The sequence below is a fragment of the Aquirufa echingensis genome (genome assembly GCF_042714525.1).
In the GTDB taxonomy this organism is placed as follows: Bacteria; Bacteroidota; Bacteroidia; order Cytophagales; family Spirosomataceae; genus Aquirufa; species Aquirufa echingensis.
The window spans coordinates 405636-519984 of the sequence record NZ_JBBKYA010000001.1; the positions used below are offsets into that span (position 1 = coordinate 405636).

The 114349-nt window shown below is 41.9% G+C and carries 117 protein-coding genes and 1 tRNA gene (2 of these 118 only partly in view); 73 read left to right on the forward strand and 45 right to left on the reverse strand.

What is annotated here, in order from left to right; translation table 11 throughout:
- The 3 genes in view from SKC38_RS01715 to SKC38_RS01725 are tightly spaced (at most 55 nt apart) and all read right to left on the reverse strand, a layout consistent with a single transcriptional unit that may run on beyond the window.
- Window positions 1–149 carry the start of a trans-sulfuration enzyme family protein gene (locus tag SKC38_RS01715; RefSeq protein ID WP_377974551.1) on the reverse strand. Its footprint begins 979 nt before the window's first position, so the window shows 149 of its 1128 coding nt (coding positions 1–149); its start codon is at window positions 147–149; its stop codon lies beyond the left edge, outside the window.
- A 2-nt stretch (window positions 150–151) separates the two neighbouring features.
- Entirely contained in the window at window positions 152–880 is a 729-nt protein-coding gene (gene lptB, locus SKC38_RS01720; protein WP_377974553.1) for an LPS export ABC transporter ATP-binding protein, read from the reverse strand.
- Window positions 881–935: 55 nt separating this feature from the next.
- On the reverse strand, window positions 936–2366 hold the full coding sequence (locus SKC38_RS01725) for a capsule assembly Wzi family protein (protein ID WP_377974556.1): 1431 nt from the start codon (window positions 2364–2366) through the stop codon (window positions 936–938).
- 155 nt (window positions 2367–2521) lie between these two features.
- Between SKC38_RS01725 and SKC38_RS01730 the strand changes: the two genes are divergently transcribed.
- Window positions 2522–2597, forward strand: a tRNA-Phe gene (locus SKC38_RS01730).
- 68 nt (window positions 2598–2665) lie between these two features.
- Here SKC38_RS01730 and SKC38_RS01735 read toward each other — a convergent pair.
- A complete protein-coding gene (locus tag SKC38_RS01735; RefSeq protein WP_377974558.1) occupies window positions 2666–3382 on the reverse strand; it encodes a class I SAM-dependent methyltransferase in 717 nt (238 codons plus the stop codon).
- A 311-nt stretch (window positions 3383–3693) separates the two neighbouring features.
- Between SKC38_RS01735 and SKC38_RS01740 the strand changes: the two genes are divergently transcribed.
- From SKC38_RS01740 to SKC38_RS01755, 4 genes are all read left to right on the forward strand, one after another.
- Entirely contained in the window at window positions 3694–4470 is a 777-nt protein-coding gene (locus SKC38_RS01740) for a transketolase (protein WP_377974560.1), read from the forward strand.
- Window positions 4463–5362, forward strand: coding sequence for a transketolase family protein (locus SKC38_RS01745; RefSeq protein WP_377974561.1), 900 nt, complete (start codon window positions 4463–4465; stop codon window positions 5360–5362). Before SKC38_RS01740 ends, SKC38_RS01745 begins: the two co-directional genes overlap by 8 nt.
- 11 nt (window positions 5363–5373) lie before the next feature.
- A complete protein-coding gene (locus SKC38_RS01750) occupies window positions 5374–7338 on the forward strand; it encodes an NAD-dependent epimerase/dehydratase family protein (protein WP_377974563.1) in 1965 nt (654 codons plus the stop codon).
- Between the two features lie 606 nt (window positions 7339–7944).
- Window positions 7945–8925: a hypothetical protein gene (locus SKC38_RS01755; protein WP_377974564.1), complete on the forward strand. Its 981-nt coding sequence runs from the start codon at window positions 7945–7947 to the stop codon at window positions 8923–8925.
- On the opposite strand, the gene SKC38_RS01760 is transcribed toward SKC38_RS01755, so the two are convergent.
- The 3 genes from SKC38_RS01760 to SKC38_RS01770 form a co-directional block, all read right to left on the reverse strand.
- Window positions 8922–9632 (reverse strand): glycosyltransferase family 2 protein, encoded by a 711-nt coding sequence (locus tag SKC38_RS01760; RefSeq protein WP_377974565.1) that lies wholly within the window; start codon window positions 9630–9632, stop codon window positions 8922–8924. The genes SKC38_RS01755 and SKC38_RS01760 overlap by 4 nt on opposite strands.
- A gap of 68 nt (window positions 9633–9700) precedes the next feature.
- A complete protein-coding gene (locus tag SKC38_RS01765; RefSeq protein ID WP_377974567.1) occupies window positions 9701–10972 on the reverse strand; it encodes a hypothetical protein in 1272 nt (423 codons plus the stop codon).
- Window positions 10969–11343 carry a hypothetical protein gene (locus SKC38_RS01770; protein WP_377974569.1) on the reverse strand — a complete coding sequence of 125 codons (375 nt, stop codon included), beginning with the start codon at window positions 11341–11343 and terminating at the stop codon, window positions 10969–10971. The genes SKC38_RS01765 and SKC38_RS01770 overlap by 4 nt, the downstream gene beginning before the upstream one ends.
- A 114-nt stretch (window positions 11344–11457) precedes the next feature.
- Between SKC38_RS01770 and SKC38_RS01775 the strand changes: the two genes are divergently transcribed.
- Entirely contained in the window at window positions 11458–12372 is a 915-nt protein-coding gene (locus SKC38_RS01775; RefSeq protein WP_377974570.1) for a sugar phosphate isomerase/epimerase family protein, read from the forward strand.
- 85 nt (window positions 12373–12457) lie between these two features.
- Entirely contained in the window at window positions 12458–14809 is a 2352-nt protein-coding gene (locus SKC38_RS01780) for a glycoside hydrolase family 95 protein (protein ID WP_377974572.1), read from the forward strand.
- A 4-nt stretch (window positions 14810–14813) separates the two neighbouring features.
- On the opposite strand, the gene SKC38_RS01785 is transcribed toward SKC38_RS01780, so the two are convergent.
- From SKC38_RS01785 to rbsK, 4 genes are read right to left on the reverse strand one after another with little or no spacing between them, the layout of a single operon-like run.
- On the reverse strand, window positions 14814–15803 hold the full coding sequence (locus SKC38_RS01785; RefSeq protein WP_377974573.1) for a GRP family sugar transporter: 990 nt from the start codon (window positions 15801–15803) through the stop codon (window positions 14814–14816).
- Window positions 15804–15814: 11 nt separating this feature from the next.
- Window positions 15815–17362 (reverse strand): ADP-ribosylglycohydrolase family protein, encoded by a 1548-nt coding sequence (locus SKC38_RS01790; RefSeq protein ID WP_377974575.1) that lies wholly within the window; start codon window positions 17360–17362, stop codon window positions 15815–15817.
- A complete protein-coding gene (locus SKC38_RS01795) occupies window positions 17359–18363 on the reverse strand; it encodes a nucleoside hydrolase (protein WP_377974577.1) in 1005 nt (334 codons plus the stop codon). Before SKC38_RS01795 ends, SKC38_RS01790 begins: the two co-directional genes overlap by 4 nt.
- Window positions 18360–19259: a ribokinase gene (gene rbsK, locus SKC38_RS01800; RefSeq protein ID WP_377974578.1), complete on the reverse strand. Its 900-nt coding sequence runs from the start codon at window positions 19257–19259 to the stop codon at window positions 18360–18362. Before rbsK ends, SKC38_RS01795 begins: the two co-directional genes overlap by 4 nt.
- Window positions 19260–19339: 80 nt before the next feature.
- On the opposite strand from rbsK, the gene SKC38_RS01805 reads away from it, so the two are divergent.
- From SKC38_RS01805 to SKC38_RS01825, 5 genes are read left to right on the forward strand one after another with little or no spacing between them, the layout of a single operon-like run.
- On the forward strand, window positions 19340–20551 hold the full coding sequence (locus tag SKC38_RS01805; protein WP_377974580.1) for an acyltransferase family protein: 1212 nt from the start codon (window positions 19340–19342) through the stop codon (window positions 20549–20551).
- 30 nt (window positions 20552–20581) lie between these two features.
- Window positions 20582–21193, forward strand: coding sequence for a flavin reductase family protein (locus SKC38_RS01810; protein ID WP_377974581.1), 612 nt, complete (start codon window positions 20582–20584; stop codon window positions 21191–21193).
- A gap of 48 nt (window positions 21194–21241) precedes the next feature.
- Window positions 21242–21655 carry a VOC family protein gene (locus SKC38_RS01815; RefSeq protein WP_377974583.1) on the forward strand — a complete coding sequence of 138 codons (414 nt, stop codon included), beginning with the start codon at window positions 21242–21244 and terminating at the stop codon, window positions 21653–21655.
- Entirely contained in the window at window positions 21655–22623 is a 969-nt protein-coding gene (locus SKC38_RS01820) for a zinc-dependent alcohol dehydrogenase (RefSeq protein WP_377974585.1), read from the forward strand. The genes SKC38_RS01815 and SKC38_RS01820 overlap by 1 nt, the downstream gene beginning before the upstream one ends.
- Entirely contained in the window at window positions 22620–23810 is a 1191-nt protein-coding gene (locus SKC38_RS01825) for an MFS transporter (RefSeq protein ID WP_377974587.1), read from the forward strand. The genes SKC38_RS01820 and SKC38_RS01825 overlap by 4 nt, the downstream gene beginning before the upstream one ends.
- Before the next feature lie 76 nt (window positions 23811–23886).
- On the opposite strand, the gene SKC38_RS01830 is transcribed toward SKC38_RS01825, so the two are convergent.
- Window positions 23887–25257, reverse strand: a complete 1371-nt coding sequence (locus SKC38_RS01830) for an MFS transporter (RefSeq protein ID WP_377974588.1) — start codon at window positions 25255–25257, stop codon at window positions 23887–23889.
- 144 nt (window positions 25258–25401) lie between these two features.
- Between SKC38_RS01830 and SKC38_RS01835 the strand changes: the two genes are divergently transcribed.
- The 5 genes from SKC38_RS01835 to SKC38_RS01855 all read left to right on the forward strand — a co-directional run bounded on the left by SKC38_RS01835 (window position 25402) and on the right by SKC38_RS01855 (window position 30199).
- Window positions 25402–26724 carry an alpha-L-fucosidase gene (locus SKC38_RS01835; protein WP_377974589.1) on the forward strand — a complete coding sequence of 441 codons (1323 nt, stop codon included), beginning with the start codon at window positions 25402–25404 and terminating at the stop codon, window positions 26722–26724.
- Between the two features lie 93 nt (window positions 26725–26817).
- Window positions 26818–27423, forward strand: a complete 606-nt coding sequence (locus SKC38_RS01840; protein ID WP_377974591.1) for a gluconate 2-dehydrogenase subunit 3 family protein — start codon at window positions 26818–26820, stop codon at window positions 27421–27423.
- 18 nt (window positions 27424–27441) lie between these two features.
- The gene (locus tag SKC38_RS01845; RefSeq protein ID WP_377974593.1) at window positions 27442–29157 is read left to right on the forward strand and encodes a GMC oxidoreductase; all 1716 of its coding nucleotides are present in this window, start codon (window positions 27442–27444) and stop codon (window positions 29155–29157) included.
- A gap of 226 nt (window positions 29158–29383) precedes the next feature.
- On the forward strand, window positions 29384–29590 hold the full coding sequence (locus SKC38_RS01850) for a helix-turn-helix domain-containing protein (RefSeq protein WP_377974594.1): 207 nt from the start codon (window positions 29384–29386) through the stop codon (window positions 29588–29590).
- Window positions 29591–29644: 54 nt separating this feature from the next.
- Entirely contained in the window at window positions 29645–30199 is a 555-nt protein-coding gene (locus SKC38_RS01855; RefSeq protein ID WP_377974596.1) for a hypothetical protein, read from the forward strand.
- On the opposite strand, the gene cysM is transcribed toward SKC38_RS01855, so the two are convergent.
- From cysM to bshC, 4 genes are read right to left on the reverse strand one after another with little or no spacing between them, the layout of a single operon-like run.
- Window positions 30185–31060: a cysteine synthase CysM gene (gene cysM, locus SKC38_RS01860; protein WP_377974598.1), complete on the reverse strand. Its 876-nt coding sequence runs from the start codon at window positions 31058–31060 to the stop codon at window positions 30185–30187. The two genes, SKC38_RS01855 and cysM, sit on opposite strands and share 15 nt — an antisense overlap.
- 1 nt (window position 31061) lies before the next feature.
- Window positions 31062–31865, reverse strand: coding sequence for a serine O-acetyltransferase (locus SKC38_RS01865; protein ID WP_377974600.1), 804 nt, complete (start codon window positions 31863–31865; stop codon window positions 31062–31064).
- 5 nt (window positions 31866–31870) lie between these two features.
- Complete coding sequence (gene mnmH / locus SKC38_RS01870) at window positions 31871–32908, reverse strand: tRNA 2-selenouridine(34) synthase MnmH (RefSeq protein WP_377974601.1); 1038 nt, start codon at window positions 32906–32908, stop codon at window positions 31871–31873.
- Window positions 32901–34454, reverse strand: coding sequence for a bacillithiol biosynthesis cysteine-adding enzyme BshC (bshC, locus tag SKC38_RS01875; RefSeq protein ID WP_377974603.1), 1554 nt, complete (start codon window positions 34452–34454; stop codon window positions 32901–32903). The genes mnmH and bshC overlap by 8 nt, the downstream gene beginning before the upstream one ends.
- Before the next feature lie 106 nt (window positions 34455–34560).
- Here bshC and SKC38_RS01880 point away from each other — a divergent pair, with 106 nt between their 5' ends.
- Window positions 34561–35676, forward strand: coding sequence for a PorP/SprF family type IX secretion system membrane protein (locus tag SKC38_RS01880; protein WP_377974604.1), 1116 nt, complete (start codon window positions 34561–34563; stop codon window positions 35674–35676).
- On the opposite strand, the gene SKC38_RS01885 is transcribed toward SKC38_RS01880, so the two are convergent.
- Together SKC38_RS01885 and SKC38_RS01890 are read right to left on the reverse strand one after the other, a co-directional pair.
- Window positions 35673–36125 carry an NADH-quinone oxidoreductase subunit A gene (locus SKC38_RS01885; RefSeq protein ID WP_377974606.1) on the reverse strand — a complete coding sequence of 151 codons (453 nt, stop codon included), beginning with the start codon at window positions 36123–36125 and terminating at the stop codon, window positions 35673–35675. The genes SKC38_RS01880 and SKC38_RS01885 overlap by 4 nt on opposite strands.
- Window positions 36122–36739: a DedA family protein gene (locus SKC38_RS01890; protein WP_377974607.1), complete on the reverse strand. Its 618-nt coding sequence runs from the start codon at window positions 36737–36739 to the stop codon at window positions 36122–36124. Before SKC38_RS01890 ends, SKC38_RS01885 begins: the two co-directional genes overlap by 4 nt.
- A gap of 103 nt (window positions 36740–36842) precedes the next feature.
- On the opposite strand from SKC38_RS01890, the gene SKC38_RS01895 reads away from it, so the two are divergent.
- Genes SKC38_RS01895 through SKC38_RS01905 form a run of 3 tightly spaced genes read left to right on the forward strand, consistent with a single transcriptional unit; the run spans window position 36843 to window position 42677 of the window.
- Window positions 36843–37226 carry a hypothetical protein gene (locus tag SKC38_RS01895; RefSeq protein WP_377974609.1) on the forward strand — a complete coding sequence of 128 codons (384 nt, stop codon included), beginning with the start codon at window positions 36843–36845 and terminating at the stop codon, window positions 37224–37226.
- A 38-nt stretch (window positions 37227–37264) separates the two neighbouring features.
- A complete protein-coding gene (locus SKC38_RS01900) occupies window positions 37265–41575 on the forward strand; it encodes a CusA/CzcA family heavy metal efflux RND transporter (protein WP_377974610.1) in 4311 nt (1436 codons plus the stop codon).
- The gene (locus tag SKC38_RS01905) at window positions 41568–42677 is read left to right on the forward strand and encodes an efflux RND transporter periplasmic adaptor subunit (protein ID WP_377974612.1); all 1110 of its coding nucleotides are present in this window, start codon (window positions 41568–41570) and stop codon (window positions 42675–42677) included. The genes SKC38_RS01900 and SKC38_RS01905 overlap by 8 nt, the downstream gene beginning before the upstream one ends.
- Here the strand turns inward: SKC38_RS01905 and ispE are convergent.
- From ispE to SKC38_RS01925, 4 genes are all read right to left on the reverse strand, one after another.
- A complete protein-coding gene (ispE, locus tag SKC38_RS01910; protein ID WP_377974613.1) occupies window positions 42674–43483 on the reverse strand; it encodes a 4-(cytidine 5'-diphospho)-2-C-methyl-D-erythritol kinase in 810 nt (269 codons plus the stop codon). The two genes, SKC38_RS01905 and ispE, sit on opposite strands and share 4 nt — an antisense overlap.
- A 2-nt stretch (window positions 43484–43485) precedes the next feature.
- Window positions 43486–44244, reverse strand: coding sequence for a VWA domain-containing protein (locus SKC38_RS01915; RefSeq protein WP_377974615.1), 759 nt, complete (start codon window positions 44242–44244; stop codon window positions 43486–43488).
- 230 nt (window positions 44245–44474) lie between these two features.
- Complete coding sequence (locus SKC38_RS01920) at window positions 44475–45344, reverse strand: hypothetical protein (protein WP_377974617.1); 870 nt, start codon at window positions 45342–45344, stop codon at window positions 44475–44477.
- Window positions 45341–46204: a DUF58 domain-containing protein gene (locus SKC38_RS01925; protein WP_377974619.1), complete on the reverse strand. Its 864-nt coding sequence runs from the start codon at window positions 46202–46204 to the stop codon at window positions 45341–45343. Before SKC38_RS01925 ends, SKC38_RS01920 begins: the two co-directional genes overlap by 4 nt.
- A 106-nt stretch (window positions 46205–46310) precedes the next feature.
- Here SKC38_RS01925 and SKC38_RS01930 point away from each other — a divergent pair, with 106 nt between their 5' ends.
- From SKC38_RS01930 to SKC38_RS01960, 7 genes are all read left to right on the forward strand, one after another.
- A complete protein-coding gene (locus SKC38_RS01930) occupies window positions 46311–46640 on the forward strand; it encodes a DUF4296 domain-containing protein (protein ID WP_377974621.1) in 330 nt (109 codons plus the stop codon).
- 1 nt (window position 46641) lies between these two features.
- Window positions 46642–47505 (forward strand): glycerophosphodiester phosphodiesterase family protein, encoded by an 864-nt coding sequence (locus SKC38_RS01935; protein WP_377974623.1) that lies wholly within the window; start codon window positions 46642–46644, stop codon window positions 47503–47505.
- A 2-nt stretch (window positions 47506–47507) separates the two neighbouring features.
- The gene (locus SKC38_RS01940; protein WP_377974624.1) at window positions 47508–49028 is read left to right on the forward strand and encodes a GH3 auxin-responsive promoter family protein; all 1521 of its coding nucleotides are present in this window, start codon (window positions 47508–47510) and stop codon (window positions 49026–49028) included.
- A gap of 1 nt (window position 49029) precedes the next feature.
- The gene (locus SKC38_RS01945; RefSeq protein WP_377974626.1) at window positions 49030–49482 is read left to right on the forward strand and encodes a GatB/YqeY domain-containing protein; all 453 of its coding nucleotides are present in this window, start codon (window positions 49030–49032) and stop codon (window positions 49480–49482) included.
- Window positions 49483–50523, forward strand: a complete 1041-nt coding sequence (gene rlmN / locus SKC38_RS01950) for a dual-specificity RNA methyltransferase RlmN (protein ID WP_377974628.1) — start codon at window positions 49483–49485, stop codon at window positions 50521–50523. It abuts the gene before it with no gap.
- A 3-nt stretch (window positions 50524–50526) separates the two neighbouring features.
- Entirely contained in the window at window positions 50527–51102 is a 576-nt protein-coding gene (locus tag SKC38_RS01955; protein ID WP_377974630.1) for a precorrin-2 dehydrogenase/sirohydrochlorin ferrochelatase family protein, read from the forward strand.
- A gap of 163 nt (window positions 51103–51265) precedes the next feature.
- The gene (locus tag SKC38_RS01960; protein WP_377974632.1) at window positions 51266–51877 is read left to right on the forward strand and encodes a transposase; all 612 of its coding nucleotides are present in this window, start codon (window positions 51266–51268) and stop codon (window positions 51875–51877) included.
- Window positions 51878–51981: 104 nt separating this feature from the next.
- Here SKC38_RS01960 and fbaA read toward each other — a convergent pair whose 3' ends face one another.
- The gene (gene fbaA, locus SKC38_RS01965) at window positions 51982–53064 is read right to left on the reverse strand and encodes a class II fructose-bisphosphate aldolase (RefSeq protein WP_377974633.1); all 1083 of its coding nucleotides are present in this window, start codon (window positions 53062–53064) and stop codon (window positions 51982–51984) included.
- A 1009-nt stretch (window positions 53065–54073) separates the two neighbouring features.
- Between fbaA and rplC the strand changes: the two genes are divergently transcribed.
- From rplC to carA, 30 genes are all read left to right on the forward strand, one after another.
- Window positions 54074–54691: a 50S ribosomal protein L3 gene (gene rplC / locus SKC38_RS01970; RefSeq protein ID WP_377974635.1), complete on the forward strand. Its 618-nt coding sequence runs from the start codon at window positions 54074–54076 to the stop codon at window positions 54689–54691.
- Window positions 54692–54723: 32 nt separating this feature from the next.
- Window positions 54724–55353, forward strand: coding sequence for a 50S ribosomal protein L4 (gene rplD, locus SKC38_RS01975; RefSeq protein ID WP_377974637.1), 630 nt, complete (start codon window positions 54724–54726; stop codon window positions 55351–55353).
- Window positions 55354–55390: 37 nt separating this feature from the next.
- On the forward strand, window positions 55391–55678 hold the full coding sequence (gene rplW / locus SKC38_RS01980) for a 50S ribosomal protein L23 (protein ID WP_315574829.1): 288 nt from the start codon (window positions 55391–55393) through the stop codon (window positions 55676–55678).
- 45 nt (window positions 55679–55723) lie between these two features.
- A complete protein-coding gene (gene rplB, locus SKC38_RS01985; protein ID WP_377974639.1) occupies window positions 55724–56551 on the forward strand; it encodes a 50S ribosomal protein L2 in 828 nt (275 codons plus the stop codon).
- Between the two features lie 3 nt (window positions 56552–56554).
- On the forward strand, window positions 56555–56833 hold the full coding sequence (gene rpsS, locus SKC38_RS01990; protein WP_315574833.1) for a 30S ribosomal protein S19: 279 nt from the start codon (window positions 56555–56557) through the stop codon (window positions 56831–56833).
- Between the two features lie 39 nt (window positions 56834–56872).
- Window positions 56873–57247: a 50S ribosomal protein L22 gene (gene rplV / locus SKC38_RS01995; protein WP_315574834.1), complete on the forward strand. Its 375-nt coding sequence runs from the start codon at window positions 56873–56875 to the stop codon at window positions 57245–57247.
- Between the two features lie 23 nt (window positions 57248–57270).
- Window positions 57271–58086, forward strand: coding sequence for a 30S ribosomal protein S3 (gene rpsC, locus SKC38_RS02000; protein ID WP_315574836.1), 816 nt, complete (start codon window positions 57271–57273; stop codon window positions 58084–58086).
- Window positions 58087–58130: 44 nt separating this feature from the next.
- The gene (gene rplP, locus SKC38_RS02005; RefSeq protein WP_377974642.1) at window positions 58131–58550 is read left to right on the forward strand and encodes a 50S ribosomal protein L16; all 420 of its coding nucleotides are present in this window, start codon (window positions 58131–58133) and stop codon (window positions 58548–58550) included.
- A 40-nt stretch (window positions 58551–58590) separates the two neighbouring features.
- The gene (gene rpmC, locus SKC38_RS02010; protein ID WP_377974644.1) at window positions 58591–58782 is read left to right on the forward strand and encodes a 50S ribosomal protein L29; all 192 of its coding nucleotides are present in this window, start codon (window positions 58591–58593) and stop codon (window positions 58780–58782) included.
- Between the two features lie 74 nt (window positions 58783–58856).
- Window positions 58857–59114: a 30S ribosomal protein S17 gene (rpsQ, locus tag SKC38_RS02015; protein WP_315574841.1), complete on the forward strand. Its 258-nt coding sequence runs from the start codon at window positions 58857–58859 to the stop codon at window positions 59112–59114.
- A 43-nt stretch (window positions 59115–59157) separates the two neighbouring features.
- Entirely contained in the window at window positions 59158–59526 is a 369-nt protein-coding gene (gene rplN / locus SKC38_RS02020; RefSeq protein WP_377974646.1) for a 50S ribosomal protein L14, read from the forward strand.
- 42 nt (window positions 59527–59568) lie between these two features.
- Entirely contained in the window at window positions 59569–59904 is a 336-nt protein-coding gene (gene rplX, locus SKC38_RS02025; RefSeq protein ID WP_377974648.1) for a 50S ribosomal protein L24, read from the forward strand.
- 44 nt (window positions 59905–59948) lie between these two features.
- A complete protein-coding gene (rplE, locus tag SKC38_RS02030) occupies window positions 59949–60503 on the forward strand; it encodes a 50S ribosomal protein L5 (protein ID WP_315574846.1) in 555 nt (184 codons plus the stop codon).
- A gap of 40 nt (window positions 60504–60543) precedes the next feature.
- Window positions 60544–60813, forward strand: coding sequence for a 30S ribosomal protein S14 (gene rpsN, locus SKC38_RS02035; RefSeq protein ID WP_315574848.1), 270 nt, complete (start codon window positions 60544–60546; stop codon window positions 60811–60813).
- A 76-nt stretch (window positions 60814–60889) separates the two neighbouring features.
- Window positions 60890–61285, forward strand: a complete 396-nt coding sequence (gene rpsH, locus SKC38_RS02040; RefSeq protein ID WP_130895432.1) for a 30S ribosomal protein S8 — start codon at window positions 60890–60892, stop codon at window positions 61283–61285.
- A 51-nt stretch (window positions 61286–61336) separates the two neighbouring features.
- Entirely contained in the window at window positions 61337–61894 is a 558-nt protein-coding gene (gene rplF / locus SKC38_RS02045; RefSeq protein ID WP_377974651.1) for a 50S ribosomal protein L6, read from the forward strand.
- A 42-nt stretch (window positions 61895–61936) separates the two neighbouring features.
- Entirely contained in the window at window positions 61937–62284 is a 348-nt protein-coding gene (gene rplR / locus SKC38_RS02050) for a 50S ribosomal protein L18 (protein ID WP_377974652.1), read from the forward strand.
- 6 nt (window positions 62285–62290) lie between these two features.
- Window positions 62291–62809 carry a 30S ribosomal protein S5 gene (gene rpsE / locus SKC38_RS02055; RefSeq protein WP_377974654.1) on the forward strand — a complete coding sequence of 173 codons (519 nt, stop codon included), beginning with the start codon at window positions 62291–62293 and terminating at the stop codon, window positions 62807–62809.
- 35 nt (window positions 62810–62844) lie between these two features.
- On the forward strand, window positions 62845–63024 hold the full coding sequence (gene rpmD / locus SKC38_RS02060) for a 50S ribosomal protein L30 (protein WP_377974656.1): 180 nt from the start codon (window positions 62845–62847) through the stop codon (window positions 63022–63024).
- Between the two features lie 46 nt (window positions 63025–63070).
- A complete protein-coding gene (gene rplO, locus SKC38_RS02065) occupies window positions 63071–63517 on the forward strand; it encodes a 50S ribosomal protein L15 (protein WP_377974657.1) in 447 nt (148 codons plus the stop codon).
- A gap of 17 nt (window positions 63518–63534) precedes the next feature.
- A complete protein-coding gene (secY, locus tag SKC38_RS02070; RefSeq protein WP_377974659.1) occupies window positions 63535–64863 on the forward strand; it encodes a preprotein translocase subunit SecY in 1329 nt (442 codons plus the stop codon).
- Between the two features lie 2 nt (window positions 64864–64865).
- A complete protein-coding gene (gene map, locus SKC38_RS02075; protein WP_377974661.1) occupies window positions 64866–65672 on the forward strand; it encodes a type I methionyl aminopeptidase in 807 nt (268 codons plus the stop codon).
- 7 nt (window positions 65673–65679) lie between these two features.
- The gene (gene infA / locus SKC38_RS02080; RefSeq protein ID WP_092013982.1) at window positions 65680–65898 is read left to right on the forward strand and encodes a translation initiation factor IF-1; all 219 of its coding nucleotides are present in this window, start codon (window positions 65680–65682) and stop codon (window positions 65896–65898) included.
- A gap of 31 nt (window positions 65899–65929) precedes the next feature.
- On the forward strand, window positions 65930–66046 hold the full coding sequence (gene ykgO, locus SKC38_RS02085) for a type B 50S ribosomal protein L36 (protein WP_130895424.1): 117 nt from the start codon (window positions 65930–65932) through the stop codon (window positions 66044–66046).
- Window positions 66047–66086: 40 nt separating this feature from the next.
- Complete coding sequence (rpsM, locus tag SKC38_RS02090; protein ID WP_315574870.1) at window positions 66087–66464, forward strand: 30S ribosomal protein S13; 378 nt, start codon at window positions 66087–66089, stop codon at window positions 66462–66464.
- A gap of 45 nt (window positions 66465–66509) precedes the next feature.
- Window positions 66510–66905 carry a 30S ribosomal protein S11 gene (gene rpsK, locus SKC38_RS02095; RefSeq protein WP_315574872.1) on the forward strand — a complete coding sequence of 132 codons (396 nt, stop codon included), beginning with the start codon at window positions 66510–66512 and terminating at the stop codon, window positions 66903–66905.
- A 101-nt stretch (window positions 66906–67006) separates the two neighbouring features.
- Window positions 67007–67612 carry a 30S ribosomal protein S4 gene (gene rpsD, locus SKC38_RS02100; RefSeq protein WP_315574874.1) on the forward strand — a complete coding sequence of 202 codons (606 nt, stop codon included), beginning with the start codon at window positions 67007–67009 and terminating at the stop codon, window positions 67610–67612.
- 69 nt (window positions 67613–67681) lie between these two features.
- Window positions 67682–68671: a DNA-directed RNA polymerase subunit alpha gene (locus SKC38_RS02105; RefSeq protein WP_377974664.1), complete on the forward strand. Its 990-nt coding sequence runs from the start codon at window positions 67682–67684 to the stop codon at window positions 68669–68671.
- Between the two features lie 82 nt (window positions 68672–68753).
- Window positions 68754–69299, forward strand: coding sequence for a 50S ribosomal protein L17 (rplQ, locus tag SKC38_RS02110; protein ID WP_377974666.1), 546 nt, complete (start codon window positions 68754–68756; stop codon window positions 69297–69299).
- An 87-nt stretch (window positions 69300–69386) separates the two neighbouring features.
- Window positions 69387–70487: a glutamine-hydrolyzing carbamoyl-phosphate synthase small subunit gene (gene carA / locus SKC38_RS02115; RefSeq protein WP_377974668.1), complete on the forward strand. Its 1101-nt coding sequence runs from the start codon at window positions 69387–69389 to the stop codon at window positions 70485–70487.
- 105 nt (window positions 70488–70592) lie between these two features.
- Here the strand turns inward: carA and SKC38_RS02120 are convergent, their stop codons facing one another.
- The 3 genes from SKC38_RS02120 to SKC38_RS02130 form a co-directional block, all read right to left on the reverse strand.
- Window positions 70593–72005 carry a TonB-dependent receptor gene (locus SKC38_RS02120; protein WP_377974669.1) on the reverse strand — a complete coding sequence of 471 codons (1413 nt, stop codon included), beginning with the start codon at window positions 72003–72005 and terminating at the stop codon, window positions 70593–70595.
- 86 nt (window positions 72006–72091) lie between these two features.
- Window positions 72092–72952, reverse strand: a complete 861-nt coding sequence (locus SKC38_RS02125; protein WP_377974671.1) for an N-acetylglucosamine kinase — start codon at window positions 72950–72952, stop codon at window positions 72092–72094.
- The gene (locus tag SKC38_RS02130; protein WP_377974673.1) at window positions 72949–73188 is read right to left on the reverse strand and encodes a cytochrome b5 domain-containing protein; all 240 of its coding nucleotides are present in this window, start codon (window positions 73186–73188) and stop codon (window positions 72949–72951) included. The genes SKC38_RS02125 and SKC38_RS02130 overlap by 4 nt, the downstream gene beginning before the upstream one ends.
- A gap of 100 nt (window positions 73189–73288) precedes the next feature.
- Between SKC38_RS02130 and SKC38_RS02135 the strand changes: the two genes are divergently transcribed.
- The 4 genes from SKC38_RS02135 (at window position 73289) to SKC38_RS02150 (ending at window position 77571) form a co-directional block, all read left to right on the forward strand.
- Window positions 73289–73768, forward strand: coding sequence for a hypothetical protein (locus tag SKC38_RS02135; RefSeq protein ID WP_377974674.1), 480 nt, complete (start codon window positions 73289–73291; stop codon window positions 73766–73768).
- A 49-nt stretch (window positions 73769–73817) separates the two neighbouring features.
- A complete protein-coding gene (gene thiL / locus SKC38_RS02140; protein WP_377974676.1) occupies window positions 73818–74837 on the forward strand; it encodes a thiamine-phosphate kinase in 1020 nt (339 codons plus the stop codon).
- 8 nt (window positions 74838–74845) lie between these two features.
- Complete coding sequence (locus SKC38_RS02145; protein WP_377974678.1) at window positions 74846–75547, forward strand: WbqC family protein; 702 nt, start codon at window positions 74846–74848, stop codon at window positions 75545–75547.
- Window positions 75548–75846: 299 nt separating this feature from the next.
- A complete protein-coding gene (locus tag SKC38_RS02150; protein ID WP_377974679.1) occupies window positions 75847–77571 on the forward strand; it encodes a polysaccharide biosynthesis protein in 1725 nt (574 codons plus the stop codon).
- On the opposite strand, the gene SKC38_RS02155 is transcribed toward SKC38_RS02150, so the two are convergent.
- A complete protein-coding gene (locus SKC38_RS02155) occupies window positions 77560–78195 on the reverse strand; it encodes a phosphatase PAP2-related protein (RefSeq protein WP_377974681.1) in 636 nt (211 codons plus the stop codon). The two genes, SKC38_RS02150 and SKC38_RS02155, sit on opposite strands and share 12 nt — an antisense overlap.
- Before the next feature lie 180 nt (window positions 78196–78375).
- Between SKC38_RS02155 and msrA the strand changes: the two genes are divergently transcribed.
- Window positions 78376–78903 (forward strand): peptide-methionine (S)-S-oxide reductase MsrA, encoded by a 528-nt coding sequence (gene msrA, locus SKC38_RS02160; RefSeq protein WP_377974868.1) that lies wholly within the window; start codon window positions 78376–78378, stop codon window positions 78901–78903.
- On the opposite strand, the gene SKC38_RS02165 is transcribed toward msrA, so the two are convergent.
- A complete protein-coding gene (locus tag SKC38_RS02165; protein ID WP_377974683.1) occupies window positions 78900–81617 on the reverse strand; it encodes a putative LPS assembly protein LptD in 2718 nt (905 codons plus the stop codon). The genes msrA and SKC38_RS02165 overlap by 4 nt on opposite strands.
- Before the next feature lie 88 nt (window positions 81618–81705).
- On the opposite strand from SKC38_RS02165, the gene SKC38_RS02170 reads away from it, so the two are divergent.
- From SKC38_RS02170 to SKC38_RS02185, 4 genes are all read left to right on the forward strand, one after another.
- Window positions 81706–82506 carry an N-acetylmuramoyl-L-alanine amidase family protein gene (locus SKC38_RS02170; RefSeq protein WP_377974684.1) on the forward strand — a complete coding sequence of 267 codons (801 nt, stop codon included), beginning with the start codon at window positions 81706–81708 and terminating at the stop codon, window positions 82504–82506.
- A gap of 7 nt (window positions 82507–82513) precedes the next feature.
- Entirely contained in the window at window positions 82514–83464 is a 951-nt protein-coding gene (locus tag SKC38_RS02175; RefSeq protein ID WP_377974686.1) for an MlaD family protein, read from the forward strand.
- Between the two features lie 13 nt (window positions 83465–83477).
- Complete coding sequence (prmA, locus tag SKC38_RS02180) at window positions 83478–84305, forward strand: 50S ribosomal protein L11 methyltransferase (protein ID WP_377974688.1); 828 nt, start codon at window positions 83478–83480, stop codon at window positions 84303–84305.
- Window positions 84306–84402: 97 nt separating this feature from the next.
- Complete coding sequence (locus SKC38_RS02185) at window positions 84403–87339, forward strand: DEAD/DEAH box helicase (protein WP_377974689.1); 2937 nt, start codon at window positions 84403–84405, stop codon at window positions 87337–87339.
- Here SKC38_RS02185 and SKC38_RS02190 read toward each other — a convergent pair.
- Entirely contained in the window at window positions 87331–87993 is a 663-nt protein-coding gene (locus SKC38_RS02190) for a metal-dependent transcriptional regulator (RefSeq protein WP_377974691.1), read from the reverse strand. The genes SKC38_RS02185 and SKC38_RS02190 overlap by 9 nt on opposite strands.
- 119 nt (window positions 87994–88112) lie before the next feature.
- Here SKC38_RS02190 and SKC38_RS02195 point away from each other — a divergent pair, with 119 nt between their 5' ends.
- The gene (locus tag SKC38_RS02195; protein WP_377974693.1) at window positions 88113–89432 is read left to right on the forward strand and encodes an Nramp family divalent metal transporter; all 1320 of its coding nucleotides are present in this window, start codon (window positions 88113–88115) and stop codon (window positions 89430–89432) included.
- On the opposite strand, the gene ribD is transcribed toward SKC38_RS02195, so the two are convergent.
- From ribD to SKC38_RS02240, 9 genes are all read right to left on the reverse strand, one after another.
- Window positions 89409–90440 carry a bifunctional diaminohydroxyphosphoribosylaminopyrimidine deaminase/5-amino-6-(5-phosphoribosylamino)uracil reductase RibD gene (ribD, locus tag SKC38_RS02200; RefSeq protein ID WP_377974695.1) on the reverse strand — a complete coding sequence of 344 codons (1032 nt, stop codon included), beginning with the start codon at window positions 90438–90440 and terminating at the stop codon, window positions 89409–89411. The two genes, SKC38_RS02195 and ribD, sit on opposite strands and share 24 nt — an antisense overlap.
- On the reverse strand, window positions 90430–93504 hold the full coding sequence (locus SKC38_RS02205; RefSeq protein WP_377974696.1) for an efflux RND transporter permease subunit: 3075 nt from the start codon (window positions 93502–93504) through the stop codon (window positions 90430–90432). The genes ribD and SKC38_RS02205 overlap by 11 nt, the downstream gene beginning before the upstream one ends.
- Window positions 93505–93518: 14 nt before the next feature.
- Entirely contained in the window at window positions 93519–94538 is a 1020-nt protein-coding gene (locus SKC38_RS02210; protein WP_377974698.1) for a glycosyltransferase family 9 protein, read from the reverse strand.
- Window positions 94539–94544: 6 nt separating this feature from the next.
- On the reverse strand, window positions 94545–95627 hold the full coding sequence (locus SKC38_RS02215) for an efflux RND transporter periplasmic adaptor subunit (protein ID WP_377974699.1): 1083 nt from the start codon (window positions 95625–95627) through the stop codon (window positions 94545–94547).
- A gap of 72 nt (window positions 95628–95699) precedes the next feature.
- On the reverse strand, window positions 95700–96212 hold the full coding sequence (locus SKC38_RS02220; protein ID WP_377974701.1) for an Lrp/AsnC family transcriptional regulator: 513 nt from the start codon (window positions 96210–96212) through the stop codon (window positions 95700–95702).
- A complete protein-coding gene (gene gldH, locus SKC38_RS02225; RefSeq protein WP_377974702.1) occupies window positions 96169–96657 on the reverse strand; it encodes a gliding motility lipoprotein GldH in 489 nt (162 codons plus the stop codon). Before gldH ends, SKC38_RS02220 begins: the two co-directional genes overlap by 44 nt.
- Window positions 96658–96660: 3 nt before the next feature.
- Entirely contained in the window at window positions 96661–98172 is a 1512-nt protein-coding gene (locus SKC38_RS02230; RefSeq protein ID WP_377974704.1) for a PSP1 domain-containing protein, read from the reverse strand.
- A gap of 21 nt (window positions 98173–98193) precedes the next feature.
- Window positions 98194–99480 (reverse strand): phosphoribosylamine--glycine ligase, encoded by a 1287-nt coding sequence (gene purD, locus SKC38_RS02235; RefSeq protein WP_377974706.1) that lies wholly within the window; start codon window positions 99478–99480, stop codon window positions 98194–98196.
- A gap of 8 nt (window positions 99481–99488) precedes the next feature.
- A complete protein-coding gene (locus SKC38_RS02240) occupies window positions 99489–101804 on the reverse strand; it encodes a RecQ family ATP-dependent DNA helicase (RefSeq protein ID WP_377974708.1) in 2316 nt (771 codons plus the stop codon).
- Window positions 101805–101881: 77 nt separating this feature from the next.
- On the opposite strand from SKC38_RS02240, the gene SKC38_RS02245 reads away from it, so the two are divergent.
- Entirely contained in the window at window positions 101882–102850 is a 969-nt protein-coding gene (locus SKC38_RS02245) for a KpsF/GutQ family sugar-phosphate isomerase (RefSeq protein ID WP_377974709.1), read from the forward strand.
- Window positions 102851–102853: 3 nt separating this feature from the next.
- On the opposite strand, the gene SKC38_RS02250 is transcribed toward SKC38_RS02245, so the two are convergent.
- Window positions 102854–103327, reverse strand: a complete 474-nt coding sequence (locus SKC38_RS02250; protein ID WP_377974711.1) for a DUF4293 domain-containing protein — start codon at window positions 103325–103327, stop codon at window positions 102854–102856.
- A 23-nt stretch (window positions 103328–103350) separates the two neighbouring features.
- The gene (gene crtD / locus SKC38_RS02255) at window positions 103351–104820 is read right to left on the reverse strand and encodes a 1-hydroxycarotenoid 3,4-desaturase CrtD (protein ID WP_377974712.1); all 1470 of its coding nucleotides are present in this window, start codon (window positions 104818–104820) and stop codon (window positions 103351–103353) included.
- Between the two features lie 104 nt (window positions 104821–104924).
- Between crtD and aspS the strand changes: the two genes are divergently transcribed.
- Window positions 104925–106688, forward strand: coding sequence for an aspartate--tRNA ligase (aspS, locus tag SKC38_RS02260; RefSeq protein ID WP_377974714.1), 1764 nt, complete (start codon window positions 104925–104927; stop codon window positions 106686–106688).
- A gap of 79 nt (window positions 106689–106767) precedes the next feature.
- On the opposite strand, the gene SKC38_RS02265 is transcribed toward aspS, so the two are convergent.
- Genes SKC38_RS02265 through SKC38_RS02280 form a run of 4 tightly spaced genes read right to left on the reverse strand, consistent with a single transcriptional unit; the run spans window position 106768 to window position 110236 of the window.
- Window positions 106768–107397 (reverse strand): carbonic anhydrase, encoded by a 630-nt coding sequence (locus SKC38_RS02265; RefSeq protein WP_377974716.1) that lies wholly within the window; start codon window positions 107395–107397, stop codon window positions 106768–106770.
- A 1-nt stretch (window position 107398) separates the two neighbouring features.
- Window positions 107399–108928, reverse strand: a complete 1530-nt coding sequence (locus SKC38_RS02270) for a SulP family inorganic anion transporter (RefSeq protein WP_377974718.1) — start codon at window positions 108926–108928, stop codon at window positions 107399–107401.
- A 31-nt stretch (window positions 108929–108959) separates the two neighbouring features.
- Entirely contained in the window at window positions 108960–109265 is a 306-nt protein-coding gene (locus SKC38_RS02275; RefSeq protein WP_377974719.1) for a hypothetical protein, read from the reverse strand.
- Between the two features lie 32 nt (window positions 109266–109297).
- Window positions 109298–110236 carry a toxin-antitoxin system YwqK family antitoxin gene (locus tag SKC38_RS02280; RefSeq protein WP_377974721.1) on the reverse strand — a complete coding sequence of 313 codons (939 nt, stop codon included), beginning with the start codon at window positions 110234–110236 and terminating at the stop codon, window positions 109298–109300.
- 125 nt (window positions 110237–110361) lie between these two features.
- On the opposite strand from SKC38_RS02280, the gene fcl reads away from it, so the two are divergent.
- The 3 genes from fcl to SKC38_RS02295 are packed head-to-tail and all read left to right on the forward strand — an operon-like array spanning window position 110362 to window position 113029.
- Window positions 110362–111300: a GDP-L-fucose synthase gene (gene fcl, locus SKC38_RS02285; RefSeq protein ID WP_377974722.1), complete on the forward strand. Its 939-nt coding sequence runs from the start codon at window positions 110362–110364 to the stop codon at window positions 111298–111300.
- Window positions 111300–112037: a class I SAM-dependent methyltransferase gene (locus tag SKC38_RS02290; protein WP_377974724.1), complete on the forward strand. Its 738-nt coding sequence runs from the start codon at window positions 111300–111302 to the stop codon at window positions 112035–112037. Before fcl ends, SKC38_RS02290 begins: the two co-directional genes overlap by 1 nt.
- 5 nt (window positions 112038–112042) lie before the next feature.
- Window positions 112043–113029, forward strand: a complete 987-nt coding sequence (locus SKC38_RS02295; protein ID WP_377974726.1) for a YhdH/YhfP family quinone oxidoreductase — start codon at window positions 112043–112045, stop codon at window positions 113027–113029.
- Here the strand turns inward: SKC38_RS02295 and SKC38_RS02300 are convergent.
- Window positions 113019–114349, reverse strand: the end of a protein-coding gene (locus SKC38_RS02300; RefSeq protein ID WP_377974870.1) for a S8 family serine peptidase. It continues 2572 nt past the right edge of the window; 1331 of the gene's 3903 nt are visible here — the last part of the coding sequence; its start codon lies beyond the right edge, outside the window; the stop codon is at window positions 113019–113021. The genes SKC38_RS02295 and SKC38_RS02300 overlap by 11 nt on opposite strands.

A 114349-nucleotide genomic window follows, 5' to 3' on the forward strand; every position in this document is an offset into this window, starting at 1 on the left:
TTTGAATTGCGGGAATACATATGCCCTTTGGGATAAGAACCATCTTCGGAGCGCTCAAATGTCGTAGTTAAAAATACGGGTGGCGCGATCGAAGCGGCCGTTTCATCCTGCAAATGGGTTGCATGGATGGCAAGGGTTTCTTTTCTCATGCTTATTTCTTTTTCAACTCAAAATTCTTGCCGAGATATAGTCGTCTAACTTGCTCATCATCAGCGAGTTCTTGCGGCGTTCCTGCTTTTAAGATTTTTCCTTCAAAAAGCAGATAGGCACGATCTGTGATAGATAAAGTTTCATCAACGTTGTGGTCTGTGATTAGAATACCAATGTTGCGGTATTTTAATTTGGCCACAATACTTTGGATTTCCTCTACTGCAATCGGGTCTACACCGGCGAAAGGCTCATCCAGTAGGATGAATTTAGGGTCAACGGCCAATGCGCGCGCGATTTCGGTTCTACGACGTTCGCCACCCGATAGCACTTGGCCTAAGCTTTTACGCACATGGGTTAATGAAAATTCTTCTAATAAGCTCTCTGTTTTTTCTTTTTGTTCGGCTTTGGATAAATCCGTTAGTTCGAGCACGGCTAAGATGTTTTCCTCCACGGTCAAGGTGCGGAAAACAGACGCTTCCTGCGCTAAATAGCCTACACCCAAGCGCGCGCGCTTATACATAGGTAAGTCTGTCACGTCAAGATCATCTAAAAAAACTTTACCTTCATTGGGCTTTACGAGGCCTGTGGCAATGTAAAAAGAAGTTGTTTTCCCGGCACCGTTTGGGCCTAATAATCCAACAATTTCCCCCTGGGCTACTTGGTAGGAAATATGGTCATTAACCATGCGTTGGCCGTATTTTTTTACCAGATTTTCGGTTCGTAGGATCATAGCATTTGCCCTTCAATTCAGGCAGAATTTAAAATTACAAAATCCCGATGAGAAATTAAGGTAAGCGATATTTTATTCCAACCAAGCCGCCTAAGGTATTAGGAGATCTCTCACCTTGGTCACCAGCTATATTTGCATGTGCTGTGAATGATGATGAAATAGTTTTTTCTAAATTTATTCCCCAAGCGAGTTGAGGAATAAAATCATCTGCCTGTAGCCGAGGTTTTAAATGGTTTCTAGGAGCTGCATAGTAAGACTGAGAAAATCGAAGGTGATAGTTTACATCGCCAGGGAGCACCCCTTTAATTCCAGCGTAATAGGATTTTACCGCATTCAATGTAAAATAATTCCCACCTCCTTGGCTACTCTCTCGGTCAATGATAATTAGCGGGGAGCCAATTCCTTTACCCATATATTGCCATCCGCCACGGGTATTATTGTAATAGTTTTCTATTTCTACCAAATGGGGATCTCTTATTTTAAATAATTGCGCAAAACCGGAAATGAAATTGCCTTGATTAGCCGTGTAAAGGTATTCTACTGTAATGGCATTTATCAATCTGTGTTTTTTTAGTTTAACAGAAAGGCCAACTAGGCCGTCGTTGAATTGCGCCAATGACAATGCCCTTCCTGTTTCGTAGGCTGTTTGTTTGTAAAGTAAAACTTCACCCCACTGTGGTTGGTATTTAATAGCCATATCAAATGAACCAAGATGATTTCCATAAAATCCATTGGTGTCATCCCAGGTAGAATTCGTATCTATTTTGACAACATTTCTATCTTTCAATAATGTTACTACATAGAAATAGGTATTTAGGCCACCTGGGTATGTGTCAAAAATCCCCCCCGTTTTAACCTTGCTTTCTCCTCCCCAGGTTGCATTGTGGTTTAAGCCACCAAATAGTGAGAATAGACTATTGGGTTTTCCAATCCGCCCATAAAGTGTTTTTTGATGTAAATAGCTGTTAATGACAGAGCCTTGATTGTCGAGCCAACCATGCGAGTAGGTCATGTGAACCCCAATCCAATCATTGAAAAAATTAATATAGTCTCGAGTTCCAAATTGAATTTTAGGTGTAGGGATTGCATTACCTGACCAGGCATAGAAACCACTTGTATTGCTTGTGTCGCCGATACCGTAAACTTCTTTTCTGCGACCTGCCCATAGTTCCCATTTTTTGAAACGACCACTGACATAAGCTTGTGTCAGCATGAGGTCATTTGCTTTGCCACCCCAAGCCGTCGCTTCAATACCATATTTCCAACCTAAATTATTTTTTAGATTATCTGTTTTCTCATGTTTAATAATTCCTACAACTGTATTTGCCTGTAAGGGCATTTGGCCATATTGAAGGCTTCTTTGCCATAAGGGCAAATTACCAGAAGCTGCAAAGCTTCCACGAATTTCAACCTGAGTTTTAAAGGTGGAATCTTTCACAAGTGGCTTGTGTAAGAAGAGGGATGAGAAAATTAATAGCGTCAACATAGTTATGCAAATAACCTATTATTGGTCAATCTTGCAACTAATTTTATTATGTGGTAAAGCGCATGGGACAGTTTTTTTCTTTCTTTTTTAATCGAATATTGTGAATAATTAAAATTAGTTCTATTTTTGCAGTCCCATAACGAATGGGACAACGAGGTGGATTAGCTCAGTTGGTAGAGCATCGGACTGAAAATCCGTGTGTCCCCGGTTCGAGTCCGGGATCTACCACCACGTTAAAAACAACAAAGCCCTTCTTGCATATGCAGGATGGGCTTTGTTGTTTATCGGAAGTTTAAGAATTATTCCGCCGTTATAAAAAGTGACTGAGCGATTAAGGTAAGTGGTGTTTTTTCTAAAATGTCCCCCAATATAATAAGCGGTTTTATTAAACGATCTGATGTATTCGGTAAAAGGAAATCCTTGATTTCAACTTGTATATTCTTGAATCCAGCGCTTTTGCATTTTTCTTTTATAAAGCCGCGCGTGAAAGCCATTTCGTCGGGTTCTAAGAATGTTTTTTCGCGTAGGTAGGGGATAGAAAAAATTGCTGCAACATAAGGATTATATAAATTAGGTTCAATGAATACGATTTTCCCATTTGGCTTTAATAATTTTTTCAAATTGATTAATGATTCTTCAAGATTATAATAGAGATGGTGTAAGATGCCATTCCCTACGATGTAATCAAATTTTTCATTATTTAGCGATTGATTTATTACCTGCTGGTCATTAAAGTTAGCCTTTACATAAGTTAGGTTGGGTGACGTATATTTTTCAGAGGCCATTTGAAGGAATTTTTCAGATAAGTCGAGCCCCGTACCTTTGCAATTTGTTTTTTCAACAATATAGGCAATCCCTTCTCCTGTTCCACAGCCAATTTCTAAGACAGAAAGATTTGGTTTGCTCACATCCATTTTGGATATCATGTAGTCAAATCTTCTATTCTTACGAATGCGAGATGCTGTGCTATCATTGAAAATTTGATTATATCCTCTTTCGTCTTTAATTGAAGTCATGATTTATGTATTTTGGCTTAACTTGGGTTAAGGAAATATGCTTCCTATTTATTCTTACAAAGATTGAAAAATAAATTTCAAAATATGGATGTTCTAATTTGAACAGTAAAAATTTAGACACTTTGTGCATAGTTTTTTGAAGAATAAAAGTAGGTTATAACAAAGTAGGGCTAGTAATGGAAAATAAACAGCCGTTAAATAAATAGTTGGGTTTTCAACATAGAATTTAAGGGTCATTTGCGTAATTCCACAAGCAGATTAACAGGTAAAATCATTAAGTTTGTAACTTATATTATGACTATTATTCTAGCATGAAGCAATTAGATTTAAGACGCAGGCTGTTGAAATTATATTTTGATGCAAAATGTGGCCATATCGCTTGTTCGCTAAGCTGTTTGGATTTATTGATCGCTTTATTTGGTCAAAAAAAGGAGGATGAGCGTGTTATTCTATCTAAAGGTCACGCGGCTGGAGCACTATATGTGATGTTGAATCATATAGGTGAGATTTCAGACAACATGTTGACAACATTTTACCAAAATGGCACTAAACTCTCCGCCCACCCTTCCGCAAATTCTTTTACGAATATTCCATTTGCGCTAGGTTCATTGGGGCACGGATTCCCAATTGCCTCCGGAATGGCTAAAGCCAAAAAAATTAATCGAGATTCCGACTTTGTTTATGTGTTAATGTCGGATGGAGAGACTAATGAAGGAACAACTTGGGAAGCAGCACATTTCGCTGTTGCTAATCGATTAGATAATTTGATCGTAATCATTGATCGAAACCGATTGCAAGGTTTTGGTGGAACAGACAGTGTTTTAGGGGATACCGCGGCGGTTGAAAAATGGCAAGCCATCGGATTCGATGTACAAGAAGTAGATGGCCATGACTTAAAGGCACTAGAAAAAAGTATTCAGCGATGTAAGCAAGAAAATTTAGGTTCGCCACACGTAATTATTGCGAACACAATTAAAGGGAAAGGCGTTGATTACATGGAAAATAAAATGGAATGGCATTATTTGCCGATGAACGAGGAGCAATATGAAAATGCAATTTTATCACTAGAAAAGGTATATTATGCGTAAAGAATTTGCTGCTAAAATTGGCCAACTTTTTGAATCGGATGATAAACTCGTTTTTTTGACAGGCGATTTAGGTTATAACGCGTTAGAGGAAATTCAAGCGAAGTATTCAGATCGATTTATCAACGCAGGGGTTGCAGAACAAAATATGGTTGGATTAGCTTCAGGCTTAGCCTATGAAGGTCATCCAAGTTTCGTATATAGTATTGCGCCATTTGCAGTTTATCGTACTTTGGAGCAAATTCGGTTGGATGTTTGTATACATAATCACGCTGTTTGCATCGTTGGGAACGGAGGCGGTTATGGATATGGTATCATGGGCGCGACGCATCATGCCAATGAAGACCTTGCTTGTTTAAGTCCACTTCCCAACATGATTTGTTGGGTTCCTGCATTCTCGGAAGATGTAGAATATTGTTTAGATCAAATTGTAACACGGAAAGGTCCGGCCTATTTACGATTGGGTTTGGGTGTTTCTTATCCTCAGCCGATAAAAATTGGGTTAATCAATCAAGTCGTAAAATCAACTAAAAAGCCAAGGTTAACAATAATTACGCAAGGTCCCGTTGTTAAAAATGCCATCAAAGCATTAGCAGGCATTGAGGATGTTGACTTATTTTCTATGTTGACTTTACCAATTTTTGATTTGACGCCAGCACTAAAAAATAGTATTGAATCAACTCAAAATGTATTAGTCATTGAGGAACATACGGAACGTGGAGGGCTTGCAGAACATTTATTAATGCGATTAACACGCGAAAAATTAAGGCTGAATCAATTTGAAGCGTTTAATGCAAAAGGATATCCTTCAAAAACGTATGGCAGTCAAGATTTTCATTGGAAAGAATCTGGGTTGGATGTTGAAAGTATTCAAAATTATCTAGTAAACAATTAACACAAATTACATTGAGTATAGAAAGCGACATATTACAACTGGAAGGCCCTATTTTTGTTTTTGGTGCCAGTGGCTTTATCGGAGCCAATGTAGTTGAGACATTACGTACTTATCGTTCTGATGTTTATGCAATCTCCCACAATCCGAAGTCGGCCTGGAGATTGAAATTAATGCAAGTTGATGATGCACATCTTTTATATTGCGATATTAATTACAGGAGTTCTATTGAAACAATTTTTGAGTTATATCAACCCAAAACTGTTTTTAATTTATCAGCCTATGGCGCTTATTCAAAACAAACGAACCACGCATTAACTTATCAAACCAATTTTATAGGTACATTAAACATATTAGACGCCTGCCAAAATATTCGCGCTTACATTCATGCAGGCAGTAGTTCGGAATATGGGCTAAACTGTACAAATCCCGATGAGGAAAGTGCACTTATTCCAAATTCACATTATGCCGTTTCCAAAATTTCTAGTTCCTATTTAATTAACTATTACGGTAAATTTTTAAAAGTACCCTGCTTGAATTTCCGTCTTTATTCGATTTATGGTCCTTGGGAGGAACCAGATCGTTTAGTGCCTAGGATTGTCGAGCTCGGGAGAAAGGGTGAATATCCCCCTTTAGTTAGCCCTGAAACAACCCGAGATTTTGTTTATGTACTTGATTGTGTACATGCGTTTATAAAGGCGGCCCTAAATGTTAACGCAACAATTGCAGGAAATTCTTATAATATTGGTTCGGGAATTAAAACCACTTTATTGGAGTTGACTGAAATTGCTCAAGAACAGTTTGGAATAGCAGACAAACCCAATTGGGGAAATATGGAAGCCCGAAATTGGGACACAAAAGAATGGGTAGGGAATCATACGCGGGCATTAAAAGATTTCGGTTGGAAACCAAAAATCGCGCTAAGAGAGGGTATTTCAAAATATGCTGATTGGCAAGTGAAAAACCAATATGAGCAAGCCATTTTACCTGCATTTCATGAACCACAAAAATTATTGACGATATCAGCTATCATTGCTTGTTATAAAGATGCTCAAGCAATTCCTGATATGTATAATCGATTAATAAAGACCTACAGCAAGATTGGTTGTAATTACGAAATTATATTTGTTAACGATAATTCGCCAGACAACACCCAACAAGTATTGGAGGAAATTTGTGCCAAAGATGCCAACGTAATTGCTATTAAGCATTCTCGTAATTTTGGTTCTCAGGCTGCATTTTCTAGTGGTATGGAGATTTCAACGGGAGATGCTGTCGTATTGATGGATGGGGATTTACAAGATCCTCCTGAGCTAATCGAAGATTTTGTAGTTCAATGGCGTGCGGGATACGAAGTTGTATTCGGAAGGAGAATTAAGCGCGAGGCTTCAATATTTATGAATTTTGCCTACAAAGCATTTTATAAAGTTTTTAGCCGCATGTCCTACATAGCAATTCCTAAAGATGCAGGAGATTTCTCACTGATTGATCGTAAAGTTGTAGAACATCTGATTGCTTTACCTGAAAAGGAGCAGTTTTTAAGGGGCCTTCGAGCATGGCTAGGATTCAAACAAATTGGTGTTGATTATGTCCGGCCTGAGCGTGCATATGGAGTGACAACAAACAATATTTGGAAAAATATATGGTGGGCTAAAAAAGGGATTTTTTCATTTAGTTATGCTCCATTGGAAATCATGAGCTATGGTGGCATGGGATTGACAATTTTATCCATTTTCGCGATTGGTATTCAAACGTTTATGAAATTCGTTCACCCAGATATTCCGCATGGAATTTCAACCATTATTGTGTTGATTTTGTTTTTTGGAGGAATCCAATTATTGGCGATGTCTATCATCGGGGAATATTTAGCAAAAGTTCTGGACGAGTCTAAAAATAGACCAAAATTTATTCGTGATACTGTTATTTTAAAGGGTAAGAAAATTGAAAAAAATTCGGAATTGAATCGCTTGATTCACTAAAATAATTCCCATGTTTAAAAAGTTTACAGTATCGCTTCCGTATATATGGTTTGGATTCGCCATTCTTTTATTGTTCGGCGTTAGGCTAATTTCCTTTAATTACAATGTCCTCAATCATGATGAGTTAGAATGGCTCTATGGGATACATCGAACGCAAATAGATCCTCGCCCATTTGTTGGCTTTGAAGCGCATACGTCTGGACCGGTATCCGTTTATTTTTTGTCCCTAATCAATCTTTTTGTTTCTGAGCCCCAAACGATTCATTTGCGGTTTTTTTGCTTTTTTTTCTTGCTTGTCCCCACGATGGCGTTATTGTTTTGGGGCAAAAGAAATTATTTAAATTTCGCAGGTCTTGCATTTTTTACGACCTTATTATCCATTAATTTCCAACAATTTGAATGGTACTTCGAGGATTTATTTTGCTATAATACTGAATTCCAAATTCTGTTTTTTACGGCATTGCTATACAATTTATTGGTATTTAACCCGAGTAGAATAACGGTATTGGCCTTCTCACTTATTCTTATTCTATTCCTTTTTGTTAAAATTCAAGTTGTTTTTTTAGTGCTATTTTTGGCCTAACCATGTTGGTAAAACTGGCTTTAATGCGTGCATACAATCTACTTTTTCTATACGTAGGTTTTGTGCTTTTTTTGCTAGCTACAATTTTTACTTATTTATCGGTAACCAACACGCTATCTGAGGCTATTTATATTTATGTCGAAAAAAATATAATGTATCAGTCGAATATTTCAGGTGAGCAAATTGATTGGTTCCTTGTTGCTAAAAGAATAATTAGTAGCTTTTTTCATCAATTTCGATATAACTCACTTGCTTTAGTTGCTAGCACATTAACACTATTATTTATTTTTGTTAAGCGCCTCAAGCTCAGCAAAATTTCATCATATTTTTTTACTAGCCGCTTATTTCTGAGTGCTTGTCTATTTTTTGTGAGCCTTTTTACGATTTTATTTTCAAAAAATAATTTTGGCCATTATTTTATTGTTGCGTTTTTCCCAATGGCCATATTTTTTTCAGAATTATATTATTGTATTTCGAAAGAACTATCATCGAAATGGAAATCTTTTTACTCCATTGGGATTTTTATGTGCTTTCTAGTAGGCTTTAACTATAACTATTTAGGGAAATCTATTCATTTATTAATTGCTAAACCAATAGAGCGTCCCAAATATAAATTAGGTTATCCCAAAGGTTATCAACTTGATAATCATTTGGCGGAATGGTTGAATTCACATCATATTAATAGTAAAAACACAATCCTATACTTAGGGTGGTTTAATGCACAAATGGTGTATTATGAGTTAGGTAGATCATATGACCCAGTCTATCGTTCAGCCAATTTCTTTTGGTATAGGTTGACCTATGAAAATAAAAATTGGGAGTTTTTTAATCACGAAGAAGCTAATCTAATGGAAGATTTGAGAAAAACGCCTCCATTTTATATTGTCGATTCTGAAGCTTTATTAAGCAAAATTAAAAATACGGAATTCACCCAATATGTTGATGCAAATTATTTTGTAGCACAAAATGCTCCTGGATTTAAGATATACCAAAGAAAAAATTAGCGGTATTTTAATATGCAGTATATAGCACGGAATCCATCGCGCCAGCCGATTTTCTTTCCTTCTTCAAATGTTCTGCCAAAATAGCTGATGCCAACTTCATAAATTCGAATTCCTTTAATTCGCGCGACTTTAGAAGTTACTTCTGGTTCAAACCCGAATCGTTTTTCTTTCAAATCCAATGACTGTATAATCTCTCTGCGGAATACCTTGTAGCAGGTTTCCATGTCGGTCAAGTTTAAATTTGTCATTGCATTGCTCAAGAATGTTAGAATCTTGTTTCCGATACTATGCCAAAAAAATAAGATTCGATGCGGCTTACCTCCAATAAATCGGCTGCCATAAACAACATCTGCAAAATTATCTAAAATTGGTTTTACTAAGATATTATATTCTTGTGGGTCATATTCCAAATCCGCATCTTGAATCACGACAATATCACCTGTAGCATGTTTAATTCCCGTGTGTAAAGCGGCGCCCTTCCCTTGGTTTTTATTATGTTGAATCAATTGAATTTTTTGATGTGCATGACTTTGCGAGTATGCTTGCAATCGTTCAACGGTATTATCAGAACTACAATCATCTACCACGATTATTTCCTTTTCTAGGTTTTGAATGACCTTTACAGCATCAATCTTTTCTAATATTAAATGGATCGTAGGGCCTTCATTATAGGCAGGAATGACAATGGATAGTTTCTTGAAAGTCATAAATGAGCAGTGTTCAAGTTGTAAAGCATCGCAATATAGGGAAAAAACCGCTATTCTGAGTCATTAAATTAGTTTTCGGACAGGAAGGCTTTCGTATTTTGTTCAACAGCTAAAAAATAGCAAAGTAAAAAGCTAGGATAGATTTGGTGCATGAGTCGGTAAAACGAAGTACTCAAATGCCAAGCTAAATCCTTGGGTGTAATGACATAAATCCCCATATAAATGCCGAACATGAGCACAATTAATATTCCAATTAATAGAATGATTGGGGACATTTTTTTGATTAAAAAGATACCCAAAATGATTAATCCTGGGATAAATGGAAAATCATTTAAAATTGTTTTTTTAAAGTACTGTAAGATTAATTCGTAACGATCCCATGAACCGAGTTTTGAAAAAATACTAGTATTTGACTCGCTTACCATGTCGTTAGTTGGGCTCCAAGTAATTTTAAACATGACTAAAACCAGGAGTACGGGACTGCAACTAATCAAATATCTAAAACACGCTTTTCGTTCATTTTTTAATGCAATAAGCGCGATTCCGCTTGCCAAAATAAAAAACAATAATCCTTCATTTTTAATCCAGCCACAAGTAGTTACAAGCAAACCTAAAACCCATGCCAATTGCGGATATTTGGGAAGTTGGCTAATCAAATAAACAGCCATCAAAATGAAAAAAGCAAGCCATGTATCTGCATATTGTGATGCAGCTTGCTCAATAAAGTGATGGTCGAAAAGAATAATAAACGCAGCAATAACTCCAATGAATTTGTTGTTGAAGGCGAAAAACAAGATTGAAATTACTCCGATAAGTGGTATCACTCCGAGTACCACGGGTACAATGTAATTTATTTCATTTAAAGCTTTCCATCCCATGGCTATGAGAGATGGTAAAAATAAAGGATAATCGGGATGCGACCATGCGAGGGGGTGTTGAAACATATCATGCCAATGATTATTGTCTGCCAAAAACTTGGCATGTAAATTCCAAATTGCTACGGCATCCCACCCGCCCCAAGGAATTACATATTTTTGGTAATAGATAATCGCAAGACTAATTAGGATAACCCAAAGTATGGAATGACTATTTGGAAATTGAATTGAAAAGCTAAATTCTTTGCGTATTCTTATCAAATAGGATAAGAATAAAACAAATGCTATTGATAATCCCCAAAGAAAATCAATTTGAGTCCAGATAAAAATGAAATATAAACAGGATAATAGCACCATCGTTATAGATGCTGAAATGATCATACGAATTGTCAGCGGAATGCCTCCAATTTGTTTTTCCCAAAACAAAACACTTACTAAAAAAGTCAGAATCAATAATAGGGTCATCTTTGACGAATTAATAAATAAGATTTGACATTTTCAGATTGTGCTGAATCAATGATTTGATATGCCAAGCGATGAGGATTAAATAGGGTGTCTCTTTTGGTGCGATCAATGACAAACAATGCCGTATCTTCTTTCCCAAATTTTACCAGAACGTGTGGGGCCACAACTAACTGCGTACTAAAATATAGTCCATCTTCGATTGTATTTGAATAATAAGCCAATTTGGTTGGGTGCTTTAATTTGCCCAATACCGACTTAACAGATTTTTCGATGGGATTTAAAGGAATGGATTTATTCGCTAGTTGGGTGAAATTTCTAAGAGCCGTTGCAATGAGAATAATTGCAATTGTAGTAAGTAAAATTTTTTTCATCTGCCGCTCTTGCTATGCTAATTTAACGTCAAAAATAAACTTTTCATCCAAATATGTTTCTCTCCTACGAGAAAATTACTGGAAATGACTATTTTTACTACCTACGCTAAACCTATGAATAATACTATCTCAAGAAGATCCCTGCTAAAAGCCTCCGGCATCGCAGCGGGCATGTCCACCCTTTCACTGGATTCCCCAGTAATGGCCAAAAAATCATACAAACCTGAACTTTGCCTGAACATGAGCACCATCATGGGTCAAAAGTTGGGTTATATCCGCGAAATCGAAATTGCTGCAGCAGCGGGTTTTCGCTCCTGTGAGATTTGGATGCCCACGCTGGAAGCCTATCTAAAATCAGGTGGAACCTTAAAAGAAGCCCGGAAACGTGCGGATGATTTGGGCATGAAAATCCAAAATGCCATTGGTTTCGCGCAATGGATTGTCGACGACGAAAAAGTCCGTGCCCAAGGCCTTGAACAAATGAAACGCGAAATGGATATGTTGGCCCAGCTCGGCTGTCCGCGCACCGCGGCCCCTCCCATGGGTGCCACAAAAGAAGCAGGGTTGGATTTGCATAGAGCCGCGGAACGTTATCGGGTTATCTTGGAATTAGGGGCTCAAATGGGCGTTAAACCAATTCTCGAAATGTGGGGCCACTCCAAAAACCTAAGCAAAGTTTCCGAGGTACTTTTCGTCGCGGCTGAAGCTGGTCACCCTGATGCTCGATTATTACTCGATGTTTTCCATATTTATAAAGGCGAATCTTCCGTGGATGCCTTGCATCTCGTAGGGCTTGATGCCGTCGATGTATTCCACGTGAATGATTATGTCAAATCGATTGCTCCAGGTCAAATCACGGATGCCGATCGCATTTATGCCGGTGATGGAGAAGCTCCCATCTCAAAAATTTTGCAAATCCTTCAACCCGAAGTGATTTCCCTAGAATTATTCAATAAAACACTTTACACACAAGATCCACTAACCGTCGCCAAAAATGGCCTCGCGAAAATGCAACGTATAGTCTTATAGGTGGGTGGTGACCCTGCCGGGGTCAACGACCCCGGCAGGGTTATAAAAAAATAAAATATTCACAGCAAAACCTAGCAAAAAACTGATGAAAAATATCTGCTTCTTGATTCTTTTAAGCACACCGCTGTTTGCACAGAAAAATCTTAAACTTTGGTATGATAAACCGGCCAATTATTTCGAAGAAACCCTCGTCCTAGGGAATGGTACTCAGGGGGCAACGGTCTTTGGCGGAACAAAAACCGAACAGATTTACCTCAATGACCTCACGCTCTGGTCCGGCGAACCCATGAACCCACGCATGAATCCCGAGGCTTATAAACACTTGCCCGCCGTGCGTGAAGCCCTCAAAGCCGAAAACTACCGTGCTGCAGATTCACTCGTTAAAAAAATTCAAGGCAAATTCTCCGAATCCTATGCGCCTTTAGGTACGATGTACCTGGATTTCCCAACAAAAACGATCTCGCAATATTACCGCGAACTCGACCTCAATCAAGCCATCGCTAAAGTCCAATACCGCGCGGACGGCAATCTCATAAAACGACAGTATTTCGTTTCGCATCCTGATAAAGTCTTTGCTATTCATATCAGCAGTGAACAAAAAGGTGCTTTGTCTTTCGCGATTCGGATGGATTCTAAATTGAAATTCCAAATCCACTCCACGACCAATCATTTACACATGCAGGGAACAGCACCCGTCCGGGCTGATCCAAATTATGTCAGGAAAGAAGGAAATCCCATTATGTTTTTAGCCGATAAAGGCACGCGTTTTTCCACCGATATTTTATTGCAATCTACTGATGGGAAGGTTACGCGTACCGATTCATCCATCGTGTTGACAAACGGAACCGAAGCCGTCATCCTCGTTTCCATGGCCACAAGCTTTAATGGTTTCGAAAAAAGCCCTTCTCGCGAGGGGAAAAACGACGATTCACTCGCTCAAAAACAATTGCAAGACGCAAGTCTGATCCCTCTCAAATCACTTTATACGCGCCATTTGAAAGATTATCAGAAATTCTACCAACGCGTTTCGCTGACTTTGGGCGGGAAAGAAGCTCCTGAATTACCTACCGACGAGCGTTTACGCCGCTATGCAACGGGAGCGTCTGACCCTTATTTGGAAGCACTTTATTTTCAGTATGGCCGCTATTTATTAATCAGTAGTTCCCGTACACCGCGTGTTCCCGCGAACCTACAAGGGCTCTGGAATCCACACATCCGACCGCCTTGGAGCAGTAATTATACCATGAACATCAATGCTGAGGAAAATTACTGGTTGGCCGAAAACACCAACCTCTCCGAAATGCACCAGCCTTTCCTCGGCTTCCTTGAAAACCTTGAAAAAACAGGACGCATCAGCGCTCAAACCTTTTACAATGCACCCGGCTGGGTCACGCATCACAATTCCGACATCTGGGCGATGAGCAATCCTGTGGGTGATTTTGGGAATGGAGAGCCTAGTTGGGCCAACTGGCCGATGGGCGCCACTTGGGCATCTACGCATCTTTGGGAGCATTATCAGTTCACGCAGGACAAAGCATTCTTGCAAAATAAGGCCTACCCATTAATGAAAGGCGCGGCAGAATTTTGTTTGGCCTTTATGATTAAGGATGCCAAAGGAAACCTCATCACATCGCCGTCTACTTCTCCGGAGAACAAATTCATTACTCCTTCTGGGTATATCGGCTCAACGCTTTATGGCGGAACGGCGGATTTAGCCATGATCCGCGAACTGTTTTTAGATATTGTAGCTGCTCAAGAGGTCTTGCAAAATGACCCTCAATTCACAGCACAAGTGAAAGATGCCCTTTCGAAATTGTATCCTTATCAAATAGGCAAACTGGGCAATCTACAAGAATGGTACCACGATTGGCCGGATCAAGATCCCAAACACCGCCATCAAAGTCATTTGTACGGCTTATTCCCAGGTAACCATTTGACGGTGGAAGAAACGCCAGCTTTAACGAATGCCGCAAAGAAAACGTTGGAAATTAAAGGAGACGAAACAACGGGTTGGTCAAAAGGCTGGCGCATTAACCTTTGGGCCCGACTCAAAGATGGCGACCATGCCTACAAAATGTATCGCGAATTATTGAAATACGTGGAGCCCGACGGCGTGAAAATTAATTACCAACGCGGCGGTGGGACCTATCCGAATCTTTTTGACGCGCATCCTCCGTTCCAAATTGACGGAAATTTCGGAGGCGCCGCTGCCGTGGCTGAAATGCTCGTGCAGTCTACCGCAACCAAAATTTATTTGCTCCCTGCTTTACCGAAAGCTTGGGCATCCGGTGAAGTCAAAGGTCTGAAAACCCGCGGAGGCTACACGCTTAACATGACATGGGCAAACGGGAAAGTCCAAAACTACACCCTCGTTAAACCAGGAGGAGGCACCGTCGATGTATTCATCAATGGCGAATGGAAAAAAGTGAAATTATAAGCGCTTATTTCGCGTAAATCAACAGCCCTAACCCGAGGATGTAGAAAGCCAACATGAGCTTGAGCATTCCTTGGGTTTTGGCATCACTGCCTTCAAATTCTTTCCAAATATAAATCCCCCACAAAGCAGCAACGACCGTGGCGCCTTGACCGAGTCCATAGGAAATCGCCGTCCCCGCTTTTTCTGAGGCGATAATGCTGAAGGCCATACCTATAAACCAAATGGCGCCTCCCAGCATCCCCACGGCATGATCTTTAAGGCTACCTTGGAAATAATCCACAAAACCAACCGCATCTCCCTGAAATGGCCGGTACATCTGTAACGTATTAAACACTAAAGAACTCGCTAAAATCCCCACCGCAAAAAATACCAATGCCGTATACGGAGTTAATTTCCCCGCTTCCGGCATACTGAAATTAAGCACCATCGAGTTCGCGACATACTTATAAAACAAACCCATCATGCAGCCGCTGACCAACGCGATTAACAGTCCTTTGACCGACATGCCCGTCGAACTGCGTTTGCCATAAGCCCATGCATTCAAGATAATCGCCAAGGTGATCAGTCCCACGCCACCAAAAATAATTAATGGATTGCCATTTGGCTGATCTAAATAATTAACCAATACCCCAAGCACCAAAGCTATTCCAATCCCCACCGGAAATGCCACCGCCATTCCCGTGATGCCAATCGCGGCCACCAATAAAATATTAGCCGCATTGAATACCACACCGCCAATCAATGCGGATTGGATGTGTTCAGGCATTGCTTGTGCGACATCGGCTAAAAAACCGCGCCCCATTGTTCCTGCACTTCCTAAGGTGAATGCCAGCAGCAATGAAGCCAACAATATTCCCAAGGAATAATCCCAATAAAACAATTCAAATCGCCAGGTGGAGGTCGTTAATTTCTGCGTATTCGCCCAAGATCCCCAGCATAACATGGTTATGACGCAAAGAAAAACAGCTGTTGAATAGGTTTCAATGATGAACATATGCTTGTCGTTTATAAATTTCCTAATCGATAATTTTTCTGATCATTCACGCGAATGGCCTTCTCCTGATAAATCAAAATATCGGTCAATTTGCATTCATAACCCGCCGTTGGATTCACTAACTTCAATTTGACATCGTGTTTCCCATGGGCCAAATCGTATTTCCAGGTTACTTCATGTCGGCGTGTCGTAAAGGATACCGGCAATTTCACATGCTCCATCAACGCGCCATCAACCCAAACTTCAAGGTCAAAGGCATACGGATCCAAGGATGCCCATTTGGCCATTTCGCCCTTCACCACAAATCCTGTACCCTCAAATTGGAAGCTATATTCATCTTTCAACGGCTTGTTCACCCACAAGCGTTCCACCGGATACACATCCGTGAAACTCTGCTCGAAACGAACAGGTTTAGGGGCTTCGAGCGGAATTTGGATTAGATTGGCCCCCACTTTCCCACCGTGCATTTCAATGTTTTTTAAGGCATGGCGATAGCCGATTGTATAGACTTTGTTCAATGAGGTTGTTGTGTACTTGAAATCAATATCTTCCGCCTCCTTTAATCCCAGTTTCCAATAGGCTGGAATTTTGTCATAGCCAAGCATCGTTCCTAAAATCCCCGCAGCTGAGGAAGGATTGCAATCTGCATCCTGGCCACACCGCGTTGCGATTTCAACGGTCTTACCAAAATCGCCTTGGCCATATAATAAACCAATGACCACATAGGCCGAATTAACCGTCGCATCGATGTTGAAAGGTGCAAAAACACCGTCCGGGCAACCGATGTCGTCCGACCATTTATTTTGGACCTCGAGCCACGTTTTACGCCAGTCATTGGGGTATTGTTTATGCCAACGAATCACATCGGAGATGCATTTGTAATAATTGCTTTGTGCTGGAATGGTTTTTAATGCCTCATTGACAATCTTATTGATGTCATTATGAACAAAGGCCAAAGTATAGCAAGCACCTAAATAAACACCTCCGTAATAACCATCGCCGTAGTTCATGATGTGCCCGATTTGATCTGAGATTTGCGAAGCGGCATTGGGCATCGCAGGTGACATCAATCCCGCAAAGTCACATTCAATTTGGTAATCAATGCAATCCGCGTGCGGATTGTTCTTCCAATGTCCCGACGCAGGCGGCATGATTCCATTCAAGATATTGTATCGGCCGGCTTGATTCGCATGCCAAAGCGCATAGCCCGCTTGTGCATAAGCTTTCGCGTGCGAGGCGATCGGTGCTTGTAAACCCTCCCGTTCAAAAACTTCTACAAAAGTTAAATCCATGTACAAATCATCGTACAATCCCGGATTTTCGAGCATCGTTTTTTTCAAATAACCATCATACCAAGGCACCGGTTGGTAAGTGTTTATCATCGTTCCATTGTAACGGAACTCCATCGGCCCACCAAAAGTCACCCCGATGGTTTGGCCGGCCCAGCCGCCTTTGATTTTATTTTGCAAGGCAGCCGGGGTGATGTTGAATAGCTGCGTTTGCGCTAGTGTGACTAGGCTAAAAAGCAAAAATGTTACTAAACTGAAAAGCTTTTTCATCGTTTGGGTTGTAGGTTTTGATAGAGGTATTTTTTCATGATGCGGTCTATGAATCCGGCCGAATCGATGCTTGTTCCGATTTCCGCATTGGGTGTTTTCTCCGGTATTATGTGCGTGAAGCCTTTGTCATCCACGTCGATATGCACCTTTTCTGTTTGGAATAATGCCGGATAGGCTTCCATGCCGATGGCAACCGGGTCAAAAAGAGTAGGCGTTTCATTTCCCCAAAGCACATACAGTCCACTTAAGGCATTCGTTAACGGGGATTGTCGCTGGTTAATTTTATCACGATTGTTGCGGTCTAATTTCACCATCGCCGTCACATCCAAACCCGCATAAATGATGTTCGCACCTGAATGGACAAATTTCTTAGCCGCAGGTATATCGACCACAACATTCCATTCCGCATCGATCGGCGCTTTCGCCGAATAACCCAATCGGAAAGAACCAAACATGGCATAAATCGCTTTGGCCTTTTTCATCACCTGTGGATCTTGATCGATAATGTCCGCGAAATTCGTCACAGGGCCCACGGAAAAAATGATTACTTCTCCCGGATATTGCGTCAAGGTACTTCGAATAAATTCTGCGGCATCAGGTTCTTTTTGCTTCAAGGGACTTAAGCCAATCGTCTGCCGATATTGATTCGCGAAGACGGGGGCTACTTTCGGAGCAGGTTTAAAGCCCTCAGCCCAATAAAATTGCTCAGCAAACCAGTTGGCCCGTTCATTTTGGCTTGAAGTATTGCGCCCCTCGTACACTGGAATTTTGGCTTGACCGGTTTCTGCCAACAATTTTTGAGCCAGTCGCGCGCGGTCTTCTGTCCGACCGTAACAGGTCGTGATGCCCATAATTTCATAGCGATCCTGCATGGTAAGCAACAAACTCAGCGCATAGGCATCGTCAATGTCATCCCCCAAATCGCAATCAAAGATGACTTTTTGTTTTTGCTGACCGAAGACCTGCAGCGAAATGAACAAGAATAATATCAGTTTCTTCATGATAGTTCAGCTAATGAGGGCATGGATGCCTGAGCACCTGGCCGCGTGACAGAAATGGTTGCGGCAGCACAGGCAAAGGGAATCGCATCTTCCCAATTGGAATGATTACTTAAAGCAACGGCCAGTGCCCCATTGAAGCAATCGCCCGCTGCGGTTGTGTCTATGGCTTGCACTTGTTTTGTGGGGAAGAAGTTTTTGGTTTCCGCCGACTGGTAATAGGCACCTTGTGAACCCATGGTGATGAGCATGTGTGCTACGCCTTTGTTCAATAAAATCGTGGCGGCCTCTTGGGCTTTTCCTAAGGAATTCACCTCGATGCCTGTTAATAATTCCGTTTCGGTTTCGTTTGGCGTCAGCGCAAATAGGTAAGGATATATTTCATCGGGAATTTCGGCGGCTGGCGCGGGATTTAGGATGACTTTGACTCCTTTGTTATGTGCTTTTTTAATCGTGTGCCAAACCGTTTCGAGCGGTATTTCCAATTGGATCAACAAGATATCACCAACTTGAAAAAGTGCGTCTGCTTGTTCAATATCGACGATACCAAGGTTCCCATTCGCTCCAGAAGCCACGGTAATACTGTTTTCGCCTTGTGCATCCACATTAATTAAGGCTACTCCCGAAGGTAAATTAGGATCTGAAATGACATAGTCCGTATGAATTCCTTCCGTGATGAACTGTTGGCGTGCCATATCTCCAAACACATCCTGTCCTACTTTACAGATAAAATGAACTTGTCCACCTAAGCGCGCAGCGGCTACTGCTTGATTTGCCCCTTTCCCTCCCGGATTCATAAAAAAGGAGCCTCCTAAAATGGTTTCGCCGGGTCTTGGAATCCGTGCGGATTGAATGACCATGTCAGTGTTTGAACTTCCTACGACAATGATTTTGGGCATGTTTGATGACAATTATTTGGCCTTCAAATTACAATTAAATATTGATTTAGTATAAAAATGGCTAATTTTCGGCCATGGAAATGAAAAACCGCATCTTATCACTCGACGTATTTCGAGGAATCACGGTCATGATGATGACGATAGTTAATAACCCGGGAGATTGGGGACATATTTATGCGCCTTTGGAACACGCGGCGTGGAATGGCTGCACGCCAACGGACCTGGTTTTCCCCTTCTTTCTTTTCATCGTAGGAGTATCCGTTTCCATCAGTCAATCGGGGACAGTTGCCTTTTCTAAAATTTTAACGAGGACCTTAAGTCTACTATTACTTGGTTGGTTTCTCAGTTTTTTCTCTAAAATTCATGTGTCTGATTGGTCGGGTGCTCCATTGATGGTCATCAGATTATTGGCCACGGCAATTATGACTCTTTTGTTTTTCACGGATTATCCCCGAAAATTACATGTTTCTCTTGCGCTTTTTGCTTTAGCAATTCTGCTTGCTTTTGGCGGATTTGAAGATTTTGCAAATGTTCGTTTACCGGGCGTTTTACCTCGCATCGCCTTAGTTTATGCTTTATTGGCCATGTTACATGGCCGAATTGCCACGCGTGGATTGGTTCATTTATCCTTGCTTTTTTTGATTACTTATTGGGCCTTCATGACCTACATGCCCGTTCCGGGTATCGGGGCAGGGAGCCTGCAGGAGGGGAAGAATTTAGCAGCGTATGTTGACAACTATTTATTGCCCGGGCATTTGTGGTCGGTGACAAAAACCTGGGATCCCGAAGGGATATTAAGTACCATTCCAGCATTTACAACAGGTATTTTAGGGATGTTGGCCGGCTTGTATTTTCGTTCGCAAACGCGTTTATTAGCCATGGCGGGTTTATTCTGTATTGTTATGGGGGCTGTTTGGGATCTTAGCTTCCCGATCAATAAAGCACTTTGGTCCAGTTCTTTTGTGTTGTATACCGGCGGTTGGGCAATCGTTTTGTTATGCCTTTTATATTGGATCGTGGACGTACGACAATTCGCGGGATGGACAAAACCTTTTGTGATTTTTGGGGTAAATCCCATGTTGGTCTTCTTCTTTTCAGGTATCATTCCGCGTGCCTTAAACATGCTAGAAGTGGAAGGGAAGGGGCTGACGGCTTATTTGCAAGATGTCCTATTCGCATCTCGAATTTCTGATCCTTTTCTAGCTTCATTCGCCGGGGCCTTTACATATTTGCTCATCTGGTTTTTGATTTTACGCTTCTTTTATCAGCGCGGTCACATATTTAAGGTTTAAACAATCCGACAATTTGTAAGTTAGCTTTTCATGAAATGTTACACTCCTTTGGATTTACAAGCGATGGATCGCTACCAACGCGCGAATTTTGTCAACTGTCTCGGAGGCTTTAAACCTGCGACTTTGATCGTTACCCAAAATCAGTCGGGCTTGTCGAACGTTGCTTTATTTACGAATATCGTTCATTTAGGGGCTGATCCGGCTTTAATCGGTTTTATCAATCGGCCAAAGGAGGCCACGCCACATACCTTAGCCAACATCGAATCTACAGGCTTTTTTACAATGAATCATGTGGGCATTGACCAATTGGAAGCGGCGCATCAGACCAGTGCCAAATATCCGGATGGTGTATCTGAATTTGATCACGTTGCTTTGACAGAACATGCCCGTTTGGAATTTTCGGTCCCTTTCGTTGCAGGAAGCCCGGTGCAATTGGGTATGAAATTGGTTGATATCATGCCGATTAAGCACAATGGAACGTATTTAGTGATTGGCGAATTAGCCTGTGCTTTTTTGAACGAATCACATGTGGCGGCGGATGGTTTTATCGATTTAGCGGAGGCGGGTTCACTGGCTGTCTCAGGTTTACAAGGTTATTACCAACCAAAATTCCTACAAAAGTTGGGCTATGCGCGTCCATAAGCTTAAAATTTCCTATTTTTAGGTTCTTGAACCTATAATAACACGGAAATGAAGATTGATTTTATCCATCGGATCCAACACATTGGTATCCCCGCACATGACCTAGAAGTATCCATTCCATTTTATGAGCGCCTCGGTTTTGAGAATGTGATGGAGGCTCCTTTTGAGTTTGATGGCGGTTATGGCACCTGTGTCATGATGAAAAATCAAGAGGTCATTGTCGAATTATACCAAATGCCTGCGAAGCAATTAGCCGAGATCAAAGGTCGGTCAAATGGCCATGTGGACCATTTCGCCATTGATGTGGCCGATGTTGATCATGCGTTTGATACCTTGAAAAAAGCAGGTTTTGAGATTTTAGAATCCACGCCGACTTTTCTTCAATTTTGGAAAAATGGAACCCGTTTTTTCAATGTGAAAGGACCATCAGGGGAAATCATCGAATTTAATCAGATTTTATAATGAGGGCTGCTTATTTAATAGGGCCCAAATCCATTGCTTTTCGTGAGGAGCCCATACCGGTGCCAGGTCCGGGACAATTACGCATTCGTTTAGTGGAAGTTGGAATTTGTGGTTCGGATGTACATTATTTTGGTGGACATCGACCATTGCCGGAGCCTACAATCATTGGCCATGAAGGCTGGGGTTACATCGACGCCGTGGGCGAAGGAGTTCAACGAGTAATCGGGGAACGAGTGGTGGTGGATCCCAATGCGCCTTGTGGAAAATGTATTTATTGCGAACGCGGCCAAGCGACTGTTTGTCCGAATAAACGAACCATTGGTTTAAATGCCCCCGGTTGTTTTGCGGAATATGTGCTTATTCCGGCTGACTTTGCGCATACATTGCCTGAGACAGTTTCTGCTGCGGATGCTGTGACCATTGAACCTACTGCCGTTGCTTTTAATGCGCTTAAACATGCTTCTTTGCAAGCTGGCGATACGATTTATGTCCTTGGCCTAGGGGCCATTGGGATGTTGATTACCCATTTAGCGATTCAACGCGGCATCATTGTTTATGTAGGAGAGTTGAATTCGGTTTTGCTGGATAAAGCAGTTTCTATGGGTGCACTTACGGGTGAATGGCAGTTGGCAGATGTTCGGGTTGCCTTTGAATGTACCGGTTCTGCGGCGGCAACCTCAGCCTTGTGTGCCGATGTTCCAAGGGGTGCAAGTGTCGTTTTATTGGGTTTGTCGGAAAAGCCGGCAAGCTTTACTCCCTTGGATTTAGTTCGTCGGGGCATATCCATTCGGGGGTCCTTGATTTATGACCATCCGGAGGATTTCGAATCGGTTATTCAATCGATTGTGGCAGGTGAAATTCATCCGGGCCAAATTATTTCAAAATATATTCCTTTAGCGGACTTGGAGGCAGGATTAATGGCAGCTTCGAGTGGTCACCCAGGAAAAATTGTTGTTCAAATCAAATGAAAAATTCGATGTCTTGGCTCCAAATCGGAGTAGTTGCCCTATGCTTTTTGCTGAATTTCAATGATGGCATCGATGTGCTGTTGGTCTCATTTACGGGTGCTGAAATCATGAAGGAATTCGGACTTAGTAATGCCGAATTAGGCTATATTTTCAGTTCGGGTTTAGGTGGAATGACGGCGGGGTGTTTTATTTTAGCTCCTTATGGGGATCAAATCGGACGGCGGAAGATATTTTTGATTTCCTTATTCCTGATCAGCTCGGGCATGCTTCTGGCCTTTTTCTCATCGAATTACTCTTTGCTTTTGGTTTGTCGGGCCCTGACCGGTTTAGGAATCGGTGGAATTTTGCCCAATTTGGCGACGGTTGCCTCAGAGTTCTCCACAGATAAAACACGTGATTTTAACGTCGGGATTGTACAAGGCGGTTGGCCACTCGGGGCTATTTTAACGGGTTTTGCGAGTGCTTGGATTGTGCCTTTGTACGACTGGCGCTTTGCCTATTTGGCTGCGGGAGTATTCTCCTTAACGATGTTAGTAGCTGTGTTTTTTGTCCTGCCAGAATCTCCGGCTTATTTGAACCGAGATAAAATGCAGGTGAAGCGTGCTTCCTGGCGAGATCTTTTTGTGCCGGAATTCCGACAATCCACCATTTATTTATGGTTGGCCACTTTCTTTGGATTCATCACGCTTTACACCGTATTGAGTTGGGTTCCCATTCTTGCCAAACAAACAGGTATGCCATTTGAACTAGCTACCTACATTGGAACGGCGATGAATTTGGGTGCTTTTTCGGGGGTATTTGTGATGGGTATTTTGATTGGTCGAATTGGCATCAAGCGCGTGATCATGATTTATGTTCTGCTCGCTTTTGTGCTCTTGAACTTATACGGAAATCTAGACCAAGATTTTCTATTGAAGTTTGCGTTGACATTCGGCATTGGCTTTTTTGTACAGGGCGGATTTAATTCCATGTATCCTGCTTCGACAAGAATTTATCCTTCAGAAATTCGCTCCACCGGCGTGGGATTAGCGATGGGCATGGGACGTTTTGGAGCGATTTTAGGGCCAAGTTTATTTGGCTTGATGGCAGATTCTGGAGCATCCATTTCGATGCGATTTGTGCTATTCTCTTTGCCTATTGTTTTGGCAGCAGTATTCATTAATCGAATCAAATCGCCGAATTTATAAGTAGAGACGCGATACTTCTTGGGGCGGACTCCTAGACCTCAGCCTGTGAATAACTCTCGCGTCTAACGTCCAAACATTAATCCATTAATGCCCTCCCTTTAGTTTCGGGTAGATACAAGACCCCCACAATCACCGTCATGGCAGAAAGTGCAATCGGATAGAAAATTCCTGAGAAGTTTGAATGAGTCACTGCCCCAAGCCAAGTAGCCACAAAGGGTGCGCAACCTCCAAAGATTCCATTCGCAAAGTGATAAGGTACCGAAAGCGAGGTATAGCGTATTTTGGTCGGGAATAATTCGACCAAAAACGCCGCGATGGGACCGTAGGCCATGGAAGCAAAGGTCACCAAGCATGTGCAAATGAAGGCTAATTCAATTTTCCCCTTCATCGTTAATTGGTAAGCGTCGTTGATCAAAGTCCCTTCCTGGTCGACGATGTCCGACATCCAAGCGAACAAAGGATAATAGAAAATGGCTGCGAGAGCCATACCGCCCAACATGATTTTCTTGCGACCCACACGATCTGATAGGCTTCCGAAAACGACAAATAAAGGAGTTCCCACAACCAAAGATGCTGCGATGATCAAATTGGTCGTTGTAAAATCTACCTTGAGAATCTTGTTGATAAATATCTGCGCATAAAATTGGCCTGTATGCCACACAACACCCTGTCCTACAATCGCACCAAACATCGCAATCAACATCAATCGGCGATTTGCTTTCGTAGAAAAGGCTTCTTTTAGTGGGTTTTCGGACAGTCGGCCTTCTTGCTTCAATTTCGAAAACAGGGGTGACTCATGCATGTTCCGACGAATGAAATAGGATACAATCACCAAAATTCCAGATAATGCGAAAGGCACGCGCCAGCCCCAATCCTTAAAAGTGGCATCGCCCATTAGGTTTTGGCAAACCAAAATCACAACGATGGAGACGAAAAATCCGAGTGTAGCAGTCGTTTGAATGTATGCGGTGTATTTTCCACGCTGGGCATCCGGTGCATATTCTGCTACATAGGTAGCGGCACCCCCATATTCACCGCCCAATGCGAGCCCTTGAATGATACGTAAAAGCAATAAAATAGCTGGAGCGACGAGACCAATCTCACTATACGATGGAATCAATGCAATGGCGAATGTAGACCCGCCCATCAATAGAAGCGTTAATAAAAAGGTATATTTCCGACCAATCTTATCACCTAATCTCCCAAACAAAATTCCACCAAAAGGTCTTGCCACGAATCCCGCTCCGAATGCTGCCAATGTAGATAAAAATGCCGCCGTAGGGTCGTCTTTTGGGAAAAATGAAAGGGAAATAATTGCAGATAAACTGCCAAAAATGTAAAAATCGTACCATTCAATCACCGTCCCTACAGAGGAGGCGATGATGACTTGCCAGAGTTTTTTAACGGGAATTTTATTATTGTCGAAAATAGGAGAAACTTCTTGCATGTGTAATTTTTAGCTGATAGGCTGCCGGGGTATATGAACCTGCAGTAGCGGTACAAAAAACAAAAAAATCTCCCAAAAATCCTATCTACTTCCTGATAAACCTATCCAAAAAAATGATAATTTGCTGATTCTAAACCTACATCGATGAAGAAAATCACCCTATTATTAGCCCTTTTTGCCAGTTTTCAGGCGATAAGCCAACAATACACTCCCACCGAGGCGAATTTAGCCGAACGCCAAGCTTTTCAAGAGCGGAAATATGGCATGTTTATTCACTGGGGATTATCAAGTATCCTCGGCGATGGCGAGTGGGTCATGAACAATAAAGGTATTTCTAAAAATGATTATGGCCGATTAATGCCTGCCTTTGATCCAAGTAAATTCAATGCGGATGCCTGGGTAAGTGTTGCCAAAAATGCCGGAATGAAATACATCATTTTCATTACGCGACACCACGATAGTTTCTCGAATTGGGATACCCAACAATCCGATTGGAAAATTACGAATACCCCATTTCATCGTGACGCTTTAAAAGAATTAGCTGCGGCCTGCAAAAAGCAGGACATGAAATTAGGCCTGTATTATTCAACCTTGGACTGGTATCGCGATGATTATCCGTGGGAAACAGGTCGCACAGGTCAAAAAAGCGGTCGGAAAGGAAAAGGCGATTATGCCTCGTACCTTAAATTTATGAAGGCCCAACTTACGGAATTGTTAACGAATTACGGGGAGATTCATAACATTTGGTTTGATGGGCATTGGGATCAAACGAATTCAGAAGGAAGTGCGGATCGGAAATCGCGCATCGACTGGAAATACGATGAAATTTACAGCTTGATCCATCAATTGCAACCCGCTTGTATGATCGGAAACAATCACCACTTGGACCCGATTCCGGGCGAAGATTTCCAAATGTTTGAGCGGGATTTACCTGGGGAGAATCATTCTGGGCTGAGTTTTCAGCAAGCCTCTGCGTTACCTTTAGAGACTTGTGAAACCATCAATGGGGCTTGGGGATTCAACATCACCGACCGGAAATTCAAGACGCCTAAGCAAATTATTCACTTGCTTGTAGGAGCTGCGGGACGGAATGCCAACTTATTATTAAACGTAGGTCCCATGCCTTCAGGTGAAATTCAACCCGAATTTACCGATTCGTTGGCAGTAGCCGGACGCTGGTTGAAAGGTCACGGAGAATCCGTTTACGGAACGCGCGGAGGTCCATTAAGTCCACAAACGTGGGGCGTTACGACTCAGACGGATACATACGTTTATGTGCATTTGTTAAAGCGACCACAAGACGAATCGATTTTTATTCCCGGGAATTACAAAAAAGGTCCTGTGAGCATGTTAGGGGAAACGCAGACTTTGGCAGGAACCGTTGAAAAACAAGGCATTCACATCGATGTCAAAAATCTACCTCCTTACCGCATAGATTTAGTTTTAAAGTTAGAAAAAGCTAAATAATTCCTTGAAAAACGAAGATTCTGATTAAATTTGTTGCTCGTCTTTTTTAGCAAAAAAGAAGACTACCGACCTGAACAATTTAACAATAAAACTATGCTTAACAGAAGAGATGCTGTCTCGAGAATAGCGATGCTCGTTGGAGGTGTTTTTAGTGCCCCTACATTGTTTGCTATGGAGGCAAAAAAAGCAGGTATTATCGCGGAAGCGGGTACCTTTAGCTTGACAGATAGCCAACGCAAAATCGTTGCTGCTGTGGCTGAACACATTATTCCAAAAACATCTACCGCAGGTGCCATTGAAGCAGGTGTTCCTCCATTCATCGAAATGATGTTGAACGATTGCTACAAAAAACCAGAACATGTGAGCTTTAAAAAAGGGGTTGATAACTTAGCGAAGGCGAAGTTTTTGGATCAATCACATGATGCGCAAGTAGCGATGTTAACCTTGTTAGAAGCAGACACCAAAGAATTGATGAAATCATATTCTGCGAGCAAAGTGAAAGTAGGGGACAACGTAGATAAAGATGTGTTAGAAGGTGCTGGTGGCGTTCCATTCTGGCGTGTGATGAAAGAATTAACTTTGTTAGGATACTACACATCTGAAAAAGGCATCGAAGGTTCTTTCGAATACCATCCCGTTCCAGGTAAGTTTGAAGTCATTTCAAACATGAAGCCCGATCAAAAATCATTTGTTTATTAATCCCAAATCATACGAGAAATGAATCTTAATATAGATGCAATCAAGAGCCAAACGTTTGACGCAATCGTCATTGGATCCGGTATTTCGGGTGGTTGGGCTGCAAAAGAATTAACAGAAAAAGGCTTGAAAGTTGCCGTGATGGAACGTGGTCGTGAGATCAAACACATCGAAGGTTACGAAACAGCGATGAAAAATCCATGGGAATTCGACCACCGCGGTCGGCCAACTAACATGGCTGCCGAGGAATATTGGGCAGGGATGCGTACGGGTTATACGCCTAGCGAAGAGCATCGTTACTTATTTGAGAACGATAAGCAAAATCCCTACATCGAGAAGAAAGGTGGATTCGATTGGATTCGTGCTTACCACACAGGAGGTAAATCTTTGTTATGGGGTCGTCAAACGTACCGTTGGAATCGCGAAGATTTCTTAGCGAATGAAAAAGAAGGTATTGGTACTCCTTGGCCTATCGGCTATGATGATTTGGCTCCTTGGTATTCATACGTAGAGAAATTTGCGGGTATTTCAGGTCAAGCAGAAGGCTTAGACGTATTGCCAGATTCAGATTTCTTGCCGGCGATGCAGATGACTGCTCCGGAACTTCACTTCAAAAATTCTGTGGATAAAAAATTAGGTCGTCCCGTGACAGTAGGTCGTGTGGCGCACTTAACAAAACCAGGTAAGCAACATACGGATCTAGGTCGTTCGTCTTGTAACTACCGTAACAAATGTATGCGTGGCTGTCCATATGGAGCTTATTTTAGCTCTTTGTCGGCAACTTTACCAGCTGCACAACGTACAGGTCGTTTAACGATGGTACACAATGCAATCGTCGCTGAAATTATCTACGATGAGAAATCGCAAAAAGCGAAAGGTGTTCGTGTAATCGATCAAAATACGTTAGAGTCCAAAGAATATTTCGCGAAAATCATTTTCGTGAACGCGGGCGCGATTGGGTCTACATCGATTATGATGAACTCGAAATCAAACCGTTACCAAAATGGTTTAGGTAATGATTCTGACCAATTAGGTCGTAACATCATGGACCACCATTTAGGAGTAGGTGCTTCGGCAACTGTAGACGGCTTTGAAAAAGATTACATGTTCGGAAATCGTCCAAACGGATTATATATCCCGCGTTACCGTAACTGGGGCAAAGATAAGCGTGGATATTCACGTGGATTTGGTTACCAAGGTGGTGCAAGCCGTGAAGGTTGGGGACGTGGTGTAGGTCAAGATGGCTTTGGTGCACAATTCAAAGAAAGTTTAACACATCCAGGACAATGGACAGTTGGTTTTGGTGGATTTGGTGAAATTTTGCCAGATCCAAACAACCGTTTTACACTAAGCGACCAAAAAGATAAGTGGGGTTTACCTGTACTTTCTTTTGAAGCTAACCTGGGAGAAAACGAATTGAAAATGCGTCAAGATATGATGAATGATGCTGCTGAAATGTTAGAAGCAGCTGGTTTCAAAAACATCAACGCATACAATAGCCAAACTACACACATCGGTTTAGGTATCCACGAAATGGGTACAGCTCGTATGGGTACTTCTGTGAAGAACTCGATTGTGAACAAGCACAACCAAGTTCACGAAGTGAAAAACGTATTCATGACGGACGGTGCTGCGATGGCATCTGCTTCTTGTGTGAATCCTTCCTTGACTTATATGGCTATGACGGCTCGTGCTGCCGACTTTGCTGTACGGGAATTGAAAAAAGGAAATCTATAAGATTGAATTAAAAAGTTTTAAGCCCGAGGCAGTTTGTCTCGGGCTTTTTGTTTTTGGGTGTTTTCTCAAATGGAAAATTTATTTCCTTTTTGTCAAATGATGTGCCATTGCATAAGTATATTAACCGAAATAGTGATAAATAAAGAAATATATAGGCAAAAGCATTGCGAATGTTCATGCATTTTTAAATATTCCCGAATGAAAAATTCACCTAACCCTAATCATCATGAAAACAAAACACCTTTTTTCAGTCCTCCTGATTAAATCCCGACAATCCAAACGGATGACCCAACAACAAGTTGCCTCTGCCGTGGGAGTCAGTCAAAGTGCTTACAATTATTGGGAATCCGGTAAACACTATCCAAATGCACAAAAACTCTACCATCTAACCCGTGTCCTCAGTATTCCCATCGATGAAATGATCGGAGTCTAGTTCTCGCAATCCTTGACGTTTTCCAGCGTCAAGGATTTTTTTTACCTTTAGGGTATGTTGATTTTCCGCTTTAGCTTTCTTATCGTTCTTTTAGCTTGCCTGCAAGCCTGTACGCCCGCCGTCCAAGAAAATGCAAAACCGGTCTTTTATCCTTGGGAGAAATACTTAACTGCCCAAATCGATTCCCTCAGTAAACATCCGCAATCGGTTCACAAAACCATTTTATTGGACGGGAAAAAAGAAGAAAAGCAACTCTCAACGATCGATTGGAAACAAGAATGGGCGATGTTTTTGCATGCCGACTTGAATAAACCGGCTGCAGCGACGAGTTACGATAATCTTTCCGAAGATGGTTTTGTTTGGTATTCACTAAAATCCAATGAAAACCTGGCTGTGAAGAAGTTATATATTCAATTGGATGCGCTGGACAGACCGGCGAAGGTTGAAATTGAAATCGAAGAAAAGAATTTTCTCTTCGAAACGCATAAGAAATTGAACATGAACTTCGTTGATGGGCGTGTGCAGACGTATTCGATTGATGGGTCCCAACAAATGCGCTGGATGTCTCCAACGCATTATCAATTAATGGGTGTATTACTCCCCAAATAACCCGCTCGACAAATAGCGATCCCCACGGTCGCAAATGATGCAGACAATAAGTCCTTCGTCTAATTCATTCGCCAAACGAATACTTGCCGCCACCGCGCCGCCACTACTCATTCCTCCAAAAACGCCTTCTACCTTCGCCATCCGACGGGTCATGGCCGTTGCTTCCTCCTCAGAAATGTCCATGATGCGATCTACGCGTTCCGGTTGGTAAATTTTAGGTCGGTAAGCCTCCGGCCACCTACGTATTCCGGGAATTTTCGAACCCTCTGTTGGCTGACATCCCACAATCTGAATGGCTGAATTCTGCTCCTTTAGATACATCGACGTTCCCATGATCGTCCCCGTTGTTCCCATCGAACTCACAAAATGAGTGACTAGCCCTTGGGTATCTCGGTAAATTTCTGGGCCTGTCGTTTTATAATGCGCCAAGTAATTATCCGGATTTTCAAATTGATTTAACAAGACGAAATTACCTGTAGCTGCTTTTTCAACCGCGTAATCACGCGCAGATTCGATGCTCTCGGTAAGTGTAACCTTTGCCCCAAATGCTTCCATCGTCAACACGCGTTCCCGCGTAGAATTAGCTGGCATGGCTAATTCGATTTCTAAATCATACAGTCGGGCAATCATCGCCAATGCAATTCCCGTATTACCCGAAGTTGCTTCGATTAATTGCATCCCGGGTTTAATATCTCCCCGTTGCAATGCGGCTTCAATCATGTTTTTGGCAGCACGATCTTTGACAGAACCGCCGGGGTTATTGCCTTCCAATTTACCCAATATGCGAACCTTGGGGTTATTGTGCAATTTATTCAAATCAACGAGGGGCGTATTGCCCACCAAATCCAACAAAGCAGCCATCTTATTCTTGAATGATTTTTTGATTTTCTTGATGATAAATTTTTGTGTTGGCTGCCACACTGCGTGTCAACCACACGTTCCCGCCAATGATGGAGTTTGCTCCTACGACCGTGTCTCCTCCAAGAATCGTTGCGCCGGAATAAATAACGACTCCATTTTCAATGCTGGGATGACGCTTCGTTGATGCCATCGATTTGTCTACGGAAAGTGCGCCTAGCGTTACACCTTGATAGATTTTCACTCTTTCTCCAATTACACAGGTCTCCCCAATCACAATACCTGTTCCATGATCCATGAAAAAGTATTGACCTATTTGAGCGCCCGGATGTATGTCAATTCCTGTTTTGGAATGGGCATATTCCGTTAAAATCCGGGGAATTAAAGGTACTTTCTCCTCGTGAAGGCCATGCGCTAATCGATAAAATGCTAAGGCATAAAATCCTGGATAGGTACGAATAACTTCATAATCTGTCGTCGCGGCTGGGTCGCCATTCACCATGGCCTCAACATCCGTCAAGAGCAATTGATAAATCCCTGGAATGCGCTCCATGTACCTCGATGTGATATTTTGGGGCGTGTCCACTAATTTATCTGCCATGTCATGTAGCAAGCTTTCCAATCCATTTTCAATGGATTCCCAGACTAATCGCAGATCCTCGGCTTGACATAGTTGTTTACGCGCCTGCTCGGGGAAAAGGGTTAGTACGATTTTGGTAAACAGCTTTTTTATATCAGACGTCGCCGGGAACGATTCCGTGTTGACATGACGATCCAAGATTTCAGCTAAGAATTTTTCAGGTAACATAGGCTTTACGTAAATCGGGTTTGACAAAGTGGATGTGCCATGACAGCATCCGTTTGTATGCTGGTTTCTAATGTATGGATGATAATTTCTTGAATTTGTTCTGCTGGCCTTTGGTGCAAACCATGTACATAGGCTTTATCATAATAATTCAAGGTAATCGCAGCTACTTGGGTGAAATCATTTACTTCCAAAGCCTCCATGGCACTTTTGTAGAAATCACCCCCTAGGCGTTTTTTGATTTTTCCTACCGCATGGGCAAGATCCTCTTTGGGATAATGTGCATAGACTTCAACCAAATAAGGAAGTCGGTATTCCGCCGCGATATCCAAAAACAATACAGGTGCAGCACGAAGTTGTGTATATAACCCCAAAGGCATAAATACTTGTCCGATGTGCCTACTTTCGTCCTCAATCCAAATGGGCTTGCTGTAGTCCATTTGTCGGAGCTGCGCAACAACTTCGTTCTCAAAATGCTCACTTGTAGGCTGTGGCGCTAGGCCTAAGTGCCCAAATACCGACCCGCGGTGATGGGCTATTCCTTCTAAATCGATGACCTGCGCACCGCGCTTTTGCATCTCGAGTAAAATATCGGTTTTTCCACTGCCTGTTTTACCGCCTAAAACCACGAAAGGAATCTTACGTTCAAATTCACTTAGGACATAATTACGGTAAGCTTTGTAGCCGCCAACTAGAATTTTGACCTTTAAGCCTGCGGTTTCAAACAACCAAGCCATGCTTCCAGAACGCATGCCTCCACGCCAACAATGAACAAGGATGGTATTGTCCACGGCGAGTTTCTTGGCCTTCTTCACCCATTGAGCCATTTTAGGCCCCACGAATTCTAGTCCTAGCTCGATTGCGGCGTCTTTCCCAACTTGCTTATAGGTTGTTCCTACGCGGGCACGTTCTGCATCATCAAAAATCGGAAAGGAAAGGGCACCAGGAATGTGTGCTCGCAGATACTCTCCAGGGGAACGAACATCCAAAATAGGATATTGATCCGCTGCCGTTAAAAATGCCTCAGGACTTAGTTTTTCAGGCATCTTGTTCAGGTAAATACATGACAAATAATTCGAATTGTAATGGATCCAGCACTGCTAGTAAATCAACAATCAGATTCGGGTAGTTGAGATAAAACTCAAGGAAATTGGTATGCCGTTCTTGCCAATTCCCCTCCGGGAAAAGCTTGTTTTTGATTGCTTGAATTTGTCCTAAACCCACGGCTTGATTGCGTTCTTCAGCCTTGCGCATTTTTTTGGTAAGTCGCTCAAGCCCTTTTTGCCAACGTGTTTCTTCGGCCAAGACAGAGGCCTCTAAGGTTTCGTCGATGGCCTGTGCTTTTTGGGCAATTTTCGACATCAGATTGGAAAGGCGCTCTTGTTCGCTTCCTAAGTCTAAAGCATGTTTGGTATGCTTGTCGACAAATTGTTGTCTCAAGTTACGCTCATCCTGGAAAATGTCCGGAATACTTAATTCCAATTTTTCTAGTCGGGCCGCTTCCAAAGGCGGAATAATGATGCCAAAATTACGAGGCAATAAAATCGGGAATGGCGTTTGATGCAAATCAAAAATGCCCTTCAATTGGAACCAATAGGCCAGTTCTGCCGCTCCGCCCAAATAGGCTAAATTAGGCAAAATGGTCTCTTGGTATAATGGACGTAAAGCAACATTCGGACTGAAGCGTTCTGGATGTGCTTTTATTTCTGCTTGCAAACTAGCAGCGCTAAATTGAATGGACTGATTTAGAACTTTATATTCATCGCCCTGTTTTTCAATCCGCTCTCGCATGCCATCAAGCATGTAGAAGAAATTGATTTCACGCGCATAAATTTGAGGACTATAGCCCAAATTAGTCAAGATATCGTTGCTGGCATTAACGCAGGCAAGGTGCTTGTTGGCCAACATATCCGCCTCCATGACGGGAATAAAACTGCTTTTTAAACGTGCATCATCCGCATCTAAACATACTAAGCCTTCTTGACCAAAAAGCGCATGCATGTATTTGCGAACGGCATCTGCTAAGTTTTTCGCGTCAGTGTAGCTTTCCTTGAAAACGGGTATGTCACTCGGCAATTCTGACCAAACACTGCTCAAGCCTGAAATGTCAAAGCGCCCTACAGGCCCTTTTTGTTCGGTATCCCATTGGATTTTCTTGCCAAATAAGTGTAAATGGTTGATTTCATCCCAGTCGTGATCTTCGGATGCCATCCAGTAGACAGGAACGAAATTGTATTTGGGATAGGCCTTTTTCAGTTGTCTCGCTAGATTTATCGTGGAGACGATTTTGAAGATCACGTAAAGTGGTCCCGTGAATAAGTTCAGCTGATGACCTGTGGTAACTGTGAATGTATTTGGATCCGCTAAGCTGTTAATATTAGGGATATTGGATAGCCCTTGGTATTGATCTGTTAAGACGTCAACTAATAGCGATCTGTTAACTGATTTTTTGGAATCGATTTGTGACTGGAAAGAAGCGAGGGTAGGCGCATTACCATACAAGGATTTTAATGCTGAATCACCCGCTAAATAGTTTTTTAGCAGTTTGCCGAAGCCTTTTATTTGATCGAGCGGATAGGTTTTTGTTTGCATTGGCCTTATATGTTGGTAACCATTCCGTAAAAACCCCATAGATTTCCGGAAAGTTCGAACGAAATTAAATATATTTAAGCGAAATTTGTGGTTCTATACCAATCGAATGAGATTTTTAATTTTCCTTTTATTCTTCATGTTGACTTTTGTAGGCTTTGCGCAGCAAACGCCTCAGTTTACGCAGTTTATGATGAATAAATATGTTTATAATCCTGCCTTTGCGGGTTTTGAGGATTATGTCGACATCAAATCTGGATTTCGTACCCAATGGACAGGCCTAAATACATCAAATAAGACGGCCTATGTGACGGCTAATTTTGCCATCGATAAGTCGGATCGTACTTCTTCTGGTCGTACGCCTTTTATGTCGAAGACGATTCGTCGTAATTTTTCACCTACCTATACGCGTCAAAAAACGAAACGCTCAGGTTTTCATCAAGGCCTTGGTATTCAAGCTTATTCAGACCAAATCGGTAGTCTTACAAGTACTTCGCTGGCTGGCACCTATGCCTATCATTTATCTGTGGGTGGGGAAAATAAGGTTGCCGTGGGTGCTACTGCAGGCTATTATTTTCGTAATTTGAACATGTCGGGTTTCAATGTGAAAGATCCCGGTGACCCATTCATTATGTACCAAGACCAAAATTTACCTGCCTTGACTCCCAGTGGTCAGGTTTCGGGAGGTCAATCTTTGGTGAATGTTGGCGCCTTATATTACAATCGTAAATTTTACATTGGCTTATCGGCTAATCAGTTGATATTCGATAGTTTCAGTTACCTCCGAACTAGTGATGGATCTGACACGCTAACGAGGAAACAATTCTACCCCGAAGAAGCAGATGCCTATAAGGTCTATAATCAGTCGCTGTTATTGGGAAGCACAAGCCCAAATATATTTTTACAAACAGGAATGGAAATTCGTTCGGGTGAATTTTGGACCTATTCACCTTCGTTATTAGTGAAATATATGAAGGGAATTTCGTTGGGGATGGAAGCCAATATGCGCGTAACATTTAATGATGCGATTTGGACAGGGGTAACTTACCGACATAATGAGGCGATCGGTTTGTTGTTTGGGATGCATTTGAGCCAACAGGTTAATCTGACCTATTCATATGAAACGCACTCCAATGGCCCGATGAAGTCATCTTTGGGCTCGCATGAGTTGGTCTTAGCCTTGAAATTTAGAAATAAGGTTTACAGCGTAGATCCTGCCTTTTAATTCTTTTTGAAGCGCTGATAAGCATCTGCTGGAACAGGACTTTCGATATCCTTTAATTCCTGAACAGGTTTTTCCCAATTGAGGTATCCTCTTCGCCAAGCAAATGCGAGGCCTAAGCTTAGAATCCCCACAAACAAAAACATTTCCCACAAGGCATAAGCTGACCAGTTTGGAACGTCTCGCAGTGTTTTATTACTGAAAACAACGGCCCAAGGGAAAAGGAAAATCAATTCAACTTCAAATAAGACAAAGAGCAAGGCAATGACGTAGAATCGAGGATTGAATCGTGTATTTGCATTACCTACAGGTTCTTCGCCAGATTCGTAGGTACTTAATTTTTCTACATTCGGTCGGTTAGGGCGAATAAAACTCGCGAGTGTAAGTACTAAGCCTAAAAAGGCAATACCTGCTAGGAGGAAAGCGGCAACATAACCAAATTGTTCAATCATTTGCGTAATTTCAAATAGCCCTTGATGAGCGTAAATGTCGTGATTCCGAGGAAAAATAAAATGATGTATTGGACGTAATTGATAATCCATGGGAAGTATTGTCCCATATAATATCCTCCAGCAACTAATAGGCCGACCCACATAGCTCCTCCAACGAGGTTTAATAGGATAAAACTGTACCACGCCATGTGGCTAATTCCAGCTAAAATAGGTGTAAATGTGCGAACTACTGGTAAAAAGCGACTAATGACTAGAGCCATAAACCCATATTTTTCGAAGAATTCACGGGTAGAATCCAAATGTTTCTTTTTGAAGAAAAGGCTATCAGGCCTTCGCTGCAGGGATTTTCCGAAGAATCGCCCGACAAGGTAGCCAAGCAAGGATCCCAGAACGGCAGCTAAAAAGATGCTCAATAAAATGGTCGTCAAAGGTTCTTTCAAGACACCAGTTCCACCAAAAACCCCTGTAAGGAATAATAGGTAGTCCCCTGGTAGGAAAAAGGCGAAAAACAAGCCATTTTCAGCAAATACGATGCAGGTGATAACAAAAAGGCCGGAGCGAATGATTGTTTCTGAATCAGTTAATTGATGCCACAAAAGATTAATTTCATCCATAATTTTCTCCCTCTAGTGGAGGGTTTGGCCTTATTCTCAATTGTTTAAATAAATTGAGTCTATAAATATCCAATAAATTTCGAATTTTTTCTACATTTGAGAGATGAAAAATGTAATCGCTTTTTTCTTGTTCATGCTTTTCTTCTCTGGGAGTCTTATTCCCAAAGTGGGCTTGGAGCAATCTTTTAAAGCGAATGAACTACTCAAACATTTTCAAGATCACAAAAAAATCTCTGGCGCTACCTTCCGCTTCATCGATTTCCTTTGGATGCATTATGCCGCAGATTCTAAGCACAACAAAACGACCAAACATCCTAGTTTGCCGCATTTTGATTTCTCGGGTTCCGCAGGTTTTGTGCTTCCTCTTTTTCAAATACTTTTACTCATTCCATTCGTTTTATTAGCGATTCGTCGTTTACGAATGTTTTGGGAAAATCAATACCAATTTTCATTGGAACGTGTATTAATTGCGCCTCCCCGGGCATAAGAAGATTGTTTTTCAATTTTCTTACGTAATAATACACTATGATTAATTCCATCATTTCATTCAGTATCCGCAACAAACTCGTTGTCGGTTTATTTGTCTTAGGGCTAATATTTTGGGGAGGCTATTCTCTCAGTAAATTGCCTATCGATGCCCTTCCGGACATCACTTCGAATCAAGTGCAGGTCATCACGCAATCGCCCGCACTTGCAGCATCCGAAGTGGAGAAGTTCATCACCTATCCGCTCGAGATTTCGTTGCGGACTATTCCAAATGTCAAAGGTATTCGTTCTGTTTCCCGTATGGGACTTTCCATCATCACAGTTGTATTTGATGATGCCGTCGCCATGGATGTGGCGCGCCAACAAGTTTCTGAGAAACTTAAGGGGGCAGAACCGTATTTGCTACGAGGTGCCGGTGTTCCCGAAATGGCTCCGATTACAACAGGTCTTGGTGAGTTCTTTCAGTACACCTTGGAAGTTGATCCTGCATTTAAAGATCAGTATTCGTTATCCGACTTGCGAACGTATCAAGATTGGATAGTCAAACGTCAATTATTAGGAATTCCAGGAGTTGTGGAAGTTTCTTCTTTTGGAGGGAATTTGAAGCAATACGAAGTTGCAGTTAACCCCGAAAGGCTTCGTGCCATGCATGTGACGGTCAATCAAATCTTTACGGCCTTAGAAAACAATAATTCCAATTCGGGAGGTAGTTACCTCGAAAAAGGGACCGATGTGTATTTCATCCGAACGGAAGGTATGCTCGCGAGCCTAACTGATGTAGAGAATGTCGTGGTAGATCAAAGAGGCCCTGCCGGAACGCCTATTCGCGTGAAGGATGTTGCGACGGTTCAGTTTGGCAAAGCGGTTCGCTACGGTGCCATGACACGAAACGGAGAAGGCGAAGTGGTAGGTGCGGTGATGTTACTACTCAAAGGTGCCAGCGCGAATGAGGTTGTGAAGGATGTGAAAGTCCGCATGGAAGAAATTCAAAAAACGATGCCACAAGGGATTAAAATCGTTCCTTTCTTAGATCGTAGCGTTCTGATTGGAAAGGCGATTTCCACGGTTGAAAAGAATCTAATCGAGGGGGGGCTAATCGTCGTTTTCATCTTGGTATTATTGCTTGGTAATTTCCGTGCAGGTTTAATTGTGGCCTCTGTTATTCCCTTGTGTTTGCTTTTCGCTTTTGCGATGATGCATATTTTTGGGGTTTCGGCCAACTTAATGAGCTTAGGGGCCATCGATTTTGGTTTGATTGTCGATGGAGCCGTCATCATTGTTGAATCCATTATTCATCGACTCCATGCACATAAAAAAGGAGAAGTCCTTTCACAACATGAGATGGATGAAGAGGTTGGAATTTCTGCCAAAGCGATATTCCAGTCGGCAGCTTTTGGGGTCATCATCATTTTGATTGTGTATTTCCCAATCATGGCTTTAGGGGGAATTGAAGGAAAAATGTTTAGACCGATGGCTCAAACGGTAAGCTTTGCCATTGTGGGAGCGTTGATTCTTTCCTTAACCTATGTGCCTATGGCATCTGCTTTATTTTTAAGCAAAAAGATTGACCATAAGGTTACGATTGCGGATCGTATTATGAATGCGATGTTTAGCCGCTATAAACCGATGGTGGATTGGGCGTTGAGCAAGCCGAAAATAGTAATGATACTATCTTCTTTACTCCTCGTAGGAAGTGTGGGCTTATTTACCACCTTGGGTGGGGAATTTATTCCAGAATTGAATGAAGGGGATTTTGCGGTGGAGGTTGTATTGCCTACCAACGCCTCTTTGAGTCAAAGTATTCATGTGAATACGGAGGCACAAAAATTGTTGATGAAGCAATTCCCGGATGAAATTAAGCAAGTTGTTTCTCGAATAGGGGCTTCCGAAATACCTACGGATCCCATGGGAATTAATGCCTGCGATTTGTTAATTATTTTGAAAGAGCCTTCAGCATGGAAAAAAGCGCATAGTCCTGAAGAGCTGGAAGCGAAAATGGATGAAGCCTTAAATGCTTTTCCAGAGGTTAATTTCGAATTTACCCAACCGATTCAAATGCGTTTTAATGAATTGATTGCTGGAGTTAAGTCGGATATCGCGATCAAGATTTTCGGAGAAGATTTAGGTTTGTTATTCGAGCATGCCACAGAGGCATCTCGCTACATCCGTAAAATCGATGGGGTAGGTGATATCAAAGTACAGCAGATTGATGGGATTCCGCAATTAGTCGTGAAATTTAATCGGGCCAAATTAGCCCAATATGGACTGAATGTTCAGGCGATAAATCAATTGATTAAAACAACTTTTGCTGGTGAAACGGCTGGAATTGTGATGGAGGGAGAAAAGCGATTTGATTTGGTTGTACGGATGGATTCCTTGCACCGACAAGACATTCAAAATCTCCGCGAATTGTATGTAGAGTTACCCAATGGAGGCCAGATTCCATTGCAAGAGGTGGCTGAGGTTGATTTCGAAAACGCACCTGTGGAAGTTTCACGCGATGATACGCACCGCAGAATTACGATTGGAATCAATGTTCGAAATCGCGACGTGGAAAGTGTTGTGGCTGATATTCAAAAAGTCATGAAAGAAAAGGTGGTATTGCCAGCGGGTTATTATGTGACCTATGGAGGAACCTTTGAAAATTTACAAGCTGCGAAATCTCGGTTGGCACTCGTTGTGCCTATTGCCTTGGTCTTAATCTTCGTACTCTTGTTTTTCACTTTTCAATCCTTTTTAGAGGCATCCATCATTTATTTGGCCATTCCTTTATCGGCAATCGGTGGGATTTGGGCATTATGGTTGAGAGGAATGCCATTCTCCGTTTCTGCGGGAATTGGTTTTATCGCCTTGTTTGGTGTCGCGGTGCTGAATGGGATCGTGCTATTATCATTCTTTAAGCAGTTGGCAAATGAAGGCCTCTCTGTCGAGGAGCGTTTACAAAAAGGGCTAGCCTTGCGTTTCCGTCCTGTCATTATGACGGCAGCCGTTGCCTCTCTAGGTTTCTTGCCGATGGCCCTAAGTACTTCACCGGGAGCGGAGGTGCAAAGACCTTTGGCAACTGTTGTAATTGGTGGATTGATCACGGCGACTTTTTTAACTTTGGTTGTGATACCGGTGGTTTATTCGATTTTGATGGGTAGAAAAGAGCGCAAAGCAACAAGTGCTTTACTGGTTTTATTCTTTTTAGGATTAGGCCTATCAAACGCTCAAGCACAAACCCCTAAGTTAAGTTTGAATCAGTGTGTAGCAGAGGCGTTGCAAAAGAACAGTTTGATTCGCTCAGGAGGTTTGGAGGTTCAAACGGCTGATGCGCTCATTGCCACGGGTCGAGAGCTTCCCAAAGGGACGCTTGATTTTCAATATGGCAAAACGCAAACCTACTTTAGTCAGGATTACACGGTCGTGGCCAACCAAAGTATTCCATGGCCTAGTTTATTGAAAGCGCAAGTCAAAGCGTTGAGTTCACAGAAAATGATTGCTGAGAAACGTTTGGCCATCACAAAAAGCCTCGTGGCCGCTAGCGTGAAATGGTATTATTACCAACTATTAGTCCAACAAAAGCAGTCGGCGTTCTTGAAAAAACAAGATAGCTTATATGTCCAAATGCGACGAGCTGCCAGTTTGAAGTACAAGGAAGGTGAAACGGGGAAACTTGAATTTGTTGCTGCAGAAGCGCGTTTGCGTGAATTTCAGCAAAAGCAAGCTGCGTTGAGCTTGGATATGAAGGCCAATTATGCACAGCTAGCTTATTGGATTAATCATCCTACACCTTTTGAAATCCAAGGAGATGAATCAATCACGATGACGCTTCAGAAAGGGAAAGATATTGCCTCGATGCCGGCCATCCAGTTGTTTGACGAGCAAATTCAACACGGAAAATTGTTGACAGATGTAGAACGCCATAAGCTCTTGCCTGACATTCGGGTAGGGGCCGTTACGCAAAGTATAGAAAATTATACGGGTCAAAATTTTATCCAGGCGGGGATTTCCATTCCTATTTTTGCCAAAGCACAAAAGGCTCGTATCAAAGCTGCTGAAAACAATGAATTGTATTTGGCGAGTCAAAAAGAACAAGGCATATCTCAGCTTAGTGCTGAATTGTCTAGCCAGTTCGTTCAATTGGAAAAGCATTTGAATGGAATTAATTATTTCCAACAAACCGGCTTAGCACAAGCGGCATGGTTGGAATTAACCGCCTTGAAAAGTTACCAACAGGGCGAAATTGAATATGTGGAGATGTTGCAAAACACGCAGCAGGCTTGGCAAATTCGTGAACAATATTTACAAGAGGTATTGGCATATAATCAGTCAATCGTACAAATTGAAACCATTTTAGGAAATGAATAAGTTAATCGCATTATCATTGGTCATTTTGTTGGCCAGCTGTGGAAAAGAAAAAGCCACTGAAACCAGCGCAGTTAGTACTGCCATTAAATTGACCGCCGAGCAAAAACAAAATGCAGGCATTGAGTTCGGTACATTGGAAGAGAAATCTATGGCCGAAAGCGTATTCTGTACAGGTTTAGTGGATGTCCCCCCAATTTCATTGGCTTCGGTATCCTTGCCTATTGCGGGTTATGTCAAGTCTACGATTGAGGTTTTACCGGGTAAGCAGGTTTCAAAAGGGCAGGTATTAGCCACCATCACAAGCATGGATTATATTCAGATGCAACAAGAATATTTGCAGGCGCAAAGCCAAATGAGTTTGCTGACGAATGAGCGTTCGCGCCAACAAGTTTTGCAGCAAGAGGAGGTGGGGTCTAAGAAAAAATACCAACAAGCGGAGGCAGAATTGGGAAATCTTCAGGCCGTTTCGCGTGCATTAGCGATGAAATTGGAAATTTTAGGTTGTGATATGCAAGCTTTGGCACAAGGGAAAATGAGTTCGAACCTGACGCTGAAGTCACCTATCGATGGCTTTATTCAGGATCAATCCTTGGCGATAGGCAAATATATTACGCCAACGGATGTTCTGGTTAAGATTGTGGGTGTTGCGCATAAGCATGTGGAACTGAAGGTTTTTGAGCGGGATCTCGCTAAACTTAGAATTGGTCAAACCATCCAATTTGAGGGAGATGGAAACAAATCGACGGGGAAAGTATTCTTAGTGGGCAAGCAAGTGGATATGAATACACGCCTGACACCTGTTCATGGGCATTTTTCGATTGACTCGGATGAGCAAAAGTTCACCGTAGGCCAGTTTGTCAATGCCATCATTCAAGTGGGCGAACAAAAGGTTTTGAGCATTCCTCAAGCGGGCTTGGCACGCGTGGGCAAAGGAGGCTACATTTATGTTGAGAAAACAGATGGTACGATGGCGCAAATTCCAGTTGAGGTCAGAAGTGCAGATATGGAATGGGTGGGGATTCGCCCTACAAAGGAAATGCCGGAAGGAAAAGTGGTCATCCGTGGTGCATCAGCTTTGGAGGCTATTTTTGCGAAAGACTAAGGCAATAGGCCCGACCAGGTTTGAAAGGCTTTCCAACTTTCAGGTAGTTTGACTTCTTGATCAAATAAACCAAAGATTGTGGAGCCTGAGCCACTCATCGCCGCATATTGTGCGCCTAGGGCATATAATTCATTTTTGATTTCCACTAATTGTGGATAAGTAGGGAAGAGACTATTTTCAAAATCATTTGAAATGGTCTCTTTCCATGTTTCTAAGGGTTTTGTTAATTGCTTCTCCCAGTTTTTACGGGCTTTTTTAGGCTTAATTCCTGCATAGGCTTCTTGCGTCGATATACCAAAATTGGGGTAAACCATCACCAAAAACTTCCCTGTTAATGATAGTTCAATCGGGGAGAGAACATCTCCTTTCTCAGAACCTAACTGGGCTTGATTGAATAAGAAAAAAGCACAATCACTTCCTAGTTTTTGGGCATAGGGAATCAAATCGACGTTTGTTAAAGGCAATTTGAACATGTCACGAAGTCCCATCAAGGTGAATGCCGCGTCGGATGAACCGCCTCCTAAACCCGCTCCCATGGGGATGACTTTATGTAGATGAATATGAACCGGGGCTATATTGAAAGCCTCTATTAACAGCATAAATGCGCGGTAACATAAATTAGTTTCCAATTTTCCCGAAATAGCTAATCCAGATGTGCTGAATTCAAAGGTGCTGCTCGGTGTGATTTCTAAAATATCCGACCATGGCGCAGGATAGAAACACGTCGATAGATTGTGAAAACCATCCGTTCTTTTTTCGGTAACATATAGCCCTAAATTGATTTTGGCGTTTGGAAATAAGATCATAATTAGTCTTCTAAAGTGTTACTGATGCCGATGACTTTTAATAGCAGGTTGATGAAGAAAAGGAGAAAGGCCAATTGGAAAAATAAAGGTGCGGCTGATTGATGTTCAACATCTTTGATTAACAATTTGCGTGATTTTTCCATGATATCAATTTCTTTGAAAACGGCTTGCAAGGTTTGTTTGTCAGTTGCCCGGTAAAACTTTCCATTGGAATGTTGGGCGATTAACCGCAAGGTGCTCTCATCCACCGGGTCTAGGCTTGCTTTTAAACTTCCTACGGCAATCGTGTAAACTTTTATTTTAAAGGTTTTCGCTAATTCGGCAGAGGTGAGTGGATCTAAATTTCCGGCCGTATTATTCCCGTCGCTGATTAGAATAATGATTTTTTTAGGATTTGCTTCCTCTCGAATTTGATTGATGCACATTCCGAGCGCATCGCCCAATGCGGTTCCTTCTTCGGTGATATCTTGATTCGACAAGCCTCGCAATGCATAGGAAAGGAAGCTGCTATCGGATGTTATGGGACTTGCTAGGTAAGGAGCACCAGCAAAGGCAACGAGGGCAATTTGATCATAAGTGCGTCCTAAGATAAATGCTTGAGCCGTTTGTTTCGCGATGGCTAGGCGGGAGGGTTGAACATCTTTGGTCAACATTGACGAAGAAATATCAAGTCCCAAAGCGATGTCCACCCCTTCTTGCTGTATGCGCGTATGGTAGATGGATTTATAGGGATCTGCGAGTGCGATGATCAGTGAAATCATGCATAAACTCAAGACGGCGTCTGGCAAAAATGTCAGGATACGGGTTAGTTTATGTTGTTTAAAAGGGGCTTTGAATGAAAGGACAATGCGTGCCTGATTTTTTCTTTTGACTAATAATCGGATAAGGATGATAATCAAAGGCAATGGTAATAGGTATAGGTAGAGTGAATTTTCCCAGGAATAGGAAAAAATCGATTTTAACTGGTGCCAAGAATAGAAGAGGTTGAATTTCATGATCGCTTGACTTCTTGGTTAATTTTCGCTCTTTCTTGTAAATAAACGGTTTCGGCTATCTCCAGTAATACCTTGATTGCTTCCAAGGTTCGGGCAGAAAAATTACCCCCATAAATCGCGGAATCCACTTCTTGTAGGGTTTTCTCCAAGCGTTTGTCGGGTAAATTGTCGACCATTTCGGTGGTTGTGAAAGTCGCGAATGGGATATCCGTCATTTGCTCCAAGTAATTTTTCCAAAGTGCTGCCGCGTTCTCTAAATTCTGTAAACCTTTAGTTGAATTTGAAATATTACGCATGAGGCGCTGATAAGCACGTCGAAACTCTAAATTCTTTCTCCAAAGCAGGTAAAGTTTAAAGCCTTGCCGAATCCGATTGCCCAATAACCAATAAATAAGCCCCAAAGCAATTAAAATACTGAACGCACCCAAGGTTAAATTCCGTAAATCTGGCTTCGGTTTTAGGGGACTAATGGGAATGGTTTGAATAAGCGAATCTATATTTACCTGCTTAGCATTTGGCATCAAGCGTTTCAAGTATATCGTATCCTGAGCGGCTGAAACAAATGTACAATCCTGTTCTGTTTGGATAGCAACAGGGATGCGCAGGGTTTGATAATCTTGAATCGTGAATTGCCGAAACGTGTACACAGCCGAATCCACACTGATATTCCCGTCCGTCGTTTTCGTAGGGAAATAGTCTTTTTTTATTGGCTTGAAAACGCCATAGGTTTGATTGATGCTCGGGAAAAAAATCTCTTGCTGGGCTGTATGCGACACGCGCAGCACATAATGAATGTCCTGTCCTATTTTCGCTGAATCTTCTAAAAAGCGACCTTGTACTCGAATGGCTTGTTCTTGCTGCATCATTTTCGCACATTAAAAAGTTTCACCAATGCTGGAACAAAATCTTCTCCGGCGCGGATGCCAACATAATCAGCTTGCCATTGTTTGCAGGAATTTTTTAGCGCATCATACGCTTGGAAATTATCTTTTAACTGCTCACGAAAAGTGCTCGCAGAGGTATTCACCCAAGTAGTTTGTCGGCGCTCAGGATCGTATATAGGAACAATTCCCATTTTCGGCAATTGAGATTCCATGTTGTCCTGAAAATGCACCACGACCAAATCGTGTTTTGAGGCTAATGCCCTCAATAAATCTTGGTAGTTTTCGTCGATAAAGTCTGATAAGACAAACACGAGGCTTTTGCGTTTTAGGGCTTGCAGGGTAAACTTTAGCCCCGCTTTTAAATCCGTGCCTAAACCGACAGGTTCTAATTTGAATATTTCGGAAATGGTTTTGTACCCATGTTTTTTCCCGGCACCCGTTGCCATAAACTTCTCATTTTGGTCGGAATATGCACAAAACCCTATATGCCCAGCTTCTTGCATGGCGGAGAAGGCGAGCACACCGGCAACTTCCTTGAGGGTGTTTAGTTTGCTTTTATTTCGTTTTCCTACGAGTTGGGAGGCACTAACATCTAATAAAAAGAAAACGGTTTGTTCTTTTTCCTCTTTAAAGAGCTTAACAAAAGTGCCATGGCCTTTGGCTGTTGTGTTCCAGTCGATGTGGCGAACGTCGTCGCCGTAATGGTATTGTCTGAGGTCACTAAATTCCAATCCTGACCCCTTAAAAATAGAGGAAAAGTTGCCGTGCATTTGGGTGTTTATCGCCTTACGAATGCGAATTTCCAGTTGTACAATGCGAGAAAGGAATGATTGAATGTCCACTTCTGTTTGCTGAAATTTAGCCTTAGAATCTTGCTAAATTACCTATTTTTTGAGCATTTTGGATGAAAAGCGAGAAAAGCTTTCTAATTTGTATCAAATTTGGTTTATGCGATTTTACATTTTTATTCTCTTGTTGTTGTGTTGGGCCTGTTCGGATTCGACTCCCACAAATAGGCTTTCAGAAGACCAAATGGCTGACATTTTAGCGGATATTCATTTGGATGAGGGCAAAGTTAGCGCGATGAATATTGTGAGTGCAGATACTTCGGTTATTCTTTATAACCGCCTGGAGCGCGCGACATTAAAAAGGCATGGCATCGACTCTACGCGATTTGCTAAGAGTTTTGCTTCCTATGTACAAGAGCCGCAGGATTTTATTGATTTATACAAAAAGGTGAATGCGGCCTTGGCCAAAAAGCAACAATCGAAAAAATAGGATGAAAATTCTACTCATTTTAATCTTGTTTAGTACTTCTGTTATGGCACAAATTCCATTTATTCAAGGGCATCGTGGTTGTCGGGGATTATTTCCAGAGAATTCTTTGCCTGCTTTCCAGCATGCGCTGGATCTAGGCGTGCGCGTATTGGAAATGGATGTTGTATTATCTGCCGACGGCAAAGTGGTCGTAAGTCATGAGCCTTACATGAATGCGCGTTATGCGAGTCATCCGTCGGGCGAGGCTGTCATTCGATCGGAAGAATCGACCTTGAATTTATACCAAATGCCTTATGCGGAGATCAAACGTTTTGATGTGGGGAAGCGAGGAAATAGCTTGTTTTTAGAGCAGAAAGCGGTGCCAACGTATAAACCCTTGCTTGCTGAGGTACTCGCATTGGGTGAAGCATTTCGCAAAAAAACTGGGGAGGCTGTTTATTATAACATAGAGATTAAGTCGGAGCCAGGGGAATACGGCAAATCCCAGCCGGCAACTGTGAAGGAGTTTGCTGACGTGGTGCAGCGTCAGATTTATAAATATGTGGCTAACGAATTTTTCATATTACAAAGTTTCGATATGTCTGTTTTGACCTATTATCACCAAACGTATCCCGAAGTACGCTTGTCGGCCCTCGTAGAATCCGAAAAGCCACAATTTGTATTGGATACCTTAGGCTTTACACCTTCGATTTACAGTTCGAGTTATCAATATTTGACAGCTGACATGATTCAGTTTTGTCATGCCAAAGGCATGCAGGTGATTCCTTGGACAATAAATACCAAGGAGCAGATGCAGCAATTTATTGCTTTAGGGGTTGATGGCATCATCACTGACTATCCAAACCGCGCGCCCAAGATTCATTAATTATGTCCTTGTTTAACGAGACTTTATTGTGGTTTATGAAGCGGCGGATGCCGCGGATTGAGGCAATTTATGAGCGGCCTTTGGACTTGCAATTTGATGGATTAAGTCGATTAATTACGGAGGGACGAGAAACGGAGTGGGGGACGAAATATGGGTATGAGGATTTTACCTCTTATGAGACGTTTCGCCAAAGGGTACCTATTTCGACCTATGAAGAGCTTTTTCCCTATATCGAGCGGATGATGCAAGGGGAGCAGCAAGTGTTGTGGTCTACACCGATTAATTGGTTTTCTAAATCCTCTGGTACCACGAATGCACGGAGTAAGTTTATTCCCGTTTCGAAGGAATCGTTAGAGGAGTGCCACATGATGGGCGGGAAGGACATGATTACGTTATTGATTCAAAATAAGCCTGAGACGAAGATTTTTGAAGGCAAAGGCCTTTCGATTGGAGGAAGCTTAACTTCGGATTCCATGAATTCGAGCATGTTGATGGGGGATGTTTCAGCCGTGGTGATGAAGAATTTGCCTATTTGGGCACAGATGATTCGGACGCCTTCTTTGGATGTCGCATTAATGGGTGATTGGGATCAGAAGATTGAGAAGATGGCGCTGGAGACATCGCAGGAAAATGTGACGAGTATTTTGGGGGTTCCTACTTGGACATTGGTGTTGATCGAGAAGATTTTGGAAATAACGGGCAAGCAATCCATTTTGGAGGTTTGGCCAAATTTTGAATTTTTGGTTCATGGAGCTGTAGCTTTTGGGCCTTACCGGGATTTGTTCAAGTCGCATATTTTTCCATCTTCGGAAGTTCGCTTTCTGGAGATTTACAATGCATCGGAGGGATTTTTTGGCATTCAGGATGATTTGAATCGTCCAGATGAGATGCTGTTGATGTTGGACTACGGCATTTTTTATGAATTTATTCCGATTGGGGAAAAGGGTGAGGAGCATGACTCGATTGTTCCATTGGAGCGGGTTGAGTTGGGGGTGAATTATGCGGTCGTGATTACGACAAATTCTGGTTTGTGGAGGTATAAGATTGGAGATACTGTGCGTTTTACTTCTTTGAGCCCTTATCGCATCAAAATTTCAGGGAGAACAAAGCATTTCATTAATGCATTTGGGGAAGAACTAATTATTGAAAATGCAGAACAGGCTGTCGCGGCGGCATGTCGGGCGACAGATGCCGAAATTAAGGATTATACGGCGGCGCCGGCCTATATGGATGGTGGAAAACGGGGAAGTCACGAATGGGTGATTGAATTTTCGCGTGCGCCAAAAGATTTGCGTACCTTTGTGGCTGTGTTAGACGAAACCTTGCGTGCGAACAATTCGGATTATGATGCGAAGCGTTCTTATGATTTGGTTTTGGGGTCACCTAATATTCATGAAGCACCTGCAGGTACATTTTATGCGTGGATGCGGAGTCGAGGTAAATTAGGGGGTCAACACAAGGTGCCTCGTTTGAGTAATCACCGCGAATTTTTAGAAGGAGTTTTGGCTCATATTAATCAATAACATGGCTTTAAAAGAAACAATTGAGGCAGGCATCAAAGATGCTATGCGTGCAAAAGATGCAGATCGTTTACGTGCGTTACGTGCGATTAAATCGATGATTTTACTAGAGGAGACTTCGGGCTCGAATGCAGATGGCCTTTCGGCTGATGCGGAAATGAAGATTTTGATGAAGGCTGCTAAGCAACGGAAAGATTCGTTGGACGTGTATGTAACTCAAAATCGTCCGGATTTAGCGGAGAAGGAACAAGCTGAATTGTCGATTATCGAAGAGTTTTTACCCAAACAATTATCTGAAGAGGAATTAACGACGCGCATTGCTGAAATCATTGCGGCTGTAGGCGCTACGAGTCCAGCTGATATGGGTAAGGTGATGGGTGCGGCTTCGAAGCAATTAGCAGGTTTAGCTGATGGGAAGGCGATTTCGGTGAAGGTAGGCGAATTATTAAAAAAATAGATGGAAGTGACGAAACGGGCGATACGGAATTTGAGTTTGGATGCGTTGAAGCAGGAAATGCTTCAGCATGGGGAGCCTGCGTTTCGTGCCAAACAGGTTTATGAATGGATTTGGAAGAAGTCGGTGCGCTCGTTTGAAGCCATGGCGAATATTCCAAAAACAACTCGTGAGTGGTTGGAGACTGAATTTGATTTACAATGTGTGACGACTGCGGAAATGCAGGTGAGTACGGATCGGACGATTAAGTCGAGTTTTGCGCTGCATGATGCACATTTGATTGAGGGGGTGTTGATTCCGACGCGTGAGCGTATGACGGCATGTGTTTCGTCGCAGGTGGGATGCTCATTGACCTGCAGCTTTTGTGCGACAGGTTACATGGATCGGAAGCGGAATTTGGAGGCATTTGAGATTTATGATCAGGTGGTGCTGATTCGTGATCAGGCGCAGGAGAAATATGGGATTCCTTTGACCAATATTGTTTATATGGGGATGGGGGAGCCTTTGTTGAATTATGCCAATGTGTTAGCTTCGATTGAGATGATTACTTCGCCGGAAGGTTTGGGGATGGCATCTCGTCGAATTACGGTTTCGACGGCTGGAATTGCGAAGATGATCAAGAAGTTGGGGGATGATCAGGTGAAGTTTAATTTGGCTTTATCCTTACATGCGGCGAATGATGAGAAGCGGAATCGCATTATGCCGATCAACGAGTCGAATACGTTGGAGGCCCTTTCGGAGGCTTTGCGGTATTTTTACGAGAAGACGGAGAATGAGATTACGCTCGAGTATATCATGTTTAATAAGTTCAATGATTCGGTGGAAGATGCGAAGGAATTGTATGAATTCGCGCGTCACTTGCCGTGTAAGATTAACATTATTGAATATAATCCGATCAAGCAGGCAGATTTTGTGAATGCAGAGGCGGATGCTTTGGCGAAGTTTACGGCGTTCTTAGAGAGTAAGAAAATGATTGTGAATGTTCGTCGGTCGAGAGGCAAAGATATCGATGCGGCCTGCGGGCAGTTGGCAGGTAAAAAATAAGCCATGAACGAGCTTTTTCCCATATTTTTAAAGTTGGACCGTTTGAACACGCTTGTCGTGGGTGGAGGGAACGTGGCTTTGGAAAAAGCTTCGGCTTTGTTGCGGAATTCACCAAGTGCTCAAGTGACAATGGTCGCGCCAATGTTTCGGCCAGAGACGTTGGAGTTTTTGAATGAATATCCGCAGGTATTGGTATGTGAGCGGGCGTTTGAGTTATCGGATTTGGATGGTCGGGACTTGGTAGTTTGTGCGACGGATAATCGGGAATTGCATGTTGGGATAAAGGCAGCGTGTGTCGAACGTCATTTATTGTGTAACGTGGCGGATACGCCGGACTTATGTGATTTTTATTTGGGGTCGATTGTGCAGAAGGGTGATTTGAAGATCGCGATTTCTACGAATGGGAAGTCACCTACTTTGGCGAAGCGAATTCGAGCATTTTTGGAGGATGTGATTCCGGATGAGATACAAGAGGGTTTGGAGGGAATGGAGGCGGTTCGAAAGACGCTGAAGGGGGATTTTCAGGCGAAGATTAAGGCCTTGAATGAGCTGACGAAAGATTTGGTTTTTCGAAAGTAGCATCCTTTACCTTTGCCAATCCTCCAAGGTTTGGCAAAGGTACGGGTGAGATTCCAATTTTTTTTGATTTCTGTGCGATTACCAAGTTCTTGGTAAATTGATTTAATCGTATTTATTTTTCGTGTGAGGTGCCTAGTTTTAGTGAAAATCTAATCACTATACTATGTCACATTTATCTCATTATTTGACTCGATTTCATTCGGGGAACTATTATCATATTTATAATCGGGCGATTGATCGGAAGCTGATGTTCAAGTCGCGCTCGAATTATCATTATTTTATGCATTTGTGGAAACGCTACCTGGGTGGGTATTTGGATGTAATTTCGTACAGTCTAAATGCGAATCATTTTCACTTTTTGGTTCGGGTGCGGTATTTTAGTGCGGAACAGTTGAAGGGTCGCACGGAGCATGAGTTGGTCGCTGAGCGGCTAAAAATATTTTTCAGGACTTATGCAATGGCGTTTAATAAGCGGCATACGCGGACTGGGTCTTTGTTTGAAGGGCCATTTAAGCGGGTATTGATTGGAGATAATCATTATTTGACTTATCTGATTCAGTATATCCATGTGAATCCTGAGAAGAATAAGCTGTGTGCTGATTTTAGAACTTGGGATTGGAGTTCATATAAATATATTGTTAAGCCAAGTGATTCTGTTGTAGATCGGAACTTTGTGATTGAATGGTTTGGGAGTCTTTATGAATTCCAACAATTTCATTTGAACGAAAATCAAGAAGTTGATATTCGCTCATTTTTATCAGATGATGAAGATTAAAAAAACTTTCCTCCGTGTACCTTTGCCAAACCTTGAAGGATTGGCAAAGGGAAAAAAAAGGGGGCTGCACAGCAGCCCCCTTTTGAATTAAAAACCTCGAAAGATTATAAGTATTGATTCGCATTCGTTGCGTTCAAGTCTTCGAAAGCTGTTTTTAAACGAGCTACCAAAGTTTCTTCGCCCTTACGTAACCAAACACGTGGGTCATAATATTTCTTGTTTGGAGAATCGTCGCCCGTTGGGTTACCGATTTGACCTTGCAAGTAAGCTTCGTTCGCTTTGTAGAAGTTTAAGATACCTTCCCAGAATGCCCATTGTGTATCTGTGTCAATGTTCATTTTGATAGCACCATAAGATAAAGCTTCACGGATTTCTTCGCGAGAAGAACCTGAACCACCGTGGAATACGAAGTTGATTGGCTTCTCAGCAGTTAGGCTATACTTTTCTTTGATGAACTCTTGAGAGTTTTTCAAGATTACCGGTTGTAATTTTACGTTACCTGGTTTGTAAACGCCGTGTACGTTTCCGAATGCCGCAGCGATTGTGAAACGGTGTGAGATTTTGCTCAACACTTCGTAAGCGTAAGCAACTTCTTCGGGTTGTGTATATAATTTAGATGAATCAACGTCAGAATTATCAACGCCATCTTCTTCACCACCTGTAACACCTAATTCGATTTCAAGTGTCATGCCCATTTTAGACATGCGTTTTAGGTATTTTGCACAGATTTCTAAGTTTTCTTCCAAAGGCTCTTCAGACAAATCTATCATGTGAGAGGAGAATAATGGTTGGCCTGTCTCCGCGAAGAATTTTTCACCTGCGTCCAAAAGACCGTCGATCCAAGGTAAAAGTTTCTTAGCACAGTGGTCAGTGTGTAACACAACTTGAACACCGTAAGCTTTCGCCATTTGGTGAACGTGGTAAGCACCTGAGATAGAACCTGCGATTGCAGCTGCTTGATTTTCGTTTGAAAGGGTCTTTCCTGCGTAGAAAATACCGCCACCATTTGAAAATTGAATGATTACTGGAGAGTTAACAGCTTTAGCTGCTTCTAATACAGCATTTACTGTATCTGTACCGGTAACGTTTACTGCAGGTAATGCAAATTGATTTTTCTTAGCGATTTCAAATAACTCTTGAACCGCATCTCCATGCAATACTCCTTTTTGTGTGGATAAACTTGACATAATGATTTTTTTTCTTGGGAAATAAATATAAAGTACCTGATATTCAGCAAGTAATGGCCAAAAATACTAAAATAAGTTCAATTTCTAGGCAACAAAATGAGAAAAATACAATTTTAGGAGCTAGGGGTCAGTTGTCAGTAGCCTGTGATCAGTCCGTAGTCCGGAGGGAGGTAGTCAGGAATCAGTCGTCAGTCACTAGTCGCTAGTCAAGAGTCCAAAGTTAGTAGTTAGTGTTCAGTAGTCAGTGATCAGTCCGGAGTCCGCAGGGAGATAGTCCGAGGTCCGCAGGCAGTTCTCAGTTGCCGTGGTCAGTCCGGAGGGAAATAGTCCGAAGTCCGGAGGCAGTTGTCAGTTGCAAGTGGTCAGTCCGAAGGGAAATAGTCCGAAGTCCGGAGGCAGTTGTCAGTTGCAAGTGGTCAGTCCGAAGGGAGATTGTGGGCTGTATTTTGTTAGGGCAAACTACTATTATGAAATGCGTAATATTTTTATTGCCTGATATAGTTACCTTACTACCTCCGGACTATTTCCCTCCGGACTGACCACTGACCACTAGTGACTGACGACTAATGACTAGCGACTTTCACCTAATTCCCTGATTTTCAAAATATTTTTACTCAACCTCTTGCACGTAATATATTTTTCTGTACCTTTGCACTCCCGTTCGACAAACGCAGTTTTCAATTCCGAAAGAGGTTGGCAGAACTTCTCGAATTTATTTTAAACACAAAAATGCGGGTCGAAACAGGGTTTAAATTGAGGTAAGCTCGATTTTTGTGTCAGAACTGGTATTGGTTAGTACAAGTTGAATGCCCAACGTATTAATTGAATATTAAGCTACACAGAGTGATTTTCACTGTTATCCACAGTGACTCCACTTTGTCGCCTTGTACCAATTCTGCTTTTAATTTATTGTTGATTCCTATATCGTTGCGAAACGATTTTGAATAAAAGTCTTACAACAAGCCTTGATCGCCTTGTAAGCATATTTTTTAATAAATATAAAAATACTATGTCTGGAATTATTGGTAAAAAAATCGGAATGACCAGCCTATACATGGAAGACGGAAGATCTGTCGCATGTACGCTGATTGAAGCCGGACCTTGCGTGGTTACGCAAGTGAAAACCGTTGAGAAAGAAGGCTATAATGCCGTTCAAATCGGTTATGGTGAGAAGAAGGATAAGCACACAACAAAATCTTTGTTGGGGCACTTCAAAAAAGCTAACACCACTCCTAAGAAAAAACTTGTTGAGTTTCGCACGTTTGAGCAGCCTTTAGCATTAGGGGATGTTTTGACTGTTGAGATGTTAGAAGTAGAAACGTTTGTAGACGTGGTAGGTACATCGAAAGGTAAAGGTTTCCAAGGTGTTGTAAAGCGTCACGGATTTGCCGGAGTAGGTGGTCAAACACACGGTCAGCATAACCGTGGTCGTCACCCAGGTTCGATCGGTGCGTGTTCATTCCCATCGCGTGTATTCAAAGGTTTGCGTATGGCGGGTCGTACAGGAGGTAATCGTGTAAAGGTTCAAAACTTACAGGTTTTGAAAGTTTATCCAGAGAAAAACCTTTTGGTTGTATCGGGATCGGTACCAGGAGCAAAGAACTCATACGTAATCATTGAAAATTAAAATTCGGGCATAGCCTATAGACATTCTGAAGTATGGAATTATCAGTATATAACATCGCAGGAAAAGATACCGGAAAGAAAGTAACCCTTTCTGACGAGGTCTTTGGAATTGTTCCAAACGAGCATGTGGTTTACTTAGATGTGAAGCAATATTTAGCTAACCAACGTCAAGGAACACACAAAGCGAAGGAGCGTGCAGAAGTTTCGCGTTCTACGCGTAAGATTAAGAAACAAAAAGGTACAGGTGGCGCACGTGCGGGTTCTATGAAATCGCCGTTGATGAAAGGTGGTGGTCGTATTTTCGGTCCACGTCCACGTGATTACCATTTCAAATTGAATAAGAAAGTTAAATCTTTGGCTCGCCAGTCGGCATTAGCGGCTAAGGCGCAATCAGGCGATATCGCTGTTTTGGATACTGTATCATTTGATACACCAAAAACAAAAGCATATTTAGCGATGTTGAAGGCTCTTTCTTTGGACAACACAAAATCGTTATTGATCTTGAACGAGGTTGATAAAAACGTTGTATTGTCAGGACGTAACGTACCTAAAACAAAGGTATCGAATGCGGCAGACGTAAATACTTACGATTTAGTGAATGCATCGAAATTGTTAATTACAGTGGATGCGATCCAAAAAATTGAGTCAACATTTAATAAATAATTTACGGAGCTTCGGTTCTGTTTAAACGAAATAAACAATGGGCATTATTAAACGTCCGGCCTTGACTGAAAAGTCGCAAGCCATGCAAGAAAAAGGCAAATACGTGTTTGTGGTTGAATTGACAGCAAACAAGATTGAAATTGCCAAGGAGGTTAAAAAAATGTACGGAGTTGATGTACAAGATGTACAAACAATGCGTCAAATTGGAAAAGTTAAGTCCAAGAGCACACGTACAAAGGTTACTTCAGGACGCACGTCAACTTACAAGAAGGCGATCGTTACCGTAGCAGCAGGAGAAGTGATTGACTTCTACCAAGGAATTTAATACAAATAATTAAGGGGGTTCATCCCGATAAATTGAACTAATTAAATGGCAGCAATTAAAAAAATTAAACCAACAACTCCAGGACAGCGTCAGCGTATTGCGCCGACGTTCGAGGAGATTACTACGGACAAGCCGTATAAGCCCCTTTTGGAGCCTATTAAGCGTACAGGTGGTCGTAATGCGGATGGTCGTCGCTCGATGCGTTATATCGGTGGTGGTCACAAGCGTCGTTACCGTGTGATTGATTTTACACGTTCGAAGTTTGATGTACCTGCAACTGTTTTGACAGTTGAGTATGATCCGAACCGTACTTCACGTATTGCCTTGATCGAATATGCTGATGGTGTTAAGACATATATCTTAGCTCCGGCAGGAATTCAAGTAGGTCAAACAGTTATTTCAGGAGAGAAAGTTGCTCCAGAAGTAGGTAATACATTGCCATTGGCAAATATCCCTTTGGGTACTTTGGTTCACGCAATTGAGTTGCAACCAGGTAGAGGAGCTGAAATGGCTCGTTCTGCAGGAACATATGCTCAGTTATTAGCGCGTGATGGAAAATATGCTACGTTGAAGTTACCTTCAGGTGAGATGCGTATGGTATTAGCTCGTTGTGTTGCAACAATCGGAACTGTATCAAACTCGGATCACATGAACGTGAACTTAGGAAAAGCAGGTCGTCATCGTTGGTTGGGTCGTCGTCCACGTGTTCGTGGTGTTGTTATGAACCCAGTTGATCACCCTATGGGTGGTGGTGAGGGTCGTTCTTCAGGAGGTCACCCACGTTCACGTACTGGTTTATTGGCTAAGGGTAAGAAAACTCGTAATCCAAAGAAAAACACTAATCGTCTTATCATCAGTAGAAGAAAAAAATAGTAGATGGCACGTTCACTAAAAAAAGGTCCTTACATTGATTACCGCCTTGATAACAAGGTTCAAGTTATGAATGATTCTGGCAAGAAGTCAGTAATCAAAACTTGGTCAAGACGTTCAATGATTTCTCCAGATTTCGTTGGTCACACATTTGCGGTTCACAATGGTAACAAGTTTATCCCAGTTTATGTAACTGAGAACATGGTAGGTCACAAATTGGGAGAATTTTCTCCAACGCGTAACTTCCGTGGTCACATTGCGAAGAAAGACAAAGGTAAAAAGTAAAAAGGGTGACCTTCGGGTCCTGTAATCAGATATTGTAAAATGGAAGCAATTGCTAAATTAAGAAATGTTCCTACGTCACCACAGAAGATGCGTATTGTCGCAGATATGGTACGTGGACAGAAAGTATCCAAAGCGTTGGGTATCTTGAAATTTGAGCCCAAAGTTGGTGCGAAGGCTATTGAGAAATTGTTGCTCTCAGCCGTTTCTAACTGGCAAAACAAGCATGTGGATGCTAAAATTGAGGAGGCTGACTTGTTCATCAAGACGATCTTCGTCGATGGAGGTGCTTCAATCAAGCGTTTACGTCCAGCTCCGCAAGGACGTGGTCACCGCATCTTGAAGCGTTCGAATCACATTACCCTCGTAGTAGCTTCTTCGGCAGCTCCTATCTTGGAAGAAACAACAGCAGAATAATTAACTATTAGATAAAACAAGAAATGGGACAAAAAATTAACCCCGTTGGATTAAGATTAGGTATCGTAAGAGGTTGGGATTCTAACTGGTACGGAGGCAAAACTTTTGCTGATAAACTAGTTGAAGACGAGAAAATCAGAAAATATGTAGCTGCTCGTATTCCAAAAGGATCTATCTCTAAAGTTATTATTGAGCGTACCTTAAAGCGCATCACGTTAACAATCAATACGGCTCGTGCTGGTGTTGTTATTGGAAAGCAAGGTGCTGAGGTAGACAAGGTAAAAGAAGAGTTAAAAGCCATCACTGGTAAGGATGTTCAAATCAACATCTTTGAGATCAAGCGTCCTGAAATTGATGCGAAATTGATCGGTGAAGCGATTGCTCAACAATTACAAGCTCGTATTTCATTCCGTCGTGCGATGAAACAAGCAATTGCTTCTGCAATGCGTGTAGGGGCACAAGGTATCAAATTGAAATTATCAGGTCGTTTAGGAGGTGCTGAAATGGCTCGTTCTGAAGGATATAAGGAGGGACGTATTCCTCTTCATACGCTTCGTGCGGATGTAGATTATGCGATCTCAGAAGCGTTAACTGTATACGGAAAGATCGGTATTAAGGTATGGGTATTCCGTGGTGAGGTTTTCGGTAAGCCAGATTTGTCGCCAAACGCGAACATGGGCTTGCAGTCAACTGCAGCAGATTCTCGCCCAGGTGACCGTGGTGGTCGTCCAGGTGACCGTGGTGGTCGCGGACGTCGTCCAGATGGTGATCAAGGTGGAGATCGTAACAAGGCAGGTGGTCCAGGTGCCGGTGGTCGTGGACGTGGTGGAAAACGCTAATTGCCTAAAATAAATCAAGAAATAGATATTAGACTTTTAAGAAGATGTTACAACCAAAAAGAACCAAATTTCGTAAGTCCCAAAAAGGCCGCGTAAGAGGTGTTGCTACCCGTGGGCACGAAATTGATTTTGGATCATTCGCTATTAAATCCTTAGAGCCAGGACGTATTACAGCACGTCAAATTGAGGCAGCTCGTATTTCGGTAACTCGTGCTATGAAGCGTGAGGGCCAAGTTTGGATCCGTATTTTCCCTGACAAAGTTATTACGAAAAAACCTGCAGAGGTTCGTATGGGTAAGGGAAAGGGAGCTCCAGAATACTGGGTAGCTAACGTTCGTCCAGGAACTATTTTGTTTGAATCGGCGGGTGTACCTTTAGCGATTGCTCAAGAAGCATTGCGTTTGGCAGCTCAAAAATTGCCGATGCGCACGAAGTTTGTCGTACGTAGAGATTATTCAGAATAGGTTTTAGGCCTGATGGTTTAAACATCCAAATAGCATTGTTATGAAAAACGCAGAAATAAATAAATTAGGAGTAGACGAATTGAAAAAAGCCATTGCGGCAGAGCAAGAGAACTTGACTCGTTTGAAATTAGCTCACGCTATTTCACCGATCGAGAATCCAATGCGTATTCGTGAAACTCGTCGTGTTATCGCTAAGTTAGAGACAGCTCTTACAAAAGCAGTAAACGCATAAGTAAAAATTAATTTTAATAGATCGTGTCCACATACGGCTCACGGTCAATTGTTTAACAAGTTAACAAACCAACGATGGAACAGAGAAATCTAAGAAAGGTAAGGATTGGGAAAGTAGTTAGTGATAAGATGGATAAATCAATCACATTAACTGTTGACCGTAAGGTAAAACACCCCTTGTACGGAAAGTTCGTACAAAAGACTACTAAATTGATGGCACATGATGAGAATAATGATTGTGGTATCGGTGATACAGTGAAAGTGATGGAAACACGTCCTCTTTCAAAAAATAAGCGTTGGAGATTAGTTGAAATTATCGCTAAAGCGAAATAAGACACTCTTGTTATTCAATTTTAAAATTTAAAGATCAAAGATAATGTTACAGCAGGAATCAAGATTGGGTGTAGCGGATAATTCTGGAGCAAAAGAAGTTTTGGTAATTCGCGTGTTAGGCGGTACTGGTAAGAGATACGCTTCTATTGGCGATAAGATTGTCGTTTCAGTTAAATCAGCTCTTTCTTCATCAAGTATGAAAAAAGGTACGGTTTCTCGTGCGGTGGTTGTTCGCACGAAAAAAGAAATTCGTCGTAAGGATGGTACATATATTCGTTTTGAAGATAACGCAGCCGTGTTATTGAATGCGAATGATGAGCCAAAAGGAACTCGTATTTTCGGGCCAGTTGCTCGTGAATTGCGTGAGGCAGGTTTTATGAAAATCGTTTCCTTAGCCCCTGAAGTTTTATAAGATCGATGACATATTGGGTTAACCAATAGAAAGAATCATACAATGGAAAAGAAAATTATCAAGCAAACAAAATTGCACATCAAAAAAGGTGATACAGTGATGGTTATCGCTGGTAACGCAAAAGGTAAAACGGGTGTTATCAAAGAAGTTATCACAGAGAAATCTCGTGCAATTGTGGAAGGTGCTAACCTTCAAACAAAACACGTTAAGCCATCTGCGAGCAATCCTCAAGGGGGTATCGAAAAGCGTGAAGGTTCAATCCATATCTCTAACCTAATGGTTGTAGAAAATGGAAAGGCAGTTCGCACAGGACGTAAGCTTAACGAGAAAGGTAAATTACAGCGTTACTCAAAAGCAACTGGTAAGTTTATCGCATAATTAGAATGTAAAACGTGGGTCGGAAATCCACAAAATATAAGAACATGGCAGTACCTAGATTAAAAGAGCGTTATCTGAAAGAGGTTGTACCTGGCTTGAAAACTAAGTTTGAGTACAAATCAGTAATGCAAGTTCCTAAGATTACTAAAATCGTAATCAACAAAGGTGTTGGAGCGGCAGTATCCGACAAAAAATTAGTAGATGTTGCAGTAGAAGAAATTACACAAATCGCTGGTCAAAAAGCGGTTGCAACAATCTCTAAGAAAGCGATCTCCAACTTTAAATTACGTGAGAACATGCCAATTGGTGTGAAAGTAACGTTACGTGGTGATCGTATGTATGAGTTTTTAGATCGTTTAACTACGGTTTCATTAGCTCGTGTACGTGACTTCAAAGGTGTTTCAGAGAAAGGTTTCGATGGCCGTGGTAATTATACTTTAGGTGTTAAGGAACAAATCATTTTCCCTGAGATTTCAATTGATAAAGTTTCTAAAATCTCAGGTATGGATATCACGTTTGTGACGACTGCACCTACTGACGAAGAGGCTTATGCTTTATTAGCTGCAATTGGAATGCCTTTTTCAAATATTAAAAAATAATTGCCGCAAGGCTTCATAACCCCTTTAAAATTTTTACAAAATGGCTAAAGAGTCAGTAAAAGCAAGAGAAAGAAAACGCGAAGCAGCAGTTGCGAAATATGCAGCGAAGCGTGCCGCTTTGAAAGCAGCTGGAGATTACTTAGGTTTAGATAAATTGCCTAAAAATGCTTCTCCAGTGCGTTTACACAACCGTTGTAAACTAACAGGTCGTCCTCGTGGATATATGCGTAAGTTCGGAATTAGCCGTGTTACGTTCCGCGAAATGGCTTCAAACGGATTGATTCCAGGTGTGACTAAGTCAAGCTGGTAAGATAAAATTTGATTAATTAAATTCATTTCTGTAATTTTGCATCCCGGTTTTTCGGAGTGCGGCAAATTTAAAAACAATGACAGATCCAATAGCAGACTATTTAACCCGATTGAGAAACGCGCTTAAGGCACGCCATAGGGTAGTTGAAATTCCTGCTTCCAACATTAAAAAGGAAATCACGAAAGTGCTTTTTGATAAAGGATACATTTCAAACTATAAGTTCGATGATTCTTCCGTACAAGGAACTATCAAGATTGCTTTGAAATACAATTCAGTAACGAAGCAACCGGCTATCGTTAACTTGACTCGTATCTCTAAACCAGGTCTTCGTAAATACAATGGTGCTGAAGAGTTGCCACGTGTATTGAACGGCTTAGGTATCGCTATCTTATCTACTTCAAAAGGAGTAATTACAGATAAGGAAGCTCGTACGCTTCACGTAGGTGGAGAAGTACTTTGCTACGTATATTAATTGTTTCACGCTGAAAGGGGGCAACTCGTAATTTAAGCTAATATTTATTTTATGTCTAGAATTGGAAATAAGATTATCACATTGCCTGCTGGAGTTTCAGTAGAAGTTAGTGCTGGTAATTTGGTAACAGTGAAAGGTCCTAAGGGAACTTTGTCACAACAAATTGATCAAGATATCATCGTTAAAATTGAGGATGGTGTGTTGACAGTCGCTCGTCCAACTGAGCAAAAGCGTCACAAAGCGATGCACGGTTTATATCGTTCATTAATCAACAACATGGTTGTGGGTGTTAGTGAAGGCTACAAGAAAGATTTAGAGATTATCGGGGTTGGTTACAAAGCCGCTAATCAAGGAAATATTTTGGAATTAAGCTTGGGATATTCTCACGCTATTTTCATGTCTGTACCTGCTGAGATTAAAGTAGCAACAGCGATGGAAAAAGGTAAAAACCCAATGGTTATTTTAGAAGGTATCGACAAGCAATTGATCGGCCAAGTAGCTGCTAAAATCAAATCATTACGTCCAGTTGAACCATACAAAGGTAAAGGTGTTCGTTTCTTGGGTGAGCAAGTTCGTCGTAAAGCTGGTAAAGCAGGCGGTAAGAAATAAATTATAAGCGTGGGCCGGAAATCCACACAAACAAGTTAAACAATGGCAACAACAAAAGATTTACGCAGAACCCGCATCAAGCGTGCGATTCGTGCTAAGATAGCTGGATCAGCTGAGCGTCCTCGCTTAACAGTATATCGTTCTAACACTGCAGTTTATGCTCAGTTGGTAGACGATTTAGCTGGTAAAACATTGTTTTCTGCGACTTCTTACAAGAAGGACAAAGTGAACAATAATATCGAAGCTGCTAAGACTGTAGGTATTGCAATCGCGAAAGCGGCTGCTGCTGCAGGTATTACGAAAGTAGTTTTCGATCGTAACGGTTATTTATATCACGGAAGAATTAAATCATTAGCTGAAGGCGCTCGCGAGGGTGGCTTACAATTTTAATAAGATATGTCGCATTTACAAGCAAAACCAATTAAGGTTAACGAGGGTGAGTTGAAGGAGAAGGTAGTAGCCATCAACCGTGTTGCCAAAGTGGTAAAAGGGGGTCGTCGTTTTAGTTTTTCTGCTATCGTTGTAGTAGGAGATGGTAACGGGATCGTTGGATACGGTTTAGGAAAAGCAAACGAGGTTACTGACGCGATCACAAAAGGTATCGAAGATGCAAAGAAGAATTTGTTCCAAATTCCTTTGTTGAAGAAAACAGTGCCTCACGAGCAATTAGGTAAATTCTCGGGTGGTTTCGTTTTAGTGAAGCCAGCTGCTCCAGGTACAGGATTGATCGCCGGTGGTGCGATGCGTGCTGTATTGGAATCTGCAGGTATCCATGATGTCCTAGCAAAATCAAAAGGTTCTTCTAATCCACACAACGTGGTTAAAGCAACGATTGATGCGTTAGTTAAGATGCGTGCACCTCACAGTGTTGCATTCCAACGTGGAATTTCAGTAGCGAAAGTATTTAATGGATAATCCGAGCGCTTCAAGCCTCACTAATAGAACAGAAGATGTCTAAAGTTAAAATTACTCAAGTAAAAAGTGCAATTAAGCGCCCGGAAGTACAAAAACGTACGATCCAAGCTTTAGGATTAGGTAAAATCCGTAAGAGCGTTGAGGTAGAATTAAATCCAGCTATTTCTGGTATGATTCGTGCCGTAAACCACTTAATTGTTGTAGAAAATATTTAATAAACACGCGAGTTGCTAGTAATAGCAGCGTTAAGCCCCAATTACAATGAAATTATCATCGTTAAAGCCTGCTGAAGGCTCAGTAAAAGTAAGAAAAAGAGTAGGTCGTGGTCAAGGTTCTGGTTTAGGTGGAACTTCTGCTCGTGGTCACAAAGGAGCTCAGTCTCGTTCAGGTTACTCACGTAAACGTGGATTTGAAGGTGGTCAAATGCCGATCCAACGTCGTGTTCCTAAGTTCGGTTTCAAGAACATCAATCGTGTAGAATACAAAGCAATCAACTTGGATACGTTACAAGCATTAGCTGACGCAACAGGTTCGAAAGTAATCACATTTGAAACTTTATACAGCAACGGTTTAGTATCTAAGTCTGACTTAGTGAAGATCCTTAGCCGTGGTGGCGTTACTTCAGCATTAGAAGTAACTGTTAAAGGTTTCTCAGGTGCTGCTAAAGCTGCTATCGAAGCTGCTGGCGGTAAAGCAATTGTTGGTTAATCCTCTATTCTAATCGAATGAACAAGTTAATAACAACTTTCAAGCATATTTTCGCAATTGAAGAATTGAGAAGCCGTATTGTCAATACGCTTCTCTTCATTGCTTTCTTCCGTTTGGGATCTTTTATCGTTTTACCAGGTGTAGATGCGACTAAATTATCTCAAGGTGGAGATGGTGGTTTATTCGGCTTGTTGAATATGTTCTCTGGTGGTGCTTTGAGCAACGCCTCTGTTTTTGCTTTAGGTATCATGCCTTACATTTCGGCATCTATCGCAATTCAGTTATTGACTATCGCCCTTCCGTATTTCCAAAAAATGCAGAAAGATGGCGAATCTGGTCGTAAAAAATTGAACCAAATTACCCGTATCCTAACAATCTTTGTTACTGCGGCTCAAGGTTTTACTTATTTACAGGTAACAATTCCTACTGAAGCAATCATGGTTGATCCTTGGTTCTTCCGTCTTTACGGAGTTGCTATCCTAGTTGGTGGTACGATGTTGTGTATGTGGTTGGGTGAGAAAATCACCGACAAAGGTATTGGTAACGGTATTTCGATGTTGATCATGATTGGTATCGTATCACGTTTCCCTTCTTCATTATTGCAAGAAGCTGGTTCTCGTGGTATGTCGGGCGCTTTGTTGTTCATCATTGAGGTTATCGCATTATTCTTCGTAGTAATGGGTGCTGTAATGGTTACACAAGCAGTTCGCCGTATTCCAGTTCAATATGCGAAACAAGTAGTAGGAGCCAAAACATCAGCTGCTGCAGTTGGTGGTGAGCGTCAATACATCCCGATGAAGTTAAATGCATCAGGTGTTATGCCAATCATCTTCGCGCAAGCATTAATGTTTATCCCAGGTTTAGTTGCACAATCGTTTGCTGAGAAATCAGAATTTGCTGCTTCGGTTGCTCAATCGTTTGGTGACTTTACTACATGGCAATACAATGCTTTATTTGCATTCTTGATTATTGTCTTTACATTCTTTTACACAGCTATCTCAATCAACCCAACGCAAATTTCAGACGATATGAAGCGTGGTGGTGGTTTCGTTCCAGGTGTTAAGCCAGGCGAAGAGACTGCTGGTTTTATTGCAAGCATTTTAGATCGTATCACATTGCCAGGTGCAATTATGTTATCGATTATTGCGATTCTTCCTGCGATTGCCAACTTGTTTGGTGTGACACGTGGATTTGCTTCTTTCTTTGGAGGTACTTCTTTGTTGATCTTAGTAGGTGTCGTATTAGATACATTGCAACAAGTTGAAAGTTACTTGTTGATGCGTAAGTATGAAGGTTTAATGCAATCAGGACGTGTGAAAGGACGTTCAGAAGTGATCGGTCGTTAAGGATGATTTACCTGAAGACTCCCGAAGAGATGGCCATCATCCAAGCGAATGGCGAGATTTTAGGGAAATGTCATGCGGAAGTAGCGAAGGCCATTCAGCCGGGTGTTACGACCTTAGCATTAGACAAAATTGCTTATGAGTTTATTAAGGACAATGGAGCACATCCATCCTTCTTAAACTACCAAGTAGGAAATAAGAAGTACGCTTATTCACTATGTATTTCGGTAAACGATGTGGTTGTACACGGTTTGCCAGGTGATTTAGTCTTACAAGAAGGCGATATCATTTCAATAGATGCAGGTGTTTATAAGAATAAGTTTCATGCCGATAGCGCCTATACATACGGAATAGGAAGTGTAGATGCTGAGGTACAGAAATTAATGCAAGTGACGAAAGAGTCCTTGTATTTGGGTTTGAATCAAGCCCAAGCAGGTAAGCGAGTAGGGGATGTGGGTAACGCGGTGCAAGTATATACGGAATCACTGGGTTATGGAGTTGTTCGGGAATTGGTTGGTCATGGTGTAGGTAAAAATCTACATGAAAGTCCAGAAGTTCCTAACTACGGTCGGCGTGGAGATGGAGCTAAATTGAAAGAAGGAATGGTCATTGCGATCGAACCGATGATCAATTTAGGCAAGCGTCAAATTTCAGTTGATAAAGATGGTTGGACTATCCGGACAATTGATCGCAAGGCGAGTGCACATTTTGAGCATACAGTAGGCGTAACAGCAGCGGGTCCAAAAGCATTGACAACTTTTGCTTATATAGAAGAAGTACTAAAAACCTCAACAGTATTGTTGAATATTTAAAAATATTATGGCTAAACAATCTTCGATCGAAGTAGACGGAATTATTTTGGAAGCTCTTTCGAACGCCATGTTTCGAGTAGAATTAGAGAATACACATCAAGTGATTGCTCATATTTCGGGTAAGATGCGTATGAACTACATTAAGATTCTACCAGGTGACAAGGTGAAGTTGGAGATGTCTCCATATGATTTGAGTAAAGCTAGAATTGTTTATCGTTACAAGTAAAAATAGGGTTTGACCCATAAAATTAAATAAAATGAAAGTTAAAGCATCTATTAAAAAGCGTAGTGCGGACTGCAAAGTGATTCGTCGTCACGGTAAGCTTTACGTTATTAACAAGAAGAATCCGAAGTTCAAACAAAGACAAGGATAATTCAAACTAAATTGATTAATCACAACAATTAATTACCTATATGGCTCGTATTGCAGGGGTTGATATTCCCGACAAAAAAAGAGGAGAGATTGCATTGACTTATATTTTTGGTATTGGTCGCAGCACTGCTCAAAAGATTTTAACGAAGGCAGCAGTTTCTTTTGATAAGAAAGCTGGTGAGTGGAACGACACGGAAGCGAATGCTATTCGTGCGATCATCGCAGCAGAATTCAAAACAGAAGGTCAGCTGAAGTCTGAAGTTCAATTGAACATCAAGCGTTTGATGGACATCGGTTGTTACCGTGGATTGCGTCACCGTAAAGGTCTTCCAGTACGTGGTCAACGCACGAAGAACAACTCACGTACTCGTAAGGGACGTCGTAAGACAGTTGCTAACAAGAAAAAAGTAACTAAATAATAAGTAGAGGAAATACCTCACACCCAATTTTATTTATCAAATAGTATGGCACAAGCAAAAAGAAAAGATAAAGCGAAGAAAAGGGTTGTTGTAGTTGAGCAAGTTGGTCAAGTACACATCAAAGCTTCCTTTAACAACATCATTATCTCCATTACCAATTCAGCAGGTCAAGTGATCTCTTGGGCATCAGCAGGAAAGATGGGTTTCCGTGGTTCTAAGAAAAACACTCCTTATGCAGCTCAAATGGCAGCATCTAACTGTGCAGCAGTAGCTGTAGAGGCTGGAATGAAGAAAGCGGAAGTTTTTGTAAAAGGACCGGGAGCTGGACGTGAGTCTGCTATCCGTACCATCCAAAACTCTGGTATCGAAGTATCACTTATCCGTGATATCACTCCAATGCCTCACAATGGATGTCGTCCTCCAAAACGTCGTCGCGTTTAATAATTTTTATGCAGGGGTAATTAGTAATTATTTTCCCCCGCTTTTTTTCACAATTTAATTACTTCACTGCACATAAGAGGTGCATTGACTTTAAAAACAAAATGGCTAGATACACAGGTCCAAAATCCAAGATTGCACGTCGTTTCGGCGAGCCAATTTTAGGTCCGAGCAAAGCATTAGCTCGCAAAAATTATGCTCCAGGTATGCACGGTAAAGGGAAACGTTCAAAAGTTTCTGAATACGCTGTTCAATTAAAGGAGAAGCAAAAAGTTAAATATACGTACGGTATCTTAGAACGTCAGTTCGAGAACCTATTCCACAAAGCCGCTGTAAAAGAAGGTATCACAGGTGAGAACTTGTTAAAATTGTGTGAAGCACGTTTAGATAATACAGTATATCGTTTGGGAATTGCACCGACTCGTCGTGCTGCACGCCAATTGGTTATCCACAAACACATCATTGTAGACGGTGAAGTAGTAAATGTGCCATCTTACTCTTTGCGCGCAGGTCAATTGATCGGTGTTCGTGAGAAATCAAAATCGTTAGAAGTTGTGACTAACTCATTGGCTGGACGTTCTCCAAAGCGTTACAACTGGTTAGAGTGGTCTGAAAGTGATATGGTTGGTAAATTCTTGGCTTACCCAGAAAGAGATCAAATCACAGAGAACTTCAACGAGCAAGCGATTGTCGAATTGTACTCTAAATAATCCCTAGGATTATCCTTAACATTAACAGTACCAATAACGTTTTTTCAGTATCATTTTAAGCTACGAAATATGTCAATATTAGCATTCCAAATGCCCGAAAAAGTTGTGATGGAGAAAGCCGATGACTTTCACGGGTTATTTGAGTTCAAGCCACTCGAAAAAGGTTACGGTGTTACCATTGGTAACGCGCTTCGTAGAATCTTGCTTTCTTCTTTAGAAGGATATGCAATCACGAGCGTTAAGATTTCTGGTGTACTTCACGAGTTTTCTGCTATCGAAGGTGTACATGAAGATGTATCTGAAATCATCTTAAACTTGAAAAAAGTTCGCTTCAAAAAAGCACAAGAGATTTTAGATAACAAGGTGACATTAAAAGTAAAAGGCCAAACAGCCATTACTGCTGGTGACATCGCTAAATTCACACCTTATTTCACAATTTTAAATCCTGATTTAGTGATCTGTCACTTAGATTCTTCGAAAGAAGTTGAAGTGGAATTGATCATCGAAAAAGGTCGTGGTTATGTACCTGCAGATGAGCCTCGTGCTAACGAGCTTGCTTTCGGTCATATCGCTATCGATTCCATCTACACACCTATCAAAAATGTTAAATTTAGCATTGAAAATACACGTGTAGAACAAAAAACAGATTACGAGAAATTAGTTCTTGATATCGAAACGGATGGTTCTATCCACCCAGAAGATGCATTGAAAGGTGCTGCGTATATCTTGATCCAACACTTTATGTTGTTCTCTGATCAAACAATGACGTTCGAAACGCCAAAAGCGGAAGAAGATAACGTTGTTGATGAAGAAATGCTTCACATGCGTAAGTTATTGAAGACTTCATTAGCGGACTTAGATCTTTCAGTTCGTGCTTACAACTGCTTAAAATCAGCGGATGTTCGTACGCTTGGAGAATTAGCGAAATTGGAGATTTCAGATATGATGAAATTCCGTAACTTTGGTAAAAAGTCTTTGACCGAGTTAGAACAATTGATCGAAGAAAAAGGTCTTACGTTCGGAATGGATGTATCTAAATATCGTTTAGACGAAGATTAATAATTAAACTAAAGTAATAGGTGGTTTACAGGTCGTAAACTAACCGCAGCTCGAAAGAGCTTTTAACTTACGAAATACAAAAATGAGACACGGTAAAAAATTCAATCACTTAGGAAGAACAGCTTCCCACAGAGCAGCCTTATTATCTAATATGGCCTCTTCGTTAATCTTGCACAAACGTATCGAAACAACTGTTGCGAAAGCAAAGGAGTTGCGTAAATACATTGAGCCAATGATTACGAAATCAAAAACAGATAGCACAAACAATCGTCGTGTGGTTTTCTCTTATTTACAAAATAAGGATGCCATCAAAGAATTGTTCAGCATCGTTTCTGAAAAAGTTGCTAATCGTCCTGGTGGTTATACACGTATTATCAAATTAGGTAATCGTCTTGGTGATAACGCGGAAATTTGCTTCATTGAATTAGTTGACTTCAACGAAACAATGTTAGCTGCTTCTGCTGAGAAAGCTGGTAAGACTCGTCGTAGTCGCCGTGCTGGAGCTAAGAAAGAAGAAACAGTAGCAGCTGCTCCAGTTGCTGAAGTTCCTTCTGCTGAAGTTGTAGAAGATGCTCCTGAAGCACCTGCAACGGAGGAGCCTACAGAAGAAAAAGGAGAAGACGCTTAAGATATTCTTTTCTTACATTTTTTTGAAGGGCTTCAACGTTTAGTTGAAGCCCTTTTTTTAGGATTTTTACATTTTTGATTAATATTTATGAAAGTTTCAGAGTCAACACCGGCAGTACTCTTACTTCAAGATGGAACCCTTTTTCACGGCAAAGCCCTAGGTAAAATTGGCACGCATGGCGGAGAGATTTGCTTTAATACGGGAATGACAGGGTACCAAGAAATATACACGGATCCTTCCTACAGTGGCCAAGTAATTATTAACACCACCGCGCACATTGGAAATTACGGAGTTATCAGTCAAGAGGAAGCAGAATCCAACCAAGTGCAAATTGCGGGAATGGTTTGTAACGAGTTTGCCAGCTTACACTCTCGTGCTACTGCTGATGGTTCGCTACAAGATTATTTAGCAGATGCTGGGATTGTTGGAATCTCCGGAATCGATACGCGCGCGTTGGTACGTCACATCCGCACACAAGGTGTGATGAACTGTTTGATTTCTTCCGAGATTTCAGATTTAGCTACTTTGAAAGCAGAATTAGCGAAGATCCCTTCGATGGAAGGATTGGAGTTGTCTTCACAAGTATGTACCAAACAAGCCTACTTCTTAGGGAATCCATCAGCAACGTATAAAATTGGGGTATTAGACCTAGGTGTGAAGAAAAGCATCTTGACGAATTTCACGGAGCGTGATTGCTACCTACAAGTCTTTCCTGCAAAAACACCGTTTGCTGAAATTGCTGCTTGGAGTCCAGATGGCTACTTTGTATCCAATGGTCCTGGTGATCCAGCAACGATGCCTTATGCTGTTGAAACAGTTTCACAATTCCTTGCTTCGGATAAACCGGTATTCGGGATTTGTCTTGGACATCAAATTTTAGCCCAAGTATGCGGCTTGTCTACCTACAAAATGCATAATGGCCACCGTGGATTAAATCATCCTGTGAAAAACCTGGTGACGGGACTTTCGGAAATCACATCCCAAAATCATGGTTTTGCCGTGAAAATGGATGAGTTGAAGAGCTCAGAAAAAGCAGAATTAACGCATATCAACTTGAATGACCAAACGGTCGAAGGCTTGCGTGTGAAAGGTCGTAAAGCATTCTCGGTGCAACATCACCCAGAAGCTTCTCCAGGACCGCATGATTCACGTTACTTATTCGATCAGTTTGTTGATTTATTGAAGTAGATTCTGATAAAATGAAAGCCCATCCGTCAGCTGACGGATGGGCTTTTTTATGCTTTAAAAACACTAGCTTTGGCAATTCTCTAAGGTTTGCCAAAGCTAAGCTAACTACTGATTAGAAAATCCAAACAACGCATTCTCCTTAATCATCGCAGCCACCGAACTAGGAACCAATTTCTCCCATTCCCCCGGGCCTTGCTGAATCATATCCAATACCTTGTCCGTACGGATGTTCATTAGTTTTTCGTCGGATTTTTTGATGTCCTCCAACTTCGAATTGTCGATCAAATATTGATACAATCCCTTGAGGTGTGCTTCTGGTTTGAATGATTTCAAATTCAAAACAGCCCCTTGATCATCGATTGTTGGGTATAGATATAATTTGATGTTATGCCCAAATAGATTCGCAAAAGCACTTAAAATACCGCCCTCTAAATGCGTGTAATGTTTCTCGTCAAAGATGTATTCAAGATTTGGCATACCCATAATCAGGGCCATTTTAAGCTTAGAAAATTGACTTAAAAAGGCAACCAATTTGAAATACTCGTGGAAATTGGAAATCAAAACGGTTTGGCCTAAGGAACATAAGATGTCCACACGGTCCAAGAAATCCTTTTCATTGATGTTATGTGTCCCATCCTCCAAACTCCGCAAAGTCAATTCCGATAACACACAAACCTTATCATCATCCACATCTGCTTCTTGTTCAAATTGTGATTGACCTTTCTTCAACATATCTAAAAAGATGTTGGTCACAGGTCTAAACCTACCACGAATCGCCACGATATGTTTCTTCGCTAAGGCATCATAAGGTTGCATCACATTTCCATCGGGTCCGAAAACCGCCGCCTGTGTGTAACCGTGCTTTACTAAATACAAGGACATCAAGCGATTGTCCACCTCTTTGAAATCTGCTCCCTCGAAACGAATCATATCAATCTCAATACGATCGCGAGACAAGTCGTCTAAAAGCGAAAGCAATAATTTCTCAGGATCTTCGTGGTAGAAATAACAGCCATAAATCAAATTGACTCCAATGATTCCCAATGCTTGTTGTTGGAGAATATTGTCATTATCCAACATGTTTACGTGGATGACAACACTATTCACGGGACCATTTGGACGCAATTGAAAGCGTAAACCAATCCAGCCATGGGCATCATTTGTCTTCTGATAATTTAAAGCAGAAACAGTATCCGCAAAGGCGAAGAAACGCTTCTCAGCTGCACTTTCTGTCAAACGCACTTGTAGTAATTTGTACTCGCGATTTAACATTTTAATTAAACGCGGTTCGCAAACATATTTGCCGGATTCTTCTTCGCCATAAATAGCGTCAGAAAAGGCCATGTCATAGGCTGAGATCGTTTTTGCGATGGTGCCTGATGCTCCGCCCGCCTTAAAAAAGTTGGCTGCTACTTCTTGCCCTGCGCCGATTTCGGCGAAAGAGCCATAGATACTTCGATCTAAATTGATCTTAAGTGCTTTTTGTTTCGTTCCAATGGATTTTAATACGGAGGTCATCGGCGAATAGGTTTGATGATGAATTGCTTAGGCATTAGCAAGTTAAAAAATATTCGCATGCAAAGGTAGCGATTCTTGAAAAAATCCTAAAATAGGTCTCGGTGTTTTTCCTTGTAATACATCGTTAATCCTGCCATTGGCCCTTCGCTAATTATTCCCACGTGCAATTGGTTGGATTTTAACACACGCTGAAGTATATCGGCATAATAAAATGCCACCGAACCCGTAAAGTGAATCGGTACTTGGGTTGATTGCGGGTATTTTAATACATATAAGTCGCAGAATGACTGAAAGGATTTTTCAATCAGTTGATAACAAAATGGATGTTTCCGGTGGTCAAACAAGAATTTAGAAAACGATGCAAACCACCGATTTGGGAATTCGCCCTTGTATGCATGTTGAAGTATTGTTAATCGATCAAGTTCGCCGAAGCGCTTGGTAAATGTCAATTGTAAATCGGCGGGTAATTCATGGTGCAAATATGCTAATACAAGACTTTTGCCTAGATGACCTCCACTTCCTTCATCGCCTAGCCAAAATCCAAGTGGGGGAACATGATGTTGAATTTCTCCTTGCTCAAAATAGCCAGAATTAGATCCGGTACCTAATATGCAAGCGATACCCTGCGCCTTTCCGCACAACGATAGACCTGCCGCGATTAAATCATTTTGAATGCTTAGTTCAGCATTCCCAATCACCGGCGATAAAACCTCCCGGATGACATCTTTTTTTGATTCATCTGTAATTCCGGTACCAAAATAGTAGACAAACCGAAGCGTTATTCCCTGGATTTTTTGAAGGACTTCGTGCTGGGCGTCGCAAATTTGTTCAGCTGTTTGGTAATAGGGATTTATGCCTGGCGATTGAAAACTTTCAAAAGCTTCATTTGCCTGCGTAATATAACGCCAAGCCGTTTTGGTCGAACCACTTTCAATTAATAGTATCATTGTAATAGTCCAATCGGGGTGAATTTTTCAAACACTTTTTCACTGTGTGGAGCATCCGCTAATTCGGAAGTCAAGTCCTGACCCGCCCAATGCTCATAGTGTTTTCCGTTTTTCCAAAGTTTGGAATTCGTCATGTCATAAATGTAACCACGGAAAGCTACCCAAATTTCAGGTCGGTCTTGCCCATTTCGGAGCGCTAATTGAGATCGTGTGTAGGAATTTAATGCTTGAGACAAAACTGTGTTTATTATTTTACGAAGCTAAATAAAAAGGATTAAAGACCGTTTTTTTAGTAAAGATTTTTAATTTTACATTTACGAAAAACGGAATCTTTTTATGAAAATCGTACAAGGCTTACTCATTTGTTTATTAAGTGTTCAATTGCTCTCTTGCGGTTCTTCTTCAGGTTCTGATCCTGCTCCTACACCTCAGCCAACGGTATCGCAATTGGTTAGCAAATCATGGAGCGTAAGCTCAGCGACTTGGGACGGAGTTACTCAATACTCGAAAGGAGCAACAAGCAATTTGGTATCAGGATATTCTCAATTCAAATTGGATTTGACTAGCTCCACAGCGGCTTCTTTAACTGAATTTGATGGGCGTAAATTTACAGGTACGTATACGTTGTCGACAGACAATAAAAAAATCACCTTAAACGGCTTAACAAGTTCGGAAGGAGCTCCTTCGGGCACGAATGGAACCTTGGAATTTAATATCGTCGGAACACCTTCGGCATCTGCCTTGAGTTTGGAAACAAGCACAACTTACATCAAAGCGAGCAATAAAAAAGTAAGCTTGGCTTTGGTAAACCCATAATCAACTCGACATTTTGTAAGCCGTCTCCTGAGGCGGCTTTTTTTATTATATGGAAAATAGAACAGAAATAGGCACCTTAGGTGAGTTTGGATTAATCAAGCGTTTGGCAACTCCATTCGCTCAGCATCAAGGTTGGACAAAATTGGGTATTGGTGACGATGCAGCCTTGCTGGAAGCAGCGAATCAATTGACTGTTACATCAACGGAATTGTTAATCGAAGGTGTTCACTTTGATCTATCTTACACGCCTTTGCAGCATTTAGGCTATAAAATTGTTACTCTTGCGGTGTCGGATATCGCGGCAATGAATGCCATTCCTACACAAATCATGATTGGAATCGGGCTAAGCAATCGCTTTTCAGTAGAGGCTGTTGACGAATTATATGCCGGAATCAAAACCGCTTGCGAAGATTACCAAATCGATCTAGTGGGCGGTGATACAACCGCTTCTCCACAAGGTTTGATTGTTTCGGTTACAGCCAATGGTGTAGTTGACTCAACTCAAGTTGTTACCCGTTCGAATGCGAAACCAAACGACGTCATCTGTGTAAGTGGGGATTTTGGGGGAGCTCTGATGGGACTTCAATCCTTGGAACGCGAAAAACAAGTTTTTTTAGCTAATCCAGATATGCAACCTGAATTGGATAATAAGAGTTATGTGGTATTACGCCAGCTTAAGCCATCGGCTCGTTTTGATATCATTCATGAATTGCGCGAATTGGGCGTTGTGCCTACTTCGATGATTGATAGTTCGGATGGTTTGGCTGCGGAAATTCTGCATTTGTGTGAAGCTTCAGGTACAGGAGCACGCATTTTTGAAAAGAATATTCCAATTGATGACGAGACGTATTTGGCGGCGACGGAATTTAATTTAAGTCCATTAACTGCAGCATTGAACGGAGGAGAAGACTATGAATTGGTCTTCACAGTCTCGCAATCGGATTTCGAAAAAGTAGAAAAAATCGCGGACGTGACTGCGATTGGGTATATGACGGATTTGAAAAACGAAAAGGTTATGGTCATGAAATCAGACCAAATTGTGAACTTGACTGCGCCGGGATTTAACTAAATATCGCCATGTCTGTAGCCATCATGCAACCGTATTTCTTCCCTTACTTGGGCTACTTTCAGCTAGTCCAAGCTGTGGATGATTTTGTGTTTTATGATGATGTCATGTTTATTAAAAAGGGTTGGATTAATCGGAATCGTATACTCATGCAAGGCAGAGAGTTCTTGTTTACGATTCCCCTTGAAAAGCAAAGCCAAAACAAAACTATTCGCGAGTCTACTGTTGCCTGGGGACCTGAATTCCCAGGTAAATTTATTGTTCAATTGGAGTCGGCGTATAAAAAAGCGCCACATTTTGACCAAGTGATGCCCTTGATTCGTGGACTTTTAACACAGCAGCCTGCGAGCATGGCTGAACTTGCAGGTCAAAGTATTGAGCTCGTTTGGCAATATCTAGGACTGGAAAAGCGTTTCCACTACAGTTCAGAGTTAGCGGATAATCAAGCTGAAGGTCGAGCAGAGCGTTTGATTCATTTGACAAAAAAATTAGGGTCGTCACAATACATTAATGCGCTTAATGGCCAAAGCCTTTATGAGAAAGATTTTTTTGCAGCTAAGGGCGTTGACTTATCTTTCATCAGGCCAACCTTGTTGCCATATGCGCAAGGGAAATCAGATGATTTTACTCCCGGCCTATCGATGATTGATGTACTGATGTGGAATGAACCTAATCGAATAAAACAGATGTTGGCCAACTACACTTTGGAATAAATTGACCATTTAGTAAATTAAGATTCATTAAAGGGCGGTTTATTCGTAAATTTATGGTGATTAAAAAAGTGAACCAGGACATGACTCAATCTCTATTCATTCGGAGGTATTCAAATCGTTTTCTATCGAGGTGGCTTGTGCTGGCGATAGATTTGATTATTGTCATGTTTTCATTTTCGCTTTCTACGCTCTTGCGTATGAATTTTCATTACAGCGAGATTGATCTTTATAGCTTTCAGTTTCATTTTGCCTTACTTCTAACTATCCGAATTTTCGTTTTCCTGGGATTTAAATCCTACATGGGAATCATTCGTCATACAAGTATTGAAGATGCCGTTTTAATCCTTAAAGCCGTCAGTGCAGGTACAATCATTACGGGAATTGTTTCCATTGTGCTACGTTATTCCTCCGGAATTAATACCCTACTCTATGTTCCATTATCCATTTTAGTCATTGACTTTTTCATTTGCCTTTTCTTGATGGTTTCATTGCGGTTTTTTGTGAAATCGTTTTACGAGTCATTTATCAATGAATTTAAACCCGCTGTTGGAGTGCTGATTTACGGTGCGGGTTATTCAGGTATGTTGACAAAAAACGTCATCCAAAATGACCGCGGTGTCAATTATCAAGTGCTCGGTTTTATTGACGATAATGCTTCTAAAATCGATAAAACCATTGAGGGAATTCGCGTATTCAGTCTAGCCGAAGCCATGGAAAAGTTCGTAGATCGTTACGAAGGTTTGCAAGTTATCATGGCGATTAACAACATAGGTCTGCAAGCAAAACGGAAGATTTCCGACATCTTTCTTGATCGAGGAGTTGTAGTGAAAATTCTCCCGCCAGTTGACAAATGGGTTAATGGCGAATTTGCCTTAAATCAAATCCACAATGTGAAGATTGAAGACTTGTTGGGCCGCGAAGAAATTCAAATGAACAACAAGCAAATCAGCCAAGAAATTAATTCGAAATCTGTATTGGTTACAGGGGCTGCAGGGTCTATTGGAAGTGAAATTGTCCGACAATTAATTGCCTATTTCCCAGCGAAAATCATTTTGGTCGATCAATCAGAATCAGGATTGTTTGACCTCGAATATGAGCTTTCTAGTTTGATGCCTTCGAATACTGAATTAGTAGTAAAAATTGCTGATGTGACTGACAGAAATCGTTTGTCGGCCATATTTAAAGCGCATAAACCCGCATTTGTTTTCCATGCAGCGGCTTACAAACATGTGCCTTTAATGGAAAAAAATCCCTACGAAGCTGTTAAAGTAAATATTTTAGGGACTCAGATTTTGGCTGATTTGTCAGCAGAACATGGCGTAGAAAAATTTGTCATGGTTTCCACGGATAAAGCGGTTAACCCTACCAATGTCATGGGTGCAACCAAGCGTTTTGCCGAGATGTATACCCAATCTTTGAATGTGAATGAAGGAGTAGGGACCAAGTTTATTGCGACTCGATTTGGGAATGTATTAGGTTCTAGTGGATCGGTCATTCCCTTGTTCAAGAAACAAATTGAACGTGGTGGCCCTGTAACAGTAACGCATCCTGACATTACTCGTTACTTTATGACGATTCCAGAGGCCTGTGAGCTCGTATTAGAAGCGGCAACGATGGGTGAGGGGGGTGAAGTTTTTGTCTTTGATATGGGAGAATCAGTAAAGATTGTTAACCTCGCAAAGAAAATGATTACACTCAGTGGTCTCCGGGTAGAGCGCGATATTGAAATTAAATACACGGGTCTCCGACCAGGAGAAAAATTATACGAGGAATTATTAAATACGGATGAAAATACCTTGCCTACCCATCATCCTAAGATTCTGATTGCCAAAGTAAATTCGCCTAGCTTTTCATTTATGGAGGCTAAGATTCAGGAAATTACAGAGCTTTTAAAAGAAGGAAATACCAATAACCTCGTATCAAAAATCAAAGAGGTCATTCCAGAATACAAATCAAATAATTCTATTTTCGAAAAACTTGATTTGAAGTCGGCGACAAGTAAATCTGCCAAACTAAGCAATTAGGCGTTTGGCGAGTTTTATCGCAATCCAAGTTGCCACAGGTGCAGCCAGAATATCCAAACTATAATGTACATGCTGCACAAGCAGTAAAACAACGAGTATCGCAGTAAATAAAAAGGCGATATTTCTTTCCATTTTGTTAGTCAAGAAATAACAAACAAAAACCATCGTTGCCGTGTGCCCCGAAAAGAATAAATCTTTAGTGATGGCCAGGTTTTCCCCATATATAAACAACTCGGCGATCGGATCATGTAAATCCACCAAACCTGCCGGGGGATTTAAAGCAACCCCATAAATACACGCAAAACGAAGTAGGGTTTCGATGTTAAATGCCCATGCAAACCATAGAAAGTGCTTAGGTTGTCGAATGATTCGAACAATCAGATAAACAACACTCACATAGATAATTGCAAAAATGGGAATAGAAACATTTTTAGCCGGGATGTTTGCTAAAATCACATCTTGCATAACAATCCCCTCTCGCTGCTGAATCCATTGAAAGTAATCATCAGCCTTCCATGGGAAGATCGCAAATACAGCGAGAGCGAGTATCAATTGCCAACGAAATCGGCTATCTTGCCACGCGGCAGTCCAATTTACTTCGATGGATTGTTCAAAACCTTTCATGTATCTTTTTCGTTATACCCTGCAAAACGGAGCGCAAAACTACGCTAAATTTAAAATGAAATGAATAAGCTGCTCAAAAATATTGCCATGATTGGACTTATTTCCATCACATTGGCTCACATATCCTGCGGAAGTTCTTCAAAACCTTCCGCTACATTAACAAACAAGAATTCTATAAAAATGGATACAATTACGTTCGGTGCAGGTTGTTTTTGGTGTGTAGAGGCTGTATATCAGCGTTTAAAAGGGGTTCACTCCGTCACCTCAGGTTACATGGGCGGCCAATTGAAAAACCCTACCTATCGCGAAGTTTGTTCAGGTCTTACGGGACACGCGGAGGTTTGCCAAATCACCTATGATCCGAAAGTTATTTCTTTTCAAACCTTGTTAGAGGTTTTTTGGCAGACACATGATCCTACGACTTTAAACCGCCAAGGTGCCGATACGGGAACGCAATATCGCTCCGCAATCTTTGCGCATACAGATGAGCAATTACGCTTGGCAGAAGAATGGAAAACAAACCTGAACGCCAAACACGTTTTCCCTAATCCGATCGTGACGCAAATCGTGCAAGCTTCAGCCTTTTATCCCGCCGAAGATTACCACCAAGATTATTACAATCAAAATGGGACTGAGCCTTATTGCCAGATTGTCATTAAGCCCAAAATGGATAAATTCCTCAAGGCTTTCAAGGATAAATTGAATTAAAAACCGCCCTTATCGTAGAAGCTTCTCCGACGTGAGATTTTCAAATCTTGCAATAAACTAGATTTCACACGGAGATCAAACGAGTAGTTACTCGCTCTCCCAAAGAATGGACTCGCAATAGGTGTCCAGTTGAAGTTCATTTCCCAACAATGCAAGTCGCGGTGAACCGACATATTTGTATAGGTTAAGCCACTGTATTTAAAGTCATAACCTGAACTCACGGAGAACTTCCATTTCTCACTAATACTCACATCTCCCTGAAAGGTTAGACCACTGATTTTCTGTGGATCTGCCAAGCCCATCCGGTTATAACTAAATTGATACGAGAAGGAGAATGTCCAAGGCACATTCCAGTCGACGTAATCATCCATATTCCGGTTGATTTGTTTAAGCTGGGCATCTGATCCCATCTCACTCGTTTTTGGTTTCTTCGCTGTGCTAGGAGCAAAGCGCCGACCAATCGACAAGTTAAACGATTGCAAACGTCCTAGGCCTTCGCCTTTGCCGAACATGTACTCGTTAGTTCGTCGGCCCATATCAAAAAAAGCAGCATCCTTCACGTAGGAATAGGGGTCAATACTTCCTCCAATGTTGATATCAAACTCTTTCACACGTGAATTTGCATTAAATCCAATGTTTGATAAGGGGTATTCTTTGGCTAGTAAATTATAACTTCCATTGATTCCAAAATTATCAATCAAACTGATTTTTTCATTTTGCTTCGTCGCAGTATCCGACTTGGTTTTTAACTTCGCCTCGAGTGTATTTTGTATACCAAAACTTATCGCTCCCGAAGCACCTCCATATGACAAAATGCGAGGGTCAAAAGTGCTTAACCGGCGAATATCACCCACTTGTTCCACGCCTTCTGCATTGATAAACTTACGGTTATTGATGCGGACATCTTGGAAATATCCGTAGGCCGGATCTGAATAATCAGGCATGTAACTCACACTGATTGACGGCACCATGGTGTGGCGTAATGCTTCTAGTCGTCCTTTTTTGAAACGAGCTGTCCCAAATACACGCGTATTCATACTCGCTGAAAACGAGATTTGCGAATTGAATTTTGGTAATCCGCCTACGGTATCAATGCGGACCGTAGAATCTGATTTCATGTAGGTGTATTTGTAGGAACGGGTGTACATATTCCCCGACCACGATATTCCCGGCGTGATGTTGATATATCGATTCAGCTTAATATTCGGTAATGAAATAGGTAAGCTGTAATTGAATTTCGTTTGCGCCTTTTCCCAAAGCATCGGAATTGTACTTGCATTGACGGCTACCACACCTGGAGGCAGGTCGTCTGCATTGGATGGGATAAACGGTTTTTGAATAATTCCGCGCTGGCTGTTTGTCTCTCTTGGATAAACATCAAATTCATAACGCGTGTAAGGATCTGCAATTTGATTCGTCATGGATATTCCACCTGAAAAATCAAGTCCTAGTCGGAACTGATCCATGAATCTATCCCCTACGCTCGATTTACGTTTGAAAGGTTGAAATTGGTTAAGACCTAAACTAAACTCCGTTCCGGCATCGAAGATACGTGTGGTTGTATTCTGGTTGATCCGTAAACTAATGCTGCTCCGAAAGATTTGGCCAACGTTTTTGGTGTACTGAACAGAAGATCCAATCGTATTGGAAAGGTACTGCTGAGTATTGAAGTTATTGTACTGATTGTACGAATTAGAAGCGATATTGACCGAGGCAGAAAAGCTTGAATTTCCCAAACTGCGTGGCGTATGCGACCATTGCAAAGCGAAATCGGTTCGCTTCGTCGGATTGAATTCATCCCCATTCGAATTTCGGTTGAAGGCCACATTGAAGCTACCCGCATAGCGATAGCGCTTGTTGTATTGTGAATTAGCGCCTAATCCCCATCCGCCTTTGGAATAAATTTGTCCTGTAAAACGTATCCCGATGTGTTCACTTGCGGCCCAGTAATAGCCTCCCTCGCGCAGATAAAAACCCCGACCCGTTGGCTCTTCTCCATAAGTTGGGATTAGAATTCCTGATTTACCCGCTTCTTTCGGCTGCGAATATGGGAAAAAGCCAAAGGGTAATCCAATGGGCAATGGAATATCATTTAATTCAAAATGAAAAGGACCTGATATGATTTCCTTTTTGCCTACTACTTTGATTTTACTGGCCTTGATGTGAAAGTGCGGATGACTTAGATTACACGTAGTATAGATGGCATTCCTGATATACAAATTGTCTTCCTCATCTTTTTTGACGGTTTTTCCTTGGACAAATCCTTCGCCTTGCTGGGTAACGATCCCCTTGATCGCCGCTCGTTTCGTCTTGAAATTATATCTGATTTCATCGGAATCGTATTTGTCGGCTCCTTGTGTAAATACTGGCAAGCCTGCCATTTTATGCGCTGTGGAATCGTATTGCCCGATTGCATATACTTCGTTTTTATCCCAATCTAAGCGAATATAGCTGGATTCGAGGCTGATTTCGCCATATTTTACTTTGGCATTTCCATAGAGATGTACGACTTGCTTGTCGGCATCTAACACCGTAGAATCCACTGCGGAATAGAAAACGGTTGTCTGGAGGTCTTGTTGTTGTGAGAGACTATCCGGTTTAGCGAGCTTCTTTTGCGTAGAATCCGCCAAGATTACCCGCTGGGCGTGTAGCGTCGGAATGACGAACAACAGGCCGATGCAAAGCAAAAGGTAATATGTGGATTTCTTTATCAAATGGAATTTAAAAATTATATTTGTCCTCTGTAATGAATTTGCAAAATTACATCATTGCTTGGTACCTAAGTGTAATAATCTAAAAATAATGTTTTCATCCATCCGAGTTATTTTTGTTATTGGGCTTGCGTTGTCAATTATGTCGGCAACTGTGCCAACGGTTGAGCCCACAAAAGCGGTTAAAAAGAATCTTATCAAAACGGTTTGTCTCGATGCGGGACATGGCGGAAAGGATCCCGGTTGTTTAGGGCCTGCAGGGGCTAGGGAAGGGAAAGTTACCCTGAAAATCATCTTAGAATTAGGCAAGCGTTTGAAGGCGGAATATCCGGATATGAAGGTTATTTATACCCGTGAGACAGATGAATTTATTGAATTATTTGAACGCGCTGATATTGCAAATCGCAATAAAGCGGATTTATTTATCTCTGTTCATTGTAACGCAGCCCTAAATAAATCAGCTTATGGTACGGAAACCTATACCATGGGTCTTCACAAAACCGATGGAAATTTGAACGTAGCAAAACGAGAAAACTCTGTTATCTTGCAAGAGAAGGACTATCAAACATCCTATAACGGTTTTGATCCAAGTTCGCCGCTCGCGCACATTATGATGGCAAATTACCAAAGTGCCTTCATGGCTAACTCGGTTAAATTCGCCTCACATGTGGAAGATGAATTTTCTAAGACGTTTAAGCGCAAGAGTTTTGGTGTGAAGCAGGCCGGTTTTTTGGTGATTTGGCGTACCGCGATGCCAAGTGTGTTGGTTGAGACTGGATTCTTAACAAACCCGACAGAAGAAGAATATTTGAATTCTGAAAAAGGCCAAGCAGAAGTTGCTGATGCTATCACAACAGCATTCAAAAAGTATAAAGACGAAATCGAAAAATAAACCCATTATGTTTCAAAGCAACGAATTAAAGGTTGGTTTTTTGGCGCTCATCGCCTTTCTAATCCTGTATTTTGGGTTTAACTTCCTGAAAGGAAATGATGTGTTTTCATCCTCCAAAATCTATTATGTAACCTACGACAATGTCGACGGGCTAACGCCTTCCAACCAAGTACTTTTGAATGGAATCGAAGTAGGAAAGGTTAAAAAAGTAGAGCTTTTGCCAGAAAACGGGAATAAAATCAAAGTGACTTTGCGGATAAACAAAGATTTGATTTTGCCTGATAAGACCTTAGTTGTTTTGTCTGACGGCGCACTGTTGGGTGGCAAAGTTATGCGTTTGGAATTGTTGGGCAAGGGTTCCTTACCTACGGAAAGTGTGATTCAAGGAACAACGGAGAAGGGACTTTCTGCGCTTTTAAAAGAGCGCGCGCTTCCTGTATTGTCTAACGCAGATTCCTTATTAGTTTCCTTTCGTAAGATTAGCCTTAAATTCGAGCACACGGGGACACATTTAAACGAGTTAATTAAGAATTCGAATTCCGCAGTGACCAACATCAATGGTTCCGTAACGGAGCTCGTAAGTGATAATAAGGCAAACGTAAAGCAGATAACGGCGAATATGAAATCTTTGACGCAAAGCTTAACGGAAACCGAAAAGCAATTGAAGCCTTTGTTGACGAAATTCAATACGGTCGCAGACTCCTTGCAAGCCGTTCGCATTGGTCAAACCTTACAAGAAGCAGGAAAAGCAATTCAATCCCTTCAGAAGATTGTGACGAAGCTTGAACAAGGACAAGGCAGCGCTGGTAAGTTACTGACAAGTGATTCTTTGTATAATGGCTTGAATAAATCTTTGGTGGATTTAGATATGTTATTAATCGACTTCCGGACTCAGCCGAAGCGCTACATTCATTTCTCCGTTTTCGGTAAAAAAGATTCGAAAGCGGTAACGCAATAAATAAACCCATCGCATGGCGACTAAGCAATTAACAATTTCGGCGGCTGTCGAGATCACGGATATTTTAATGGCAGAGCTAGGTGAAATTGGTTTTGATATTTTCGAGGATACAGAATCGGGTATTAATGCCTATTGTCCGATGGATTTATATGATGCTGTTGCTGCACATGAAATTATTGAACGTTATCGTTTTTTAGGCTCGATAGATGTCACAGAGGCCGAAATCGAAAAGCAAAATTGGAATGCTGTTTGGGAAACCAATTACGACCCGATGCGCATTTCGGATAAAGTAAACATCCGAGCAAGCTTTCATGAGCCAGATCCGAGCGTTGAGATGGATATTGTTATTAATCCCAAAATGTCTTTTGGGACGGGACATCACGAAACGACGACCTTGATGGTTCAAGCGATGTTTGAGATTTCTTTGGAAGGGAAATCGGTTTTGGATGTTGGAACAGGAACAGGAATCCTTGCTTTTATCGCCTTGAAACTGGGAGCTTCACGTGTACATGGATTTGATATTGACCCTTGGTCCGTAGAAAACTCGATTGAGAATGCCGCGTTGAATAATTGCGAGTCGGCGACATTTCAGGAAGGAACGATACGGGATGAGCCCTTGACGGTTTATGATGTCGTTATTGCGAATATCAATCGAAATATCCTCTTGGATGAGTTGGCAGAATATGCTTTACGTTTAAAATTTGGAGGCGTTTTGTTGTTGAGCGGATTCTATGCTGCTGATATTCCTTTTTTGACAGCGGCGGCATCACCCTTGGGTCTTTCCTTTGAAACTGAAACGCATTTGCGCGATTGGGCTTGCATCCGCTTGATTAAGGCCTAATAGTTTATTTTTCATTTTTTGGTGGTAATTCATGAAAAAACCTTATTTTTGAAGGTTTTACTCATAGAACTCGCGAAATCGAGTTTTTATTAGCTACATGAAGATCTCCCCAAACAAACCTTTTCAGGTTGTTTATTCCTTATTGTCTCACGAATGCCTCGGTTATTTGTTCGAGGTTTTTGTCGTTCAACTGAATGACAAAGGTCAATTAACTTGGGAGTATCAAACATTAACAACACGCAATTTTCATGAGTTTGCCCATGGCTTAGACGAACGAGATGAGTCTGCAGTGAAATTGGTCGAAGGGATGAAACCCGCTGCGATTTTTGAGAAGTTTAATACTTCCAAGCGCAAAACGATGGAGGAGTTTTTCCTGAAAACCTTTGATGCAGAAAAAGGGGAGAAGGAGATTCAGGAAGCCGTTCATGCCGTCGTAGAAAAACGGCGAGGACAAATTTTTGAATTGATCTGCCCAGATAAGACGCTTTTTATCATGGGGAACGACGGAAATCCGATGCGTCAAACAGTAGAGATTCAAGCAGAAGCCGTTGAAGTGCTTTTTCATTTCATGCGAAATGAGGAAAATACCCATTACTTCCCAACCCTAAAATACAAGGGTAATAAGCTCGAATTTCAGTACAAAGATGCGCTAATTCTCTGTGATGAGCCGGCATGGATGTTATTGAATCAGAAGCTTTACCATTTCAAACCGCAATTAGAAGGCAAGAAGTTACGCGCCTTTTTGAATAAAAAATTCGTGGTTATTCCACGAAATATGGAAGAAGATTATTTCCGGAAATTTGTCAAAGCCATGGTTGCGCGATATCCCGTACATGCCAAAGGTTTTGAAATCACGAATACCGAGAAAAATTGCCAGTATTTATTGTCTTACGGCCCGATTACCCCTAAGTTAGATGAGGATGAAAAAGTTTCAGCCAAAAAAGCGTTAGAGGCCGCTGATCGTTGGCAATTTGTCCTTTCCTTTCAATACGGTAATAACCGATTCCCTTGGGATGGGCTTTCGGCGGAGGCTAATGTCCTTTTCGAGAAAAAGGGCGACAGCTATGCTTTCCAAAAAATCATGCGTTCGCTGACCAAGGAAAAGCGTGCTTTTCAAGCGTTGAAGGCTATGGGATTACCCATGGAGGCAGATGGCCGCGCAACAATTTCGCGTTCTGATGCGGTTCAATGGCTAACGGCACATAAGCAAGATTTAGATCAGGGAGCATTCTCTGTACAGTTTAAAGGGGATGGATCAGCGCCAAGGTATTTCTTAGGAAAGCCTGAAATCAAGATTCGTATTGGTGAAAAATTGGATTGGTTTGATGTGCAGGCGGTGATTTCGTTTGGTACCTTCCAAATTCCATTCCTGAAGATTCGCCAATTAATTCTACAGAAAAAGAAAGAGTTCCATCTTCCTGATGGATCGATTGCGATTATACCCGATAATTGGTTCCACGATTATCAAGATTTATTCTATTTCTCTGAGACACGTCCGGGTGAAGATGGCGTTTTCTTACGTCGGCAGCATTTCCAGTTGATTCAGGAATGGGAGAATCAAGAGTTGGTGAAAACGAATTTACGCACTAAAACACTCAATGATCTCAAACTCGAAACAAAAGAGTTTCCTGTTCCGAAGAATTTTAAAGGAACTTTACGTCCATACCAATTAGAAGGATACCGTTGGATGCGTACGCGTCAAGCAGCGGGTTTAGGGGCTTGTTTAGCCGATGACATGGGTCTTGGTAAAACGGTTCAGACACTTTGCTTATTACAGAGTTTAAAAGAGCAAGGGGAGACTTTGCCATCATTGTTGGTGATGCCAACTTCCTTGTTGTATAACTGGGAGATGGAGGCCAAAAAGTTTACGCCTCAATTGCGTGTTTTGGTTTACAGTGGACCTCAAAGGGAGAAATTGCAAGCACAAATCGGTAAAGTGGATTTGATTTTGTGTTCCTTTGGAATGGTTCGTTCCGACATAGATTGGTTCGAGAAACAGGCTTTTAGTTACGTGATTTTGGATGAGTCGCAAGCGATTAAAAATCCATTGGCGAATATCACAAAGGCTGTTCAAAAATTGAATGCGAAGTTCCGTTTAGTGATGACGGGTACGCCGTTGGAAAATTCGACGATGGACTTGTGGTCACAAATGAATTTTGTGAATACGGGTTTGTTGGGAACACAACGCTATTTCAAGGATCACTTCCAAGTTCCAATTGAAAAGAAAGCGGATGGTGACCAGAAAAAGCGTCTATACTTTTTAATTAAGCCTTATTTATTGCGTCGTGAGAAAAGACAAGTGGCAGCGGATTTACCTGAAAAAATGGAGTCCATCACTTATTGCACGATGTCGGAAGAACAGGAGCGATTATACGATAAAACCAAGTCCTTCTACCGTGATGTTTTATTGAAACAGATCAAAGACGAAGGCTTACAGAAATCAAGGTTCTCTGTGTTACAAGGCTTGACGAAATTACGCCAATTGGCCAATCACCCAGCCTTGTGTGAGGATGGATTTGAAGGCGAATCGGGTAAGATGGAAGCCGTTTTAGAGAAGTTAGAGACCGTTCTCGAACAACACCACAAAGTCTTAATATTTAGCCAGTTTGTTCAGCATTTGGGATTGATTCGTAAGGCGTTGGATGAGCGAGGAATTGATTATGCATATTTGGATGGAAGTACATCGGACAGAAAAGGTCAGGTGGAGAGTTTCCAAAAAGATGATGGACAATCGGTCTTCTTGATTTCCTTAAAAGCTGGTGGCGTTGGATTGAACTTGACTGCTGCCGATTATGTCTTTTTATTAGACCCTTGGTGGAATCCTGCAGCGGAGGCGCAAGCTATTGACCGCGCACACCGAATTGGTCAAAAGAAGACTGTATTTACCTATAAATTTATCTCGAAAGAGACAGTTGAGGAGAAAATCTTATCCCTGCAACAGCGCAAATTGGACTTAGCGAATGAGTTGGTTACTTCCGATGAAAGTATCCTACGTAATTTAAGTGAGGACGAAGTCCTGGATTTATTAAGCTAATTTGACCAAGATGTTCTTCGCTACTTCGTGGCTAATGAAGACAGCGGGAGCATTATCTATCGATACCGAAATCGAACGGTCAAACGCATTCACCTCTTGTACATGTAATGCTGCACCTAAACTCAGTTGCATTTTTGTTAATAATTGGAGAAATACGGCGGAATCTTTAGCTACACCCATCAAAACGCAACGCTTATCTGCTTTGATGTCGGAGAGATGTAAATAGCCTAATTCTGGCATTACCCCATTTTTTGTTGGGATCGGATCACCATGCGGATCGGTTTTAGGGAATTCTAGAAATGCATCTAATTTTTCAATCAATGAATCGGATTCGATATGCTCTAATTGTTCTGCAATTTCATGCACTTCATCCCAGTTGAAGCCCATTTTTTCTACAAGGAATACCTCCCAAAGTCGGTGTTTGCGAACAATTCCTAAAGCAATCTTTTCGCCAGCGGGACTTAAACGCACGCCCTGGTATTTTTGATAATGTACCCAGCCTTTTTCAGCGAGTTTACGTAGCATATCGGTTACGGAAGCCGCTTTTGTCTGCGTTAGTTCTGCTACAGCATTGGTTGAAATATCCTCATCGTGACCTTCAGAAAGGCGATAGATAATTTTCAAATAATTCTCTTCTGCAAAGGAGGTGGACATTTAGCGAAATTTAGAGCTCAAAAATAAGCATTTATTTGATTAGTTTATTTTTTAGGCCTAACTAAAAAATATTTTTGAATCATCATAATTCTTGTATATTTGGATGTTAAAATCGAAATATGTCCAACCCTTGGCGCAAATCACATCAAGAAAACTCACTTAGTGAGGTTTTTGCTTCCATACCCATTCCGAAAGGAGGAGGATTCTGGAAAAATTTGCGCGCATTCATTGGGCCTGGTTTTATGGTAGCTGTGGGATATATGGATCCTGGGAATTGGGCAACCGATTTAGCAGGTGGCGCTCAGTTCGGCTACACCCTTTTGTCTGTTATTCTTGTTTCGAGTTTATTTGCCATTCTTTTGCAGCATTTGGCTTTGAAATTAGGTGTAGCAACCGGTCGCGATTTAGCCCAGGCTTGTGGGGATTCATTTTCCAAACCTGTCGTTTATTTCCTTTGGATTGTTTGTGAATTAGCGATTGCAGCCTGCGATTTAGCTGAGGTCATCGGCTCCGCACTGGCCTTACATTTGCTGTTTGGCATACCTATCTTGGCCGGTATTCTCATTACCATTCTCGATGTGTTTTTAATTCTCTATTTCCAGAATCGCGGTTTTCGTGTTTTAGAATCTATCGTCATGGCTTTATTGGCCGTGATTACGCTTTGTTTTGGATACGAAATTTGGGTGGCTCAGCCAGCCGTTTCCCATGTTTTAAGCGGATTAATTCCGCAATCGAGCATCGTCATGGATGAGCATCAATTGTATGTGGCGATTGGTATTTTAGGTGCAACGGTGATGCCGCATAACCTCTATTTGCATTCGAGTATTGTACAGACAAGAGCTTTTGAACAGAATGACGTTGACCGCAAAAAAGCGATTAAATATGCCACGTGGGATTCTACGATTTCGTTAAGCTTTGCCTTTTTCATTAATGCGAGTATTCTGATTTTGGCAGCTGCAGCGTTTCATTGGAATGGCCGACAAGATGTTGCTGATATTCAAGATGCCTTCTTATTATTGGACCCTGTCATGGGTACAAAATGGGCGAGTATCTTATTTGCGGTAGCCTTATTAGCCTCTGGTCAAAATGCGACTGTGACCGGAACTTTAGCTGGTCAAATCGTGATGGAAGGTTTTATCGATTTGAAAATGAAGCCTTGGTTGAGACGGTTAATTACCCGACTCATCGCCATCGTACCCGCTTTTTTTGTCACATGGATTTGGGGTGAATCTCACATCAATGAATTGTTGATTCTTTCGCAGGTCGTCTTATCCATGCAATTAAGCTTTGCCGTAATTCCTTTGGTATGGTTTACGAGTGACGCTAATCGGATGGGGAAATTTGTGAATCCTGTTTGGATGACCTGGTTGGCTTGGGTTGTTTCTGCGATTATTCTCTCGCTGAACTGCTATTTACTAGGCCAAATTTTCTTCGCCTAGTTGAACTTTCCAGTGGTTATCACTCCCTAGTTGATAGGTTCTTGCATCCGTTAATTCGATATTCGGTGCTGAAATGCCGGAGCCTAGAACTTCTGTTGATTCGATTTGAATGATTTCTTGCACATCGATTTCCTGAATAAATGCTTCAATGGTCTTTGTGCCCCCTTCGATTAAAATGGATTGGATTGCCTTCTCCTCGCAATAGCCCATGAATTTTTGCAAGTAATTTTCTGAGCCAAGCGCGATCCAGCGTTTATATCCCTCTGTTTTTTTCACTTCATGCGTGAAAATGTATGTTGGGAATTCATCCTGCAACAAAGTAAGCCTCTCATCCATGCGCGCTTGCGGATCTAATACGAAGCGTATAGGTGAATTACCCGGCCAAACACGTGTAGTAAGACTTGGATTATCTGCATTAGCCGTATTAACTCCTACCAAAATAGCTTGATGTTCTGCGCGTAAACGATGAACGAGCTGTTGGCTGATAGGGTTTGAAAATAGGTGAGCATCCCCATTCGGATGTGCGATAAATTGGTCAGCAGAAGTCGCATACTTGACTGTAATGTAAGGTCTGCGATTTCGATGAAAATAGAAAAACCGACGATTAATCAATTCGCCCTTTTCTGCTAATACGCCTACATGTACTTCGATTCCTGCGGCTTCAAGCTTAGTGACACCTTGTCCACCAACAAGTGGATTGGGGTCTAAATTACAAATGACTACGCGGGATACTTGATGCTTAATTAGTAAGTCGGCACATGGAGGTGTTTTGCCCGTATGGCTACAAGGTTCCAAGCTAACATAAGCAGTTGCACCGCGCGCGTCTTTGATATCCCTGAATGCGTTTACTTCGGCATGCGGACCACCATATTGAGCATGAAACCCTTCTCCTAGTAATACGTTATCGCGCACGACAACACAGCCTACCCAAGGATTAGGAACAACAAACCCTCCACCTAGCTGGGCTAAGTCGAGGGCTCGTTGCATCCAAATTTCATCAGTCAACATGTGTCGTTTTTACATTGCGCGACATATAACTATAAATCGCAGGAATGACATAAAGGGTTAAGGTTGTTGAGAACAACATCCCACCTACTACGGCGATACCCATGGAAACGCGACTCGTTGATCCTGAACCTAATGCCAAGGCAATCGGTAAAATACCTAATATCGTACACAAAGAAGTCATGATAATAGGTCTGAAACGTGCCGTAGCTGCACTTTTTACGGCATCTAATTTAGTTAAACCGGTATCTTTCTTTTGGTTGGCAAATTCCACAATCAGGATACCATTTTTGGTTACCAAACCAATCAATACAATGATTCCAATTTGGGAGAAAATATTCAGCGTTTGACTAAAATCCCATAATGATAACAAGGCTCCCGCTACCGCTAATGGTACCGTAAATAAGATAATAAATGGATCGATGAAGCTTTCGAACTGCGCCGAAAGGATCAAGTAGATCAATAAAATCGCAAGGGCAAACGCAAACAATAAAGAGGAACTTGATTCTTTAAATTGCTTACTTTGTCCGTCATAGGCTGTTGAGAAGGATTCGTCAAATGTCTCTTTGGCCAATTTATCCATTTCATCCAATGCTTCTCCTAACGTTACTCCCTTTGCCATTTGGGCTGTTACAGTCGCTGCAGAATAGCGGTTGAAGCGGAATAATTGCGGCGGCGTACTTTGTTCCGTGATCTTAACCATGTTATCTAACTGAATCAAATCACCGCGGTTATTTTTAACATAAAGCGATTTCAAGTCATTCACATCGTTTCGAAGAGATCGGTTAATTTGTCCAATCACCTGGTATTGTTTTCCATCCATGATGAAATAGCCAAAGCGTCGTCCGGAAAGTCCCAATTGCAACGTTTGAGCCACGTCTTGAATGGATACACCCAAGTTTTGGGCTTTCGCGCGGTCAATTTCTAAACGTAATTCCGGCTTCGTGAATTTTAAGTTAATATCCGAAACTTCGAATTTAGGGGAGTCGCGAACCTTCGCCATGAATTGCGGCATCATTTTCTTCAACTTCTCAAAGTTGGGTCCCTGAACTACGAATGCCACCGGCAAACCTCCACCACCTCTTTGGCCCGTCTGTAAAGTTGGTTCCTGAATCACAATCGACTTCGCACCTGGGAATTTTTTAACCTTCGGTTGTAGTGCATCGACGATGGCTTGTTGGCTTCTGCGCGCATTCGAGTCGCTCAATAACACACGAATCATACCCGAATTCGAACCGGCATTACCAAATCCAGGGGACGTAATGGTATAAATCGCACTGCGTTCTTTTTCCGGAATTTCTTTCATGATGAATTGGGTAATCTCATCCGTGAAGTTCAACATATAATCAAACGTAGCTCCTTCAGGCGCCGTAGCGCTAATACGCATTTGGCCTCTATCTTCTAACGGCGCTAATTCAGATGGAATAGCACCTGTTTTGAACAGGGTATAAATCACACCGATTAATCCGATCATGACAACCCAAGCAACCCAACGAACGCGCAAAAATGCGTTTAACGAGTTTTCGTAGGCTGCGGTCATCCAAACGAAAAAGGGCTCTGTTACATTGTAGAACCATGGTTTGCTATGGCCTCCTTTTAATAATTTGGAGCTGAGCATCGGCGTTAAGGTTAACGAAACGAATGCGGAAATGATCACAGAACCGGCAACCACAATACCAAATTCCCGGAATAATTGTCCTGTGATCCCTTGTAAGAAAATTACCGGTAAGAATACTGCGGCTAACGTAACTGTTGTTGAAATTACAGCAAAATAGATTTCTTTCGAACCTTCTAAGGCAGCTTCCCAAGGCGTTAAGCCCTCCTCAATTTTCGTATAAATGTTTTCTAATACCACAATCGCATCATCAACCACAAGACCGATGGAGAGTACAATTCCGAGCAAGGTTAATACGTTTATCGAGAATCCTGCCAGATACATAAAGAAGAACACACCAATCAAGGAAACCGGAATGGCTGTCAATGGAATGATGGTCGAACGCCAATCGCGTAGGAATAAGAAGATGACAATCGTTACCAGTAAAATCGCTGTTAGAATGGTTTCCTCTACTTCTTCAATAGATTTACGGACATATTTTGTGTTATCAAAACCTTCTTTCAAAATTACGTCGCTCGGAATCGTTGCTTGAATCTGTTTTAGTTTTTCATGAACTTGGTCAACGATTTCGATCTGGTTGGACCCCGGCTGCGGAATGACCGCGATGGAAATCATAGGAACCATGTCGCGTTTAAAGAATGTCTTTTCATTCTCAGGCGCAAGTTCTGCATTCCCTACATCCGAGAATTTAACTGAACGGTCCCCTTCTTCGCGGATAATCAAGTTATTAAAGTCCTCCACCGAAGTCATACGACCTTGCGTCCGAACCGTTAATTCGGTATTGTTCCCTTCGATACTCCCGGATGGTAATTCGATGTTTTGCTTCGTTAACGCACTAACAATATCAGGTGCTGTTAAGCGGAAAGATGCCAAACGCTCAGGGTCTATGTGCAAACGCATTGCGTATTTCTTTTCGCCCCACATTTGTACCGAACTTACGCCTGGAATGGTTTGAAGCTTTTCTTTGACATTACGTGTAGCAATCTCATTTAAGCTCAATAAATCACGTCTACTCGAATAGATATTTAAGTTGTAAATCGGATTCGAATCTGCATCTGCCTTGGAAACTACGGGAGGATCCACATCTTTAGGCAATAAGGCCATGGAACGTGAAACGCGGTCACGTACGTCATTGGCTGCATCTTCAATATTGACAGCTAAGTCAAATTCTACGGTGATGTTTGAGCGACCATCCCGACTCGAGCTCGAAAGCGTTTTAATCCCGGCAATACCGTTGATGGATTCTTCCAAAGGCTCCGTAATTTGGGATTCGATGATGTCTGCGTTCGCACCGGTATAACTCGTTTGAACAGTTACGACAGGTGGGTCAACGGAAGGATATTCGCGGATTCCCAGGTAGGAATAGCCAATTAACCCAAATACGATAATCGTCACGGACATGACGATGGAAAGTACTGGTCGTTTAATGCTGATGTCGGATAAAGATGCCATAGGTTTAATAGGTTTTAGGCCAATTGCGTAGAAGGAATTGGTATTGTTTTAATGAGTTGTTGCCAAACGATATCTAGCGGAATTTCCGCTGATGAACCATTTGGGTAATGATAAATGCTTGCTCGGCCTTGCTCGTATGCTCCCGAATAAGGCATGTGGTTTTTAAAGTTTTTAAATTCGCCAAGCAATATTAAGCCCGGGATTTCAAATGCATTTGCAATATGTGCTGGGCCGGAATCGATGCCGATAAAAAAAAGTGTTGTCGAGATGATGTTCGCCATCTCGACAACACTTGTTTTGCCAACCATCGAAATGAATTTCGGATGATTGAAGGCTAAGCCATCGGATGCCCCCACTTCAATGATTGAAATGTTATAATTTTCAATCGCCTGGGTGATTAAGGCAATCCAATGTTGATCCTGCCACTCGCGGTCGGCACCATTGGATTTCCGATGAATCACCCAATATTTCGCGGGTAAATCCAAAGCTTTTTGTTCTCCTAAATACAGTTTTGGCTGTTTTGATTCAAGGTAGGGGATATCACATAAGTCGAAAATACCCTTCAGTAGATTACCACGTTTGTAATAATTATACTTGTTTAATCCGATTTTTTCTGCCTGATCATTGAAAAGTGAACGCTTGAAATAGGGATCAAAGCGTAATTCATTCATGTGCAAATTGTAAAAATGCGTGAATGGCGAAAGCTTGCTTAGCCAAGTGCTGGCTAACACAGAATTTTCTATGATCACTTGGTCAATGTAAGGATGATTTTCCAAAAGCCCCTTGTACAAATCTTTGACGATCCAAACGATGCGGGCATTCGGATGTTTATTTCGCAAAGCAGCAATAATCGGTTCTGCGGCAACAATATCACCCAAATGCTCAGCCAATAAAATGCCAACGACCGGTTTTGAAATGCTTCCGATACGCATGCTTACATAGAGTTGGATATAGGAGATGCAAGCCGAAAACCAATAGCTTAGTTTTCGGAATTTGTATTCCCATAAAGACCGACTCATGTAGATGGACGCCATTTTCCTTTAGTCTACCACTTCTTTGATTTCAACTTCGCCATCGGGTTTTACTTGAATAACCCCATTGGTAATAAGCGTGTCGCCTATTGAAAGTCCTGAGAGAATTTCGACATTTTTCTCTCCACGATTTCCCAATTTCACTTTCACAGGAACTGATTTACCCTGCTTCACGATGAAAACTTTATTTCCAGATGCCTCAGGAATAATCGCTTCTGTAGGGATAAGAATTGCGCTGCCTTTTGTTTTTAAAATCAAGTTGATTTTAGCAAAAGCACCGGGAACCAGTTGGTTGCCTGGATTTGCAGCTAATGCACGGATTTGAAGGGTTCTTGTTAATGGGTCGATTTTCGGGTCGATCGCATATACTTTCCCAATAAATGTTTTGTCTTCATTTTCCGTTTGGAATTCGACTATGCTTCCTTTGCGGATAGCTGTCGCGTATTTCGCAGGGATTGAGAATTCTATTTTCGCCGGGTTTGTATTGGTTAAGGTCGCGATTTTTGTCGTAGGGGAGATGTAACTTCCTAAACTGACATAGCGGAAACCAACTGTTCCCGAAAATGGTGCTTTTACCGTTGTCTTGATGATTTGGGCTTTCAAATCTTCGATATCTGCTTCAATTGTATTGACTGTATTAACTGCAATGTCGTATTCCCTTTGGGAGATTGCCTCTCTTTGCAATAAGATTTTTTGACGCGCTTCATTGTCCTCTGCAAGTTTCTTATTGAAGCCTAATTTGCGTAAGCGAGCTTGCAAATCATCATCATTGATGCGGAAAAGCACAGTACCTTTTTGAACAACATCCCCTTCTTTAATATTCAATAAAATGATGCGGCCGGCAATTTCAGAGCGAATTTCTACTTCCTCATTTGCCAAAATACTCCCGGTCGAATTCACCATGTCGTCTAATCGAGTCGATTTCACCACAGATACAACCACAGCGGTTTTTCCGCCACCTTTTCCGCCCGGGCCGCCTTTTTCTTTTTTGGCATCCTCTTCAGGATTCTGTTTGAGTTTCGGGTAAAATGCGAGTCCAAGGATCAAAGCAATGGATGCAAGCGAGACGATTGTTTTGGTAACTTTATTCATGGGTTTTAAATTCGGTTTAGAAGGAGTTCAAATTACATATTTTTCACAATTTAGCTGTCCTAAATTGTAGGTTTATTGGGCTGTTTTATTGGTTAACCAAGGTAAAATTTGTTCGTTCTGGATTTGATTCATCACAAAGTGACTTTGCGCATTTCCAATGTTTTTAATGCTGGCTAATTTATGGAGGATAAAATTTCGATATTCATCCATATCGGAAACAACGATTTTTAAGAGAAAATCACTGTGTCCGGAAACGCAATAACATTCTTGAACTTCCACAAGTGACATGACATCCGTTTCAAATTGATTCAAATATTCCGCTGCATGTTCCTTCAGCGATATGTCACAAAATACAGTAAGGGATTTGCCTAATTTATTCGGATTGATGGTTGCTTTATAGCCTGTGATTACGCCCTCTTTCTCCATGCGCTTGATTCGCTCATGTACCGGCGTTGCACTCATGCCCAATCGGGAAGCCATTTCTTTATTCGACATGAAGGCATCCTCATGTAAAAAAGCTAAAATTTGCTTATCAATATCATCAATTTTGGCCATCGCTTGTTGGGGTTTCAATGATGGATGCACCTGCGGAAATAATGCCTTTAAGTGTATCAGTTCGCATGTATTGCTCTAAGCTTACTGCGTATTTTCCGGGCCGTGTGAATTTCAATCCTTTGAATAAGGTGTATTGATGACTGTACATATCACCCAAACCACTGCCTTTCGGTTTTCCTGTCTTTGCATCGTAGAAAAATGCTTCGGCAAAGGCGCGCTTGATAACAAAACCATCTGCATTGATGATTTTGGGAACAAAATAGAGGTTATAGTAAGGGTATTCGTTTGATTGGCGTAATGCTACGCGTACATCATAGGATTTGCTTGTGTCAGTCACCTGAAAATCAATCAAGATCTTGTTTTTTTGCAACCAACCTTGTTCCGATAAGGAAACGGTTTGATCGACCAAAGTGTCGTTTTGGCAAGCAAACGCGAACAAAGCCATCATGAAAAGAATAATGCGCTTGTAATACATGGCTTATTGTGCTGCTGGTCCCTCAGAAGAGCCTCCTTCACGCGGTGGGCGTGGTTTGAATTTCTTCTTAAACTTCTTCTTAAATGGCTTCGGTGTAACGTTTTCGCCGTCAGCTACGGGTGCTGTACTTTCCGACTTCGGCCCTTGTTCAGGTCTAGGTTTACGCTCTTGTTGTGGTCTTGGGCCACGATTCGTTTCGCCTTCTTTTCCTTGGCTAGCCGGTCTAGGTCCGCGGTTTGCCTCGCCCTCTTTACTTTGGCCCGCTGGTTTCGGTCCGCGATTATCTGGACGTGGTCCGCGTGGATTATCACGTCCTTCAGGTCTTGGTCCACGGTTTTCACGCGGTCCTCTGTTTTCAAAACGGTCACGGCCACCTCGGTTATTTCCTGCTTTGTTTGCAGGTTTCTTTCCGCCGTATTTCTTATCCATGCGCTCCAAATCAGAATTCAATTCTGAAAGCGATGGTTTTTCTGCTATTGGAGCATCTGGATTTAAATCTGAGAAGGATTCAGGAATAATTCCCTGCTTATTCAATTCAATGATTTCTGCGACACGGTCGCAACTCACCGGAATCCAAATCGCTTCTTCTCCTACAATGCCAAACCACATCATGCGCTTGAAAATGTCGGTCTTTTGAAGAATAGCATCGCCTTTCTTCGTTTTTAAGCGACCTTCAATCGTAGGAATGCCTTTTAATGCATCCATGTAGGTCTCTAATTCATAGTTCAAGCAGCACTTTAAACGACCACATTGGCCACTTAATTTGACAGGATTCAACGATAAATTTTGGTAGCGAGCTGCTGATGTCGTGACGTTTTTGAAGTCGGTTAACCAGGTAGAACAACATAATTCGCGTCCACATACCCCAATACCCCCTAATCTTCCGGCCTCTTGACGCAAGGAAATTTGTTTCATTTCCACACGTACCTTGAACTCCGTTGCCAAGAGTTTGATCAATTCACGGAAATCGACACGATCGTCTGAGGAATAATAAAATACGGCTTTTGTACCATCCGACTGAAATTCCACGTCAGACAATTTCATGTTCAATTTTAAATCCCCGATGATTTGTCGGCCGCGATACATCGTAGGCATATCGCGCGCAATCATTTGTTCGTGTTTCTCGAGATCCTTATCCGTGGCAATTCGAACGATAGATTTTAAATTATCATCGTCCTTAATGCTCTTTTTCAATAATTGTAAGCGTACTAATTCGCCCTGAAGGGAAACGACTCCTAGATGAATGCCGGTGCTAGATTCAATCATCACAGCATCACCAGTATGTAGTTCAAGTTTGTTTGCATTGCGGAAATATTCCTTGCGCCCCCCTTTGAACTTAACCTCTACGACATGGAAACGTTGAAACTGAGGCACGTCTAAGTCGGAAAGCCAATCAAAGACATTCATTTTATTGCAGCCACCTGAGCCACAACCTCCGTTGCTTTGGCAGCCTGCGACTTCGCCCGATACGCCTTTGGATCCACAAGAACCCGTTGAACACGATTTACATGCCATAATATATGCTTGATTAGCTAACTATCCTTTATACCGGAGGACGTCTAAGCCAATATCTCTTCTAAAATTTTTACCTTCGAACTGGATAGCAAGCGCAGCCTTTTGGGACTTTTGAATTGCTTTTTCCAGGGTATTCGAAGTTCCTGTTAGGGCGATCACCCGACCGCCACTTGTAAGGAGTTGACCTTCTTCTTCACGCGTTCCTGCTTGGAATATGTGTGCGTCAGTTACTTGGTCTAATCCCGTGATGATATCCCCCTTTCGGTAATCTTCCGGGTATCCTCCTGCGACAACCATGGTTGTAACAGCATATTGCTCAGAGATTTCAATTTTTTCTTTGTCCAATGTGCCTTTAGCAGCCGCAAGAAGCAAAGATAAGAAATCTGATTCGATTCTAGGTAAAACTACTTCCGTTTCTGGATCTCCCATCCGGGCATTGTATTCAATCACATAAGGTTCTCCTTCGTGATTCATCAAACCAATGAAGATAAAGCCTTGATACTTGATTCCATCCGCTTTCAAACCAGCTAATGTTGGTTTAATCACACGGTTATCCACATACTCCATGAATGACGCTGTGGCAAATGGTACCGGAGAAACGGCTCCCATTCCACCCGTATTTAATCCTTCGTCATTATCGCCAATACGCTTATAGTCTTTAGCTTCGGGCAATACAACATAGTTTTCTCCATCCGTTAATACAAATACAGATAATTCAATTCCACGTAAAAATTGCTCAATGACTACTTTGTCCGACGCCGCTCCAAATTTGGAATCCAACAACATTTCACGCAAAGCTGTTTTAGCTTCCTCGAGTGTTAATGCGATAATCACGCCTTTACCTGCTGCCAAACCATCTGCCTTCAAGACAATCGGTAAGGATTGGGTATCTAAATAGGCCAAACCCGCGTCAATACTTTCTTTTGTGAAAGTCTGCGAAGCGGCCGTTGGCACACCATGACGGTGCATGAAATTTTTTGAAAAGTCTTTGCTTCCTTCTAATTGTGCTCCTTCAGCTCCCGGGCCTACAATGCCCACGTGCTTCAAATCCTCTTGCGACTCGATGTAATCCCGGACGCCTTTTACCAAAGGTTCTTCTGGCCCAACAATAACTAATTCGATTTGATGTTCCCGAATTGCTTGCGCAATGCCGGCTAAATCCGCTACTCCGATGGCTAAATTGGTACCTAAACGCGCTGTTCCAGGATTGCCTGGCGCAATAAATAAACTACTTAGTAATGGGCTTTGAGATATCTTCCATGCAAAAGCATGTTCACGACCCCCAGACCCGATAATTAATACATTCATCTGTTTTATTAATTGGCTAATTCACTCAAAAACTTAATACGCATTAAACGCAATTCCTCTTCACTCACATCCTCAATGTTACACTCGTCTAACGCTTGTGTAATGTTGTCGGTATCCGCCGACATAAAATAATCGTAGATTTCCTCTTGCTTATCTGGTTCGATTACTTGGTTGATGAAGTAATCTAAATTCAATTTCGTTCCCGAATAACAGATGGTTTCAATCTCCTCGATTAACTCGGCCATTGATAATTCTTTCTGTTCCGCTATTAAATCCAAATCAATTTTACGATCCACTTGCTGGATGATGTAAATCTTGATTTTAGATTTGTTGACCGTTGATTTAACAACCACTTCTTTAGCAGTCTCGATCTCATTCTCCTCTACATAACGAATGATTGTATCCAAGAATTGCTTCCCGAATTTGACTACTTTACCCATCCCGACGCCATTGATCTGCGCCATTTCTTCTTGCGTAGTGGGGTAGGTTGTTGCCATTTCTTCCAACGATGGATCTTGGAAAATCACATAAGGCGGTAAGTTTTTCTCTTTGGCTACCTTTTTGCGTAGATTTTTTAAGATTTCAAATAGGGCATCGTCGTAGGCTTTCGCTCCGATCGCTGCGTTTTCTTCATCGTTTTCTGCCGTGATAGCCTCTTGTTCGTAATCATGATCACGCGAGAAAGTCAACGGATGTGAATCTATTAAATACGCTTCCCCTTTTTCCGTTAAATGCAAAACACCGTAGTTTTCGATGTCTTTGGTCAATAAATCGTAAATGAGGACCTGCTTGATGAACGAAATCCATGGGGACTTTTCGTCTTCCGGGTTGACTTCTTTTTTCTTTTTACGAAGCTTCTGCTTTCTCGGTGCTTGCTCTTCTCCGTCTACATCCTCATCATCTTCGTCTTCATCTTCATCTTCGTCGGGAATCGCCCATGAAACTGTTTTTCCCACGCCAAAAATCGGCAAATTTTCATGCTCATAACTTTGGGTATATTGGTTGGTTTTCCCTTCTAATACATCCGCAATGTGTTCTGCATCGAATTTTTCTCCTGTTTGCTTGACCGCTTCTAGCACCCAAGAAACTTCTTGTTCGGCCTTGTAGGTAGGTGTAGGATGCATGCAGTTATCGCAGAAACCACAATTTTCAGCCATGTGTTCTCCGAAATAACTCAAGAGTTGTTTTCTCCGGCAAACGCCCAAATTGGCATAATACACCATTTCGCTCAATAGAATTTTGGCATTTTCTTTCTCAGAAACAGCTTTGTCCTTATTGAACTTATCTAATTTTAAAATGTCATCGTAGGTATAAAACAAAATGCAAGTTCCGTCCAAACCATCCCGGCCGGCACGACCCGTTTCTTGGTAATAACCTTCCAAGGATTTGGGAGCATCGTAGTGAATAACAAAACGAACATCAGGTTTATCGATACCCATTCCAAAAGCAATCGTCGCAACCATCACCTCAACCTCCTCATTCAAAAAGGCTTCTTGGTTCGACATACGAACTTGTGGATCTAGTCCTGCGTGGTAAGGAAGCGCTTTAATTCCGTTGACTCCGAGTAATTCCGAAACCTCTTCCACGCGTTTTCTGCTCAAGCAATAGATGATGCCCGCTTTGCCTGTATGGCTTTTGATATAGCGGATTAATTGCTTGTCAATATCTTTTTTCGAACGTATCTCATAATACAAGTTCTTCCGATTAAAGGAAGATTTGAACACGGTCGCGTCCTCAAGGTTTAATGTCTTTTGAATATCCTGCTGCACTTTTGGTGTAGCTGTGGCCGTTAACGCAATGATGGGCAATTTCGCGTCGATCGATTCGATGATGTTACGAATCTTCCGGTATTCTGGTCGGAAATCATGTCCCCATTCCGAGATACAATGCGCTTCATCGATGGCCACGAACGATATATTTGCTTGCTGCAAGAAATTGAGATTTTCTTGTTTATTCAGCGATTCGGGTGCTATGTAAAGTAATTTAACACTGCCGCTAATGACCTCGGCTTTTACACGATTAATTTCCGCCCGACTTAATGATGAATTCAAAAACTGCGCATTGATACCAAAAGCAAGCATTTGGTCAACTTGATTCTTCATTAACGCAATTAACGGGGAAATAACAATGGCCGTACCAGGCATCACAATCGCAGGTAATTGATAACAAAGCGATTTGCCGGCCCCAGTAGGCATTAAAACGAAACTATTATGCCCATCAATCGTATTTCGAATGATTGCTTCTTGCTCACCTCTGAACTGGCTAAAGCCAAAGGTCTTTTTGAGCTGTTCCTTCAATACATCACTAGAAATGGAAGTCGGCATAATTTTTATCGTGGCGTAAGTGTTTCAGTATTTACTTAAGATTTGGTTATCTTTGGTCTCCCAAAATCTTAGTAACATTGAAATTAAGCAAAAATATCCAAAGCACAGCAAAAAAAGTTTTAAGCCAAGAAGCTGAGGCAATTCTTCGTGTAAGCGATGCAATCGATTCCGAATTCGAAGCCTGTGTTGAACATTTGCTAGCTAGCAAAGGTCGCATCGTTTTTACGGGAATCGGGAAGTCAGCGATTATCGCGCAAAAGATTGTGGCGACCATGAATTCGACGGGAACCCCTGCCTTGTTTATGCACGCTGCGGATGCAATTCATGGAGATTTGGGTATGATTCAAGATGGGGATTCGGTGATCTGTATTTCCAAATCTGGTGATACGCCTGAGATTAAGGTTTTAGTTCCGCTGATTAAGCGTACGGGCGTTTCTTTGATTGCGATGGTATCGAATAAACAGTCTTATTTAGGCCAACAAGCGGATTTTATCTTGCATGCATTGGCGGAGCAAGAGGCTGATTTAATGAATCTAGCTCCTACAACTTCCACGACGGTCGCACTTGCTTTAGGAGATGCCCTAGCCGTTTGCTTGCTTGAGTGTAAAGGGTTTACGGCGCAAGATTTTGCTAAATACCATCCGGGTGGCGCTTTAGGAAAACGGATGTATTTGAAGGTTAGTGATATTTACCCTCAGCACGAATTTCCTGTCATTACGCCAAATTCGAGTATTCAAGAGGCAATCCACGAAATTAGCTCGAAGCGTTTAGGCGCGACAGCCATTGTAGGAGAAAATAATCAACTTGTTGGTATAATTACCGATGGCGACGTTCGCCGGATGTTGGAAAAACAATCGAATTGGTCTGAAATCCAATTGGCCGATATGATGAATCGTACGCCCAAAACCATTGAAGCGGATGCGTTTGCTACCGAGGCGTTGGCCATTATGCAATCGATGAATATTACCCAATTGGTCGTAACGGAAAATAAAAAGGCCGTGGGATTTGTTCATCTCCACGACCTGTTAAAAGAGGGTATCGTCTAAATTTTAGCGCATGCGGTTCGAGGACTGCACGAGCATTTCATCTTTACGAATCAATCGATTTGCGATCATGTTGGCCAATAACGCCACCACCATTGCATAGAATCCATAGCCATATTTTCCTTGTGCTTCCGGTTCAAAGCTCGGCATCGCCTCTTTGAAAATCACCCAAAACGAATAGCCCATCGCGCCAGCCAATAAAAGCGAATTGATCAGCCCCAATAACATTTGGCGGATGCGATTCTTGAATGAGAAGATGGTAATTAAAGTGATGATGGTCGATAAAGTCAATAAAAGTACAATGGCCATTGCGCTTGTTGATGTCGTTTTCCCGGCATCCGTCAGCGTCCATTCATTGAAAAATAATTCGGCTCTTTGGCCGGCTTGCCCTACTTTCGCCCAAATGCTCCAACCTAGTGAGACAAGGCAATTGGCAACTAAAACGAGGCTTAAGAAGATTGTTTGTGGTCTTTGAATCATGATTATTAAATTTTCACACGAAATTAAACATTTTCTTGAAAAAGCTTGGCCGCAATTTTGGCTGAACTCAAACAGAGAGGAATTCCACCTCCCGGATGAACGCTGCCGCCTATCCAATACATGTTTTTGATGGCGGACCGGTAATTCGGATGGCGCAAAAAGGCTGCAAATTTATTGTTAGATGCATTTCCATATAGGGCTCCACCAGCGGATGAAGTCCGCGATTCAATGCGGCGCGGGTCTAAATAGTCTTCCGCGACAAGGTAGTCTTCTAGATTTATGCCGAGTGTCCGATTGATTTTATCGATGACTTGTTGGCGACACCGCTGTACAAGCGCATCCCAGTCCTGACCCGAATCTGCCGGGGCATTGATTAACACAAACCAATTTTCACCCCCTGCCGGAGCATCTTCGGGAGCTACCTTACTAGATATGTGCACATAGACCGTTGGGTCCTCAAACAAAGTAGCTTGTTTGAATATAGCCTCAAATTCAGCTTGGTAGTCTTTGGAGAAAAAGATGTTATGCACGCCGAGTTCCTCGAAAATGCGGTTTACCCCCCAATAAAAGATGACACCTGAGCTCGATTTAGGCTGATTTAGTAATTTGCCGGGACGAAGTGTTTCGGGCAATAGTTTTTTGTAGCTAGGTCTAATATCTGCGTTACTGGCTACGAAATCAAAATCATAGGACCCTTTTTTTGTTACAATTCCATTGGCTATGTTGCCTGTCGTTCTAATTTTTTCAACGGCTTCATTCAAGTGGAATTGTACCCCTAAATCTTTAGCTAAACGAACGAGTGACCGAGGGATTTCGATCATCCCTCCTTTGGGGAAATAGGCCCCTAAGTTGTATTCTAAGTGTGGAATAATGGACAGCGTAGCAGGTGTTTGGTAGGGATCGGAACCATTATAAGTCGCATAGCGATCAAATAATTGAACCGTTTTAGGGTTTTTGAAGCGCTTTTTATGCGCTTGATGCATGGTTTGGAAGAGGCCTAATTGATGCAAATTTGCATAGCCGAGCATCGCTTTTTTACTTGTCCAAGTGCTCAGTTTATGTAAGGAATCATCGAGGAATAAATCGCTAATGATGTTGTATTTGGTTCCTGCGTCTTTAAGATATTGGCTAATATTTGTTGCATCTTCCTGAAGCGCTTCTGCCATCAATTTTGCCGTTTCTGAGGCGTCTTCTACCGTTTTTAGGCGGGTTTGGTCCTCCCAAAAATAGCTGCAGATTTCAGGCAATCGCTGATAATTCAAGTAATCGCGTGGGTTTTTACCGGCCAATTCAAATAATTCATCCACCAATTGGGGCATCGTAAACAAGGATGGTCCTGTGTCAAAACGATATCCTGCTAATTGCAGTTGGCCTAATTTCCCACCCGCTTCTTCATTTGCCTCAAAAACAGTAACCGCATGCCCCATTAATTGCATTCGAATCGCAAATGCAATTCCGCCAATACCTGATCCGACAATTCCAACTGTTGACATGTCAATTTAATTTCCCGTGAAATTAACTAAATAAGAATAAACGGGTAAATGTTTTACACTACATACTCTTTTCCGTAATTTTGCACGAATTTTTATAATAAACTATGTTACGTACACACACGAACGGCGAATTGAGAATGGAGCACGTGGGCCAAACAGTCACTTTATGTGGTTGGGTTCAAAAAACACGTGATAAGGGAGGCATGTTATGGATCGACTTACGCGATCGCTATGGCATCACCCAATTAATGTTGGAAGAAGGGAAATCAGATCCGTCGGCCTTGACTTTAGCGCGTGGCTTGGGTCGGGAGTTTGTTGTCGCAGCAGAAGGAGTTGTTGTAGAACGTTTGGCAAAAAATGACAAGTTGCCTACGGGTGATGTAGAGATTAAGGTGAGCAATTTACGCATCTTAAATCCTGCCAAATTACCTCCGTTTTTGATCGAAGATGAGACGGATGGTGGCGATGATATTCGCATGAAGTATCGTTATTTGGACTTGCGTCGTAATCCGATTCGTGAGAGTCTTCGTTTGCGCCACCAAGTAGGTCGTGAAGTGCGTAATTATTTAGATAAGCAAGATTTTATTGAGGTGGAAACTCCCGTGTTGATCAAGTCAACCCCGGAAGGTGCACGTGATTTCGTTGTGCCATCTCGGATGAATCCAGGTGAATTTTATGCCTTACCGCAATCGCCTCAAACCTTCAAGCAATTGTTGATGGTTTCGGGATTTGATCGTTATTACCAAATCGTAAAATGTTTCCGTGATGAGGATTTACGTGCGGATCGCCAACCAGAGTTTACGCAGATTGACTGTGAAATGTCATTTGTGGAGCAAGAGGATATCTTGAACATGTTTGAAGGCTTGATTCGTCATTTGTTCTCGACTGTCAAAGGTTTGGATATCGGCGAAGTGCCTCGAATGACTTATGCGGATGCGATGAAATATTACGGTTCTGATAAGCCGGATATTCGTTTTGATATGAAGTTCGTGGAGCTGAAAGGAGAGGGTATTGATTTGACTTCCGGAAAAGATTTTCAGGTTTTTGATGCAGCGAATACGGTTGTCGGGATTTGTGTGAAAGGAGCTGCAGAATATACGCGTAAACAATTGGATGAGTTGACGGATTTTGTTCGTCGTCCACAAATTGGCGCCAAAGGATTGATTTATGCACGCGTTCAGCCGGATGGTGTCGTGAAATCATCGGTTGATAAATTCTATTCAGAATCAGATTTAGCTACTTGGGCAGCAGCATTTAATGCGGAACCAGGAGATTTGATTTTGGTATTGTCTGGTGATGGAGATAAGGTGCGTAAGCAATTAAATGAGCTTCGTCTCGAAATGGGAACGCGCATGGGATTGCGTGATCCGAACAATTATAAAGTGCATTGGGTTGTTGATTTCCCATTATTAGAATACGGAGAGGAAGAGGACCGTTGGTTCGCGATGCACCATCCGTTTACAAGCCCTAAGCCAGAAGATATTTCCTTGATGGAAGCTGGTGACTTAGGTAAAGTTCGTGCGAATGCTTACGATTTAGTCGTGAATGGTGTAGAAGTGGGCGGAGGCTCCATTCGTATCTTCCAAAAAGATTTGCAGTCGAAAATGTTTGAGGTCCTTGGATTTAGCGAGGAGGAGGCGAAGGCGCAATTCGGTTTCTTGCTAGATGCGTTTGAATATGGAGCGCCGCCACATGGTGGTTTGGCGTTTGGTTTTGACCGACTATGTTCTTTGTTCGGAGGAACAGAATCCATTCGTGATTACATTGCCTTCCCTAAAAATAATGCAGGTCGTGATGTGATGATTGATTCGCCATCTCCATTGGCTCAGGCGCAATTGGATGAGTTGAAAATCAAAACGAATTTATAAGTTTTAGTAGCGATTTTGTCGCATTTCCCGCCTAGCTTTGGCAATCCTTTAAGGTTTGCCAAAGCTTAGTGTTGGGATGCTAGAACTCGTATTTAAACACAGGGCTTTCCCACTCGCCCGCATTAATATTCAAAACTTCTTTGATCTGTCCATGATGGATGTCAAATACCCAGCCATGTAAATGAGGGAATTGTCGTTTTGCCCACGCTTTTTGAACAATCGTCGTTTTAGCCAAATTTTGAATTTGTTCAGCAACATTAAGTTCCACCAACTTATTAAAGCGTAACTGTTCATCTTCAATGGTATGAAGCTCCGTGAAATGCTTCTCATAAACCTCCTTGATGTTACGAAGCCATTTATTAATTAAGCCAAAATCATGGTTAGTCATAGCCGCCTTTACGCCTCCGCAATTATAATGTCCACAAACGATAATATGTTTAACTTCCAATACTTCGACGGCGTATTGAAGTACCGACAGTAAATTAATGTCGGTATGAACAACCATATTGGCCACATTTCGATGGACAAAAATATCGCCCGGATCTGCGTGCGTTATTTCCTCAGCGGGTACACGACTATCTGCGCAGCCTATCCAGAGGAATAGCGGGTTTTGATCTTTCGATAAGTTATCGAAATAATGCTCATCAAGCTCAAGGCGCTCACTAGCCCAGGCTTTATTGCTCAACAATAATTTTTTATACTCCTTCATATTATTTCTTTTTTAAGTCGGCCTCTATGCCGCGTTCATGCGCTGTCGATATAAATTCTTGTATCAATTGATTGATATCATGGTCCATAAAATGCACTTTCGAAATGTCGATGTATACATCTGAACCTTGAGGTATTTTTCTTAAGGCTTCTTTTAAAGCCATTTTATGTAGAAACGTAACGTCCTTTTGAAACTTGATTAATACCTCGTTCCCATTTTGGAAAACGGAAAAAACGGAGGAGTAATTCGTGATGATGACAAAGATGAGGCCGATAACCGTACCGATGAATATGCCCCAAAGGAGATCTACCCCAACTACAACAGCAATGGTGATCAGGAATGGAACCCATTGTTTCCAGCCTTCTGAAAGTACTTTTTTGAATTCCTTTGGATGGGCTAATTTATATCCTGTATATAGCAAAATGCTGGCCAAGCAGGCTAACGGAATTTTATTTAAATACATGGGTAATGCCAAAACCGCTAAGAGCAAGAGTACGCCATGTACGAAACCAGACATCCTAGATTTTCCTCCTGCATAAATGTTCGTGGAGGAACGCACAATAACCGATGTAATGGGTAGGCCACCCAATAATCCACTACTTATATTGCCGATTCCTTGTGCGATCAATTCCCGATCTGCTGAAGCAATTCGTTTCTGCGGATCTAATGCCTCTGTCGCTTCTAAGGATAATAAACTCTCCAAAGAGGCTACGATTGCTAACGTAAATGCGATCGTATATACTTTTGGGTTTGTGAAAAAGGACCAATCGGGTAGTACGAGTCCGCTAATTGCCTCATTCATGTTCTTAAATACTGGGAGGCTCACCATGTGTTCTGCCGAGTTTCCTAGATACCATTGAGGGGCGTACCCAGCGAAAAAAAGATTCAATATGACTCCAAATAATACCACAATTAGTGAAGCTGGTAAAGCCTGCATCCAACGTAATTTATTTGCGACTGCGGTCCACAAAAACAAGATGAGTAAGCCCAAACTGGAAATGATTAATGCCCCTAACTTAATATCACGGAATGATGCCATTAATTCTGTAAAGGTATTTTGACCATCTGCAATTTGAGAAAATTCAAATTCTCCAATGAAGTCTAAGTCATCCCCAAATGCATGCGGAATCTGCTTTAAAATGATAACAATACCAATGGCGACAAGCATGCCACGAATAACTGATGACGGGAAAAATCCGCCAATTTTCCCCATTTTTATTAAGCCCAAGATAATTTGAATCACGCCGGCTAGAATGACCGCAATTAAAAATCCCGCGAAGCTTCCTAATTCATGAATGGCATTCGCGACGATGATGGTTAGGCCAGCTGCTGGGCCACTGACCGAAAGTTCTGAGCCGGAAAGAAGCGAAACAAGCATTCCGCCAATTATGCCGGCAACAAGGCCTGCCATCAAAGGTGCTCCTGATGCTAAGGCTATTCCAAGGCATAAAGGAAGGGCAACAAGAAATACGGCTATACCTGATTTCCAATCTCCTGCCAAGAGAGATTTACGATAATATTGAAAGTTCATACAAACGTTTTTAATGTGTCAAAACAATAATCTAACTATTTGTATGTGTATCGGGTGGGGTTATAATGGGGCAAAGATGCGCTTGACTTAAGCGATCTTGATAGTTGTAAATGTGTAAGATATTTTGTGTAAAATGGGGGATTAAAGCTTCTAAAGTCGACTTACTTACATAAACGGAATCTGTTAGGTCGTCTGAGTCTTCCGAATCTTCTTCCGAATCGACAGGAGCATAATTAATTACTATAGCCTGCTGTTCTGTTTGCTTGACTTGGAAACTATATCCATCAAAGGGATTTAAAGGCATCGTCGGTTCTTGTGCCGTACAAAACCCCGACATAAACTTTACCCATAAAATCAATAGCCACACCATTAGTCTAGCGTTGTTTTGAGTTGGTAAATAATCTTCCCTTGCGCATCGCGCTCCTGAACTAATTCCGGTTCTTGAGTGTCAAACTTGTCTTTTCCGTAGCGCCATTCTTTCTTTAATCGGCCACCTGTACCAAATTCATAATATTCGCGCCAGCGGCCCACGCGTATGCTGTCATCCAGCATGCCTTCTTCTTTTACATTTCCACTTACATAAAATGCGCGATATTGTCCCCGGACTTTGCCATAAACCACAGGAATCAGCTCTTTGATTTTCTTCTGTTCGTTGTCAAAATAGCTCATGCGAGACTCCACAGGAAAACCGCGATGAAAATATTGTTTGTTGAGTAGTTCCCCGTCCGGGCCATAGGTTTCCCAGCGACCATCCTTGGCTCCCATGTAGAAATATCCTTGTTCCGTCACGTTTTGGTTTACGACTCGTCGGAAAGGGCCGTGACAGATTTGTGCTGATTTATTATCTTTCAATGAGCCAGTTACGATGCGCGATTGAGCGGGGTCAAACCACCAAATTTCTGCAACATAAGGGCTAACTGCCTCATCTTCTACATATTTGACCACATTTATTTCTTCCTGTGTGTTCCGTGTTCCGCTGCCATAATTACCAAGACGTCTCTCCGTTTTTATTCCTGAATATTCGTCTTTAGGTAGTGCTTTTTTGGTTGCTCGGCGTGCGAGCATGCTCGCTTTAATGCCCAGGTTTTTGATTCCCAAATCCTCAATAATCGCTTTGCCCTCCGATTTGATTTTTTTTGCTCCTTCCAATTGTTCCTCCAAGCCCGTGCTAAGTCTACCTCCAAGAAATCCCTTTTGAGCGCTTGTGTCTGTCAACGGTTTTTTGGTAGAAATGACCGCTTGTGCCTGACCATAGCTTGAAAAGACAGCTACAACGAGGCAACAAAAAATAAGGAACTTGATTTTCATGGCATTTTAGAACGCAAAGCGCCCAAAAAAATTTCCCAAAAATAGGAATTTAAATGATTAGCTAGGGTAGTTTGTGTATTTTTGCAAGGTTTTTTACGAGTTAATTATCTCATAGCAATCAATCATTGAAAAAGGAAGCTAAAATATATGTAGCAGGACACCGAGGAATGGTGGGCTCTGCCATCGTTCGACAGTTACAAGCTCATGGCTATCAACACATCATTGTTCGTACATCCCAGGAATTGGATTTGCGGAATCAAGAAGCTGTGTCAGCGTTTTTCCAACAAGAAAAGCCGGATTATGTGTTTTTAGCTGCTGCCAAAGTAGGAGGTATCATTGCGAATAATACTTACCGGGCTGATTTTTTGTATGAAAATTTAGCGATTCAAAATAACGTCATTCATGCGGCTTATTTAAATCAGGTGACTAAATTGATGTTTTTAGGTTCATCATGTATTTACCCTAAAATGGCACCTCAGCCGCTGAAAGAGTCTTATTTGTTGACAGGTGTATTAGAGCCGACCAACGAACCCTATGCCATTGCCAAAATTGCCGGAATCAAAATGTGCGAGGCATACCGCGCGCAATATGGTTGTGATTTTATTTCAGTGATGCCGACAAATTTATACGGTCCAAATGATAATTACGATTTGCAGAATTCGCATGTGTTGCCTGCGATGATTCGGAAGTTTCATGAAGCGAAAGAGCGAGGGGATGCAACCATGGAATTGTGGGGAACGGGATCTCCCATGCGTGAATTCTTGTATGCAGATGATCTAGCGGAGGCCTGTTTATTCTTAATGGAAAATTACAGCGACACAGAATTGGTGAATATCGGTACGGGAGTAGACGTTACAATCAAAGAACTCGCGGAAACGGTCCAAAAAATTGTTGGCTTCGATGGAGAAATTCGTTGGGATGTCTCCAAGCCCGATGGTACCCCTCGTAAATTGATGGATGTTTCTAAACTTCATCAATTAGGCTGGAAGCACCATATCGAGTTGGCGGATGGAATTCATTTGGCCTATCAAGATTTTTTACAAAACCTCGCTTTGCGCAAATAATGGAAAAAGCGACGTGGTTTAGTACCTGGTTTGATTCTCCTTATTATCATCAATTATATGCGAGTCGGGATGATCAGGAAGCCAAACATTTTATTGAAACCTTACAGGCTTATTTGAAAATTGCACCTGGAGCGTTTGTTTTGGATGCGGCTTGTGGCAAAGGTCGTCATGCCAAAATGCTTCAGCGCCACGGGATGCATGTGGAGGGTTTTGATTTGTCCCCGAGTAGCATTGAGGAGGCAAATCGTTTGGCCAATAAACACTTACGTTTTTTTGTACATGACCTGCGTGTGCCTCTGCCTAAGCAAGCGCATTACGATGTTGTATTTAACTTTTTTACGAGTTTTGGGTATTTCGATGAACCTTCTGATAATGCTCGAGCATTCCAGACGTTTGCTGGAGGTTTGAAGCCAGATGGAATTTTGGTGATGGATTTTCTAAACCCCACCTATATTCTTGCGAATTTAGTTCCGGAAGAAGTTGTCAAACGCGGTGCAATCAAGTTTCATATTAAGCGTTGGGAAGAAAATGGCTATCTCTATAAATCCATTTCTTTCGAGGATCAAGGTAAATCCTATGCTTTTCAAGAGAAAGTTGAATTGATTTCCAAGGATGATTTTTTGGCTTATGCTGAGCAAGCGGGCTTAACATTTATCAATTTGGCGGGAGACTATTCTTTAGCTAAGTTTGATGAACAAAAATCACCTAGAATGATCTTTTTCTGGGCTAAGAAATAAGGCTTATGCAATCTTTTCGTGCACTCGTAACGGAAATCAGTCCTGAGGGCCAGGCGTCCACAGCGCTTCAAACTCTACCTTTGACTTTTTTGCCTGAGTCAGATGTTCTCATAAAAGTAGCATATTCCTCCTTGAATTATAAAGATGCTTTGTCGGCAAGCGGCCATAAAGGCATTACCCGAAATTTTCCACACATTCCTGGAATTGATGCAGCGGGTGTAGTTATAACCGACCTTTCAGGAAAATTTCCTTTAGGCGCTCGCGTTTTGGTTACCGGATTTGATATGGGGATGAATTCGCATGGAGGCTTGTCGGAGTATATTCGTGTGCCTGCCAATTGGGTTATCGAAATTCCAGAAAACTTACCTTCGCGCATCGCTATGCAATGGGGGACGGCGGGTTTAACGGCCGCCATGGCCGTTGATTCCTTGATTTCTAATCAGCTAAGCCCTGAAAAAGGTGAGGTGTTAGTGACGGGTGCCAGCGGAGGCGTAGGGATGATTAGTATTCGTTTGTTGAGTCATTTAGGATTTTCAGTGGTTGCCCTAAGCGGAAAACCTGCGTTTGAGGAAACGTTGAAAGGATTAGGAGCTTCGCGCGTTATTTCGAGGCAACAATTTGCTGAAGAACCTGTTAAAGCTCTCTATCCTATGGAATATGCGGGAGCAATTGATACACTTGGCGGGGATTATTTAGTTCAAGTTGTCAAGCGCTTACAATATGGCGGATCCGTAGCTGTTTGTGGCATGGCTGCGGGGGTAGAATTGCCGCTCCAAGTCTATCCATTTATTTTACGAGGAACGCGCATGCTTGGCATTTATTCTGCTGAATCTCCTTTGTTCTACAAACAGGTTTTGTGGGAGAAAATAGCTGAAATCTGGTCAGTCGACTTAGAAAGCCTCAGTCAAGAAATTAATCTTGAGGAGGTCCCTTCAGTACTTGAAAAAATGTTAGCGGGGAATAGTAGTGGTCGTTACTTGGTTAAAATTTAACAAATTTGATGCCTGCCTGATTCGGAATTTCGGGGAATGAAATGATATAATTTCCATTCGTCAGTTCCCTTACATCGAGCCTAATTTGTTGGCTTGGATTTTCAAAATTTACCGTTTTTATCCTTTGGCCTACTTGGTTCCAAAGCTCAACTTTCAGTGAAGCTGTTTGCTGGAACTTATCCGGTAAACCGAGTGTAATTTCATTCTGTGTCGGATTAGGGAAAGCTGTGATTTGAAGGAAGGGGTTTTGTTCTGCGTTAGCCAAGATGCTAATGCGATAATTTTCTGAGCTTGCCACGCAACCATTGATGTCTGTCAATTTAATTGCATAGGTTCCCGATTCTGTGGGCAGGTAATTGGCTTCAATCGCCCCAGGGATTGCTTTCCCGTTCAAATACCACTGCATGTTATTCCCTCCAGATGATCTCAAGACTCCATTTGCATAGGACAATAAGGGAGATAAAGGGTTTGAATAGACTAAATTGAAGCTGCTGCTTGTGTTGCTGCAGTTGGAGATGTTGCTAACTTGGGCCTGATAAATTCCGGATTTATTTGCAGAAAAACTTGCCTGTGTCGCTCCCTCAATAGCAACACCGTTCAATAACCATTGAATGGATGAGTTTTCGCTATAGGTTGCCACTAAGGATTTTATTTCGTTTGAACAAGCCGTTAGGGTTCCCGTTGGGCTTATGCTTACGGTGGGACTTGGACTTGTGTTCACTGCCACTTGGCTCCGGGGGCTCGGGCAACCCACGGATCGGAATTTCATGTCATAGAAATAATAATAGCCTGTCGTAATTGCCGATCCATTGAATTTGGCTCCTGTAAGTGAAAGAATGTTGGCTATGCTGTAGGGATAGCCCAAATTTGTAGGTGCGTTAACCGTATCCGCCAAACTTCGATTACTTCGGAAAATACTGGCTCCATTTGAACATGTTTGCGAAATCAAATAGCTCCCAGCCTTCGGGAAAGCTAGGTTCAAATAGACGATTTGGCCTGGATCGCTTTTATCGTCGATGAGTTGGCCTCCCACGCGCGTCAAATTGCTCTGCGTGCGTGTGGCTTCTACTTCTTTGGTTGTGGAGGCCACAAGTTCTCCTGTATCCTTGTTGTACACGCTGAACGTGATCGTCCCAGAAGTTCCTACGTAGATGCGGGCACTTTCTAAAACGATGGGGCTTTTTATTTCAAAGATAGGTTGTGGTCCGAAGTTTTCGTAATAGGTTCCTGTTCCAAATGCCAACTTGCCACTCGGACTCAAGTTGCCAGAAAAATCGGCCTGCGCAACTTGGTACGTGGCAGTTGCCGGAAGACTAATTT

What these genes read in the sequence shown, in the direction of transcription:
- lptB (WP_377974553.1), bottom strand. Translation starts at nt 880, where the DNA reads ATGATCCTACGAACCGAAAATCTGGTAAAAAAATACGGCCAACGCATG.
- SKC38_RS01725 (WP_377974556.1), bottom strand. Translation starts at nt 2,366, where the DNA reads ATGTTGACGCTATTAATTTTCTCATCCCTCTTCTTACACAAGCCACTT.
- SKC38_RS01735 (WP_377974558.1), bottom strand. Translation starts at nt 3,382, where the DNA reads ATGACTTCAATTAAAGACGAAAGAGGATATAATCAAATTTTCAATGAT.
- SKC38_RS01740 (WP_377974560.1), top strand. Translation starts at nt 3,694, where the DNA reads ATGAAGCAATTAGATTTAAGACGCAGGCTGTTGAAATTATATTTTGAT.
- SKC38_RS01745 (WP_377974561.1), top strand. Translation starts at nt 4,463, where the DNA reads ATGCGTAAAGAATTTGCTGCTAAAATTGGCCAACTTTTTGAATCGGAT.
- SKC38_RS01755 (WP_377974564.1), top strand. Translation starts at nt 7,945, where the DNA reads ATGCGTGCATACAATCTACTTTTTCTATACGTAGGTTTTGTGCTTTTT.
- SKC38_RS01760 (WP_377974565.1), bottom strand. Translation starts at nt 9,632, where the DNA reads ATGACTTTCAAGAAACTATCCATTGTCATTCCTGCCTATAATGAAGGC.
- SKC38_RS01765 (WP_377974567.1), bottom strand. Translation starts at nt 10,972, where the DNA reads ATGACCCTATTATTGATTCTGACTTTTTTAGTAAGTGTTTTGTTTTGG.
- SKC38_RS01770 (WP_377974569.1), bottom strand. Translation starts at nt 11,343, where the DNA reads ATGAAAAAAATTTTACTTACTACAATTGCAATTATTCTCATTGCAACG.
- SKC38_RS01775 (WP_377974570.1), top strand. Translation starts at nt 11,458, where the DNA reads ATGAATAATACTATCTCAAGAAGATCCCTGCTAAAAGCCTCCGGCATC.
- SKC38_RS01780 (WP_377974572.1), top strand. Translation starts at nt 12,458, where the DNA reads ATGAAAAATATCTGCTTCTTGATTCTTTTAAGCACACCGCTGTTTGCA.
- SKC38_RS01785 (WP_377974573.1), bottom strand. Translation starts at nt 15,803, where the DNA reads ATGTTCATCATTGAAACCTATTCAACAGCTGTTTTTCTTTGCGTCATA.
- SKC38_RS01790 (WP_377974575.1), bottom strand. Translation starts at nt 17,362, where the DNA reads ATGAAAAAGCTTTTCAGTTTAGTAACATTTTTGCTTTTTAGCCTAGTC.
- SKC38_RS01795 (WP_377974577.1), bottom strand. Translation starts at nt 18,363, where the DNA reads ATGAAGAAACTGATATTATTCTTGTTCATTTCGCTGCAGGTCTTCGGT.
- rbsK (WP_377974578.1), bottom strand. Translation starts at nt 19,259, where the DNA reads ATGCCCAAAATCATTGTCGTAGGAAGTTCAAACACTGACATGGTCATT.
- SKC38_RS01805 (WP_377974580.1), top strand. Translation starts at nt 19,340, where the DNA reads ATGAAAAACCGCATCTTATCACTCGACGTATTTCGAGGAATCACGGTC.
- SKC38_RS01810 (WP_377974581.1), top strand. Translation starts at nt 20,582, where the DNA reads ATGAAATGTTACACTCCTTTGGATTTACAAGCGATGGATCGCTACCAA.
- SKC38_RS01815 (WP_377974583.1), top strand. Translation starts at nt 21,242, where the DNA reads ATGAAGATTGATTTTATCCATCGGATCCAACACATTGGTATCCCCGCA.
- SKC38_RS01820 (WP_377974585.1), top strand. Translation starts at nt 21,655, where the DNA reads ATGAGGGCTGCTTATTTAATAGGGCCCAAATCCATTGCTTTTCGTGAG.
- SKC38_RS01825 (WP_377974587.1), top strand. Translation starts at nt 22,620, where the DNA reads ATGAAAAATTCGATGTCTTGGCTCCAAATCGGAGTAGTTGCCCTATGC.
- SKC38_RS01830 (WP_377974588.1), bottom strand. Translation starts at nt 25,257, where the DNA reads ATGCAAGAAGTTTCTCCTATTTTCGACAATAATAAAATTCCCGTTAAA.
- SKC38_RS01835 (WP_377974589.1), top strand. Translation starts at nt 25,402, where the DNA reads ATGAAGAAAATCACCCTATTATTAGCCCTTTTTGCCAGTTTTCAGGCG.
- SKC38_RS01840 (WP_377974591.1), top strand. Translation starts at nt 26,818, where the DNA reads ATGCTTAACAGAAGAGATGCTGTCTCGAGAATAGCGATGCTCGTTGGA.
- SKC38_RS01845 (WP_377974593.1), top strand. Translation starts at nt 27,442, where the DNA reads ATGAATCTTAATATAGATGCAATCAAGAGCCAAACGTTTGACGCAATC.
- SKC38_RS01850 (WP_377974594.1), top strand. Translation starts at nt 29,384, where the DNA reads ATGAAAACAAAACACCTTTTTTCAGTCCTCCTGATTAAATCCCGACAA.
- SKC38_RS01855 (WP_377974596.1), top strand. Translation starts at nt 29,645, where the DNA reads ATGTTGATTTTCCGCTTTAGCTTTCTTATCGTTCTTTTAGCTTGCCTG.
- cysM (WP_377974598.1), bottom strand. Translation starts at nt 31,060, where the DNA reads ATGGCTGCTTTGTTGGATTTGGTGGGCAATACGCCCCTCGTTGATTTG.
- SKC38_RS01865 (WP_377974600.1), bottom strand. Translation starts at nt 31,865, where the DNA reads ATGTTACCTGAAAAATTCTTAGCTGAAATCTTGGATCGTCATGTCAAC.
- mnmH (WP_377974601.1), bottom strand. Translation starts at nt 32,908, where the DNA reads ATGCCTGAAAAACTAAGTCCTGAGGCATTTTTAACGGCAGCGGATCAA.
- bshC (WP_377974603.1), bottom strand. Translation starts at nt 34,454, where the DNA reads ATGCAAACAAAAACCTATCCGCTCGATCAAATAAAAGGCTTCGGCAAA.
- SKC38_RS01880 (WP_377974604.1), top strand. Translation starts at nt 34,561, where the DNA reads ATGAGATTTTTAATTTTCCTTTTATTCTTCATGTTGACTTTTGTAGGC.
- SKC38_RS01885 (WP_377974606.1), bottom strand. Translation starts at nt 36,125, where the DNA reads ATGATTGAACAATTTGGTTATGTTGCCGCTTTCCTCCTAGCAGGTATT.
- SKC38_RS01890 (WP_377974607.1), bottom strand. Translation starts at nt 36,739, where the DNA reads ATGGATGAAATTAATCTTTTGTGGCATCAATTAACTGATTCAGAAACA.
- SKC38_RS01895 (WP_377974609.1), top strand. Translation starts at nt 36,843, where the DNA reads ATGAAAAATGTAATCGCTTTTTTCTTGTTCATGCTTTTCTTCTCTGGG.
- SKC38_RS01900 (WP_377974610.1), top strand. Translation starts at nt 37,265, where the DNA reads ATGATTAATTCCATCATTTCATTCAGTATCCGCAACAAACTCGTTGTC.
- SKC38_RS01905 (WP_377974612.1), top strand. Translation starts at nt 41,568, where the DNA reads ATGAATAAGTTAATCGCATTATCATTGGTCATTTTGTTGGCCAGCTGT.
- ispE (WP_377974613.1), bottom strand. Translation starts at nt 43,483, where the DNA reads ATGATCTTATTTCCAAACGCCAAAATCAATTTAGGGCTATATGTTACC.
- SKC38_RS01915 (WP_377974615.1), bottom strand. Translation starts at nt 44,244, where the DNA reads ATGATTTCACTGATCATCGCACTCGCAGATCCCTATAAATCCATCTAC.
- SKC38_RS01920 (WP_377974617.1), bottom strand. Translation starts at nt 45,344, where the DNA reads ATGATGCAGCAAGAACAAGCCATTCGAGTACAAGGTCGCTTTTTAGAA.
- SKC38_RS01930 (WP_377974621.1), top strand. Translation starts at nt 46,311, where the DNA reads ATGCGATTTTACATTTTTATTCTCTTGTTGTTGTGTTGGGCCTGTTCG.
- SKC38_RS01935 (WP_377974623.1), top strand. Translation starts at nt 46,642, where the DNA reads ATGAAAATTCTACTCATTTTAATCTTGTTTAGTACTTCTGTTATGGCA.
- SKC38_RS01940 (WP_377974624.1), top strand. Translation starts at nt 47,508, where the DNA reads ATGTCCTTGTTTAACGAGACTTTATTGTGGTTTATGAAGCGGCGGATG.
- SKC38_RS01945 (WP_377974626.1), top strand. Translation starts at nt 49,030, where the DNA reads ATGGCTTTAAAAGAAACAATTGAGGCAGGCATCAAAGATGCTATGCGT.
- rlmN (WP_377974628.1), top strand. Translation starts at nt 49,483, where the DNA reads ATGGAAGTGACGAAACGGGCGATACGGAATTTGAGTTTGGATGCGTTG.
- SKC38_RS01955 (WP_377974630.1), top strand. Translation starts at nt 50,527, where the DNA reads ATGAACGAGCTTTTTCCCATATTTTTAAAGTTGGACCGTTTGAACACG.
- SKC38_RS01960 (WP_377974632.1), top strand. Translation starts at nt 51,266, where the DNA reads ATGTCACATTTATCTCATTATTTGACTCGATTTCATTCGGGGAACTAT.
- fbaA (WP_377974633.1), bottom strand. Translation starts at nt 53,064, where the DNA reads ATGTCAAGTTTATCCACACAAAAAGGAGTATTGCATGGAGATGCGGTT.
- rplC (WP_377974635.1), top strand. Translation starts at nt 54,074, where the DNA reads ATGTCTGGAATTATTGGTAAAAAAATCGGAATGACCAGCCTATACATG.
- rplD (WP_377974637.1), top strand. Translation starts at nt 54,724, where the DNA reads ATGGAATTATCAGTATATAACATCGCAGGAAAAGATACCGGAAAGAAA.
- rplW (WP_315574829.1), top strand. Translation starts at nt 55,391, where the DNA reads ATGGGCATTATTAAACGTCCGGCCTTGACTGAAAAGTCGCAAGCCATG.
- rplB (WP_377974639.1), top strand. Translation starts at nt 55,724, where the DNA reads ATGGCAGCAATTAAAAAAATTAAACCAACAACTCCAGGACAGCGTCAG.
- rpsS (WP_315574833.1), top strand. Translation starts at nt 56,555, where the DNA reads ATGGCACGTTCACTAAAAAAAGGTCCTTACATTGATTACCGCCTTGAT.
- rplV (WP_315574834.1), top strand. Translation starts at nt 56,873, where the DNA reads ATGGAAGCAATTGCTAAATTAAGAAATGTTCCTACGTCACCACAGAAG.
- rpsC (WP_315574836.1), top strand. Translation starts at nt 57,271, where the DNA reads ATGGGACAAAAAATTAACCCCGTTGGATTAAGATTAGGTATCGTAAGA.
- rplP (WP_377974642.1), top strand. Translation starts at nt 58,131, where the DNA reads ATGTTACAACCAAAAAGAACCAAATTTCGTAAGTCCCAAAAAGGCCGC.
- rpmC (WP_377974644.1), top strand. Translation starts at nt 58,591, where the DNA reads ATGAAAAACGCAGAAATAAATAAATTAGGAGTAGACGAATTGAAAAAA.
- rpsQ (WP_315574841.1), top strand. Translation starts at nt 58,857, where the DNA reads ATGGAACAGAGAAATCTAAGAAAGGTAAGGATTGGGAAAGTAGTTAGT.
- rplN (WP_377974646.1), top strand. Translation starts at nt 59,158, where the DNA reads ATGTTACAGCAGGAATCAAGATTGGGTGTAGCGGATAATTCTGGAGCA.
- rplX (WP_377974648.1), top strand. Translation starts at nt 59,569, where the DNA reads ATGGAAAAGAAAATTATCAAGCAAACAAAATTGCACATCAAAAAAGGT.
- rplE (WP_315574846.1), top strand. Translation starts at nt 59,949, where the DNA reads ATGGCAGTACCTAGATTAAAAGAGCGTTATCTGAAAGAGGTTGTACCT.
- rpsN (WP_315574848.1), top strand. Translation starts at nt 60,544, where the DNA reads ATGGCTAAAGAGTCAGTAAAAGCAAGAGAAAGAAAACGCGAAGCAGCA.
- rpsH (WP_130895432.1), top strand. Translation starts at nt 60,890, where the DNA reads ATGACAGATCCAATAGCAGACTATTTAACCCGATTGAGAAACGCGCTT.
- rplF (WP_377974651.1), top strand. Translation starts at nt 61,337, where the DNA reads ATGTCTAGAATTGGAAATAAGATTATCACATTGCCTGCTGGAGTTTCA.
- rplR (WP_377974652.1), top strand. Translation starts at nt 61,937, where the DNA reads ATGGCAACAACAAAAGATTTACGCAGAACCCGCATCAAGCGTGCGATT.
- rpsE (WP_377974654.1), top strand. Translation starts at nt 62,291, where the DNA reads ATGTCGCATTTACAAGCAAAACCAATTAAGGTTAACGAGGGTGAGTTG.
- rpmD (WP_377974656.1), top strand. Translation starts at nt 62,845, where the DNA reads ATGTCTAAAGTTAAAATTACTCAAGTAAAAAGTGCAATTAAGCGCCCG.
- rplO (WP_377974657.1), top strand. Translation starts at nt 63,071, where the DNA reads ATGAAATTATCATCGTTAAAGCCTGCTGAAGGCTCAGTAAAAGTAAGA.
- secY (WP_377974659.1), top strand. Translation starts at nt 63,535, where the DNA reads ATGAACAAGTTAATAACAACTTTCAAGCATATTTTCGCAATTGAAGAA.
- map (WP_377974661.1), top strand. Translation starts at nt 64,866, where the DNA reads ATGATTTACCTGAAGACTCCCGAAGAGATGGCCATCATCCAAGCGAAT.
- infA (WP_092013982.1), top strand. Translation starts at nt 65,680, where the DNA reads ATGGCTAAACAATCTTCGATCGAAGTAGACGGAATTATTTTGGAAGCT.
- ykgO (WP_130895424.1), top strand. Translation starts at nt 65,930, where the DNA reads ATGAAAGTTAAAGCATCTATTAAAAAGCGTAGTGCGGACTGCAAAGTG.
- rpsM (WP_315574870.1), top strand. Translation starts at nt 66,087, where the DNA reads ATGGCTCGTATTGCAGGGGTTGATATTCCCGACAAAAAAAGAGGAGAG.
- rpsK (WP_315574872.1), top strand. Translation starts at nt 66,510, where the DNA reads ATGGCACAAGCAAAAAGAAAAGATAAAGCGAAGAAAAGGGTTGTTGTA.
- rpsD (WP_315574874.1), top strand. Translation starts at nt 67,007, where the DNA reads ATGGCTAGATACACAGGTCCAAAATCCAAGATTGCACGTCGTTTCGGC.
- SKC38_RS02105 (WP_377974664.1), top strand. Translation starts at nt 67,682, where the DNA reads ATGTCAATATTAGCATTCCAAATGCCCGAAAAAGTTGTGATGGAGAAA.
- rplQ (WP_377974666.1), top strand. Translation starts at nt 68,754, where the DNA reads ATGAGACACGGTAAAAAATTCAATCACTTAGGAAGAACAGCTTCCCAC.
- carA (WP_377974668.1), top strand. Translation starts at nt 69,387, where the DNA reads ATGAAAGTTTCAGAGTCAACACCGGCAGTACTCTTACTTCAAGATGGA.
- SKC38_RS02120 (WP_377974669.1), bottom strand. Translation starts at nt 72,005, where the DNA reads ATGACCTCCGTATTAAAATCCATTGGAACGAAACAAAAAGCACTTAAG.
- SKC38_RS02125 (WP_377974671.1), bottom strand. Translation starts at nt 72,952, where the DNA reads ATGATACTATTAATTGAAAGTGGTTCGACCAAAACGGCTTGGCGTTAT.
- SKC38_RS02135 (WP_377974674.1), top strand. Translation starts at nt 73,289, where the DNA reads ATGAAAATCGTACAAGGCTTACTCATTTGTTTATTAAGTGTTCAATTG.
- thiL (WP_377974676.1), top strand. Translation starts at nt 73,818, where the DNA reads ATGGAAAATAGAACAGAAATAGGCACCTTAGGTGAGTTTGGATTAATC.
- SKC38_RS02145 (WP_377974678.1), top strand. Translation starts at nt 74,846, where the DNA reads ATGTCTGTAGCCATCATGCAACCGTATTTCTTCCCTTACTTGGGCTAC.
- SKC38_RS02150 (WP_377974679.1), top strand. Translation starts at nt 75,847, where the DNA reads ATGGGAATCATTCGTCATACAAGTATTGAAGATGCCGTTTTAATCCTT.
- SKC38_RS02155 (WP_377974681.1), bottom strand. Translation starts at nt 78,195, where the DNA reads ATGAAAGGTTTTGAACAATCCATCGAAGTAAATTGGACTGCCGCGTGG.
- msrA (WP_377974868.1), top strand. Translation starts at nt 78,376, where the DNA reads ATGGATACAATTACGTTCGGTGCAGGTTGTTTTTGGTGTGTAGAGGCT.
- SKC38_RS02170 (WP_377974684.1), top strand. Translation starts at nt 81,706, where the DNA reads ATGTTTTCATCCATCCGAGTTATTTTTGTTATTGGGCTTGCGTTGTCA.
- SKC38_RS02175 (WP_377974686.1), top strand. Translation starts at nt 82,514, where the DNA reads ATGTTTCAAAGCAACGAATTAAAGGTTGGTTTTTTGGCGCTCATCGCC.
- prmA (WP_377974688.1), top strand. Translation starts at nt 83,478, where the DNA reads ATGGCGACTAAGCAATTAACAATTTCGGCGGCTGTCGAGATCACGGAT.
- SKC38_RS02185 (WP_377974689.1), top strand. Translation starts at nt 84,403, where the DNA reads ATGAAGATCTCCCCAAACAAACCTTTTCAGGTTGTTTATTCCTTATTG.
- SKC38_RS02190 (WP_377974691.1), bottom strand. Translation starts at nt 87,993, where the DNA reads ATGTCCACCTCCTTTGCAGAAGAGAATTATTTGAAAATTATCTATCGC.
- SKC38_RS02195 (WP_377974693.1), top strand. Translation starts at nt 88,113, where the DNA reads ATGTCCAACCCTTGGCGCAAATCACATCAAGAAAACTCACTTAGTGAG.
- ribD (WP_377974695.1), bottom strand. Translation starts at nt 90,440, where the DNA reads ATGTTGACTGATGAAATTTGGATGCAACGAGCCCTCGACTTAGCCCAG.
- SKC38_RS02205 (WP_377974696.1), bottom strand. Translation starts at nt 93,504, where the DNA reads ATGGCATCTTTATCCGACATCAGCATTAAACGACCAGTACTTTCCATC.
- SKC38_RS02210 (WP_377974698.1), bottom strand. Translation starts at nt 94,538, where the DNA reads ATGGCGTCCATCTACATGAGTCGGTCTTTATGGGAATACAAATTCCGA.
- SKC38_RS02215 (WP_377974699.1), bottom strand. Translation starts at nt 95,627, where the DNA reads ATGAATAAAGTTACCAAAACAATCGTCTCGCTTGCATCCATTGCTTTG.
- gldH (WP_377974702.1), bottom strand. Translation starts at nt 96,657, where the DNA reads ATGTATTACAAGCGCATTATTCTTTTCATGATGGCTTTGTTCGCGTTT.
- SKC38_RS02230 (WP_377974704.1), bottom strand. Translation starts at nt 98,172, where the DNA reads ATGGCATGTAAATCGTGTTCAACGGGTTCTTGTGGATCCAAAGGCGTA.
- purD (WP_377974706.1), bottom strand. Translation starts at nt 99,480, where the DNA reads ATGAATGTATTAATTATCGGGTCTGGGGGTCGTGAACATGCTTTTGCA.
- SKC38_RS02240 (WP_377974708.1), bottom strand. Translation starts at nt 101,804, where the DNA reads ATGCCGACTTCCATTTCTAGTGATGTATTGAAGGAACAGCTCAAAAAG.
- SKC38_RS02250 (WP_377974711.1), bottom strand. Translation starts at nt 103,327, where the DNA reads ATGATTCAAAGACCACAAACAATCTTCTTAAGCCTCGTTTTAGTTGCC.
- crtD (WP_377974712.1), bottom strand. Translation starts at nt 104,820, where the DNA reads ATGTCAACAGTTGGAATTGTCGGATCAGGTATTGGCGGAATTGCATTT.
- aspS (WP_377974714.1), top strand. Translation starts at nt 104,925, where the DNA reads ATGTTACGTACACACACGAACGGCGAATTGAGAATGGAGCACGTGGGC.
- SKC38_RS02265 (WP_377974716.1), bottom strand. Translation starts at nt 107,397, where the DNA reads ATGAAGGAGTATAAAAAATTATTGTTGAGCAATAAAGCCTGGGCTAGT.
- SKC38_RS02270 (WP_377974718.1), bottom strand. Translation starts at nt 108,928, where the DNA reads ATGAACTTTCAATATTATCGTAAATCTCTCTTGGCAGGAGATTGGAAA.
- SKC38_RS02275 (WP_377974719.1), bottom strand. Translation starts at nt 109,265, where the DNA reads ATGTCGGGGTTTTGTACGGCACAAGAACCGACGATGCCTTTAAATCCC.
- SKC38_RS02280 (WP_377974721.1), bottom strand. Translation starts at nt 110,236, where the DNA reads ATGAAAATCAAGTTCCTTATTTTTTGTTGCCTCGTTGTAGCTGTCTTT.
- SKC38_RS02290 (WP_377974724.1), top strand. Translation starts at nt 111,300, where the DNA reads ATGGAAAAAGCGACGTGGTTTAGTACCTGGTTTGATTCTCCTTATTAT.
- SKC38_RS02295 (WP_377974726.1), top strand. Translation starts at nt 112,043, where the DNA reads ATGCAATCTTTTCGTGCACTCGTAACGGAAATCAGTCCTGAGGGCCAG.